Source organism: Paenibacillus amylolyticus, from assembly GCF_047302515.1.
In the GTDB taxonomy this organism is placed as follows: domain Bacteria; phylum Bacillota; class Bacilli; order Paenibacillales; family Paenibacillaceae; genus Paenibacillus; species Paenibacillus amylolyticus_G.
In genome coordinates, this window is sequence record NZ_CP168019.1 from 4,148,912 (window position 1) to 4,264,254 (window position 115,343).

Below are 115,343 nucleotides of genomic sequence, written 5' to 3' on the forward strand. Positions count from 1 at the left end.
TATTACCATCTATATGATCGTTGAAGCCGTTGGTGGGTTCATCACCAACAGTCTCGCGCTTATCTCGGATGCAGGCCATATGTTGTCCGACTCCATTGCACTCGGGATCGCTTTACTGGCGTTCACCTTTGGTGAGAAAGCGGTGAATACTGGCAAAACGTACGGATACAGACGCTTTGAGATTTTGGCTGCTACGTTAAACGGAATTACGTTAATCGCCATTGCACTCTACATTTTCTACGAAGCGATTGGTCGTTTTATCAACCCGCCAGAAGTCGCAACCGTAGGTATGTTAATCATCAGCGTCATTGGATTGCTCATCAATATTCTGGTGGCCTGGATCATGATGCGTGGTAGCGATACAGAAAATAATCTGAATATGCGCGGGGCTTATCTCCATGTCATCAGTGACATGTTGGGATCGGTTGGGGCCATTGCGGCAGCACTGCTCATGATGTTCTTTGGCTGGGGTTGGGCCGATCCACTGGCGAGTGTAATTGTCGCGGCGTTGGTATTACGAAGTGGGTTCTATGTCACCAAATCATCCTTGCATATCTTGATGGAAGGCACTCCAGCCAATGTCGATGTGAATGAACTGGTGCAGACCATCAAACAAGTCGATGGCGTCAAAGGCGTTCATGATGTGCATGTCTGGTCCATTACCAGTAACTTGAACGCGCTGACCGCACATATCGTGGTGGATGGAACGATGGATGTCTATGCATCCGAGATCCTGGTTCAGAAGATAGAACATATGCTGGAACATAAAGAAATCAAACATGTAACGCTCCAAGTGGAGTCCGAGAAACATCTGCATGACACCTCGGTATTATGTACGGTCAAAGGCGACGCACCAGATGCTCACGCACATCATCACCATTGAGATGAGTAACAAATATTAGTTGCTTCTAAATGAAAACAGGGCAGATTCCCCGGTAAAGGGAACGCCCTGTTTTTATTTTCCTAAGTTCAGCTTTTTGGTATGAGTAGAAAATAGAATAGCCTTTACCTAACCGCAGCGGGCTCTGGACTACTTGTATCTGGAGAGTAATTTCTCTTTCTTTTGATCGAATTCATATTCTGAAATAATATTTTTTTCTTTTAAGTCACCTAGCTGAAGCAGTTGTTCATGAACATTCACAGGGGTCTTTTTTCTCTTGCTTGATATGATCAAGGCTAGAATTGAGAAAAGCAGACCATACAGGACACCCAAAATCCCCAAACCTGCCGCTACCTCCGCACTTTCTTGCGAACCATCTATAAAAACTACGATTAATAAAAAATTGAGTACGAACCCAATAAGGCTAACGATTGATAATACTTTCAATGAATATTCCTCCTAAATGTTATGTATGTTCTATTCAAACTTCAGGAAAGGTCGGTCAGAAGACTAAACATCAACCTCGTCCCAGTTTATAATGACGTATCCAAGCTGAAACAACAGGATGACAATATAACTGATATTGATTCTTAAACTGGTCTTAACTTTCTTGATCTGATCCAAGAAATCTTCTTTGTTCATTTTTCCGCGTTCCAGCTTGGACTTCATCCTTTGTTTTTCTTTCCATAACAGCACCATCTCGATTACACCAAATACACCCCATGCCAACGGATATACCAGTAACACTGCATTAGCAACTGACAACAGCATAAGGGCACCTTCATCCAAACCTTTCTCAATTCCTAGCTTAAAGCTTACATTCACACTCAAAGTCAAAACGACTAAACCAAAACCTATAAAACTTAAATACGGTGTGAATCTGAAGCTTCGCAATACTACCTCTCCTTTCGGATAATAGAACCCTAGCACATATGCCAGGGCTCTTCGATTCAAGCTCACATTCTCTTTAAGGATAACTTTGACCTTATAAACCGCATAACCAATCTAAAAGTCACAGTATTTAGTTACTTTCGAACTGTCCATCTATTTCTTCTGTGCCTGTAACAGTTGATCATTAACAAATGCCTTCAAGAAGAAGAGTTCATTCCCATTAGGCTCCCGCAGCTGTTCTTTTTCAAAAGATGTTATCGCCTGCTCCAAGAATGTAGATGTCACCGCTCTGTTACTGGTAGTAAGCTCTCTCCAGAACACATCCATCTCTTCCCGATCACAGATGGATTCATGACCTAACAAGAAATGCTCCGCATCATACATTTGGATATCTTGTATCATGGGGTTTAGCAAGGATTGCTTAAAATGAAACAGTTTATTCTTTGTTGTTCCATAAGGACTATCTCCGAGAAAAATAGTCTTCTCATCAGGAATATAAACAATCGTTGAATCATCGGTGTGCGTACTTTGAATCCTCTCCAGCATACAGTGCTTGTTCCCCAGATCAATCTGGAGGGAATCTTTAAAGACGATACCGGGCTTATCTAGTAGAAATGATTCTCTCCTCGGGATTTCCGCCTGTATAATTTCCATACAATGTGCGCTGATTATATCGGCATCTACATACTCACGAAGTGACTGATCATCAAATGAATAATCTCTCCACTCGTTCAACCGCTGTTCTGTCAATCGATTAACGATGATCGTCGCACCGAATTCATTCATTCCCAAAAAATGATCCCAATGCGCATGAGTAATAACCACATACTGAACGGGCGGCACATCTAAGCACCGAATCTCCTCGATAAAGTCTCTGGCATGTTGAACTGAATTTCCACCATCGATTACCAGACTATGTTTTTCCCCACACACCAAGCCTAGTACCGGTCTTTCTCTATCATTATCGTTGGACATATAATAAATGGAATCGCTTAATTGATTTAACATGTCAATTCTTCTCCTCTATATGATTATTTTTCATATCATAGGCAGAGAAAAACCGCATGATTATTCAAGCAAATACATGGATTTTTCTCCGTTTATGGATTCACCAATGGAATCACCTCTTTCAATCTGTAATAGATATTTAAATGTTATTTTATGTAATGGCAATGATTATACTCGTTATCAGCATCAACAACGTTACGGGCGCCCAAATTCTTCGTTCCCATACACTTCTCGTGATCAGATTTAATATGGTCCCAAGTACTAGATACGCGACGATAAACCAGATCGCTGTCTCTGCAAAAAAAGACCACTGAGGCCAAAGCAATCCTGCTTTACTCAGAACAACAATCCCCATGAATGCCAAAATTGCGATCTGAACTATGCAGGCAAAACGCATGGATACGGGGTATTTCCCGGGAAACTTCCCACCCATGGCATACTCTCCCCAGGGCACACCTACACCCAACGCAACCTGAAACATAATAACGATCAGAATCAAGACGGTGAATACGATTGCCGATGTCAATACAATCATGACCACACTCCAGTATTCAAAGTGGTAGTAGAATCACTCCCACAATAGGGATACCTCATTTTCCAATCGTAGATCCTTCATTCTCTACAGAAATGCAAAACTGATTGTTCTCTGAATTATACAGGATATTCCACTAAATCATACTTTCTTTTTTGCCTTTTCAACTCCCCTACCTGTCCGCTATCAACATTCCGCAAGGTCCTACACTCTTTAACCACAGTAACATTCAATAAGTTTGTAACATAAGAATCTCACCCTCGCAAACATCGTACAATCTTCATAAGATCTATGTAATCCACCCAGTCTTTCAACATTTGTGTCTCTCGATTGGAAATGAATACAAATAGAGACTTTCACTAAAGGAGAGTCTCTATCTGTATTCTATACTTGTATTTTACTGAGCAACTACTTCACTACTAATAATAAGTTATAAGGACATTTTTACCCATTAAGCTGAGTCATCATTTCTTTCATATAACGTGTTCCATGGACCTCATGTTGAGGGCTTACCTTTTCAATGCGAGCTAAGTCATCAGGTGTCAGTTCAATCGTTGCAGCGTTCGCGTTTTCCTCCAAATATTTGATTCGTTTCGTTCCCGGAATCGGTAATGCGTTATTAGCCATTGTCCAAGCCAGAACCAATTGTGCAGGCGTACAACTCTTCTCCATGGCGATCTCTTTGATTTTATCCACAACTTCTATGTTTTTGGCAAAATTGTCTCCTTGAAACCTCGGCATATATCTGCGCAGATCATTAACATCCAAATCTTCGAATTTCCGTATCTCACCTGTGATAAACCCTCTGCTTAATGGACTGTATGCAATATGAGTAATATTCAATTCTCTCGCAGTCGGTAGAATCTCGTCCTCAATATCCCGGCTCCACAGGGAATATTCGCTCTGCAATGCAGAGATTGGATGAACGGCGTGTGCACGGCGTAAAGTGGAAGCCGATGCTTCCGACAAGCCAAGGCAGCGGACTTTCCCCTCTTTAACCAAGTCAGCCATCGCGCCAACGGTTTCCTCAATCGGAACCTGAGGATCTACCCTGTGTTGGTAGTACAGATCAATATAGTCGGTGTCCAGCCTGCGAAGACTTGCTTCTACAGCCTTTTTCACGTAATCCGGATGACCATTCAACGTTTCATAGTTTGGGGTATACGCAAATTTGGTAGCAATAATGGCCCGCTCCCGACGTCCTTTCAGCGCTTTCCCCAGTAGTTCTTCATTATGACCATTACCATACACATCAGCTGTATCTAGCAGTGTAACGCCAATCTCCAGCGCGTGATGGATGGTCTTGATTGACTCCTCATCATTGGTTTCCCCGTACATCCCGGGAGACATGCCCATAACTCCCAGTCCAATCGAAGATACGACGATATCGCTATTTCCCAGCTCTCTTTGCTTCATCTCTTCATCTCTCCATCCGTTAATATTAGTCTTTACCGATGCTTTCCATTTGGTCTAGCAACTTACTCTCTGAAGGAAGCTTTCCTGTCTCTATGTCTTCATAGATCGTCAATTTGTTATTCACCGCTGCAAGTGCTTCGGCAATTTCAAGTTGTCGGCGATGTAATTCCTCTTTGTATTCGTGAAGGATCGCTTTCCGTTGTGGAATCGTTGAATCCCCGTCCAGTGCCAGACTAACCATATGTTTCAGTGTAGATACTTTCATACCCGTTGCCCGGAAACAGGACATCAGTCTCATCCAATCCAGATGTTCTTCCTCGAACATCCGATTTCCATGTTGATCCCGTTGAATGTAAGGGAGCAGTCCCTCCTTCTCGTAGTAACGAATTTTATGTGCAGGACAACCCAGCCGCTCCGAAGCTTCTTTTATCGAGAAAGCCATAATGCTGACTCCTCCTTTATGTTCATTTTTGGATGCATTTAGCTGGTTCTTTTACATCCTAAGGCTTAATGTTCACATTAAGGCAAGCACAATTTCAAAAAAATTAAATGAATTGACGTTCACTATTTTTAACAAATGGAGGACATAACACACGCTTCAGTACTGGGAAGTAACGATTAGAGGAGATATGCCGAAAAGGGTGAAAGCTGGAATTCAGAGGAGAAGAGTTTGGAGATGCCGGCTACTGTTTCGCTTACATCAATCGTTGAGTGCCATAAAGTACTCGGGCTTAATCACAGTTCAATGGTTCGGTAAAAGGTACTTCCAGGAAGTAGTCCAGCTGCCATTGCTGCGTTTTTAAAGCCTGCTTACTTGCTGGCTTGTCCCAAGGCGGATATACACGTATGGCCCGCTTGCCACCTTTTCCTTGATCCGATATGATATCTCGCTGTAACAATACATTCTTCGGAAATACAAATTGACCAAAGTGGCTGCCTGCGCGCGTACTAATGACATACACATCTGCTGGATCTGATCCATCATATGGCTGTGTCGTTCCATCCTCACTCCGCTGCCATAGGGTAACAAATTGTCCGATCTTGGTTGGCATGGTTTTGGCGACGCGAAATCGAATGGAGAGAGAATTTATGGTGAACACATATGCACCATATTCAGCATTTTGCGCTTCTTCATATGGTTGTGAGCATACAAAGCCACACTTGTCATAGATAAGTTCTTTACTGGCAAGTAAGTCGCCATGAAGTACATCGGAGGTCGTCCAAGCATTCAGACGATTCAAACTACTTTTGTTATCCAACTTGTGATATCTCTCCTGTGTTGTATAGTCTGAACTAAGGCATTTGCGATAGCTGTAAAAAGTTTGTTAGTTCAAAATTCCTGACATAATTGCTTCCATTCATGCCAAGCCTTCAAATACTCAGGCAGATCATCAGGATGATGCTTGTTGCTCAGCCCAATTCGGCAATATAGATGGACCAGAGCTTCCTCTATCAATCTGGATTTATCCATATCTACTTGCTCTAAAAGTTCGAACGTAGCAAATAATGTTTCGGTGTTGATATCATCTGCCGAGGAGCTAAACGCATACAAGAAATCATAGAGGATAGGTCCAACCATTGGAGATGGGTCAATAACGCCGATGAGTTCATTTCGATCATATACAAAATTATGAACCCCCGTATCGCCATGTAAAAGAAACTTTTCTTCTTCCTCATGAAAAAGACGATCCACTTTGGATTGAACCAGATTATAATCATCTGTCGTTAAAACACTTCCGATATTCATCTTTGCTTCATGAATACTAATCTGATTGAATTCTTTCCATGTCCTCTGTGGGAACTCTATTCTGCCCCATGATTTCGTATCTGTAGAACGCACATATGTATTGAATAACTCTTTCACCAGACGAGTTAACCAGTCTCTTTTCTGACCCCGGTTGAAATGGGTCGTACCTTCCATATACGTATAAATAAAATAAGTGTTATCCGAATCAGTCAACAAAACTTCAGGCAATAACGGAGAATTCTTATACGTGTCCAAAAACTGTTGGGTAATGTGAATCTGCTCGCGTTCATCGGATTTCAGAATATAATGCTTATTCAGACTTGTACTCAACCGATAAACACGTCCAGCTGTGGTACCTGACAAACTTTGAATTTCAGTGATTTCTTCGTTGATATGATGCATCTTGAATAAGTTATTGATCTCATTAATCGTTGGATTAATTAACATATGGTTCTCCTCATATAACTAGGATCTGAATTCATTTGGTAAACATAAGTTAAGGTGAGCATTAAGCTCCAACTCCACGCTGAATTATCTTTCAAAATGCGCCCGTTCCTCTTGGTTGGAACTAAAAATATAATCTGGGTACTGGTTTGCCATGGGTGGAAGCTGATCCTCGGGGAAAAACTGCAAATCCTTCATCTCTTCATTATCGGGCGTGAGTTGCCCGGATTTGATCCTGCATTCAAATACGATAGTCAAATATTCGACCTGATGACCATTACTGTATGTAAGCCGTCTTGCTTCACCCCCGTATACTCCGATAATCTTCTCGGGTTCAACAACTAGACCTGTCTCTTCCAGTGCCTCTCTAATCATCGCTTGAGCCGGTGTCTCACCAAGCTCAATTGCTCCAGCAATCAACCCCCAGGTTGATTCGTTATGTTTACGACCGAACAGAATCTCTCCGTGTTCATTTCGGATAATCCCAGCTACACCCGGCATAAAAATAAGCTCGTTGCCGATCTTGTCCCTCAGGTTTTTGTAATAGTCTGACATGCCCATACGGGTCTACCTCCTGTCTTTTATTTTCTGAATTCTCTTCCATGAATGATCCATTGTACGGCATCCCAAATATCCTCTGAGATATAATCAGGTTCGGTCTCCGTCCATTTGTCTCTGAATTTGGTTAATGAAGATTCCCCCATCCTGTTCTCAGCATGATCTTGGTCGCTCCTACGGCATGGGCAGCAAGCATGTCTGTATCTCCTACATCTCCAATAACGATGCATTTGGATAAATCCAGACCGAGTTCCTCTGAGGCCTGTAATAACATTCCGGGTTTAGGCTTTCTGCAACTGCATTCTTGCTCATGCGGACATATATAGGAGTGATCGAATCCGTACTCGCGAAATTGCTCTTCAAAATCCTCAACACTTGCTTCTCCACGTGAGATTCGATATTGATTCGTAAAAGCCAGTACCATAATTCCTTCTCGCTTTAAATGCATAATTGCTTCTTGAGCATTGGGGTATAATCTGAAATCTCTCGGATGAATAAAATGACCTGTACCACCAAATGTTCCATCTCTGTCTATAAAAACAGCTTGTACGTTCACCTGTGGGTTCATCAAGGTCCGTTCCCTTCTCAGAAAAATTTCAAGGTGTTCATCTATACTTTCTCATCGATAATATGCTTGCTACCATCTTGCTGCTTATGGTGTTGCAATTTTTTAATTTCAGTTTTCAGATAGTGTACTTCTTTGATTAATACATCCAGCTTTTTCGATGTTTTGGATGAATCTATCGCATACCGTACAATTGCAGCAAAGATAAGAACGACAATTAAACATATAATTGAGATCACTAAAGTCCAGATAAATTCAAAAATGGTGTCCAACTCCTTGCTGTCAAAATAATAAGTCATAAAACTCTTTCGAAAACCAAAACCATATGATCCCTAGTATAACCATTATGGTGCCTAGTACTTTTAATATTATTTCGATATGTTTAGGGATATCACTATTAGGTGGGTTATCTTCAAACTCGTAATTCGGTTTAATTTTTCGATATCTCATCAGAACAAATATTTTGTATAGAAAATCAGGAAAGAAGTAACATGCAATGCCCACGACAAATACGGGAATAGATAAATAACCAAAGGTACTGGTGGTCCATTCCATCTCTATTCCCTCCATATTCATCCTCTTGGCCTCTCTCATTCTTCCTCTACGAGAATATCAGCACAGCGAACAATTAATTCAGGCATATTCTCTCCCTCAAATAAAACATGAAGCTCATATCCGTTATCGATCCGATACAGCTCTTGATACAGCCAGTAACTGCCTACAATCCCACCGTCTTGCTTGATGATTTCGGGTGCAACCAGCGTAAGTTTATTTATATTGGTGAAGCCCCCACGGGTGTCAAAACGAATGACCACCTCATCACCCGTCAGCAGTTCTGTCACTGTACAATCATGGTATTGAATCCGCCCATGTATTTCATCGGAAATATCCTGTGCCATCATCACTTCTCTAAATTCTTTCGATATGCGTTCCATTTTTCTTCTATTCTCTGCACTCTGTTTATTCAGCTGGAGCATAACTTCTCTCGTGCAATAACCCAACGTAAAGACACGGATATCCGCAATTTGTTCAACGATTTCCTGTGGCAAATTCTCCGCCTTGTATTGAAAATTCCACTCCATCGATTCTTTGTACTCTTCCTTACATTTCTTCTCATCAAAAGGAGGGCGTACATCATATTCTGCAATGAGTTTCTCGATATGCGCTCTTTGTTCCGGCGGCATGTGAAAAACCATTTGATCCTCTTCTGTCACTTCTTCTCCGCTAAAGGCTTTCTCTACACGAGTCATGACCTGACCATTATGCTCCAGCATGAAACGTGGGTCCAAGTTATATAGCTCTCGCTCCTGCTTCACATGTGCTTTTTCCTTTCTTTTATACAGCCTTAAAAATAGATTCTCATCTGACTCGTAAGCTCCGTTATGTACTCTTAAACCAAAATGAAGATGTGTCTGCTGACAAAGCTCATACCATTCTTTTGTTAGATATTTCATATGCATCTCTCCTGCTGATTTATAGAATCTACTTTGCTATTGAAGCATAGACCTGATCTCGTTAGAAACTGCTCTATTGTTTGCATCGCTACGCCTCCAAAATCCTCAGCCTCAACGATTCCTTATATTCACAAACACTGTTCTACCCCAAGGTTTGAAAAAATTTATGTTTGATCTCTTTGTTGTTTCGCGCCGCCCATTCATGCACAGCTTCTACGCCTGCGGACTCCTGACCTCGTTGAAAGTAAAAACATAGATCCATCGGCACTAACCGTTTACCATAGAGTTTGATGCCAATCCGTCTGTAATTCATATAAATACACTCAATCTGAGATGCATCATATCTCTGATGTTTCATAGAAATCACATGATCGCTTTCCAGCGTAATACTGGGTTTAGTGAATAACAAACGCCAGAGCAGAAAAACGATATAACCGAGAATAAAGGTCAATATAACGATCAGGAAGTACTTCATAATACCATTTTCATCATAAATAATATTTCTGAAAAACATAGCTTCAATAACCAACATACATAATAGGCTCAACCATGCTCTTGGATAAATCGTCTTGTATGTGATGAGTTCCACCTCCTAATTATTCTCTTCATTAATCCGAAGCCACTCGGAAGGGGCTTTTCTGGCAAAATGCTTTTCAACAAAATCCAAAATGTTATCAATCCCAGGCAATGCCGCATTTTCTTTGGCTTCGTCAAACGTCATCCATTGGTACTCGGTATGTTCATGATTTAACCGGACAACCTGGCTTTCATCCACGTATCCTACGAATACGGGAGCGGTATAGATATACTCCCCCATGGGTGAATAATATTGTTCGAATTGATTGCCAGAATACAACCGGACTTCCGTAATACCTGTTTCCTCATGAACTTCTCTGAGTGCAGCTTCCCATGCCTTCTCGCCCTTTTCTATACCGCCGCCAACATAACACCACTCCTTATGCAACATACGACCAGCCCGCTTCAGCATCAGTACAAGGTATTGATCGAGGCTTTTCTTCAACAGAACTACAGCCACGCCTTCACAACGAATGGGAACTACCTGTTTCACGTGCTCTGTACCATCCACCTTCTCGTGCCCCTCTCTTCAACTTTCCTGAGAATCGAAATCCTCCAAAACCTTAAACTTATTCCCGTGGATTTTGTCCAGATGCTCTTCTCCCCAATAACATAGATGGTCCAGGGCGGGCTTGAGTCCCCAGCCGTAGTCCGTTAACTCATATTCCACTTTGGGAGGTACCTCTGAATATACCTTGCGCTGTATGATCTCATCCTTTTCCAGACCTCTGAGCTGTGTTGTCAGCATCTTCTGCGTAATGTCCGGTATTAACCGCCGAAGCTCCGACGTGCGTTTCCGTCCTGTCATCAAATGATAAATAATCAAAGGTTTCCACTTCCCACCCATTACTTCCAAGGCCGCTTCCACGCCAACTTTATATTTTTTTGGAGCACTCGTTTCTCCATGTTCTGTCATTCTGAACCCCTCCATAATCAGGCTATATCAAGGTGAATCATCATCTTTTTGTTGCTCTTCTTTCCATTATTTGAGCCTATTTCGAGGCATCCATTTAGGGTACTTTGATGTTCCTATGGCACTTCATTCTTCCTATAGAACATCAAAGTGCGTACTTCCAGATGTTTTCATACCTGTTTATAATAGCATCAGCCATTGATTTATGGCTACAAGACAGGAATGCAGAAAGGTAGTGAAAGTTAAGATGAACGTACTCGTTGTAGTATCCCACCCGAGAAAGGATTCCCTGACCTTCCAGGTAGCTCAACGTTTTGCACAGGGTCTTACCGATGCCGGTCACGGTTATGAGATATTGGATTTGCATGGAATTGGCTTCGACCCAATTCTCCGAGAGATGGATGAACCGGACTATACCCAAGAAAATCAGGTGTTCTCGCCTGAGGTTGAAACGGAGATGAAGCGGTTGAAGAAGCACGATGCTGTGGCTTTTGTGTTTCCTCTCTGGTGGTGGCATCTGCCAGCCATGTTGAAAGGCTATGTGGACCGTGTCATGAATAAAGGATTTGCCTATGGCACGAACAAACTTCCTCATCAGCAGATATTGTGGATCGCTCTTTCGGGCGTGACGGAAGAACAGATGCATAAGCGCAACTATGGGCAATCGATCACCAATCTGCTCAATGTGGGTATTGCCGATTACTGTGGCGTGTCCCAATCAAGGGTTGAGTTTTTATATGATACGTTGGAATCCAAGCCTGAGCATTATGAGGCACTGCTGAAACATGCACATCACTTGGGACTGAACTATGCCAACGATATTCCGACTCCATGATCGTATGAGAAAAAAGGTATGACCCGAATATGAATTCTGAAGTTTAGTGGTAAGTTCAATGGCGAATCACTATGCTTGAACACGGCAAAAAGGTCGCTCCGAAGAGCGACCCTGCCTGTGTGTCTTGCATTATTTTACTGTCGAGAGAAGAAACTTCTCCAGCATAGTGATATCGGTAATACTATGGTTGCAAGCTGTGTTATCCGTGCATACGTACTGAGCAATGGAAGAAAAGTTGTCTGGCGAATGAGCCTTGGTCTTCACGTTGAAGAATCCAAGCTCCTGATGACGATGACAGAACATGCAGTACCCTTTTTTGTTCGTGGGTGTAATCCGTCCCTCAATACCAAGAAATCTGCCTTCGTGCGGGTACACGATGAACAAACGGCTCGTCGCAATGTCGGTCCATCTCAGATAGGTTGTGTGTGCGTAATCGATGGATTCGAGATCGGGCACTTTGAGCTTTTTGGCCTTTGGAAACAGCTTTTGAATCTGCTTTGCCGATACTTGCGGATATGGAATCAGATATGATTCAAGCTGATTCAGATAGGTCTGCAACTCATGTGTCTTCTCATACGTGGATAACTGCTCCAGCAGTTGCTTTTGTTCCGTCGTCAGATCATTGAAGATGCCAACGGCATTCGTGCTGACGGTATAACGGACCGTATCCAATACCTTGGGGTCCACGACCGAGCGTAGCGTTTTGAGCAGGAAATCAGCTTGTTTTTGAATATAATTAAATTGATGATTCTGAATAAATGGTGTTTGCATGGCGTTCAGCCCCTTATTTTTATTGGAAGAACAAATAAGGTGCAAAGCCTGCGGGATGTAACATTATGTTGATGTTGATTCCAGGGCAAACAATCTCATTTTGTCGCGCCCTACACAAAGTCCGCCCCTATTCAGGCTTTGCATAAGGCTTTCTAGCGAACGAGCAATCCGGCATTATCCATATTGCCACGTCATAACCCCCAATACGATAGATATACAGGAATTATAGCAGGACTGAGTGCATGACTACAATAAGAGTGTTCATCACTCGCTCTTAGATGTCTCGATAATTAAAATTTAGAAACGCGATTATGCTCAGGGTTAATTCCAACAAAAAAGAAGGATTTATACAAAAAGCGACGAAAAATGTAAGAGTAATAGAGGAAAGACAATCAAGTTAATCTAAGGAAAGAAGGAAAACTGTATGCAAGCTGCCCTTTTAGCTTTAAACGTGATCATCTTGTTAGGGATTGTCGCCCTTTACTTGAGAAAACAGAATGGGAATTACCTAAACGAACTTAGGACGGAGTTAGAGAAAACAAAAGAAGACGTACGAAGGTTGCTTGTAGAACAAGCCACTCAGAACCGACAGGAAGCGAATGTAGCAGCTAAACTGAATCGAGAAGAGCTTGCTAAATCAATTGGAAACATGAATCAATCACTAATTAACAACATTGGAGAAGTTGCCTCCCAGCAAAAGAATCTGCTAGATAGTTTTTCGAAAAGATTGTCGGATATGACCGCAATGAATGAAACCAAACTGGAGCGAATTCGTGGAACTGTTGAAGAGAAGTTAGTTCAGTTGCAGCAGGATAACAACCAAAAGCTTGAGCAAATGAGAGCCACAGTCGATGAAAAGCTACATGCAACTCTAGAACAAAGATTAGGGGACTCCTTCAAACTGGTTAGTGAACGATTAGAGCTTGTACATAAAGGTCTTGGAGAGATGCAGACTCTCGCTAATGGAGTTGGAGACTTGAGGAAAGTTTTGACTAATGTCAAGACAAGAGGCACACTAGGCGAGCTACAATTAGAGAATTTATTAGATCAAACACTAACGGTAGAACAATACGATAAAAATGTAATAACCAAAAAAGGCAGCAATGACCGGGTAGAGTTTGCAGTTAAAATTCCTGATAAGAATAATAAAAATCAAATTATACACTTGCCTATTGATTCCAAGTTCCCACTCGAAGATTATCATCGACTTCTGGATGCTTATGAGGAAGGTAACAGCCAAGCTATCAGCGAAAATACTAAACTTCTGGATACTAAAATTAAAAATGAAGCCAAGTCCATTCGAGATAAATACATTGATCCACCGAACACGACTGATTTTGCCATTATGTTTTTGCCTATTGAAGGACTCTTTGCCGAAGTTTTACGTAAACCTGGACTTTGGGAAAGCATTCAAAGAGAATACCGAGTCGTTATTGCAGGTCCTACTACGTTGACTGCTGTTCTGAATAGTCTACAGCTAGGCTTCCAAACTCTTGCTATCCAAACACGTTCTAGTGAAGTCTGGCAGGTACTTAGCGGGGTTAAAACAGAGTTTGGGAAATTTGGCGATATTCTTGATAAAACGCAAAAAAAATTACAAGAGGCTAGTAACCATATTGATCAAGCTTCAGTTCGAACCAGAGCTATTGAACGTAAGTTAAGGAACGTTCAAGAGCTTCCTAGCGCAGAGTCTTCTCAAAATCTTTTGGAAGCTGTCATTGAATAAGGTACTTAAACATTAAAATAGGGCGATGTTTCCGAATATGAGGGGGAGCATCGCCTTTTTACTACTCACTTCCAGTGCTTAGATAGCACAGCCACAATGCCAAGAACGGATACATCAGTAACTGTCACTCAGGATACCAGTACATCGGATGCTCCCCGATCTTTTCAAATCCCAATTTCGTAGCCAGCTCATTCGATGCTAGGTTATCCGAATGACAGCTCCAGTTGGGAATGAGATTTTTGACTAGGCAATCTTTTATGAATAAAATACCTAATTGACTAGCTAATCCTTGACGTTTGAATTCTTCAATAGTGATGATATCGATCTCAGCATATCCCCCGCCAACATAAGGGGATGTACATACACTGACCAGTTGATCGTTTTTCTTGATGAAATGCCCAATCCCATGTTCAACGAACTGTTCGGTGGATGACCACACCAGTTGATAGTAGGGATAAAACTTTTGCCTATACTCCTGAGCTATGACCGCATTTAATGGCAAATATTCAAATGGCTTTTGAACTATTGTATCTTGCCCACTGTACAATTTCAGAAATTTTTTTGGATTGAATGAATAATATGTGCGGGTAATTTTTTTGCCATGCCGTATGTGATATGAATCAATCTTGTTTGCCCAGGCTGTTGTAAAAACACCTAAAGCAAAAAAGCCAGGATGGTTCGACTCTTCATTCATGAACTGGACCACATCTGCGATAAACAACTCGTCCTCTTCATCTCCGGCCAAACCATAAAATCCACCGTTGCTGGTAATCAATACAGAGGTTGGTGACCTCTCTTCATTGACAAACACTCGACCTTGTTGCGTGTGATCGATGACAGACCGTACGTAGACCGCTTTATTCTGGATCGAATCCAATAAAGGTAACACCAAATGATATTGATCCAGTGCAAGTTCTCTCATGCTCAACTTCCTCTACTCTGTGATTTACGCAGCCGACCGATATACTATACGAGCTAACCCAGAACCTCAGTAGACTTCGCATTCAAATATCTATATCCAATTTTATTTTTTATAATGCTCTCTCTTTATGTACTCCCTTACTTTATCTGAGAATGTAGAAATAATGATTGTCGATAAAATAGTCACTTCAATAATTTTGTTAGAGATGACATGAGTGTATTCTACTATACTTAATAAAGAATTTTGCATAATAGCATCTTGATATTTCAGTAACGCTGTACTTAAAGCAATTTGATGATGTAGTGAAAATGAGAATTTAAACATTTCTTTAATTCCAACTTCACTTTGTAACAATGAATAGGAGTACGAATATAAAATTGAAAACATAAAATCTGGTACTATATAAAAGGTTAATAAGATTCCAACATAACTCATTATGATTTCCTGAATTTTCACCTTCTCAGCCTCGATTAGTAAAGCAGTTTTTATTAGGGAAAAACATAACGATATAATTATCCATCCAACAAAAATTGACATTAGAAAAACAAAATAAACGGTAAAGTAATTGTCAATCAGTGTTTTGTAGTTTTCAAGATAACCAAAATAGTAAATATTAATTGTCGGAGCTATAATCTGGATCATAAACACTAAATAAATCATGAAAAAAGCAACTTGTAGATATAAATTAATTAAGCTGGTTGACAATTTGAAACTATCTTCTAAAAGGTAGGAAATTCTCTTCATCAAGTTTTCAAATTTAAACATGATATATACACTAAGAATTAATGCTAATATCGGTATTTTTATTATTGAAGGAAATAATAATATAATAAATAGTGCTACAAAAATTAATTTTCGTTTCTGTACATCTCCCTTAAGTTCCTTTACCATGCAAATTAGATAAACCAGACTGTAAATATAAAGAATCCACTCTTTTTCAGTTAAGTAAAAGATACATAATGTTATAAAAGCTCCAGAAATAATAGGATTAGCAAACCAATCAGTCAGAACTTTCATGATTTTTATTACGACTTGAGACACCTTCTTCATTTCTGTGAATCTCCTCTATCTACAAAATTAAACTCTTGAATTTCAATTTCAACTAATTCATTCATGAACTCAACAATTTCTTCAGACTGTGATTCTAGTATTAGGCAAGATATCTCTTTAATCTTTTTCTGATACAGTTTCAAGTTTAAATGCATTTATGGCTATCGTTAAATCAAATAGACCATACTTTTCAAAATCAACAGCCATACTGAACAGATATCTTGTGGTTGTATGAACTAGTATTGAGGCTTGCTTTGGTAGTTGGATTAATATAAAAATCAGATATCCCAGGATTAGTATGAGAGTATCGATATTATGGACACTTGGCTTTTGGCGAAATTTTATTAATCATTTAGACTATAACCCATGGGACCTGTTACACAAATAAGAAAGCCATCAGGTACTCAATAACTATCAATAAATCTTATTTTGTCCTCTGAGATTCTATAACCACTTGGTAACGTCCTTTTGACTTCTCTTGAATTACTACTTTATTATCTGTAATAACTAATGGAAACATTGGGTTGTTTGATTTTTTAGGGGACTTCTTGTCGTTTCATAAGTTCAATTGGTATATTTTTCTGCTACAAAATAAACTTTAAAGTCTGCACGTTCATCTATTTTTTTGTACGAATATAAAATTATGATACATCTTATCCCCTCCATTTATGCTTTTCTCTATGATGTTTTTAACTCAACAGGTGTATTAATATTATTGAACAGATGCATTGCCAAGTCGCACGAGTTTATCAGTAAAATAAATGGCATAGAGTTCCCAATTAGGAACCTATTGACGTACTTAACATTAGTCCTATAAAGTGCATTCATATTATACTTTAATTGGGGATATATCACATTATGTTCAGACATATTATATACAACTATAATACAAAAAGAAGCCACCTCCCTGGCCTTCCCCAGTTCAGTGACTCCCTTTTCATAATACATTCCTTTAAGTTGAGCAACACATGTTTACATTTACGTTCCCTACTCCTTAACAGCACCAACTACGATCCCCGTTACAAAATAACGTTGCAGGAATGGATACACCAGCAGGATCGGCAGTGCGCTGATAAAGATCTGCGAAGCCCGAATGGTCCGTTGGGACAGGTTCGCAACTGCTTCCGGATCAAGCTTCGACATGTCAGCCTGCACGATGATCGTCTGCATGAATGTCGCGAGTGGCAGTTTTTCCGCATCACGGATGTAGATGATCCCGTCAAAGTATGCGTTCCAATGCCCAACCATCATGAAGAGCGAAACCGTTGCAATAACAGGTACGGAGACCGGCAGATAGATTTTGATAAACGTCTGGAAATGTCCTGCGCCATCGATAAATGCAGCTTCCTCCAGATCCTTTGGAACGGTACGGAAGAAATTCAGCAACAGAATGATGTTGAACACCGCAACCAATCCTGGCAAGATCAAAGCCAGCAATGTGTTCATCAGTCCCAGCTTCAGAATCAGGATATACCCCGGAATGAGGCCACCGCTGAACAACATCGTGATGACAAAATACCACAGATAGATGTTACGTGCACGGAACACCCGCGTCTCCTTGGAGAGCGCATAGGCTGCAATCGTATTAACGATTAACGCAAGTCCTGTACCCAGTACCGTCCGCTCCACGGATACCCATAAGGAGGAGAGGAAGTTGGTATTGGCAAATGTTTTCGCATACGCCTCCAGTGTAAATCCAATCGGCCAGAACGTGACGAGACCAGCATTCGCAGGTGCAGATGCGCTAAGAGATACCATGAGCAAGTGATACAAAGGCAGCAAGCAGAGCAGTGAAAGAATGGTCAGAAATACATTGTTGAATATGCTAAATATGCGGTAAGGCATCGTTTTATGATACATTTGTTCGTCCTCCTCTCTAGAAAATTCGGTATCCGGCGAATCGGTAAGCCAGTCGGTACGAGATCACAATCAGGATCAGGCTGATGACCGATTTGAACAGATTCACAGCGGTAGCGAAACTGAACTGTCCACTAAGCAGACCTTCTCTGTACACAAACGTATCGATAATATCTCCTTGTTGGTAAATCAACGGACTATATAAGTTAAAGATCTGGTCAAAGTTGGCGTTAAGCACATTCCCCAGTGCCAAGGTTGCAATGACGATCCCAATCGGAATAAGAGCCGGGATGGTAATATACATCGTTTGCTTCCAGCGTCCTGCGCCGTCCACCTCAGCCGCTTCATAAAGTGCCGGGTTAATGCCGGACAATGCCGCAAGGAAGATGATCGTGTTGAATCCAAACTCTTTCCAGACATCACTCGCAATAATCGTGAATCGGAACCAGCTGCCATCCCCCAGGAAGAAGATCGGCTTGATACCGAATACCGAGACCAGGAACTGATTGACAATACCCGTCTGGGCCAGAATATCGATCAGGATACCGGATAACGTTACCCATGACAGAAAGTGTGGTAGATACACGAGCGTTTGAATCGTTCTTTTCAGCGCCATCTTCCGTACCTCGTTTAGCAATAAGGCGAAGACAAACGGAATGATCAGATTCATGACGATCTTCGTACAGGCAAAGAACAGCGTGTTCCACGTAATTTGCAGGAAATAATCATTTTCCCACATGTACCTGAAGTGCTTCAGTCCTACCCATTCGGAATTGAAAAATCCCAGTGCAGGTTTATAATCCTGAAATGCCATCAAAATCCCGGACATCGGAATGTATGAAAATATAAAGACCATAATGGCCGCCGGCAACACCATGAAGTGCAGAATCCATGGCTGTTTATAGCGTTTTTTTCTCTTTTTTTCCAGCTTGTTCCCAACGTTTGCCTGCGGGAAACGCTTACCCTCCAATTTAGCCTCCATAGCACTGCTCCTGTTCCCAAAAAAAGTTTTTGTGTGTGATGGGGTTCTCTGATATAAATAGTATCAAGCCATACTGAGGTCTGCTATATAACATTGTTAGGCTTGATAGTGTTTTGTTAGGGCCATCCTAGAAGAAGTTGTTTACACACGAATTAGAAGGAGACTTTTTATGCATATATGGAAGCGCTTCATGTTTTTTCAAGGTAAGACCCGATCCCCATTCAGTCTTTTTGCCAAAATAAACTTGTTAATTGTGGTCTTGTTCATCCCCATTCTAATTATGTACACCTACTCGAATAACGTCACCTATGATGTCGTCAGCAAAGAACTGCAGATCTCCAACACAAAACAGCTCACGTTTCTGTCCAGTCAGATCGACTCCCGTATCAACCAGATGATGGATTTCAGCCTGATTCTCTCCCGAGATCCCAATGTCAGAGCATTCAACGGCCTCAATATGTGGGATGATCGGTATGACCGGATGCAGACCCGTTATGTGATACAAGAGAAGATGATGCTGCAAACCGGCGTTACGGATATATGGCCCACCCGATATGCGGTGCATTCACAGCAGAATAAGGATGTCATCGCTAACTACAATCAAACGACAGGGTATGATGAGGCGTATTTGAAAAAAAATATGAGTGGACGATGGACCTATGGGGATCAGGGTGCCGCATCACAGGACGAACTGAACTCCTTCTATTGGTTCTATACGGATTCATTGGCACAGCCGGGGATGCTCACGGGAAGTAACCTGGTGATTGAAGCCAGCTTCAGCTACGAGAACATTCAAAATATGCTGGATACGTATAAAGCGGGCGGACAAGGCGATCCTTTCTTGTATCACAAAGGAAATTCCCCCATTCTGAATCGCAGCGCGGACAAGCAATTATCCGCAGAACTCATTCAGTATCTGGACACGCATTCTCCGGAAGATACTACACAGGATGTCGTAGAGCTGAACGGTAAGAACTATCTGGTTAGTTCCGTGAAGTCCACTTATCTGGATTGGCATCTGGTTGACGTGATTCCACTGTATCAGATTTTGAAACCCATCTCGCTGAGTCAAAATCTGTTCTACACCTGTATGATTTTGCTGCTGGTGGTGGGCATCTCTGCTTCAATCCTGCTGTACCGAAATGTTCAATATCCGATCAAAAAACTGATCAAAGGCTTACGCCGTGTAGAACAAGGGGACTATTCTGTCCGACTGTATAGCAAAAACCAGAATGAGTTCTCATTCCTGTTCCGCCGATTCAACGATATGTCCCATCAGATTCAAGATCTGATCGAGAATGTGTTCCATGAGAAAATTAGAGCCAGGGAAGCTACGCTGAAGCAATTACAAGCGCAGATTAATCCGCATTTCCTATATAATTGTCTTGGTTATATCATCAACATGGCTCAGATGAAGGACGAGCAAGCTGTCGTCTCCATGGCGCATAACCTAAGTGCGTATTATCGCTACACCACCCGTATGGAACGGGAGACGTCGTCGCTACAAGAAGAGATCAAGCTGCTGATCAACTATCTGGATATCCAGAAGCTGCGCAATGGTCGCATTGAGTATCACATCGATATCCCTGAGGATATGCTTGGCCAGTCGGTGCCGCGATTAATGCTTCAGCCGATGGTTGAGAATTCCGTCATTCACGGCGTGGCGAAGTCCTATTCTTCCGGGGAAATCCGAATTACCGGGGAGCGCTTGAATGGTTTTGGCAGAATATACATCGACGACGATGGTCCAGGCTTAAGCCCGGAACAGTACGAAGCGCTGAACTTGAAGATGCAGGAACCACTACAAGAAGAAATGGGCTGCGGCCTTTGGAATACGCACCAACGAATCACGCACCTGTTCGGCAGTCACTCCTACCTCCTATTCGGCCCATCCCCACTAGGCGGATTCCGAACCGAAATCATCTGGGAGATACCAAAAGAGGACACGGATTCCGATAAAGGAAATACCGATACTAACTGATGCGATACTAACGATAAGTTGATATTTGATTTTGAACGAACCATTTACACGTGAACGCAGAGGACAGAAAAAACCTGAAGAAACGAAGTGTTCGCCTTTCAAGCACCATTTCAACCTTATAATCATCTAAGTCAGAAAATGGGGCTTGAACAGCGATCGGAAGGTTGTTCTGTCATCGGAGTGGCAAGTGTAAATATGCCTTAGTTCAACCAACAAGGAGACAATACACCATGCAAATGATGATCGTAGACGATGAAGCACACTGGGTCGATAACCTGTCCATGACCAAGCCCTGGCACACACTGGGGATCGAACATGTGCATAAAGCATACTCGGCCCACGAAGCACTACAAATGATCGACACTCACCCCATCGATATCGTGATCTCAGACATTCAGATGCCTGAGATGACAGGAATTGAACTAATCGAACGCATCCGCATCCGGGACAAAAAAATAAAATGTATTCTGTTATCCGGGTATTCCGAATTTGATTACGCCAAAAAAGCCATCCAGTTCGAGGCCGTGGACTATCTGCTCAAGCCCCCGACAGACGAGGAATTAATGGGCGCTGTGCAGAAAGCCATCGATCAATTGAACAACGAATGGGAAATGGTCAGTTCACTGACACGAACGCAGTTTACGTTGCGAGAGAATCTCCCCCATTTGCAGGGACGACTGCTCCTAGGGGCTTTACAGGGACAACGAATCGCCGCTGCGGAATGGGATCGGAAGCTAGCCAATTACGCTCTGCCCTTTCATACCGGGGATGCCGCAATAATGCTCGTAAGGCTGGAAGAAGAATTCGGACACTATGACAGCAATGATCAGACCCTGATCGAATATGCCATCATCAATATGGCGGAAGAGATTATGGGTGAGTTTATGGAAGTGTGGGGCGTCAAGGAGGAGCACGGATATCTGGTGTTTTTGCTTCAGTTGAAAGATCGGAAAGGCGATATTGGCAAAGAAACCATTCTGGAGAAGCTATCGATTCAGCTCCAATCCAAAGTAAAACAGTTTCTGAAAGGCTCCCTCTCCATCGTTATCACCGAGTGGTTCACCTTTCCGGATCAGCTCTACGATCGCTTCCGTCAGGCTTCCGCTTACTTCCGGCAGATCGTTGGCGATGAACGCGAATTTGTCATGCGTGTCAGCGATGTCGAGACACCTGCGGCACAAGGTCCCTTGGACGTACTGTACACCCCGCCCACCTTTATTAGTTTGCTAGAGAGCGGACAGTGGGATGCAGCGGAAGAGAAAATACGCGCGGTCTGCGCAGAGCTGGATGAGAAATGGTCGGAATCCTGGGAGCATTGTATGGAGGCTGGTTTTCTTATTACGGCTTCATTCACCAATATTGCCCACCGGAACAAGCTGACTCTGACCACTTTAATGGGGGATGATGTCGAGGGTTTGCAAAGTGGGGAAGTTTTCGCTACCATCAGCAAATTGCGGAAATGGTCGCTCAGTGTGCTGGGCAAACTCAAAGAAGGCACGTCCAACGAGATCAAGGACATCCGTTCCGAGTATGTGAAGAAGATTCAGGATTTTACAGATAAGAACCTGCATCTGGATGTGTCTTTGCGTGTACTAGCCGACCATGTTAATCTGCACCCGACCCATTTGTCCAAGATTTATAAGATCGAAACGGGCGAAGGCATCAGTGATTATATCTCGCGCCTACGCATGGATCGGGCCTGCCACAAGCTGGTCACGACCACCAAAAAAGTGTACGAAATCAGCATGGAGATTGGTTATATGGACCCGGCTTATTTTATCAAAGTGTTCAAACGCCAGTTTGGCGTTACGCCGCAGGAATACCGAGACCAGCATAAATAACATTTTAGAGGTTGTTCAAAAAATCGGCTTTTGATTACGAAGGATGCCTCACGGCATCATCAGCATCGAATATGGAATTCAGCCGAAATAAGCGGGAGGCTTACGAAGTATATTTCCTTTGGAAACATTGTAGTTGCTCACGTAGTTTTCCTACGCTCCGCTACTCCATTTCTAGCTTTATCCCATCTTCTCGGTACTGAAAACCGAATTTTTTGAACTTTATTTGAACGTTCTTTTGGAACATTCACTAATAGAGTCCTATCGAAACTAACAAACTCATATAGATGCACTCCCGCACAAATTGGTACAGTTACACTGTAAAGATCATACACCGTAGGGGGATTGAACAATGATCAAATTCAAAAAAACATGGTGGTCACTGCTCATGGTTATCGCGCTCATCACGATCACTGCGTGCGGCAGTGGCGAGACAAGCAGTGACAATGGTAATAATACGCCGGGAACTGTCGGCTCAGCTGAAGCAGAAGCTGCTTTTGCCAAAGGAAAATATGACCCACCCATCGAGTTCAGTTCGGTATTGATGCCGAAGAAATACGTGCAAGGAGATACCAAAGAAAATAACGTGCACGATCGCTGGATGCTCGAAACGCTGGGTATGAAGCATAAAGATACCTGGTATCCGGCCAATGACGATCAATACAGACAAAAGCTTCAACTGGCTATCGCTTCTGGCGAGACGCTGCCTGATTTCGTAACCGTACCCACCAATGCGGTACTGACCAATCAACTGATCGACTCCGGTCAATTCATCGCTATCGATGAGTTGTTCGACAAGTACGCGAGTCAGACCCTGAAAGATCATGCAACAGCACATCCTGAACTGTGGTATCCGTTCACGAAGGACGGCAAGAAATACAACATGCCGATCATGGAGTACACCGATAACGACGATACACTGCTCTGGCTCCGCGAGGACTGGATGGAGAAGCTGAACCTGGAAGCTCCGAAAACCATCGCAGACCTTGAGAACATCATGGACAAATTCAAAAACGAGAACCCGGACGGTCTGTCTCCAGACAAAGTATTCCCACTGGCGATCTCGCTGAAAAATAACACCAACACCTGGATGGGCCAACTCGACTGGTTGTTCGGTGCATATGGCACAATCGAGGAGCAATGGAACAAAGACGCAAACGGCAATCTGGAGTACGGCTCCGTTAACCCGGGTGCGAAACAAGCCCTTGCCAAGCTGGCTGAATGGATGGAAAAAGGATATATCCATACCGACTCCGCCCTGTGGGATGAAGGTAAATCCGCTGAAAGCTGGACGGCTGGCAAAGCGGGCATTCTGCCTGGCGCAAACTGGGTTCCAGACTGGCCTGCACCTGACCTGCTCAAGAACGTACCTGGCTCAAAATATAAAGCTTATCCTGTTCCGGCTGGCCCAGACGGCAAGATCGGTACAAAGTGGCAGAACTCTGGTGTCAACGCCAGCATCATGATCAACAAAGATGCCAAGCATCCAGAAGCAATCTTCTTGTACTACAACTACTTGCTCGATAACCTGGCTAATCCGGCTGCGGGCAGCGAGTATGAATATGGCTTTGCCAAAGGTTACGACTGGGACATCGTTGACGGCAAACCAACCAGTGACAAAGAGAAGATCAAAGACTTCTCCAACGAGTTCCCGTTCCTGACAGGGCCAGCCCGTATCCCGGATCTGTTCATGAAAACACTCGTGAAGCTGGCTGACGGCGAGAAGCCTGAAACACCTTACGAGAAACAAATGGCCGAATTCCGTAAACCGGAAAACTGGTATGCAGGTAAAGTCGTGATGTCCCAGATCGACATTCGTAAACAAAACTATTTCACTGGCGCTGCAACACCAACCATGGTATCCAAATGGAACCTGCTCCGCCAGTCCGAGATGGAAACCTTCAACAAAATCATCTACGGCAAACTGCCAATTGATGCCTTTGACCAATTCGTCGCCAACTGGAAATCCAATGGCGGAGATCAGATCACGCAAGAAGTGAATGATTGGTTTAAGTCGGTAAGTGCGAAGTAAGAATTGGATTTGGGAAAAGTAGAGATTAAAAAACAGCCGAAGCGATAGTTACACGCTTCGGCTGTTTTTTTAAGTAGAGATTGAGGTCGCTTCCCCTGACTCATGGGTTCGCGTTATTTGATTGAGCCTTCGTATCGTTCTCCTCCGGCATCGACTGACCCAGCAAGGAAACTGTCAGCTGAATCCCATCCCTCAGCCCTTGCATGTACAACCGTTCATTCTCTATTCCTTTGCTAACAATGTAACGATTCTCCCACTCAGCATATCCAGGTGTCTGCTCGACATCCTCACCTTCAAACATAGCTTCGAAAGATTCGTCTGTTTCCCCACGTACACGACTAAGTTCAGAATCATGTTCGATTAGAGCAGATACCTCATCCAGCCTTGCCTGAATCGCTCGTTGCATCCACGGTGGAAAATCCATAGCTTCTCCTCCCCTCCTACGCATTATGTACCTCACTCATCATCATACAACTCGGTTATGTCTAGCCTTCATTTCACTAATTCGTGCCACCAGTTCGTCTACCCTTCTGCTCTGTTCCTGAACCTCAGGATTGTCCCACAACGGAATCGCTTGCTTCAAGGATGCCTCTCCAAGCTGATTAAGCTTGCGCCGTTCTTCTTCCAATAAGTCAAGCAACCGGCTCATACATCCACCTCTCAGATGGGTCTAAACTGCGCCATGTGTTGTTAATGCTAGACATGAGCAGTCATTTTTAATGCGATTATCGGTTTATTTTATTTTAATTCGATATACGCATTAAAACAACCATTATTTCTCATACAATTTGGTTGAAATGAGGGGTGTACATAATGAAGCATAGACAAGAACCACCTGGCGACAAAAATATTATTGGCTCTCGGGTGGTTGCCATACGTAAGAGTAAGGGAATTAAACAAAGAGAATTTCTCGCTAGATTGCAAACATTGGGGCTGGATATCAGTCAGACCAGTCTTTCCCGTTTGGAGGGTCAATATCGTCTCGTTCAAGATTATGAGGTCGTGATGATTGCGAGGGCTTTGGAGGTTTCTGTGGGGTATTTGCTTGGGGAAGTTTAGGATTGTAAAATGTACATTTTACAATTCATATAAAACTGCATCATCAATGCTATTGAGTTAGTCTTGTCTGCTGGTATAATAATATTTTTGTCTTTATCAATACCTGCCGCTAGCTCTTTATTTATATCATTAGTGTAGGTCCCCACGTTCTCCATCGTCTTTGCCTGGTTGTGCATCACAATTTTAAGCCCAGTCTTCGACTGCTCATGCTTGAGTACATTATCTTAGCCCTGCTGTAGAGCTTACGGATCGATACCATGAGAATTTCGGCACATCATATGTCTCAAATGAATCAGTTCGTTCAGATTCGCTGCCTCCAAACTCTCCCTGATCCGTACACCATATCGGCTGTCATCTCGCCCTTGACCACTCGCTTGTCCATAGCCTTCTGGTTGGCTGCTTGAACTTAACATTACTTAAATATGCTGCCCAACTGTTTAAGCAGTTTTGGGCTGTATCCTGCTCTAAACGCTGCCTTCGTGGCATTAAGGTTAATATTCTTTAACAAATTGTTGTTGTTTTACCATAAACGCTATCACACCAGTTCCCTCAGATTTATGTAAAATAAAAAAGCATTCCCCCTAAGGATTCGGGCTGAAAAATCTGAACCTATAGATACTTTTTCTTCGTATAACAAGGTAAAAGATGAAAAGAGGATTTTTCAATGACATCACTGACTTTTTATTCTATACCCATCATCGTTTTTCTATTTTTTATACTTGTGGATATCTCAAATTTCAAATGGGTTCATTTGAAATTGAGAAGACCATCGAGGAGGTTTTTGAAAGGAATTCCATTTACACCTGAATATGAATTATCTGAGGTAAATTCAGATTTTTTCAGATATTATCGCCAATATAATTTAGAATCTTTACAGAATCTCGAAAAGGAAATTACATTAAAAAGTCCGCGATATGTTGAGAATAATCAAATGTCGAACTATATTCTTTCCTTGGTTACTATTTTCGGTTTAACCATTGCATCATATGCAATAATTTCAAATTCTATAAAATTTGATCAGAATGTAGTAGTGGCTGTTACCACTAGCAGTATAGTTGTTGGTGTTGCTGCATATTTTATGGCTGACTTGGCAATTAAAACCCTCAACGTTAATCTAATGGATCGTCACTTAATCGTTATTCGGATAGTTATTCAAGAAAAAGAAAAAGAATTACAACGTGAAGAATCAAGAAAAATAGAAAGGGAACAACTTCGCAAAATCCGGCTTCAGAAAGCAAAAAAAAGCCCCCTCAAGGAGGCTTAGTAACTCAACCCTAATATTTTATTCAGATGGTCAGCATGCTCCGCCTGTTCTTTAGCTTCTTCTTCAGCTTTCTGCTTCTTTGAGACAACTCTGAACGCCTTAACATTTCTCATATTAATGTGTCTTCCATCAATGTTAAACCAGTCGGATTCTGTCAGAAGCTTGGCTAATCTCTGTTCATCTTCCCCAACAAAATCTCTAGTCTCTTGATCACCAGAAATAAACTCAAATTCAACCAGCAATTCCATTTATCCACCTCTTCCTATTCGACGATTCTTATATCATTTCGACGTATAGGAAGGATTCACCTCTAAGAAGGGAACTGGATACCGTGGTTTCAGGCCGCGGAAAGAGTAAAGATGCGTAGCCAAGCTCGTTGAACGGAAGACACGTCTGTACACGGTGATTTTGATGCCTGATCGGACGGTATTATCCATGGAAATTGCACTGGGTGTAGCCATTTCACAATACCCTAAAGGGACGTTCCTCACCGCTACTACTGACCCGTGGCAAAGAGTTTGCTTGCTACGCCAATGTGGAAACAACCCAAGACTTAAACGTTTATTTTGCCTATCCGTGTTCATCTTGGCAACGCGGTTCCAATGAGAATACGAATGCGAGCCGATTGCTTCGAGAGTTTTTCCTGAAAGGTACGGATATTACATTTATAAATTCATATTCAATCTTCTAATAGGATTTTCGCTTTAAATGATTTATTTGACTTCCTCATTCAATTCTTTCTCTACCTTTTTATTTTTTTATTTTTTTATTTTTTCACCTTAATTAAAAAGAGCCGATAGGAATCCGGCAACTTATTATCCACCTTATTACCCTTATTAAGAGTTTAAAATACTATCAAGTGTGAAGTAATTTATATTAGCGTTCTCAGTTTCAATTTGTTTGCCAAAATAATTAGGTCTGGCTGTAACCAAGTAAGTTTTAACTATATATTCACAATCTTGCAGATTCCATGCAGCAATAATATCCTTCATATTTTCCTTCACCCATGTTGCACGTCGTTGGATTTTATCAATATCATCAAAGATTTTCTTATCTTTCTTTAAAATTTCAGTTAATTCACTAGCAGGCTTGTAATATTTAATTTCAAAAATAATAACTTCTTTTTTGAGCTTATTAATAACTATTGCATCTAAATCCCCTAAGTCCTGATTCAATTCATTTACGATTTTTTTTCTAACACCATTTCCTTGAAACATCTTTACATTTACATAAGGAATATCTTTTTCAATATAAGGTACATAATAATCATATTTATCATGAAAATGTAACGCAATTTTGTAAGCAATTAATGTAGAGATTTTTTCTTGCGCTTTTTTAAATGGCATTGTTGCTTTGCTACCAAACATTTCTTGAACGAAATGATCACTCATGGCTAAGTTTTTGAATACTGTTATACTATTAGCTGAGTCAAGTAAACCCATTGCAATAAAGTTTTCGTATTTGAAAATGAATTTGTAATCCATGTGAGGACTAGATAATCTTTGCTTCGAATTTCCTTTTGATTCATATATAAAGTAATTTATTATGTTATGTACTTTTTTTATTGGAAGGCTCATTTCTGTAAATTGATTTTCGAATATAAAGAAACATTTCATAAAATGACCATCTACAGAAGGTGAAATAGCATGTATTTGTTCATGCTTAGTTGAAATTTCAATTATTTCATTTCTAAAAATATCCAAATTTTCAAAATCGAATCCGTAAAGCTTTTCAATTTCTTTGCCTATATCTTCATTTAATTTTTTCATTTCTAGATTTCTTTTTTGAAGATACAGATTTAATTTAGTATTCTCTTCAAATTCAATTTCTTCAGGTTTCACGAGTTCTTTAAACTCGAACATATCATGAAACCATTCTAATCTATCATTCTCAATCTTTGTTTTTAACATTTCTTCCAAAGTAACATTCCAAGAAAAATAGTCATTTAATTTTATGTTATCAGAAATTTTGAATAATTCTTCACAGGTAACTAACACACTAATAAAATCTTCTTCTTTGGTGATCATATAATCACCAAAGTATTTTTCTTCTGTTAATTCTATTAGTGTAACAAATACATGACTCATATTTCTCAAATGCGAAGAATCCCAGACATTGTCACTAAAAACGTTCCAAGTCGAAATTTCTCGCAATGCTAAAGCCATAAAGTATAAATCTTCTTTAGCGTATCCCGAAATTAATGCTTTAAAGTCTTCGATATACCTATTAACAACTATTTCTGCGCCTTTTTTTACTTCGCCTGTATAAGAAGTTATAAAAGGATTATAGATTCTTTGATGCACATTGCTAAAGTATATGTCTTCATTTTGGTTAACTTTTAAATTTGCAATAAACATTATTCTTAATGTATTTCCAATATAATAATAAAATCCACATTGAGGACATGTTTCCTCTGTAATGAAATCCGTATGTAAAGACAGTTTTTTGTTGCATTTGGGACAATTCATTTTCTTCTTCCTTTCTAGTTTCTAGAATTTTTATTCCGTTCCTACATTCAGAATGCTAGTATTGATCTGTTATTTCCTTTCTTGATTTTATAATCTATTATCTTTTAACAGTGCTTTTACTTTTCTTTTGCTTCTCAGTCGTTTAGGTTGCATATAACTTTCCTTTGACCGGACATATGTCTGGTGTCCAACGAATGTTGTGGACCAAGGCCGAATGTCCACAGCGGGAATATTATGTTATTGGAAGTTAATGTCTCCATCGAATCATCTTGTAAGTGGTTTACCTATAATGCGACTTGGAAAATATTTGTCCTCGAATGGTTTACCGAAAATACTAATTGTATCTTCATCAAGTTCTGTAAAAATGGTTTCTATATGATTCAAATAGCTTTCAAAAAAGCCCCATTTCATTATTTCAACTGTAAAATGCTCAGAGAAATTTCGTAATACTTCATGGTGGAGCATACGTCCCATCGTATTTTAGTATTTCTTCAAATCGAGCGTTGGATTCATAATCTGTCTTCCACTGGGTATATTCAATATCTTGAACAATATTATTATCACTTTCTGGATCGTAATAAGACTCAAACATTAAACCATTGAACAAAGTAATAAAAAAATAAATAGTTCCTCTTTCATCGTGTATCAATTGTGCTGGGAAGATTCGATGATGCACACTATTAATCGCTGACAGTAATCCGTCCTTAATAACCAATCGTGCTTCATGCTGTTTCTTCTCCGAAAAAGCTGTGAAATTTGTAACGTGCCTATCGTATTGATACAAAAAAAGATTCTTCAATTTTTTCGGTAAAATATGATAGATGTGGTTATCCATTTGAACTGGAGTAAATTTCAAATCTGAGCCAAACTTTAAATATCTATTTTTTTCAGTGAAAAAGATCCAATGTTTGTCGCTTGACTGTTTACACGATATTCTTAACTCTATTCTTCTACGATTAATAATTTTGTAACACAGTATGTCTAATTCTCGTTGTTGATCAGGAGGAACAATATACTCTACTGAACTAAAAACAACCCAGTTATTTTCTCTTAATAAGTACGCTACTTTTTGTTCAAGAGGGTAACCCGTAGGATTATCTGCCGAATTGCCCCTTCGAATTTTATCCAGCAGACCCTGGCTCAAAAAAGGAGCCGCAGCTTGAATATTATGTTAGGCGTTGCTTCGGTCTTCTAGAGTTACCTTGATAGGTAATTCTAGAAGACCGAAGCATTCAATTATTCTTCTTCCTACGTGAATTTTTCTTTTCAATATTCATCAAATATTTGATGAATACGCTGTAGTTCGTTTCTCTTTGCCTCTACTCTTGCAAGCAAATATTCATTAGTCTCGTCAATCCAGCTTGCATTTAAGTCAAAACTTTTTAATCTCATTATCCATTGTTTACTTTTAACTGGTATTTCAAAGTCAGACCACGGATTTTGATAAAAAACCTGACAGTCATGAAAAATCATTACTATGCCCGTCCATTGTTTGAATTGTCTAAAATATCCTTCGCACTTTTGAGAATTTTTTTCGCTTTTCCTGCCTTTATAATGTCTGAGCCAAACTAGATCATCAAAAATTTAATCTCCTTTTTTCCCATAAAGCATTTGCCAAATTCCAAAGTTTCCTGTTTGATATATGTCTTTAAAGGGCCTCGAATAGCAAGGATAAACATCATTTTTACTAACTGATAAATCACTATCTTCAAAGTTAAGCCACAATATATTAATGGCTCCCTCATTGGCTTGTCCAGCTTTTCCTTTGTTACTCAATATTCTTTTATATAATTCTATTATTCTATCTTTCTTCTTCTCACGTATGTAATTAACTGCCACAGTTCTTACTTGTATCGACAGTTCATTTTTACTTTTCAGTTGTAGTTGAGGAGTGTCTTGTTTATAAAACTGTTCAAGCTTCTCCTGAGCTGCTCTATTCATTCGAGGTGTCATAACCTCCACAAATGACTGTTGACCTGTATAATCTGTAACCTCAAAATCCGGTGTCTTTTTATGATTAGTCTCTATTATCTCGTTAACTTTGAATTGGGATTCTTCAAGTATATAACGACATCTATATTCTCCTAGCGTGCCTATTGCTTGATTATAATTGTCTTTAGTTTGTAGAACTCTTGAATCCCAACTTTTTCTTAAAATATTCGGGACTTCTTTTTTTTATTGTTAAGATGACCTCTAAAAGTTTTTCAGCATACTTTTTTTCGTGCGATGAAGCATGTTCACTTTCTAACACTCTTAACATCCTATCGATTGAATGGCTTCTTGTATCGCCTTTATTTTTACGAATGCTACTCCTAAATTGTTCTGGAATCATATTTTTCAGCTCATTAATTTTCTCCATAATATCTCTCCCATTTATAGAAGTTTCGCCTAACGTTCTTGTATCTATGAACCTGAGAGGCTTAAGGCGCTTCCGTCGAGTCCGACGGACTAAGCCCCGCAGGGTTGTCTGCTGAAATCACTTCCCCGACTCACATCTTGCAGACCAAGGGCTGAACCGCCCGCAGCTTAGATACTATGTTATGTGAAGGATTGTGCCTTCAAAACTATGCTATCTATTTACATATGTCTTAACAAAATCATTGTAATATTTCCATGATTCTTCTTCGTCTGAGAAGACTATATCCAACATAACCTTCAGCATTAAAACTGAGCCTGACTGTACAGAATTCTCATCGACATGTTCCATCTCTATATCTGGATCAATCGCTAATTCAAAATTTAATATCCACCACTTATCAATCTTTTCAAAGAAACTAATCAGATCTGAAAACAATTTATAGTATTCTTCTTCATCTATCCCTTGTGAAATTATATCAGTCATTTCATGAGTTAGCTTGTTTCTATAGTGCTTAAGTTTATTAAATATCTCTATATCCGTCTCGGAGATTGTTTCCATTTCTGCAAACCAGTCTAGCGAAGCATATAGAGGACTCTTATTTCTTGATAGAATTTTGATTTGGTAGTTTTCATTTATTATCCATCCTTCCGAGTCAAAATCATCACAAAATAGTGTTTTGGGATGATTAATTACTCTATCTTTTAATAGCTCAAATGCAGTAATAAACATCGAAGTTTTTATCAGATTCCCTTTGAGGGTTAGGGGATTCAAAAGATTTTCCCAATAATTACTTTTCATTGTTTTCTCCTTCAAAATTGATTTGTACAATCTTTCACATAACGTTCCTGTATTCACGACTCAGCATATGCTGAGTGTCGGCAAATGCCGAACCAAGGGCGTATGCCCGCAGCGTGAATATTATGTTAAGTGAAGTTACTGTTTTCTTGCTAGTTTTACTTTTAAAAATGAGTGAGCCGTTAATTTTGACTCACTCATTTTTTGAATTACGTGTTATCAATATTCATTTTTTGTTCTTCTTCCAGTTCTTTAAGCTTTGTAATGACTGATTCAAAACTATTCTGAATTTTTGAGATATATAAGAAAAAATTCTCTATATCTTCTTGCGCAGCTTCTGCTAACTCTCGTTTTCTCTCAGCAGTCTGATCTGAGGCTTGTTGCGCAGCTTCGTCCATATCCTCATTATGAACATTCCATTCAGCAATCAAATCTGAAGCATAGTTTCTCTCGCTGAAATTTGCTAATTCTGAGATATGGTCATTTTGTGAAAAAAGAATTTTAATTTGTTCGATAGATTCTGAATCTATTAAATCTGCGAATTCATCCGTTTCGTACAATTCATTAACTCTATATATTTCTTCTTCAACTTCTTCTAAAAGCTCTAAGACATTTTCTAACGATTCTTGATGAAGCTGTGGGTCCCAGTAATTATAGTTTTTCACTTCTTCAAATCTTCCAACATACGTATAGGATTCTTCTTCAATTCTTATAGAAGCAGACTCAAGCCGAGAAGCAAGCAATGAAAATACAAGCTTTTTTTCCTCGAAAGAATTCCCGTAATATCTGATACTTTCGTTCAAAATTATTGGAACAAGATTATCTATCACAACTTGAACGAGATTTTTATCTCTTATTATAAATCCAGTTTCTCTATTATTACTGCTTTCTTCAGAGAAGTTAGCAGAGCCGATGTAAGCAATATTGTTTGTAAGGATAACTTTAGAATGATTTTGAAAATTAAAAAAAGCATCTATTGATTCTTCGTCGTTGCTATTAAGTTTCTTCGTATAATTATTTATACTTTCTCTAGCTTTCTTACGTACCTTATCTTCATAATAAGTCTCGAAACGATTTGGTATATTGGTTACAATTCTTACCTCTGCATGTTTCGCTGCTTCTTTCAGCGAATTTAATAACGCTTTTCTATTCTGAGATATATTATAAGTCGTCACAAAAATATAATCCGCTGAATCAAAATCATTCAGTACCTCTTTATAATTAGATTCTCCTTTAGAAGTGACGATTTCTATTTGACCCGGTATTAGAGAAAACTTTTGATAACTCATTAACTTTTCTCCCCTTTACTAGATTTTAAAAGCTATGTTTATATGAGATCCTACTCTTTCACATTTTGAAATGTATTCGATCACATCAAGCATTTGTTGTCTTTGGTAATTTCACTTAACGTTCCTGTATTCATGAACCCCGAAGGGGTTGTCTGCTGAAATCCCTCCTCGAATTCCTTCCCGCAGACCAAGGCTCCAACGGAGCCGCTGCTTGAATATTATGTTAACTGATGTTGCTTGCTCCTTCGAATAAGCTTAAGAACTTTCTTCTTGGTCCTTAATGCTGTTACAGATCTCTATAAAAAAGTGTCCATACTCAGTGATTTGGTAAGAACCTCTTATACACTCTAGTTCGTATTCTCCTAGCTCCAAACTGTTAGATCTAGATTCAGCCACTTCATGTGCTCCCTTACTATAAATATAATCTAACTTGTTGTAAGTTGTGATGTCCTCATCCTCTTCTGGATCAGAATATACTCTGGTTTCCTCTAGAATTCCGAGCTTTATCAAATTAGCAATATAGAAAAAGATTCTCTCAGGGGAAATGAATTCTACTTGGTTATTCAAAAAAGTAACGTTTCGAATCAAGTTAAGCATAGTGTGTTCAGTATAATCAAAGTCAGCATTATAATTCACGAAAGGAATAGATGGAAATTCATTATCATGTAAGTATTTCAATATTCTTGCCTCATCAACACTTATATTATTGAGAGTATTAAAATAACTAGGATGAGACTTTGAAGATCTTTCTACGTGTGATGCATTGACCAACAAGTTGATAAACATCTCTCCTATTTCTTCATTTTCTAAGTAAGTAAGTCGATCCATAATAGGAAGCGCTATGTCAGGAGAAATAGATACTATTTCGCTTTCATTATAACTTTCTAATTTTTCTTGATATTTTTTCATATGGTTGTTAAACAAAGCACTAGCCTTTACATTTGCCAATTTTATCGGTAAGGAGATTGTCTCTAACAAACCAATTACGTTTTCTAATGCCACTCCAACTTTTTTTACTGATGGTTGTAGCAAATCTGGATAGACCATCTTCAATGTTTCCATACCTTGCTCTCTTAGTTTTCCTACTCCAAATAAGTCTTTCATGATTTCATACTCCTTTTTGTAGTGTATTTTGTATATGCAATTTCAGTTAACATCTAATCTATGTACTTCGTAAATACCACACTTCCTGCCTGATATCTGAACTACGTATATGATAACCTATACGGTGATATTTGCGAAGAAAAATTTGGTGAAAAAGGGAGAATTATTGGGATGCTCAATCTCCATATCCATATGATCTAATTGGTTTTGAATACGATGAATATTTTTCATACTAACATGCGTATAGCGCTGAGTTGTTGTATAACCGAGTAGCACCTGGATGTACAGAAGATCTTTCCCGTTTTCCAGCAAATGAGTGGCGAAGGAATGTCTCAGCGCATGAATTCTCACTTTTTTTGCAACTCCTGCACGCTGTCTAGCTTCTTCGAAAACCTGCTGTAACGATTCTTTGATCGATTGGTTTTTTACTTACTAGCATTGAAACAATCTACTTCCATATAACGGAAAATGCTGATAAAATATAACGAATGATGAAGTTGTTTCATGCAACGGTACTGTTAGTAATACAAACATAAGGATGGGGTTCATTTGATTAACAAGAAGCTAATAATTATCGTTGTCACACTTTGTATTCTAATATTATTGGGTTTTCTGAGGTGGGACAATCTTGAATCCAGCGCAGACTTTCATTATAAGTATGATCGATGGGCAGGTCAGAAATGGGTAGAGTTCTATCCGCCGCTAGCTGCTTCATCCAACAGCATGGAGTTTCCACTTATATATAGGGATGAAATAAATCAAAATGATATAGATAAATATTTAGGAAAACAAGCTCTCTCTGGAGAGTTAGTGAACAAGTGGATTGAACGAACAAAGTTAACGGATGGATATATAGGTCTATTATTATTGAATATTCTAGTGGTCATTTACAGTTCTATTAAAATATTTATTTTGAGAGACAAAAAATAGGATGATCTTGATCTCCCTTTAATATACAGAGGCATAAGTCGCCAAAGGGCGTACTCACACAAAGGCAGCAGTCCCCCATAAGGGACTGCTGCCTTTACTCCTTACTTAATATATCAATGATGTATAGGCGTCATCCGCCGAGCCATTGTAATGCTTGGAATAACTATATTCAGCGTTTGACACTCTATACATACAAATTCCATCCCACAATAAAAGCAGCCAAGATAACAGCCGAGATGCCAGACATGATGTACATCGCCTTTTGCTTTTTGCTGTAACTGTTCTTCCGCAGTTTGTACATAAGCAAACCCAGATACGCCACTGCTAGAACTACATAAAGTAGGTTAAACATTAAATTGATCCGTAACGAAGAATAAGCAGGATAATTTGGAAACCTCAACCTCGTTTGCATGATGAAAAGATTAAGAAGGAGTGCCACACCTGCAAAGTTAATTGCAAGATGATATTTATTAAAATTGGTGGTAGGATTTCCTCGTTTATGTAGTTTGTTAATAAGCATCCGGATTAAATAGCCGATCAAAGCAATTAAACTGAAAATGATGGCCAGCGCAACAGGAATAAGAGAGATCTTAAGTAAGTTTACCTTTAAATTTGATACAGGCAAGTAATCAATGTAAGGAGTAAAGGAAATTTTCTCAACAACACCATTATGCTCGACAACGTTATAAGAACTACTTAATTCAGCTTTTGTGAATTTCTTTATATCAAGGGCAGTAAATAAATTAGTAAATTTAGATGCTGCCCGTCGTGCGGATTGAAAATATCCTCCCCCCTCCGAAGTAACTCTATTAGAATTGACGTTAGCACCAAAAATCTCTTTAGTAAGTCCGTAATAATAAATTTCCTCAAAAGATTGATTTGTCATGACCACCATCCCAAATTTAGATTCGGGATCAAAGACAAGTTTACTGGAAAATCCTTTCAAATTCCCCTCGTGCATCAGTGTAGGCACCCAGTATTCCATCTCAACGAACCCATGCGCAAATCGCGGAGTAGAAGTACCTTCATAATATAGACTTGTTGACAACATTTCGTTTAACGTATCCCTGTTCTTAAATAATACATTGCTATCATCCACAGGCATCAACGCTGCAAGGAATTTTCCTAAATCTTCTGCTGGCCCAATCGCTGCCCCAGCAGGATAAAATGTTAAGTATACTCTGTTCTCAGGGATCAGTTTCAAATCTTTTGTATACCCTTCAACCTCATTCCTTCTTTGTACTAGGTCTGGATGATCTTGCCCCGTTGGATGAATTGAAGTGTCATTCATATGAAGCGGTTTAAATATATGTTGATCGACATATTCATAAAAAGGTTGGCCACTCATCTCTTCCACGATGTAACCGGCTAGACCAACGCCATAGTTTGAATAACCCACGATGCTATTCGGTTTATAGATCTGTTTCGGCTCATTTTTACGCAGCGTTTCTCCTAATTCTAACGTTTCATCCTCGGAGTAATAAAAAACCTCGGCCGCTGTTTGATCTTCCCAACCCGCATTGTGATGCATCAGGTTCATTAGGGTAATCGGATCATCGTACCTCAGCTTTTTGAAAAATCCCTCTGGCAGATATTCTCTGATATCCGTCTCCAAATCAAGCTTTCCTTGTTCGACAAGCTGCATCACACTTGTATAGACCAACAGTTTCGAGATTGAAGCCCATTCAAAAACAGTAGAGGTATCCGCCTTTCGCTGATTCTCAATATCTGCGTAACCATATGCCTTATTCACAATGGTTTCACCATCTTTGATAGCCACAACCGAAACGGCAGCGGTATACTTCTCATACGAGGCAACATAAGCATCAATCGTTTCCTCTAACTTGGATAAAGGAATCCTGGATGGTGTAGTCTCCACCTGTTTCTCTTCAGCGTGGGCAGGTACCGCTATTGCCATAATGATAAATATGAATGACAGAACACAAGCGATTACTTTGTTTACCGTGTGATATCCACGATTCATCTGCATTAGCTTCTCTCCTTTTATATTAAATGTTAATTACATCTCTTGTTTTCAAGTATGCGTTTTCAGAACAGTCCACATGAATCCAAGTTATTTTCAAATGCAATTACACTCCATTTAAGAGATAGGTCGGAGAATTTCACCTTTCCAATTAATGATGTTTATTTCTTTGTCTTTCAAGAGGCACCAATCACCTATCCATTTTGGCGTGATGATCTCATCGCTCCATTGCGGTGTTAATACTCTTCTGTATCCTATATATTCTAACGTCCAGCCTTCGAATTCTTCTCCAATGATGCCATAAATGGGGGCTTGTTCTTATTACTGTGTTGTCCCACTTCATAAGTGACGATTAACTTCTTATCTTCAGAAACGATATGTAATTTGATTATTCCTTCATCGTCAATATCCGGTTCAACATACCAATAAAATAATCGATTGGATCGAATGATTTTATGTTTATATTTTTTTCTTACGCCCATAACTCACCTCACATATTTTGATTAACACTGTATGAAGTATTTCAACAGTTTGCCAACCCACGAGATAAACAATTTGTTATCCGATATTGATGGACCTTAAAATCCATTCATTTTATTACTTTGTTAATCTTTCTTTATTGCCTAACACGACTTCATGAATTTCATCATATAATTGTAAATCTATAAATTCGTTATGAATCCATAGTCCTTCCTCAACATCTCCTCCCCCATACCTCCACCAATTCCGTCACCAGGAAAGTGTTTTTCGTAAAATAGTCCTTGCCCTTCTCCCTCATTACAGTCCCATGCAATGGTATCTAAATCTTTTAACAGAGTATGTAATGTCTCCTCACTGCAATTTACTAGTTTCATAGGGCAAGACAAATAGATTTGTCGTCCATGATTACATATGCATCTGGAGTATCCAGAGCTTTCTTAAAACTGTCTATAAATTGACTGTTCGGTAGTCCATTTGCTTCATTAAGCATATGTCGAACAGGGCTATGGTGCTCTGGAATTACACCCATCTGATTGTTCTCATCTTTTTTTCTTTCCATAAAGATACACCTCTTTGTTAGATATATTTTCTTAAAGTTATCTCAAATTAGTTATTTACTTCATTAATTCCTACGACTTGTTCAGTTACTATATTAAATTCTTTAATATTAATGTTTAATTTCATGATTCCTTTTTTATCAAGCCCTTCGGTATCTAATCTAAAAGTACCAGTCAGTGCTTCCGAAGTATTACCATCAATTTTCTCATTTATGTCCAATTTAATGTCTCTATCAATTAATCGCTCCTGAATCTCCTTACTTATAATTGGTTCAACTGTTTTTAGGATTATTGATTTATTGGTCCTATTCCATAGATTGAAATGATATGTTACGACTGTAATACCTTCATCTTCTTCGCTCCCTCCCAGTCCAATTGATATCGAGTTTATGTTCAACCCATCCTCAACAATTTTATCCGTCTTTACACTACTTGAAATACAACCAGTTAGAGCTAGTATCATTAAAAGAAATATTAAAACCATTGAACGCTTTTGATTCTTCAATTCGGAAACTCCTTTAATTTTTTCTCTTCATTTTTAAGATCCATATTGGCAAGTTCAAGTGCAATCGCTAATCTAATCTGTGAATATTTCCTAAGTCCTTTTAAATAGACATTGTCTAGCTGTTTGCTCTCAATTATAGGTTCAATATCGTGGTCGTAACGATCGATTTCTACTTTTGCAATTGTATCGTTATTAATCAGCAACGAAAAAATGTCTTCCCCTTGTTCAGGTGTCCAAAATAAGATATAGGCAGTTTTCATTTGTGGAAAAAACCTCTTAATAACTGAAAACAATCCTGATCTTATTTCATCATTAAATAATGACTCATGCGATCCTACTAATTCTCTTCTTATATCTTCTTCAGTTTTACTGCCCTTTAATTTTATTAATTTCATAATCCCTCGCAAGAATGGCACAGAATCTGTTATCCAATGCTTTGGATTTACTGTTACCATTGTTCTACATTTCAATTTCATATTTTTTCGACATTGTTTATTTTCCTTTTACAAAATCACATAGATTATGTTCGAAGTCATCTGAATTACAATATGGTTGAACAGTTGGGCTATTTCGAATCGTAAAATCAATAGAATACTGATCGTTTGGATACTCTTTAAAGCTCTTATAATATATGAATACTCTTACTTCATACTTAGCTGAAGGTAAGCATTAATTACGTTATTTAAATCCTCTGATGTCATTGTTTCATTTTTCTTTCTTAATTTAATCCAAATATCATGTCCATTATTACTCCAATAACGTAGAGTTTCAGTCTTGCTTTCGTTATAATCAAATTCCAATGGTGCTATTGTTTCAACAAAACCTGTTCTTAACTCATTCATATAACTTTCCACATGAGGCTTCGCACGGTATGTTTGATAAGTACCAATTAGATTACTAGTGACATCAACAACTGGCAAAGTCAGAATAGCGGTAACAACAATGATTAAAATACTTGGGCCAATATAGGAGTTGGAATTGTAAATGAGTCTGCCAAGCAGTAAAAAAACGATTGTTCCTAATATCGACAAAGCAGCAACCCCGAAAGCGGCAGGCTTGTTATCATTACTAATAAAACCACCGCCAATATTAAAAATAAAAAATATGAATGAATACAAACATCCAACGCCGACTCCTACAGCAGATAATAAATAGATTGACTTCAAAAATATTCTCAGATTTCCCGCATCCCTGCTATAAATTAATTATTATTTCATCCTAGTAAAGCAACATAACTTTTATCTTTCTAGTATCTTTTAAAATGCTCTCATCTAAATACAGTTTTTTGCTTAAATTTAATTAAGTCAAAGTATAGCTATTTTCACTGGAAATTATGTATTTTATACATTTATCAATTATCACTTCATCAGGAAGTTTTATATACGTTCCTGCATTCACGCCCAATGTATGCTGAGTGTCTGGCTCATGCGGACACAGGACGAATGTCCGCAGAGTGAATATAATGTTAACTGATGTCCATTTCTTCGAAGCGTGTTTTAAAAACTATTTCTTATTCTTATTCATCATTATATGGATTTGCATATAAATCAACATCAATTTCAGCATGAATCATATTAACAAATTCAATAAAATCAGAATCGAAATAAAGAGCAGGCGTTTTCCCCTCTTCTATTCTTATTACAATGAAAAATTTTATTCTTAATTGATGTTCAATCCGAATCGAATTGATCTCTTTTGCTTTGTTTCTTATCATATCGACTACTTTTATTAATTGGTGATTCACATCTAATGATTCTTCATAATCCGTACCTAATGTCCATGATGTTTCTTTTATTCGATGCTTTTTGTTAATTATGTCGCCTTTGTAAGCAGTATTGGTAGGTTCGATTCTAAGTATTGAAGTTACATGATTCGGATCGAATTCATCTCCAAATAAACAAAAATAGGCCATCACTTTGGTTTTCTCTTTCAGGAGTTTCACCTCTTTAAGAATTGATGTAAGGATCTCGCCTACTCCAACTCTTTTAATACAATTGCACATAATTTTTGGTGTTTACGAGCCCGAGAACCCTAACTGACCTGTAATTATTATTCTTGTTTCCATTGATGTGATTCGTGTAGTTTACCAGTTTCATAAAAATACTTTAGCACTTCAAGCATGGGTATTAATTCTATATAAATGTTATCGCAATAATTTCCTAACTGACCACCAATAACTAGAGTAATTTCACTATTTCCCTGCTTATCGTTCATAAGCGTATATATATGTTCATCCATTGTAATAGACACTACAAAATATTCCGGTCCGCCTCCAACTAATGCTGAACCTGTGTCAGATACCTCAATAAAAACTAATGTAAATTTATCTCCATCGAGCTTTCTCAAAAAACGTAAACTGTCTGCCCATGTAGGGTTCATAACTATCTCTTCATTAAATGTGGTCCCATTCCGTTCATCAATGCTAATAGAGTTTATCATTTTTTTCTTTTTATCCTTTTTAGATCATTTTATTGGTTTAGATCCTCCACCTTAAATGCTTCACTATAGATTTTACGCAGCTCAGTTGAGTTATCTTGCCACTGAATGGGCTTACCATTGATGATCTGCACCAATACATCCAGACACCGATGCCATCCTGCGGCGGTATTCACTGCCCATGAATCATCGTTAAACGTATGGGTAAAGATCAGTCGACAGCCTTTATCTTCTGCCTTCAATGAAATGTTAACCAAATCATCAACTTCACGGAAACCATATACATATGCCTTCTCTAGCTCAGTAATGGTCCCCTCATATGTCGTTCCTTCACCATCATCGAAGGCAATCTTGCCACCAAGTCTGAGATCCATCTCTCCTGTTGCGAAAGGATACCATTGGGCGAAGGAACTAGGCTTCGTGATCACAAGGAAAACATCTTCTGCATTTTGATGAAAAGATCGTTCAAACCTCAAAACATACCGACCGTTTGACTCATGTAATGTACCAGATTCACTCATCATTAGATCCTCCTTCTTTCATCACACATATCCATCTTCAGGTTCACCAACATCAAAACCCAACACTTTTGACGCTTCCAACTTAAACGTTTCTATCCAAGACATCCATACATCGCTATTCATCTGTGCATAAAATGATAATCCACTAGGCTCAACGGATGCTTCAATGAAAACATCATCCCCTTCAGTTCCAAACCAATATGGAATTCCACTTTTATAACCAATCCACCCTGGCATCCGCTCATATACTTTAGAAACTTTATCCCACACTTCATCAGGCAGATCATACCTTATATTTAGGTTGCAATTATGAGAGTTTATGTTGTTCATTTATATTCTCTCCTTCTACCTTAGACGTATATCAAAATTCATCCTCTATTTTTATGTAAAGTACTACAACTCTTCCACCACTTGCTCAAAGTTGTATCTCTTGGTCCTTATACACTTGTTTCTTGAGATCAAGGTAAGTTACAAGGCCCAGTATACAAAATATAATAAAGCTAAAAGTTGACAGCGCAGTTGTCCACACAGGGGGATGATTCACTAAGTTGTTGGTAATTAGTTGAATTCCAATGATAAATATAAACAAAACGATGAATAGCAATTGCTTTTTTAATTTCCCTTTAGCTTTTTCGTTCATAGCTTCTCCTTCTAAGTAGATTTCACCATAGCCGTCATTTCAAAATTTACTTACGTAACTCTAGTAACTTCAAGTCAATAATAAACTGTTGTTGTTTTTACCTATTACGTCTCACTCTCATTAATGGATCTTTACGGAGATGAATCACAAAGTCTTGATTCGACGTATGATATACAACGTTACCAGGCTCTACTCGAAAAAACTCTTTATTCGCATCTTGTTCTGATACGGTACGAATTGGTGCAACTTCATCTACGATTTTTTTGTTATCTTCCTCATGATAATGAATGATAGAAACCAGAACAAATTGGTCAGGAAACAGTTCTCTAACCTCTTGCCATTTCATGTGTTATACCTCCTGTTATTCGTATTATTAAAACGTTCTATCATTTTATCATATGCACCTGAATTCAAATATTGTTCCTGTATCATAACATTTCCTTCGAGACAAAGATGGGGATCCATCTTCACCAATTTATACACCAAATTCGCTTGGAAGGAGGTCAGACTTTCTTTAAAAACAACTCATGGTGAAAAGATAATCATTTGCCTTAAATGATATTATATATTATATTAGGAAATGAATGGATAGAAAACGTTTTAAAAGTATATTATTAAAAGGAGTGTTCGTATGAAAAAATTATTTACATCATTGTTGTCTTGTCTTCTAATTGTTGGTATTTTAAGTGTTCAAGTAGCAGGGGCTAGTGGATTTAGTAACACTACTAGTACAACTAATGAATCGGGTACATACGTTATCCCTACTGAGGATGGAAGTACATTGGAAGTTTCAATTGAAGAAACAGACAAAGAATATATTGTAACTTCTTATGTAAATGGCGAAAAAGAATCTCAAACAATTAAAAACAAAGAAACAAGAGATATGATGACAATTGATAATGATGGTAAAGTAGAATATTCTAATGAGAGTGACTATATTGAAAAAATTGCTCCAGATCCGATCACTAGCAACAAAGAATCTTTTGCTACTAATGCTGCTAGTAATTGGACTTTTGTAGATTCAGCATACAATTCTAATCCAAATGTGAAGCAATGGGGTTATTTATATAAACAAGAAAAAATCACTTTTGGAGAAACTTATAATCTTAATTATGATTCAGGAACTAAAGTTTCAATCATAGTAGGTGTGATTTTGGGTCTTCTCACAGTTAGCTCAGGTGGTATAATTACAGCTATTCTCGTAGCGCTTGGCTCAACTATTGTTGCTGATAAGATCACCAAAGCTATTACTGGTCAAGTTTATGGAAGATTTGCTGCACAAGACTTGGAAGTAAGATCTAACGGGAAGATTGGCCTGCGCAGTAAGCGAACGATCGTAGATGCTAAAGTGATTAATACAAAGAACGGAAAAGTTGAATGGGTACCAATTAGAGTTGAAGGCGAAGGAAGAAGTAATACTGATCTTTGCATAATCGGAGCCTATAATGCTTGGCTTCTTAACTAAGGCTATGTCGAAACAGTCCACTCAATATATATTTAAGATAAGTTGATGTCATTGATGTTGGCTTCAACTACTTATTCAAAGGAGATATGATGTATAGAAAACTAATAATTATTGCTTCTCTGATAGAAATGTCTTTTTTAATTTTTTTACAATATCGTTACAATAATATTTTAGACCTGTTTCCTTTTATTGGGGCGTTAGTCTTTTTCATAGTGTTGAGTTATTTCTTAAAAGTTCAACTAAGTAAAAAGCGTAGAGAAATAGCATTTTTTTTACAAACACTCTTTTTAATATTTATTCCAATTTATGCAATAACCACACTTCCTCAATACACGTATGAAAGTGCGGTAGATAAGGTCACTCAGAATTTAGAAGAACCTTATGTGGTTAATAAGCAGAAGAATACTTTAATAGAAGATGAATCTAATGAAATTAAAAAAGGTTATATGTTTTCTGTGGAAAAAAATTTAGAAGTAAATTCATACGTTTTTGATCCTTGGACTGGTAATTATCATAAAGTACAAGATTGAGATAAGCTTAGCTACTACTCGGTTAAATTGACGTAGATTTTGCTATCATGTGAAATTTAAGAATCGGTTCGCCGATTCTTTTTTTCTTGCACATTCTTAAGCTTCCTATCATGCATACCTGCGAATACAAGACCCTAAACTAATTACCGCGCAACATGAGTATGATGTTGAGTGATGTTCCTCCGAATAATCAAGAAATTTAATTTCCCAAGTCCATACATCCCTGTGGGTTTTGAATACTCAATATGCATAGTGTTGTACAGAATGCAAGTAAGGAACCATCATTTAAAACAAAAAGGCCCTTCTTCATCCCATGAGGAATCCGACGGCCTTCCGATACCATTGGTACATATCTACTTTTAAAAAAAATAGAACGTATCACCTCTGCTGCAAGCAGGCTAACCCCAACAATGCCTGTTCAATCTGATCCACAATGCCATTGATCCCCATCGGCCCATAACAACCGATCCATGTCGCAGCATCTACGGAATGTATTTGCTGTCGCTCAGCCGTATCCAGCATCCCCCACACACGCTGTTCTGTCGCGGATATCCCATCCTGCATAAGCTCATTACTGAGCAAAAAGTAATGACTGGCTTGTACAGCCGGTAGTCTATCAACCGAGATATGATAGGCTGTATCAGCGGTATCGGATACAAATAACGGAACAGGCAGACCCAGATCACGGTACAACACAGCACCTGTACGATGAGCGGCAGAGTGAACCCGAACGAGAGAGTCCAGCGGACGAATCAATGCCACACTTTTACCTGCCAGTACTGGAGCCAGTTCTTCGGACAGCAAAGCAGTACGTCGATGATAATCGGCAAGTATTCGTTTGGCCTCTGCTCGCTTGCCTGTCAATTCACCGAACAGACTCAGGATGGTCTGCCAGCTCTCATTACGCTTGAACATAATCACTGGAGCGATCCTGCTTAACCGTTCATGATGTTGATCATGTACCTCGGTACAGATAATCAGATCCGGCGACAATCGTTCTACAGCAAGCAGATCAGGGTACTCATACGTCCCAAGTATTTCGGTACCTTGAAGTCCTGCCCTGATGTATTGAGGGAAATTGACCACCGCACTTCCCGATCCTACACTTCCTACTGGAGACAACCCAAGCGCGAGCAAATGATCGGCATATTGAACATCCAATACGGCGATACGTTGTGGTGATTCAAAAACTTGATATTCACCTCGCATATGGCAGATCACCGGACCTTGGGCCGACTCGTACGAAGAAGCTGTGCGATTCCGCAGTAAGGCTTGAGCATAGTTTTCATCTAATTCTGAAGCGGCAGCAAGTCGATAACGCAGCGGAGGAACGCCATAATATTTCTTAAACGCCCTGCTGAAATAATACATGTCTCGGTAACCCATTTTGTCAGCAATTTCCCCAATGGAAGCATCCGTATGGAGCAACATTCGCGATGCATTCTCCATCCGCAACTGGATGACGTACTCCATCGGCCCGAGCTGCTTCTCTTGTTTGAATCGTCGCTGCAACTGCCTTACGCTGCATCCAGCGAGGGCTGCCAGCTCTTTCAGTTCCAGATTGTGGCGATAATGCGATGATATATAGGACACGACAACATCCACCATGTCGGACTCCGCTCCGCCTTGACCACGTTCATACTCCATGATCAGTTCGCAGATCACCCCCTGGAGCAATGCATTGGCATGAAAACGCTCCAGCCCTTCGCCGCGACGCCATTTGGCAACGATTTTTTCCGCATTCTGAATCCATTCCGCTTGCGTCACAGGGTTCTGAATAAACGAGGTTTGCAGCGGGTGTTTGCGATACGAGGGTAACGCATGGGAGGCTCCTTCCATGGAAGAAGCCTTATACATAATCACGATATAATAAAGTTCGTCTGATCTGGCCGTCAGTGTAAAGGATGTTCCCTTCGCCACATGACAAGCAAAAGAAGCTCCAATGTGGCAAACTTCACCATTCATTGCAAGCTCCCCTTCCCCGCCTACTGCCAGCAGCAACACATTCGAGGTTAATTCGGTTTCGCTAAGAACACTGCTTGTCTGCAAAGTACCGCTATACCCGTCAAGCATCTTAATCGTCGTATCACTCCATAGACTTGTCTGTTCTTGCAGCGGCATTTCTCTCATCTCCTGACAATAGCAATGGTAAAATTGTTGCTGTTGTCATTTTAATTGAGATTCTTTCTCATTGTCAATTTTCGGACATTTGAGACAATATTCCCCTGACATCTGGTAATAGAAACAGCAGGTGATCCGCTCACTTTTGGCAACATGCACATTGTCCTTACAATCGGTGAAGCGGGTTAACGGATTCTTCCTCTCACCAAACACCTCCCCGGATGCCACCTGCGTCAGATAAGAAAAGTCCTCTCGGATGATCTTACTTTCCTGCTCTGTCTCGGCTTCATCAGGAGCGAATAGTCGGCCAATTCGTACCATAATATTCTCCCAGAGAATGCTCATCGAAAGAGGCGCAATCGCAGCAAGTGTCTTTAACAGAGGTGTCAGCTGTACCGCAAACATCTCCTGGACCGCTTTTTCCCGCCATACGTTCCTGTCTCCAGTCAGTTCTTCAGCCTGAAGCCCGTTCACCGCTAGAAAAGGAAAACGTGTACCGCCCTCATGATCTGAGAGCTCCGGATGATAGAGAAAGCTGTTCTCCAGCTGAAAGGTTAAATGCTGATGATGAAACGTCATTGCAGTCACGAGCGGAGTCGTCCATAGATAGCCAAGTCTCTTGGCTAACATGGAGGCTGCGACTTTCATGTCAGGCGCATCGATATAGTTCTGAAACCAGCGGATGTACTCTCGACACGCCTCTTCGTCATGCAACTCACTCAAAGCAATGGTACGGACACTATGTTCAGGCGGCTCACCAAGCAAAATCGAATGATCCTCTACCGTCTCTTTCCATAAGTCTGTCGAGAGATATAAGTTCATATTAGTTCGATCCGAGCAGGGCTTCCGCTGCCTGATCTACAATCAGATTAATCGCAAGCGGTCCATAATAAGCGATCCACAGTGTTGAGTTTACATCATACGTGCGGTTATTTTTCACAGCATCCAGGGACTTCCACACGGGATTACTCACCATAGCTTCTGCCTCTGCCGCAAACAGTTCATCCGACAGCACAAAATAACGATCTGCCCCGATCTCAGGCACTTTTTCCATCGAGATTTCTACGGAACCATCTTCATTAATCTCCTGTACCACAGCAGGCATCTTCAGCCCCAAGTCATTGTACATAATACCGCCAATGCGGTGCTCAATACCGTGAACACGAATTCCTTCTTTTCGTGGACGAATGATCGCCACCGTTTCATCACCCAGCTTCTCTGACAATTTTGTCTTCAGCCCGGCAATTTTGTCTTCATACGCTGTGCGCACTTTCTCTGCCTCGTCCTGCTTGTCTGTAATCTTAGCCACTGTAGCTAACGTATCACGCCAGTCTTCGTAGAAGTCCAGTACCAGGGTAGGCGCAATTTTGCTTACACTTTCATACTGTTTCTCCTGGAAGTCCGTCATGATGATCAGATCCGGGTCGAGTGCAACAATGGCTTCCAGGTTAGGCTCGTCCCGTGTACCCAGAACTTCTACGCCATTCGGTTGGTCTCCTAAATATTCTGGAAAATCGGTATTCCCTCCTGCAATAACACTTCCTGCTGGCTTCTCGCCAATCGCTAACATCTGATCCAAAAACTTAACATCGAGAATTGCAATTCTCTTCGGTTTTTCGTTTAGAGTGATGTCACCCTTCATGCCCTTGATCGTTACGGGAAAAGCTCCGTCCGTCTGCGTTTCCGCATTCGCAGGTGTCTCCGCTGGTGTTGCTGCAGATTTCTTACCGCTATCTGTACCTGTTGCAGCACCGCAAGCCGTCAATACAAGAATAAGGGCCAGCATCAAGCCCATAAGTAATCGTGATTTGTGAGCAGCATAGCCCTTACTTCCAGCCACTTGCCCCTTTTTTCCATGATTCATGATGAATCCCCCTTATGTGTAATACTGATAATGATTTTCATTATCGAAACATAAAGAGAGTATATACGATCTCCGCATCGGATTACCATGTACTTTTGCGACATTTGAACCGGACTAAAGCGACATCATGAGCGCTTATCCACCCTTTAATGTTTCGGTGATGTATGCTTGCAGTCGGTAAATGTCTGAAAGAAGATCTTCTTCTTCCGGCGTATTTCCATACTCCCCTAACCAACGCGGTGTACGGATATGCCACTCATCTGTCAGGTATTGCTTTACATCGCGATACTCTACAATATGTCCCAGGAAATATTCCAGTGAGCCGAAGGATTGTTTATTGCTATCCTTAATGATGGATTGTGTTTTTTCGATGATCACCTGCAACATATGTTGGATATGGTCTTCTGGATTCATAGCTTTAGTTTCCATCCGTAACCTCCCCCTATCTCTATACAAAAAAATGAATTAGTATATTATTCAAATGAGCCTCCTATTGCTAAACGTAGAATTCTGTTCTTATCGAACACAAGGAATCGATGCCCATTGAGTATTGAGACATCGATTCCTATCCTCTAATTATGGAGGTGAATAACGAGTATGCGACCAAGCATGAAGTATGGCATTATTGTTAGCGCAGTTATTATTGTCTTTGTTCCTATTATCATTGGATTTTATATGTTGAACAAGGTTATCGATCCTGACGAGACAATGGTTACGAGAACTGAAGTTTCTCCTGAGCTTATTACTATACAAGGTGGATTTGCAGACAGTATTAGCAGATATCATGGCTACTACCTTTCACATCATAACAATTCACTTTACATTCAGATTAAAGGCAGTAAACTTCCTATCGGTGGTAGTAAAGACTTCACAATTTCATTTTCTAATACTTATGGGAATGTTGATGAAATCTACTTATTAGGTCCTGGCAACTCTAAGAAAAAGATTTGGCCGGACCCCTAACTTTCATTAGAATGGATATCATATGATCTGACACAATCAGCTTCAGTCTCTTCTGCTTAATTTCTTAAATGCGGAGTATTCCTGATCGGATTTCATATAGCTTAATATCTTTTCCGCACATGCAGCTGAGCTAAGCTCTTCCGTATTCACTTCCAGATCATATTCATCATAAGAGTAGATGTAGTCGAACTGGGAATGGGCAAGTCCAATCTCGCGATCTCCCCTGCTCTGCTCTCTTCTGGTGAGTTCTTCTTTCGAGCACTGCACGCCTACAAACAGTATCGGATAATCCGATAGTAACTCATAAAAATCGTTAAACCACTTGTCATTGCTGATGACCGTATCCACGATGACATTCAGACCCATCTCCGAAAACAGTTTAATGGTTGCACAGTACAACGAATTGATGGGGTCGAACAGGATATCGGTCATCACATGGTGTTCCACTTCTCTTGTTGGTTTCATATCTGGATATGTATTGTCGATAAACTGATCATAATTATGCAAAAATTGATCTACCGATAGATGATGAAATGGAATATCTCCCTGATTTTTCATTTCCATCGCAATGCTCGTCTTCCCCGAACTTGATGTTCCGTTTAAAAATATAATGAGTCCTCGTTCCATATCGATCACCCTTATCATTAGATTTATTTTATCTTATTTTCTTTTCGTTGTTCTCTCATTTTGGCTAATGCTCGTTTGGCCGCTAGTTTCCCATTATGCATTCCTTTTTTGGAGACTTCTACTAATTTTTCTCTAGCCGGCGTGTAACGATGGAACCCCATAATCTGGCATGCTCTCTCTTGAACATACATATCTTCATCATCTATATATTTCATCAGAGAATCCAGATGGCTTTGCGGGGTTAATGCCATAATGCAATAAATGTACTGACAACGAACATCCTCATTTAATCGTGGATCAGACTCAATTACATCGTTCAATTCATGAATACAACTTAAGTCTTCATTCATTTGATCTCTACTAAGTTCAATATCGCTGGGATAGTCTTTCTTCAATTCATCCCAATCCTGATGAGGATTTCGTTCCAGTTCACGTATGAATGAGCCTGCACTTCTATAAGCTGGAGCTATATCCGTCTCCTCATGGCTGATATAACTTATCCTGTACTGGCATGCACCTTCCACATGTAAGCCTATGTAGTTCGAATGATCATCTGTCCATAAAGGAATCATATTGTGGTACACCTCTATTCCAGCCATATCATCCAATGATTCAACGATCTCGTCGCGCTGCATTAATCGGAGAAAAAACTTGTAATCCTTCTGTTTCTGAAGATGAACTTCTAACTCCTCAACGATTGTAGCAGGTAAAGTAATACCGCGTCTGTTAAATAGATCAGCAAACATATTTTGTCCCCTCCACAATTCATACCATATCAATCATACAAACAATCGTAACGTTTTAACGTTTACCAATGTATAGCTTCGTTTGTGTCCAATGAAGATTATAGCCATAGCAGTATAGCTCAAAGTATGGATATAAGCAGTTTTCCGCCTCTTGCAAACCTTGATAACGGGGCCATTGCAAGTAATAGGCTACCCAATAATCGCAAGCGATGGAATAGTAGGCTTCGCTCAATATTTCGATAGCTTCATTGTAATCTTTGCGTGAGCGAAGTAGGTCACCAAGTGCTTCGTAAACGACCTCGCTATCCTCTTCATCCGTGCCTTGAATCAGTCCTTGTTCTAACTTGCTAATTTCCCCTGGTGGTAGTGCAACCACTTCCTTTACACACGCCAAAGCCCCGTATGCTTTCTTAGCTACGTCTGCTAGTTCATCATCCTCCGGCACCATGGAGAACAGACTCTTCAATCTTTGAATTAGTTCTTCCCCTAGACCACGGAGCGTTTCCTCGGAAGCATCCTCATTTCCACTATTGAAATAATCCGGCACATATTCGCCAGCGAATTCCTCTGGATTCAACATCTCATAGATCAGACGTATTCTGTCCAGAAAACACTGGCCCTCTGGAATCGGCTCAAACACACGTTCAATCCCTGCTCCCGATGGCATAAACCATTGAAAAAATCCGTAGTGATGGTCTGCCTCAACCTGTTCATCATCTTCTCGCTCAATATCTTCTCCGCCCATCGATAATAAATAGCGGCCATATTCTTGTTGATCCATTCGTACCATCTCCTCGTTTGTTCCACCGCTTTACCACTTTTAGTTTGGTACAACCAATTTACAATAATTTTCAAATATGTGTATAGTAGAAATGAAGCAAAATACTTTCAATATACTAAATCTAACAGAGAGGATGAGGTCATGTCTTTTTTCAAAAAGAAGTATGTACTAGTCTCTATATTATTCATATTGGCTATCTCTGCTAGTGCAATCGCTTACGTAAATGGTCAATCGAAATCGGACGTGCCCATTCATAAAGTCGCCAACCTTTCAGCTAACTCTTTAACATTTCGTGAAATAGATGAGCTGGATGCGTTCGCTGAACTGATCGTCATTGGTTATGCAACAGGAGATTTCAGAGATCGAGAGCATATTATTACTGCATTTGATGATGGAACCATGCAATCCTTTCACACCAATACGACCATCAAGATTAAAGAGATATTGAAGAAACCCGACGATTTCCATTCAGATCAGAACGAATTGACAATCATCGAACCCGTTAGCCTGGAAGGAGACGTCAAATATACAGCTAATGACTATGTAGAACTGCAGAAGGGCGATAAAAGTGTGCTTTTTTTGCTGAGAAACTCCTATGGCGACTATGGATTAATCAACGATAATTTGGGAAAATTCAGCTTGGAAGGAATAACTCAATATAGTGTACCTCAGTCCTCCACTGCACAAGCATTATCAGAATACGAAACTTTCTGGGACTCTGTGATGAAGAAGTACACTTTGAATTGAGGTTTCATCATGCAACAATCATCCCTTTGCGGACATAGCTGCCCCCTTCAATCTATTGCACTTCTTTATCAAGACTTACGGCAAATGATGAAGTTATCGATTTTTGTCTAAAATCATTGGGTATCACTTTAATCTTCACGTTTAGATGTATAGATTCAGGCAGATTCATTTGAGTTATATTCTCATAACCGATGAAGTAATAATGCTTTTCGTCCAGTACTATCAAACCTCCACCTGTTGAGCCAGAAGTTGAAATCAAATGTCCGTCACGATAAAGCTCACAAGCAATATTATATTCCTCCAAACTAAACCCTTTCACTTCATATCCAATCTTGATTTGATTTTCCGTATAATCAGCATTTCGTAAACTGATCGCACCACCATCCACCATTTGGGTCTGAATTGCAATATTTGCTTCGGGCATCTCCGGTTTCTTTAATAGATAGCCTACTTTTAGGTACCATATAACTCCTAATACAACTACAGCAAGTACAATTATAGCAATAATAATCTTCTTCTCTTTTTTATCCATAATCCATACTCCTTACATCGGAACACTCTTATAGTTTTTTCCAAACCTGTATTTCAAATAATACATTACCCCTGTGCGATCACATCTGAAAACTTCTGCTTTAGATATGTCCAGTACTGTAGTTGCAAGTAATGGAATTAATAACTACAATGGGGTTTTAAATTTATTTAAATCCTGGATACACGGAGTAGGACAGTTAGGTTATTAACTAAAGATGGTAGGGATGTTATGTGAAAAGAAAACTAATTATTTCACTTTTTTCAGTCATTATAATTCTAGTTGGGATTTACTGGTATGCTGACAGGGAACTAATTGCTCTCAAAACTGGTTCGACATTGCCATTACAATGGGATACTCCATATAATAACGATGAACAACCCAATCAGCTTACAGAACAGAATCAAGATTTAAAGAATCCAAATATACATCTTACAGAGCTCTACTACCTACCAATTTCAAAAAAACTACAATTTGGGTTATGGTACAGTAAAAGAGACTATCAACCGGATCAATCAAAAAAAATTCCAGATCGAATTTTCCAAGTTACGATCCGAGATGAAAATGGTAATTTGTTTGAAGAAGATACCGTTGTTAAAACAGAAGGCCTGTTTGATGAGTTTCAGCGTAGATCAATTTCTATAGAATTGGATAATCAAGACTCTATAGAAATAACGATTTCCTTAATTGAACAAGACGGAACCACTATAACCCCAATCGAATCAACAAGCATTAACGTACCGTTAGATAAAATAAAACAGCGATAAGCTTAACAACCTACAACACCCTTTAGTGTGGAGAGAGAATCTTCTTATTGCAACTTTTTGAAAAAATTATCTACAACAAGCCGGGTGGTTTAATTCTCGGCTTCTTTGATTTCTCAAGCTAAACTAAGTACGAATCGCCTAACGCATGAATATTACATTGTAACTTGTATCTAACTTCTCTGAGCTACCTAAATATTTTAATGATAATTCCACAATTAATAGGGATTTTCATTAATTAAATTTTAGGTTTTCCTGTATTATCCTAGAAATATATTGTTAATTCTGTCTCGATCATGATCTAGAATCCAATCGTTATATTCTGTATAGATATCCATTAGCTCTTCCCTTGCTGCTGCTATAACATCGCAACCTCTATCATCATAGATATGAAATATCGTTTTCTTACTTATATTAATGAAATACACCCTATGATAAATTTTTGGTTTAATTCCAACATCATGACTACATAGAGCTTTGATTAACTGATTATATCTCAAGTCCTCAACCCTACATTTAGTCCAATACCTATACATGTTGTTCTTTGGGTCTAGGATGTCATCCGGTTCACAATCCAAACTTGGAAATATCTCAAGGCTCAAGGCTCTAATCGGCCCTTTCTTCTTGATATACTTTCTGTACAGGTTCAATTTTTTCACTTTGTGTTTAGGCTTATCTGCAAAATAAGCTTGAGTTATTAATAGGATTTCATCTTCTTGATCATGAAGAGCCTTAAATAATTCAATTGATCGATGATACACTTGTTCCATGTAATGCTCCGTATTCATTCCAAACATCAGAGGATTGCCAAGTTCGAATCGTATTGCAACATCCCAATTATAAAAAAGAGGCGGTTCTAAGGTCAGGTTTGGAAAATGCTCTGCCAGGTACGTCTTCAGATCCATTCTGTAGCCTCCAAGTTCACTTTAAAGATGAATGCCAGATTAAAGAAGGTATCCGTCTCTTCAAAGGTTTGCGGTTTGATATTCAGATCTTTTAATGTTAATTGGGTTACTCAACCCTCCAACGCTTTTTCAGAAAAATTTAACCCCAGAACATTCCATTATGACCTTCGTCCACGATCTTGAGCTGTGTTTCAAAATCTTCGTTCGGATCGATATCATCGATGTAATGCCACTTGCCTTTACTGTCCTGCCAATACACTTTCCATACCTTCTCACCCAATCTAAATTGTGCTACCGGCATCTGTACCCATTGATCGCTTTGAAAGGCTTGTCTTTCTTCAATCAATGTCACATGGTTACCTCTGATTTTATAACTGATCTTTATCTGACTTTTCACATGCTCAGGTACTGCATTTTCGGTGTAATGGTCCATAATCTTTTGAATGCGTTTCTTCGTAAAATCATCCATGCTCTCGAACTCCCCTGCCTTGATCTGTTTTGCTTTGATTATATCATGTTGATTTCTCCGATTTAAATGATGCTTTACTTGTAAAAGGTAAATCGGAGCGCGGCTTGTGCAATAGCAAGCCACGTGAGGGTGAGGTGCTGCGCCCAGTGGGGTTGCACCGCGTCAATGATCGCGGTGCCCACCTTGGTAGCATCACGAGCACAAAGCCGCGATGCACGAAAAAAAGCATCACGACCGTATAGTCGTGATGCTTCATCCTGCTACATGGCACCAATTAGCCATGTAGCTTATCTCAGGCCGCTGCACCTACATAGCAGCAGCTTCTTCTCCCAGCGGCAGCGTGTAATACTGCGCCTGCTGCCCTTCATGCTGCTGGTACACAACGACCAGCAGCGTCCGGCCTTTCGCGGCAAGCGGGCTGGCGCCAGCTAGCACACGCTCAAGCCGGAACGGAAGCACATCCAATACGGTGTGCTTCTGCAGTTCCTTTTCGCCGAGACCAAGGTCGGCGAAAGCACGGGCACCCATGACCGTCTGTGCGGTCATGGCCGAGGTCATCGGCAACGCACGCGAAGCGTTGCCATTCACCATGTCCGCCGCTCCATCCGCGGCGGACCCTGTTGCGTCGCCCGAAGTGAGCGACGCTACACCCCCAGCTTCGCTGCCGATCACACCCGCCGCATCTGCGGCAGAGTCTTCCTCGGCAGCAGCCGAACTTGCCCCAGCGACACTCGCACCCGTGCCGCTGCTTTCCAACCATGCCGTGCCTGCGGCGCCGGCAACACGTGGCAGTCGAACGTCTTCTGGACGTTCAGCCAACGTTTTCATATAACCCGCCCACTGGTCTTTCTGAAGCGGATCTTCCCACCAGATTTTGCGTGGTTTGTATTTGTGGCCGAGGAAATAATCCAGCTTCATCAGGCCGAGCACAATATCCATATGCGGCGTATTCCGAGACTCCAGGAAGCTGTGTAGACGTGTGAACAAATCCTCCAGTTGGTGACCAATCTTCTGCCACCCCTGACCTTCCCAGTAATCCCCAAATGCCTGGAAGAAATCAAATGGTGAATTGAACTCCTGCTCCATCAGATATTTCAGCGTATGGTCCATCCGGTGTGCGTTCCAGTATTTCTCCAGCACATCCTCCAGACGCTTCAGGCGCACGATGTCACTGAACGGCAGCACGTCACTCCCGAGAATCTCATACGGCGCATGATCCATATAAGTGTAGTTATACTTCTCCGCATCCAGACGCAGACCCGTACCACGCAGCATTTTGAGGAATCCCAGCTGAAGCTCTTCCGGCCCCAGTGCAAACACATCGTTAAACGTTTTGCGGAACGTATTGTAATCTTCCTCCGGCAATCCGGCGATGAGATCCAAATGCTGGTCGATTTTGCCACTGGCTTTCACCTTGTTCACGGTCCGGCTAAGCTTGGTAAAGTTCTGGCGACGTTTCACCAGTTCATTTGTCGGATCATTCGTGGACTGAACCCCGATCTCGAACCGGAATGTGCCCGGCGGCGCATTCTCTGCCAGATAATCGAGCACCTCGGGACGCATAATATCCGCCGTAATTTCAAACTGAAACACCGTCCCCTGATGATTCTCGATCAGGAATTTGAACATTTCAAGTGCATAATCCCGCTTGATGTTAAACGTCCGGTCCACAAACTTGATCAGCTTTGCACCCTTCTCGATCAGGTACAGAATGTCCGATTTCGTTCGCTCAATATCGTAATACCGCACACCCACTTCAATACTGGAAAGACAGAACTGACAACTGAACGGACAGCCCCGGCTGGTCTCAAAATAAACAACCCGTTTCCCAAGCTCCGGAATATCCTCTTCAAATCGGTGCGGTGAAGGTAGATCGTTCAGATCCGCTTTTGGCCGTCCTGGCATGAGAATGACCTCTTCCCCTTTGCGATACGCCAGTCCATAGACAAAGTGGAACTTCTTGCTTCCTTCAAGCTCCATCAAAAGCTGATGCAGTGTCTCTTCCCCTTCACCCATCACGATAAAATCGACATTGGGAATCCGGTTCATCCAATATTCCGTATCGTAGGATACTTCCGGCCCGCCCAGCAGAATTTTCACATTCGGCATAACCTTTTTCAGATTATCAATGACCTTGATTGTCTCTTCAATGTTCCAGATGTAACACGAGAACCCAATCACGTCCGCGCCGCGCTGGTACAGATCAGACACAATATTCATCACTGGGTCCTTGATCGTATACTCCGCCAGGTCAATATCAAAATCCTTCTCACTGTATGCCTTCAGACACCGCAAGGCCAAGGAGGTATGGATGTACTTTGCATTTAATGTAGAAAGAATAACCTTCATGGTTCACAACCTTTGCCTGGACACCCAGACCATATTTTTTTGGTAAAAGGAAAGCTGCACAGCCATCCTGCCCCGGATGCTGTTCATCTAAACCTCTTTTGAACTAGCCATTCCATGTCTCATGGACATATCCAACTTTTGTCTTTCAAAGAGTGGACACTCTTTTCAAAAAGACATATACACCACGCCAAACCCAAACCACAACATACAGTATAAAATTCGCACCTTCAACCTACATGTTGTATACGATACGGTCAGCCATTTCTAACGCCAATGTCCACCCTTTGAAAGACAATTCGCCACCATTTGTCCACTCTACAGAGACGCGACAACCAACTTCAAAGATTGGAAAGTGAAAATTAACAATTCATACTCAATTCACTCTTACTCTTACTCATTTCATACTCACTCATACTCGTAAAACGCATCATCATCCGTATCCACTTCTTCGCCCGATTGCTTCTGGAAAAACTCCAGGAACGGCAGTCCGTACTTGCGGTACTTGACCTCACCGACCCCTTTGATATCCAGCATGTCACGTTCTGTCTGTGGACATACCACACTCATCTCACGAAGGGTCGCGTCATTGAAGATAATGTACGATGGTACATGCTCTTTCGCCGCCAGATCACGACGGATCAGACGAAGTTGTTCAAATACCGTCTCATTAACCGCAGATGGCATTGCATCGCGTCCACGACGTCCGCCGTAATTCGTACCCGAAGCCGTTGCCGCTGTCTTGCGGACGACACGTTGCATCACTTCACGCTGGCCTTTGAGCACTTCCACCGCTAGTGGTTGCAAACGTACAACCGGATACTGTCCCTCGGACAACATCAGATATCCTTCGGATACCATCACGTTGATGATCTCCGATATCTCGCGCTCTGTCCGATTACCCATCACGCCGTAGGTTGGCAGTGAGTTGAAGCCATAATCGAGCACTTTTTTGGCACGGGAACCTTTGAGCACCGAAGCAACCAGCGATACACCATACCGTTCACGCATGCGGTGAATGCAGCTAAAGATTTTCTGTGCATCAATCGTCATATCTACCAACTCGCGGTCGTCCGTACAGGAACTGCAAGTACCGCAAGGTGTATCGTCATGCACCTCACCGAAATAATCCAACTGCGCACTGCGCAGACAACGCGTCGTGTAACAGTAATCCACCATCTGTTGCAGCTTCCGGTAATCGTTCTGTTTGCGGTCGCCGTCCATCGGATTCTGCTCAATCAGAAACTTCTGGGTGATAATGTCCTGTGCCCCGAATAACAGAATACACTGGCTTGGCTCTCCATCCCGGCCCGCACGTCCGGCTTCCTGCACGTATGCCTCCATATTTTTCGGCATGCTGTTATGAATAACGTAACGCACGTTCGACTTATCAATCCCCATCCCGAACGCATTGGTCGCCACCATCACACGGATATCATCGTACAAAAAGGCTTCCTGGCTCTGGGACCGTTCATCGTCCGTCATCCCGGCATGGTAGCGTCCTGCGGGCAATCCCGCCTGCAACAAACGCTGATGCAGATCGTCCACGTCCTTACGAGTCGCGGCGTACACAATGCCCGGCTCGCTGGCATGCTCGCGCGCATAATTCAGGACAAAATCCTTCTTGCTCTCGCCACGCAGCACGCTAAACGCCAGATTATCCCGCCCAAGTCCGGTCACATATGTCTGCGGGTCCTGCAAACGCAGCAACCGCAGAATATCGCCCATGACCTCGGGCGTCGCTGTAGCCGTGAAGGCCGCAACCACCGGCCGCTCCGGCAAACTATCCACAAACGGCGCTACCGCCAGGTAGCTTGTCCGAAAATCATGCCCCCACTGTGATACACAGTGGGCCTCATCCACGGCAACGCAAGAGATCGGCAAATAGCCCATCTCCTCGCGGAACCAATCCAGCTCCAGTCGCTCAGGCGCGACATAGAGCAGCTTCAGCTCACCGCGCTGCGCCGCGCGGATGCGATCATTCACTTCTTTGCCGCTAAGTGTACTATTAATATACGCGGCAGCAATTCCGGCGGTCGTCAACGCATCGACCTGGTCCTTCATCAATGAGATCAACGGGGAGACAACAAGCGTCAGACCCGAATATAACAGAGCGGGGATCTGATAACAGATCGACTTACCGCCCCCAGTTGGCATAATACCCAACGTATCTTCACGTTCCAGCAGACTGGCTACAATCTTTTTCTGTCCCTCACGGAAGTCGGGGTAGCCATAATATTTTTGCAGGAGACCCTGCGCTTCTTCTAATGTAGGTGTTTGCACACTCATGTAAAGACTCCTTACTTATCACCGGTGTTTTTCCACCAGCTTGGTCCGATCCGATTCTGACATCCGAAAGCGGCTCATATGCCGCATCCTTGACAACAAAATGGCGTTCTCATGACTTGTCCGTCAAGCAAACGCCGCTCCCTTTAGTTTAACGGCCCAGCCCCGAATGAGCAACCGCGTTTTACTGTAAAACGTTTGAAGCTTCTTCATTAAAATAAAAACAACCGTCCTGCCCTAGTTGGACAAAACGATTGTTGTAAACTTTTATTCACAACCGGCACACTCATATCACGCTAGTGTACCCGTACCCATTCATCTGGTGAAGCTACTATACCTTACAACTTTACAACTTCACTTTAATCTTTCAACGCCTCAACTTCAGACACAGTTAGACCACTTGTTTTGGCAATAACTGAAACTTCAATCCCAAATGAGAGCATATTTTTTGCAATCTCAATTGCCTTTCTTTTTTCCCCTTCTACTAATCCCTTTTCTATCCCCTTAGCTATGCCTTTTTCCGTTGCCCACTCAATCATAGAAGCTTCGTCATGTAAATATTTCTGGCGCTCTTCATACAAACGACGCGCTTCCCGATCCTGACTCAAGAACTCCAGCGTATCCATTACTTTCTTAACCCCAGATTCATTCATGTTGTATCACCGCCTTTTGCATTCATACGATAATACAATCCTTTCCTCTGCATCAGCTGTTCATGCGTCCCATCCTCGGCAATTCGGCCATATTCCATCACAAGGATGCGAGAGCACTGACGAGCTACCTCCATTCGATGTGTGACAAGCAACCCTATGCTGCCTTTCATAAAATTCAGCAAGTGATTCATTACGTTCTGTTCTGTCTGAATGTCCAGGGATGACGTTGGTTCATCCAGAATATACAGATCGGATGACCTCAAGAAGAGTCTGGCAAGCGACAGTCGCTGTTGTTGGCCTCCAGATAGATTAGCCCCTTTCTCATGCAACATTGCTGCGTATTGTCCTTCCTGTGCCTCAATATATTCATGCAAACCTGCCTGCTTTGCCGCAAGCTTTACCTTTTCCAACGTAGCGTCTATACTCAGACGGATATTGTCCTCAATCGTTCCTGTGAAAAAAGTTGGTGTCTGCGGCATATACGTGAGTCTGGACTGGTCATCCATCTCTATATAATCTGCAACATGTTTATCACCCAGCAATACGCTTCCGTTTGTTGGCTCGATCAGCCCTGCACACACTTGGCACAGTGTAGATTTGCCAGCACCGCTGGCGCCAACTACCGCAACCAGTTCACCAGGAACCAGATTAAGCGTAAGCTGATCCAGAATCTTTCGACCACTTTCTTCATCGGTTACCGTAACCTGTTGAAGACGTAGCATAGCAATTTCGTTCTCTTCATGTGCCCCTTTTTGTGTATTCCCTTGATCTTGGTTACAAATTCCCTGTGCAAGCTCCTCGTGCTTAGTATTGGATGTGTCAGTCTTCTTGTTCTCCGCCAACTTCAACCATGCAGAGATACGTCCAAATGCACCCACGCTGGCTTGCATCTGACTCCACTGGCTGGACAAGCCGAGTACTGGCCACACCACCAGTTCAAACAGCAGACTACTTGCAACAACCATGCCTGGAGATAAAGTTCCCCTAGCCGCTGACAAAGCAATAAGGAACAGCGCTGCCAATTGAGCGAGACCAAACACCGCCATCGCCATGTTATCCGACATGCTCAGGGTCATCTGTAACTTAGCCTGAACACGATTCAATGATTGCTGTTGTGTCCGAAAACGAGCGAGAAACCACGGTGAAGCATCATACATCTGAATCACCGGTATCCCTTCAACATACTGTTGGATCTGTTCTTGGGACTCGCCTTCCCTGGATTCGACCTCATCGGACAGATGTACAATTCGCTGATCATACAACCTCGCCGTGAACCAGATGGCCCCTGCACTTACCAAGGCGATAACCGCAACCCATGCATCTGCTCTGTACAAATATCCCAGCGATAGAGCAATGATGAATACAACCGTAACACCCTCTGCAATAGCCTCCACAACTTCTGCACCATGCTTGGTGTCTTCCTTGATGCGAAGCATCACATCCCCGGACTTCTGTCTGCGCACCCAGGAATAGGGCATCCGGTTTAACAGTTTCAACAGATCCATGGACATATCCCGTTGCATCGATTCCTTGAGCCATACCAGCACATAACGATGCATCGCGAGTAATACAATAAACCCTGCCAGAATGGCGATAAAGATCAACGCTGTAGCGTTTAACTGCTCCTGTCCCCCATCATGAATAGCATCCACGAAGAATCCCTGTACAAAGGCAAGTCCCCAATCAAAGACCGCATCTGCGGCGATAAAAATGAGCAATATCGCTACAGCTAATCCATAAGGCTTCATCCAGCGAAAAATAACGGGCCATACCGTTACCAATGATAAAGCTTGCTTTGGGTCATCTGGAACATCACATTCGTTCATCTGATGATGAGCTTCTATTTCAGACTTTTCATTTTCATTATTTTCATTTATCTCATATGCTCCACTTTTCTCATGACTACTTTTCATTTCAACGTCATCGGCATATGCTGCATCTTCGATCTTGTTACTCATGCTGTTCCTCCACTTCCGTATCCTGCTCCGCAATATAACTTCGATATCCGTTTGGCCGATCCAGCAATTCACGATGAGTCCCCGTATCTTCGACGCGTCCCTTCTGAATATAGATGACCTGATCTGCCCGTTCGATCAGCGATAATCGATGAGTAACTGCAATAACCGTTGTGCCTTTGTCAGCAGTGATTCGGGCAAAAAGATCATTCAATCGTTGCTCATGCCACGGGTCTTGAGATGACGTCGGTTCATTCAACAATAGAATATCCGGGTTCCTCAGCAGCGCTCTGGCTAGACTAATACGCTGAAGCTCACCACCCGACATCGTCCCGCCTTGTGGCTGAAGCTCTGTCCCATAGCGGAGCGATTGACGCATAATCGCGTCATGTGCATGTGTCATGTGGGCCGCGACCTCTACTTGATCGGCAGATACCCCCTCTTGTCCAAAAATAATATTCTCTTCCACTGTACCTGTGAAAATAAAGGCTTGTTGCGGAACATACACCTGATTGACATTCCCTGTCTGAACTTCGTGCATATCCTTCAGTGAATTCTTCTGATTCATGACCTGGATCGAACCAGTAACAGGTCTATCTAATCCAGCTATTAATTTCAATAACGTGGTTTTCCCGCATCCACTTGGCCCTGTGATTACAGTAAGCTTTCCTTTCATGGCTTCAAAAGTAATATCTGTTAACACTTCTTCTTGCTCCGCATACCTATAAGACACATGCTGCACGTTGATGCCAGCCGGTTTAGATTGTTTTTCAAGCTGGCCTAAATGCGTATCGGACTGTACATATGTATTTGTACCGGTATTAGCAACCCTGTTCTTTCTCTCCAAATCCAGCACTTCAAAGATTCTGGACGCATGAGAAGCCGAACCAATAAAATCATTCCACAACCCAGATAACGATTCAATCGGACGTGTTAACTGACTGCTTGCTACCAGAAAAGCTGCCAGTCCGCCTACATCCATATGTCCATTCAGGACCTGCATGCCGCCTAGATAGAGAATCAGAATCATGCCACCATACGTGGAGACCCGTCCGGCTGCTTCCGAAAGTCGTTGTAACACAGATACAGACATCGTATGTCTGAACACTTGATCCATTCGATCTTTGAAATGATGGTGTACATAACCCGCGAGTCCGTAACTTCGGATCTCAACTGGGGCTTGTATGATTTCAGTCAGAATTTCATCTCTTGACGCTGCGCTGGCATTCAACTGATCATGCCGTCTTTGTAGACGTTGACCAAGTCCTACCGTTACAAGAGGATAGATCAATGTGAATGCAATGATAGCCAACGACAGCGGCAAGTTCACCCAGCTGAAGTAAGCAAAGGCAAGAATCAGCTGAATGATATTTTTCGCGAGTTCAATGCCATGTTGGTTGATCCCCTTCTGTGCTTCCTTGGCTGAAGTCCAGACCCTAGAGGTTAGGTCACCCGTATGATAATGTGCCAGATCACGTGTCTCTGTGTTGCTAAAGGATGAGAGCAGTAGAGACTGCACAGACAATAATGTCTTTTGCTGGAATAACGTCTCGACCCTCGTCATGAATGCGGTTACAATCAATCGTAATACTACAATGCTAACGCCTATGATCAACCCTGAGTAGAGTAACGAAAACTGTGCTTCAGTCGCGCCTTTGACCAGTCTTCGGATCGATTCCAAATAACCGACCTCAATCAGGGAGACCACACATGCGGCGAAAAGTAACAGAATGATGAACATACGGTACTTGCCCGTTAGTGTCCATAATCGAGTTAACATGCCTAACGTTGTATAAGTTCTTTTGTCAGCAAACATGGATGGTTTCTCCAATCTTGTCATTAAATTATGTACTTGGTTATGATATCATCGGTGATAAGGAAAAAATGAACATTTATTGCTGTAAGTACTATTAGAAGTAGGGAGATTGATATGCAACACGATCTGCTAGACACACTGGATAAGCTATTCGACTACATAGAAGACCATATTCAAGACAAATTAACGCTGGATCATCTGGCATCTGTGACTCATATATCCAAATTCCACCTGCATCGCATGTTCAAACATGTCAGCGGACAATTGCCTGGAGAATACATTCGTTCACGCAAATTGGCACGCAGCCTGGAGCAATTGGTGAATCTGAACTGGAAGATTATCGATATCAGCGGACATTACGCTTTTGAACATGAACAATCCTACATACGTGCTTTCAAACAAGCCTTCGGCATTACACCCCTGCAGTATCGCAAACAGGGAGCTGGAAACCTTGAATTCACAGCCCGCATGACTTCGTCCATGATCACAACGCTTCCATATGGATATATTTTCAAACCAATGTATGTACGAAAACCGGCTATGAAACTCATTGGGCAACGGTCCCACATTCGGTATGCAGATAACGAAGAGCACTATGAAGCCAATTCAGCAGGCAACGACTTTTTTGAAAAACACTTTCATTCGATTCCTAACGTGCTGCAACCCAACGTATATATTGGATTTACCAATGAAATTAACCAGGATTACAGTACATATCAGCCGTCTGTAGAGGTCACCAGTCTGGATCATATCCCTGAAGAACTGGACGGAATTGAGGTCCCGGCCAACCAGTATGCCGTATTCAAATTTGTGTGTGATTTCCATCCAAGTCTGATCAATATTGATCATTTGGACAGTGTCTGGACATTTATCGATGAATATTGGCAGAGCCATTCGGGGTACGAGAAGAGTGATCCATACTATTTTGAAAGAATTGACGGCAGTCTGGCTCAGGACCACTACGGAGAGTTGGACATTTATATTCCTGCAAAGCAAATTTCACTGTAAGGTGCAAATGGAGGTCCCATGTTTATGGATCAAAATACTCAAGCTAATTCAAGTTCATCCCATACAGATTCTCGCAAACCTTGGATACGTAGACAACCTATTCTTACTACATTTACATTGTTGATTCTTGTACTGTTTGCCGCTGTATTCCTGTATTTCTGGCTCCGTCCTTACTTCTCCACGTTTGACCGTTCTGAGAAAGGAGAATTAAGCTATTCCATGCCTTCACGTAATGGTGACTATACTGCCGAAATTTACGGTGTACCTTACGGTGGTGCGGCAGGCGGCGTTACAATCTGGGTCGATGTTAAGAAGACAAATTCCCCTGAGGACACCACGGTAAAAACGATCTATCGTGCCGAGCACCACGGAAATAACCATCTCGAATGGGAAAGTGAAAACACACTCCGGATTGAAAACTGGAATGAATATACGAATGAGACCATGACCCTCAATATCGATGACGAAATATATGATGGATGGGGCTGGGCATGCAAAAGCTTACGAATGAAGGACCAGTCTGTGCGATGCCTGGCACCCGAAAAGTAAAACAACTTAACAGCTAATATGACGGCCCTGAACACTCGACGGCTCATCTTGATGAGTAATCCTCACTGCACCGCATGTCAAAAGTCCCAACGCTCTGTATGCCTTGTGAAAATTTCACCAAATGCTACTTTCATTACACCATGCCAGGAGATACACGCGGCGCGAGAAGCATTAAAAACCCCTCTCACCGACTCTTTCGGTTGAGCGGGGCTGCTCTTGTTCTGCATTTTATAGTTTATTTACTTATACTTTATTGTGGTCTAATATGCTTGTTTACTACCAACTTTGTAGCTATCGGACTTTAAACATATGGCAGCATCATAATTTATCTATTATATCTATTCTACCTCTTAATCCTCTTCTGCTTCTGCTTCTGCTTCTGCTTCTGCTTCTGCTTCTGCTTCTGCTTCTGCTTCTGCTTCTGCTTCTGCTTCTGCTTCTGCTTCTGCTTCTGCTTCTGCTTCTGCTTCTGCTTCTGCTTCTGCTTCTGCTTCTGCTTCTGCTTCTGCTTCTGCTTCTGCTTCTGCTTCTGCTTCTGCTTCTGCTTCTGCTTCTGCTTCTGCTTCTGCTTCTGCTTCTGCTTCTGCTTCTGCTTCTGCTTCTGCTTCTGCTTCTGCTTCTGCTTCTGCTTCTGCTTCTGCTTCTGCTTCTGCTTCTGCTTCTGCTTCTGCTTCTGCTTCTGCTTCTGCTTCTGCTTCTGCTTCTGCTTCTGCTTCTGCTTCTGCTTCTGCTTCTGCTTCTGCTTCTGCTTCTGCTTCTGCTTCTGCTTCTGCTTCTGCTTCTGCTTCTGCTTCTGCTTCTGCTTCTGCTTCTGCTTCTGCTTCTGCTTCTGCTTCTGCTTCTGCTTCTGCTTCTGCTTCTGCTTCTGCTTCTGCTTCTGCTTCTGCTTCTGCTTCTGCTTCTGCTCGCAATTGTGCCTTACACTCTATTTCCCATCAACCCTTATTTTCACCGATCCGCCCTATTGCATCCTACCAGCAGCGAATTAGTTTTTGTTGTTATTTTATTTCACTTCTAATTCAATCTATTTCCCCTATTTCCTAATCCCGCTTCAAACCCTTCTGTCCTCATCTGTCCCAGTTCGTCTCTCTACTTACGCGGTGACACTTCACCACGTTCTTCCCGCTCTTTCATCTCCTTGCGTACCACCACTTCGAGCTTCTGGCGATTGGCAAGTAATCCGGGATCGTTGGGCAAGTACTCACGGGCTTTGGTGTTATGCATGAGTGCCTGCTCCCAGTTGCCTAGATGAGCATAACAAAGGGATAAACGAGCATGTGGCAGCCATGTACGGCAAGCCATAGGCACCGGGCGCAGACCCGGATCGCGGCTGCTCACGTCCACCGCCTGCATATACCAGTAGATCGCCGAGACGGGTTCTTGCCGTTCATGAAAACAGGCCGCAATCGCACAGCAGAAGTCGGTATGTGGCAGATCATACTGGAACGACTGCAGCAATGCGCCGAGCTTACGGCCCGGCTCACCCAGTCGTTCATAACATTCCGCCAGCCGCGCGCAGGCAATCAGGCGATCCTCGCGGTAACCGCTTGGCTGCTCCAGCAGCTTCGCGTACCCGCGTGCCGCCGCCGCATAACGCTGGCGGTCATAACATTCGCCTGCATAATAAAACAGCAGGCGACCTTGGGCTACGCCCTCTTCGGCGATCCATTTGCGCAGAATGCGCACGTTTCGCGCCGAATGATGTCCCGCTTCGCGGCGATGCGTGACGGCAATATCTGCCGTAATGACCTCGCCCTGCGGGAAGCTGAGCTGCTCGTGCAGCCGGCCATGCCAGCGGCACCCGGCATCCCGCTTGACCAGGCGAAGGCGTCGGTCCGTCACAAGTGGACTCCCCTCCGCTCCCTCGGCCAGCGTGTAGTTCAAGATCACAGCTTCCGTCTTCCCCCCGGACGGAAGCTGCTGCTTCAACACCTCAATCTTCGCCCGTTCCGCGGGCAGCAGCACATCATCCGCATCCAGCCACAGGATATACTCCTGCGTGGCCTTGGCGAATGACTCATTCCGCGCTGCGGCAAAGTCTTCCTTCCATTCATACGTGTAGACATGGTCGGTATACTGCGCAGCGATGTCCATCGTGCGATCCGTTGAACCGGTATCCAAAATGATGATCTCGTCCGCGATGCCGGCAACCGAGTCCAGACAGCGCGCCAGCGTGCGTTCCTCGTTCTTCACAATCATGCACAGACTGATGGTGATCACGTTTTGAGCCCCTTCCTGTCGTACGCGTATTGCAAATGTCGATCATGCAAGTTCCCCTATTTTCTTACTAACTCAATTCCATAGTTCCGGTGTATCTGCAATAATTTTAATCTCTCAGGCACATGCCCTCTTATATCCTATCCTGCTACACTCGTCCCCCATGTTACACCTCTCCACTCTCCTGACGGCGAAGTCGTTTCACCTGCTCCACCGCACTGTCCAGGGCCTTCTTGCGCTGTTTCATTACGCGAAGATGATTTTGTTCCACCTCAGCAAAATGGACATGATCCAGCTCCATCCATTCCATCAATTGATCCAAAGTCGGGGACATATGCAGTTGTGTACTCCGCCGTTTGCGGGCCACGCAACATAGATATTTATGATGAACTTCAAGTTTCAAGACTTCAAAATACGGCATCAGGGTCATCGCCAGGTTTCCTGCATAGAAGGTCTGCTTGTGGTCATAAAACGGGTGATACCCATACGGCACAGTCACAACAAGCGTCCCATCTTCTTGCAACAGCCGATGAATCTGGATCAACAACGTTTCCGGATGAGCAAAATGTTCCAGCACTTCTCCAAGCAGCACAGTATCAAAGGTAGTCCTTACTTTCCATTGCGTAATATCCAGCATTCTAAAATCTACATTGTTCCTAACTGGCCTAGACTCTTTGGCAAGCTCAGCCTGCGCATATCGAACACTTTCTTCTTCCAGATCGATCCCTGTTACACGAAATCCTTCACGTGCCAGCAAAATAGAGGTAATGCCCTGACTGCACCCAACATCCAGGATTCGTTTGCCTGTCGCCTCACGGCACATCCAGTGGATACGCGTTCTCGTCGCTTCATGAGAATCCTCCGAATTAATCTCACCGTAATAGCGTTCACTCACTCGATCATGATTCGCCATAGGTTTCTCCCGTTTTCACTCGGTGAACTGGCTGACCCAGCACCACAATATTTACCCCGTGGCATCCGGCCGTTGCATTGCGTGTATCAAAGATCAGCTTTGCATGATCTGCCATCTCCTGATAATTGAATCCCGAATGATCCGTGGTGATGATCACCAGATCAGCTCCTGTCCACAATTCCGGCACCGCTGGACAAGAGTGCAGCACTGTACCATCATCCTTACGGAAAACAGGCACCATTGGATCGGTGAAAACCACATCTGCGCCCGCTGCGCTCAGCAGCCGATAAACGTCCAATGCTGGCGATTCGCGCAAGTCGTCAATATCTTTTTTATAAGCCATACCCGCCAGTACAACACGTGCTCCCTGCACAGATACACCATTCTGCTCCAGCAGCTCCGCGGCACGTTTCACCACTCTCTCTGGCATTTGCCGATTGGTTGAATCCGCCAACTGGATGAACTGCAGTTCCGATCCCTGACGGTTTGCAGCCCAGGACAGATAGATCGGATCGATTGGGATACAGTGCCCGCCGATGCCAGGACCGGGATAGAATGGCATATAACCAAATGGCTTGGTTGCCGCCGCATTCAGTACTTCCCAGATGTTTACACCCATCTGTTCACAGGCCGGGGTCAGCTCATTCACGAGTGCAATATTGACACTGCGAAATGTATTTTCGAACAGCTTTGCCGTCTCCGCCACCGTTGTTGAACTGACCGGAACAACTTCGTTGAGGAACGAGCCGTAGAACTGTTTACCATAATTCAGACAAGCGGGTGTGGAACCCCCAATGATCTTCGGGGTATTTTTCACACCATAATGCACACTGCCCGGATCTACCCGCTCTGGAGAATAACAGACGTAGAACTGTTCTCCAACTCGCCAGCCGTTTGCCGCTTCAATCGGTTGTTTTACACGTTCTTCTGTTGTGCCCGGATAGGTCGTGCTTTCCAATATAACTAGGCTGCCTTCCTGCAAATACGGAGTCATGCCATCCACCGCCGCCGAGATATATGAGATATCTGGTTGATGCTCGGCAGTCAGCGGAGTGGGCACACAGATTACAATGACATTTGCCTGTGCCACCGCTGCATAATCGGTGCTTGTCGTGAATAACCCAGCCTGCATAAGCGACTGCACAACATCATCTTCTATACCTATGACATACGAATTCCCGGCGTTCAGCTTGGCTACCTTGGAAGTATCGATGTCAATCCCGTGGACTTGATAACCTGCCTGTGCCATCTCTACGGCCATTGGTAAACCCACATAACCGAGACCAATGACAACAGCTTTTAGGGAGCGGTCATTAATATGTTGTATTAGGGTACGTTGCTGTAACTCTTCATTTCCTTCGTGCTGGTTGTGCTGATGACTTTCTTCCATTCCTTCCACCTCCAAACGCTCCGCCTCCCCTCGGTGGGCGTATCTGAAAACTCCGAACGAGTTATGAGACACACCCTAATCGATATAGCCACCTGCACGCAAAAACCGGGTAATCGCTGGTTTGTTCATCATGGCGCTGTCCGAGCGATACTCGGAGAAGTTCACACGAGGCAGATTGCTGTACTGATCGGTCAATCCCTTGTCCTTGTGCTCCGGCAGGATGACATAATACTGCGCATCGTATTGGTACGTACGCGGTGCTTCAAAGGGCGAGATTAACACTTCATGTAATTTCTCGCCTGGACGTATTCCCGTCACCTTATAATCGAAGGATGGACGACCTGCCTGTTCCAACATGACGGATGCAAGTTCCGTCATCTTGCAAGCTTTCATTTTCATCACAAAAGTCTCTCCGCCCACGGCCGCCTCAGCCGCCTTAAGCAGTAAATGTATAGCTTCGGTACGCGTCAGAAAAAAACGGGTCATGCCTTTGTCCGTAATGGTCGGGCTTTTGCCTTCATCGATCTGACGACGGAACAAGGGCACGACACTGCCGCTGGTTCCAAGCACATTGCCCCCGCGGATGCAGACAAACCGGGTACCTTCACTTAGCCAGTTGGCACGGATCATCATTTTTTCACCCAAAGCCTTTGTCATGCCATATACGTTAATCGGATCTACCGCCTTATCGGTGGACACATCGATGACTTTGGCAACCTGCATGCGTATCGCAGCCCGAATAATATTCTGGGTACCGATTACATTGGTCTTGAACGCTTCATCTGGCTGGTCCTCGCAGACCGGAACATGCTTCAGCGCAGCAAGATGGAAGAGCACATCCACACCTCTGCATGCATCTTCCACTGCCCGATAATCGCGGATATCCCCAATGATAAATCGCAGACGCGGATCATGGTTGAACTCTCGCTGCATCGCAATCTGGGCGTATTCATTACGTGACAGAAGGCGAATCTCAGCCGGGTCCTGCTCCAGCAGTACCTCAGTCAGCTTTTGGCCCCAGGAGCCCGTTCCTCCAGTGATCAGAATCGTTTGTCCTTGAATCATGGATGAATCCCTCCCTGATCAGATCATGAATTCGCGTAGTACCTGTGCCATCTCATCCCGGCTTAACCGGTCTTTGAGCGGTACCTTTTTGGTTGAAGTATTGCTGGAATGCACGATGTTGACATAATTGCGCGGAGCAAGCAGCTCGTGCGGCAGTTCAATGACATTGCCATGTGTACCTCTGCCCGGAAGCTTGACCCGGTATCCTGCTGCGTATTCGGCTGTCTTATATAAGTAGACATAGAATTGCGGAGAACGGTGAAACGCTGGGGCCATCTCGTTATTCACACTGTCCCACAGATATCCGTTCTGGTTAATCAATGCCATCGTCTGCTGCTGTGGTTGAATATCGTAGAGCTGTTGAACAAAGGTTTTATGGTATAAATCATCCGAATCTAGACGGGCAATATAGAGTTGCTCCGTACCATTGGCAAACGCCAAAATGGCACGCACACTCTCCATATTGGTTCCAAAACGAATATTGGAAGGAAGCGGCTCCTGCCCCGCCAAAATCTCCTGCATTAATTCCCCGGATTCCTTGGACAACTTCACCACTGTGAGGAAATCCTGATTCGTCTGCGCCTTCAGGCAATGCAATGTGAACGTGCGGAAGATGCTCATCCGACGCTCCAGCCATTCCCGCGTTAATCGCTGCGGGTCCATCCCATAATTGTTGAAGTTAATCTCAATCACAACTTTCCTGGACATAACATTCCTCCTCATGAACGCTGCAAGTTCCGTTTGTCGGATACAGACTGTTTTCATAGTTTTGATGCCGTCTTCCTACGAAAACCATCTTCTATCTATCTGATCGCTTACAAGCCACATCTCGCTTGTGAATCCAGCACTCTATATCGTATGAAACGTTGATAGAAGCGGTACCGACAGATGTACTAACTTTCATATAAATAGATTGATATACAACCAAAGATGGCGCCCTTTGGGTCGAACGTACATATCGTTACGGTAGTCGCAACATAGAATAGAACAGTTCAATTTTCAAAGGAGGCAACCCATCAAATGAATTCGATTTATCTTGAAATGGAAGGTGTGCTTGATCAGCTCGAAGCGGCACTTCTGGAACACCGACCGCTGTCTCTTGTAAGAGTCGGTGATGGCGAGAATATTGTCATGTCTCAAGAAACCGTATGGCCCACGGAACGGGTCCTTCAGGAGCGTTGGGCCATTAAAGCCAATTTAGGGCAAAAAGGACTGACCCTTCCCAACCTGCAGCTACGGGATGAAGTTGCCGCTTCCTTGCAGCGGGCGGATATCGTCGGCGTTCTTCCCCGCGGTGACAGCACCATTAATGCTCCCGATTATCTCAAAAGACCCCTGACAGATATGGTATTTGCACACTTTGGCATCTCTCCTCCGATGACTTGTCACGCCTGTGTCAATCGGGAGCTGGCGCAGAACCCGCGTTTCTGGCAGATGCTTGCAGGCAAGCGTGTGTTACTTGTTACTCGTGAGATTGAGGCTCTGCGTGTCATGCTCGAACGTGAGCCGTATAATCTAAACATTGTGACTGCCCTGCCCTTCGACAGCTATGATCACATGCAGGAAACACTCGAGTGGATTCAGACGAATCAAGATACCTTTGATGTCGCTCTCTTCTCCTGTGGCGTCAACGCGGTTATCCTTGCGGAGCGAACAGCTGCACTCGCAGGCAAAGTTGCCATCGACTTTGGCAAAGCCAACAACATCATTCTGAAAGGCCGTGCCAACTGATCATGGACAGTTTCAAACTTTAGATTCGTGAGTTGTATTGAAACGTGCAGAAGCCTGTACGGCAAAAACCCCCGACTTCTTAAGCCGGGGGTTTCTTGCTGAGCGCTAGTCGAAATCTATCGCTGCATTGTCTTGCATTTCTGGGGTATGAAGCGAACTCTGCCGTCAACAGAAGCGATGATGAAGCACTCTGCTTATTCACATCTACGTTCTTCATAACTAGCTGGTAGCTGCAATACCGTATAACATCTCCGGCCCGGTTCTTACTGCTGTAGACACCCCCGAGATGAACGAAGTATACACACTTTCCAGTGCTGGTGGTGCAGACAGATCCTGAGCTGTGAACGAATGAAATTCGGCACCGCCGTTCTGTCCAACCGTCCCTTCAGCACGGTAGATGATATAGAAGGGATCATATAGGAATCCCCGTACCAGCTCCACAACAAAGGTATCTCCCAGTTCTCCCGTAACGCCTACTGTCCCGTTCAACGTAATAATGGGATTCGCCACGCCCTGGGTCTGAAGACCAATCGTGCCGAATGCTTCCGGAGATGGACCTAGAGATATTCCGGGCTGTCCTACGGTTCCCGAATTCATCGAAGTTCTCATATCGAGAAACACGCCCATGAGTAACACCTCCAATGCTATGGGATAACATATCCTATGAATCTCACAACTCTTCGGATTGGATGTATAGCAGATTCCATGAACCTATTTTTATTTGTCGACTGTTAGTGGTATATTGAACTGCATAACGAAATGAACGGATCGTATGCACACAAGCGGTACAGGCTGTTCAGAAGGAGATTACTATTCATGAATAAACGCAAACGTCCAACAGGCAAAACAGCGGCCTCGGCCAAGGGAAAATCATATGCTGGTTCATCCACAGCACGTTCCGGCAAGCCTAACTTCTCATCTGCAAAATCATCAGGTGCTTCCGCATCACGCAATACGGAGGAGAATAAAAAACCACTAGCTGCCAAATCATCGGCCGCACCGACGAAAGCTGGAGGTAACAAATCCAAAAATGCCAGTGCATCCAAACGCCCGGGCAATTCCTACTATCGCAAACAGGAACCACCACGCCAGTACAAAGTGACCGAACCCGACGAACTGTTGAACTTCCTGTTGCAGCATTTGAAATCAGGACGGAACGCAGTGAAGTCCATTCTGGGTCGTGGACAGGTATCCGTGGATCAGAAGGTCGTTACCAAGTTTAATGAAGCGCTGACGCCAGGTCAGATTGTCTACATTCGAAAAGAAGGTGCAGTCGCTGCTCCATCCTTAACAGGCATTAACATTTTGCATGAAGACGATGACATCATTGTGATCCGCAAGGAAGCCGGACTATTGTCCATTGCCGCTGACAAGACAGATGACCTGACGGCTTATCGCCAACTCACAGAGCATGTGCGCCGCACCAATCCGCTCAATCGGATTTTTGTTGTCCATCGTCTGGATCGGGATACATCGGGTGTGATGATGTTTGCCAAAAGTGAAGAGGTACAACAGAAGCTGCAAAACAACTGGAAAGAAAATGTGCAGGACCGCGTCTACGTTGCCCTTGTTGAAGGTTCAGTAGCCAAAGAAGAAGGCACAATCTCTTCGTGGTTGAAGGAAACCAAAACGCTGAAAATGTACTCCAGCTCTCGTCCGAATGATGGACAACACGCCATTACACATTACAAACGTCTGAAGTCGAACCGTGAGTTCTCTCTGCTGGAAGTGCGTCTGGAGACAGGTCGCAAAAATCAAATTCGTGTGCATATGGAAGATCTCGGACATCCGATTGCCGGTGACAGAAAATACGGCGCACGCACAAGAGACCTTGGCCGTCTCGGACTTCATGCACGTATACTCTCGTTTATCCATCCCACCACGGATGAGTTAATGTCATTCGAAACGGATATTCCGAAGCCATTCCTGTATCCGTTCCGTGCAGAAACTCCACCTGCGAAATAACTGAATCGTTATATAGAATCGACTGATCGATTGATCATGCCTGAAAGGAGGAATGGACACTGAAAAACCTGTTGATCACCGGTTACCGCGCACATGAATTGCAGATTTTTGGACAGAAACATGAAGGTATTCCTTTTATCAAAAAAGCCATCTCTTCCCGACTCACTCCCCTTGTCGAGGATGGTCTGGAATGGGTGCTGACGCCGGGACAGTACGGTGTGGACCTGTGGGCCTGCGAAGTGGTCATTGATCTGAAGAAGACGTATCCACATCTGAAACTGTCGATCATCACTGCCTTTCAGAACCCGGAGGAGCAATGGAAAGAAGACAAACAGGAGTATTACCGTTCCATCCTCTCGGGTGTGGACTATTACGGTGCGATTAGCAATCAACCTTATATCGGGCCGTGGCAGTTCACTGCACGGGATGACCTGTTGCTGCGTAAAAGCGACGGTCTTCTGCTCGTCTATGACGAAGATGCCGGTGAAGGCAGTCCCCGTTTTGTGAAGGAAAAAGCCGTGAAGAAACAGCAGAACGAGGACTATACAATCATCAGTGTCACTTCAGAGGATATTCAATCTGTAGCTGAGGATGAGCGCATGAACGATGTTATAGACTTTGACGATTCTTCATTCTGAAAAAATGTAGATCATCTGAAGTCCATTCATGCATAGCTTTCATCAGAGGGGAATCGTATTTTGAATGCCGTACATATGTTTTTTTTCGAGGCAGGTTGGGTATAAGTAGTATTATAACTGCGATGATATGTCGTATGGGATAAGGGGAACTGCAACCATGACAATTACGCCAGAGCAGCGCATTCAACTGCATGGATTTAACAACCTGACCAAGTCACTCAGCTTTAATATGTACGATATCTGTTATACCAAAACCAAAGACGAACGTGAAGCTTACATTGAATATATTGATGAACAGTATAACGCCGCCCGGTTGAGTAAAATTCTGAACAACGTCTCCGATATCATCGGAGCCCACGTGCTGAATGTCGCTCAGCAGGATTACGTGCCTCAAGGTGCGAGTGTTACGATGCTTGTCTCGGAAGGTCCAATCGTGGAGATCCCCGAAGAATCACTCGATGAATCTCCCGGCCCTCTGCCCGATAACGTTGTCATGCAGCTGGATAAAAGCCATATCACTGTGCACACCTACCCTGAATTTCATCCTAGTGAAGGTATCAGTACCTTCCGTGCGGATATTGATGTCTCCACCTGTGGTGAGATCTCACCGCTTAAGGCACTGAATTATCTGATCCACTCATTTGATACGGACATTATGACGATGGATTACAGGGTGCGTGGTTTTACGCGGGATACGAGCGGACGCAAGCTGTTCATTGACCATGAGATCGGCTCGATTCAGAATTATATTCCGGATGAGATCAAGAGCAGCTTTGACATGATTGACGTGAACGTCTATCAGGAGAATATTTTTCACACCAAGTGTAAACTGAGGGAATTTGATCTCGACAATTATCTGTTTGGGTACACCAAGGATAAGCTGAGCAATAAGGAACAACAGGAGATTACAGAATGGCTGAAGCTGGAGATGGACGAGATCTATTACGGCAAAAACATCAATCGTCCCTCTTAAGAGGCTGTTCAACGCTGATCCATAAAGGCAAGGTCTAAGACAAGATTTCATGCAGGCAGGGTTCTTCTATTCAGAAGACCTCCGGCATGTGCTTGTCTTTTTCTTTGTTATGTTGACAGTGTGCAACTTTATTTCTTATTATAGAAGTAACTGTACAATCTACAGTGAAGGAGACTGAGCCCGTGATCGAAACGAATACGACAAGACGTAACGAATCACTGTTACAAGCGCTTACTGCACAGCACAATGCCATTACCAACAACATAGCCAATGCAGACACGCCCAACTACAAAAAGAAAACGGTAGAGTTTCAGGAAGAGCTGAGACGTATCGTTGAAAATGGCAAAACAGATCAGCTCGCCATGAAGCGGACTCATGACAAACACTTTCCTATCAGTGATCCTAATTCTTCCATCGTACAGTACCGAATTGTCGAGAACAACGAAACAGCCATGAACAATAACAACAATAACGTTGACATTGACAAGGAAATGGCGAATCTTTCGGAGAATCAGCTCATGTATAACTACATGGTTGATCGGGTCAGTGGACATTACAAAAAAATGAAGAATCTATTGAATGATCTGAAATAATGAATGTACAAGCAGCCCCAAATGGCTGCTTTTTTTTATGTTCTTTTTCCCTGAGTGTAGCTCGTTTGGTGCCATTTTTCGGTATCCTCTCCTGTTCGTAGTATAATGGGAAGAAACGAATGATTTCATATCGTATAAAAGAGGTGCAACATGGCTCCACGTCATTTAAATGGTTTTCTAGGTTCCAAAGTCAGATTAGCGGCCCCATGCCCGGAAGATTGCATGCGTCTCTCCCGCTTCACAGACGATTATGAATATTTACGCAACATGGATACCGATATCGCGATCCCGTTAACGCCGGATGAGACAGGGTCCTCCTCTGTCCGCCGAGACAACGGATTTGAATTTGCATTACGTACATTGGAGGGAAACCGATTCATTGGATTCACAGCCCTCTACCGGATTGAATGGAACAATCGCTCCGCTCGTCTTGCCATTGGTATCGGCGAAGAAAATGATCGGGGTAAAGGATACGGCAGTGATGCCCTTGCTCTAATTCTTCGATATGGATTCCACGAATTGAACCTGAACCGGATTGCGCTGGAAGTCATTGAATACAATGAAGCCGCAAGACGTGCTTACCTGAAAGCCGGATTCCGGGAAGAGGGTCGCCAGCGTTCTGCAGTTTTGCGGGATGGCATGCATTATGACCTGATCTCGATGAGTATTCTTGCGGAAGAATGGTCGGCACAGTCTGGGCTTCCCTTATCATTCCGGTCTACTCACACTCCTCAATCTGGGGAAATGGATGCGGGTGGTTTTTCACAACGTAATGGGAACGAACAAGCTGCGCTGTCCCTGTCGGAATTAAGTTCTGTTCCAAAAGGTGAATCTGAAATTTCACCTCGCATCGGCGTAGGTGCAGTCATCCTGAATGAACGGGGCGAAGTGCTTCTAGCTTGGCGGAATCGTCAGCCCGAGCAGCACACTTGGAGTATTCCTGGCGGGAAAGTAGATCCCTATGAATCACTGGAAAGTGCCGTCATCCGTGAAATCAAGGAGGAAGTGAATCTGGATATCGCCATCGACAGTCTGCTCTGCACGGCGGAGACGATTCAGCCACAACAGAAGGAACATTGGATATCCGTGCTCTATTTCACCAAGGTGATTGGCGGCCATGCTCGTAATCTGGAAGAAGGCGGAGCAATCGGTGAGATCGGCTGGTTCCCATTGAATGATCTGCCCTCTCCACTCGCCTGCTTTGCCGTGCCTGGGCTGGAAGCTGTGAAGAAGTTATATAACCAGAATTAAGCTTGGAGGTGCTTGCAAGTGTTGGAGATTCCTCTTCCTCGACCTGTACCCTTCATTCTGCATGAATCGAGTTCCCAATTCGATTGGAAAGGCAGCGGCTCGCTATCACTGAAAACATTCCGTAACGGAAAAACGCTCTATGAAGCGGGACGCGGTCACTTCGCAGTCAATAATGAGAACTATCTGCTTCTGAATGAGGGCCAGGAATATAGTCTTCACATTGATTCATCTACTTCAGTTGAATCCTTCTGTATCTTCTTCCCTCCCGGTTATGTGGAAGAGATCGGCCGGAATCTAATTACCAGTGATCTTCAGCTACTTGATGAGCCGTATAGTTATTCATCCTCAAGCAAGATGGAGTGGGTAGAACGTACATACGCGATGGATAATCGGCTTGGTGCAGCCCTTAATCATTTGCGGAATTTGTACAGTCAAGAGACGCTAGATTTCTGGGCAATAGCGCAGCAGCTTCATCAGCTTGCTGTTCACATGCTGGATCTACACCGTAACGTTCAGCAAGAGATCCACGAACTGGATATGATCAGACGTTCAACCAGAGAAGAGTTGTACCGAAGAGTGTATATCGGGCATGAGTATATCTCCGCCTACTATGATCAGCCGTTAACGCTAGAACAGACAGCATCGGCTGCACAACTATCCGTGAATCATTTTCTACGCAGTTATAAAAAGTTGTTTGGTACTTCACCCCATCGTTATCTGACTGAATGCAGACTATTGGCTGCGAAGCGGCTTTTGCTAGATTCGGACAGGTCTGTCACCACTATCTGTTATGATGTGGGCTTCGAAAGCCTCGGTTCGTTCAGTTCATTATTCACTAGACGCTTCCATAGCTCTCCTTCCCAGCTGCGGGCAAAAAGGTGATTATGAAGAAGAACCTCTGAAGAGGAACATCTATAATTACATTATCTCATCAGATGGAGGTATTCCTTTATGAATCATGCAGAACAGATTATTCAACTATTTCAGGCTGCACAGTCTGGAGATGTGCCCAACCTGCAATTATTGCTCGCTTCTCACCCGGAACTCACCAATACTGAAAATCAGGATGGGTTAACTCCGCTGGGATATGCCTCTCATTATGGACAAGCAGAAGTAGTTCGTCTTCTTCTGGAGCATGGAGCGGATGTTAACGCCCTTTCTCATTCCAAGATCTCCTTTATTCCATCCAATACTGCACTGCATGCCGCGCTTGCGGGAGAACGTTCACCAGAAGTTATCGGCCTTTTGCTCGAGCATGGAGCATCCACGAGTATTCTGGATAGTGATGGACAATATGTTTTGCACTCTGCAGCATTTCATACGGATCAGATCGAACTTATTGAGATGTTACTTCAGCATGGAGCTGATCCAAACGTGCTAAACTCAGCGGGCCAGACCGCACTGGAGATTTCACTAGAACGTGGTAACACGTCTACAGCTTCATGTCTGCGAGCAGCTATTACAGCGCATCAGCAATAATGATTAGATAACGTGAGTAATACGTGAATAACCGTCAAGACTCTTTTTGGAGTACAAAGAGAAGGTCTGACGGTTATTTGTTGTCCGATTACATACCTCTATCGGTGAGAGGCTATATAAGTTGAGCTAAGAATATTTACACTTGCCACTCCGATGACAGAACAACCTTCCGATCGCTGTTATCCCCAGATTTTTTAATTCACTTTTACAAAGGTGAAAATCTGGCGATAAAGGCGAACGCTCCGCTTCTTCAGGTTATTTCTGTCCTCTACGTTCTCATGTAAATACTTCGTTCAACCTCTATAGAAATCGCAATACATCATATTTTTTCCAGGGAGTAAGAACCGTTTGACGCCTTACACGGTCTAATACTCAATATATCCATGAAAGGAGGAGCCATGTGACCCCTATTCAGCTCACCATCGCCGCACAAAAAGGGGATGCCGAGGCTTTTGCAGCCTTAATGGAATTACATCAGAGCCAACTGTACCGTATCGCCTATGCCTACCTGCATAACGAAGGTGATGCGCTCGAAGCAATTCAGGAATCAACGTTCAGGGCCTTCCATAAACTCAAAAAATTAAAAGAGCCCTCCTACTTTGGCACTTGGCTCATCCGCATTCTGCTCAACTACTGTGCGGACGAACGCAAACGCAAAAGTCGGTTCAGTCCCGTCACCGAGATTCATGAATCCAGCAGCTGGGATCGTCCTGCGGACCCCGATCTTGCTGCTGCCGTATCCACTCTTGACCGGGATTGCAAACAGATTATTATTCTGAGTTATTTCGAAGGTTTCTCCTTAACTGAAGTTGCCGATATTCTCGAAATCCCGACCGGAACCGTAAAATCTCGATTACATCGGGCGCTCGGACAGCTCCGTGATCAACTTGAAACGAAAGGAGATGTACCCTCATGACGGATGAACAAAAATCATTTGACACATTGGAAGAACGGCTGAATGCGCGCAAGACGGAATATGAAACCATGCCTGTACCGGATGCCGCCTATCAGGCTGTGCAGTCCGGAATCCGCCAGGCTGCCCGAAAGCGAAAGTCCAGGCTACGCTGGTATATGAGTTCCATCTCGGCAGCGGCCCTCATCCTGCTGTTTACCGGATGTATCCGTGTCTCTCCCGCTTTTGCATCCTTCGTGGAGCAATTGCCCGGAATGGAAGGCATTGTGAGTATGATTCGCCAGGACAAAGGATTAATGATGGCGATTGATCAGTCCCTCTTACAGAAGGTCGGTGTCACCGACGAGCATGATGGTACTTCCTTGACCGTTGAAGGCATTATCACAGACGAGTCACGTATGGTCATTTTTTACACGATGAAAGGCATGAAAGATCCCGAAAAATTCAACTATGACATTGATTTGCTGGATGAGAACGGTAAAAAGTTACCTGTTGCGTTTAGCTATTCCTCTCTAAATCCAGCTTCAGAAAGTGGAATTTATGAGGATAAAATCGATATCTCATTCATAGAATCTTTACCGCCACATGAGCTGACCGTTATATTTAAGGAACGAGGTAAGGAACCGAATAATAAGTGGAAAGTCACCTTCCCCGTGGATCACAGTTTAACAAAAGGCATGAAAAGAATCATTCCGGTAAACCAAACTATGAACGTGGACGGACAGCTTATCCATGTGAAACAGGCCGTTCTGTATCCCACTCGTCTTGTACTTGATATCGAATATGATCGGAACAACACCAAAAAAATCTTTGGCATTCGTGATCTACACTTGGTAGATGAGCAAGGCCGAGCATGGAGAACCGATTCATCTTCCATCGGAGGCTCTGGAAGTTCTGTCTTTTTCGAAAGCATGTACTTCTCCACTCCAAAAAAACTGACTTTGCAAGGGTCTGGCCTTTCAGCGGTGGATAAGGGTGAACTGGTTATCAGCATCGATCCCTCTTCAGGTGAAATACAAGGTGGTCCATCGAGTTTGAAATTGCTGCAAAGCACGGTCCAGGGCAAAAATCTGATCCTCGAGTTTTCAATTGCAGATTCTCAAAATGCTACTTCAGGGCTATCATTTACCAATATTGAGGACAGTAAAGGAAACCCTTTCGACATTAATGAAGTAAGTTGGAGCCCTTCCGTCTTTGAAGCAAGAGTTGTCATTAAAAATGGAGCCGCAGCCAAAGGAAATCTGACAATGGAAATATTCTCTTACCCTGATCAAATTCGTGCACCGTTCTCTATTGAAATTCCTGTGACTCCCTAAAAAAATGTAACATCCATAATTGCAAACCACACGACGTATTCATGTACTATAATGAAAATATTAAACAGCTACATTAAATCGATATGTTCACAGGAAAGGGTGTTTCCACAATGAATAATCGTTCTATCCGTTATCCGCAACCACTCGCGCAAGGGGACATGTTCGGTGTGGCAGCACCCTCCAGCGGTGTTGGCGAATCCCTGCACCATTATCTTGAGGAGAGCAAACGCAATATGGAGCGCCTTGGTTTTGACGTGCTGGAAAGCCCATCGCTCCGCCACAACATCAAATGTGTGAGTGCCTCCAAAGAGGAACGCGCTGCAGAGATGAATGAATTTTTCCGCAATCCAAATATTCAAGCCATTATCCCTCCATGGGGCGGGGAATTTCTGATGGATATCCTCCCCCTGCTGGATTGGGAAGCTTTGAAAACATTACCGCCCAAATGGGTCATGGGATATTCGGATATCAGTACGTTCCTCTTAGCCTATACCCTGATCACCGGAACAGCATCAGCACATGGCACCAACTATGTTGATCTAAGATCAAACGCCCTCGATCCCGTGACTGCGCGCTGGATTGATGTGTTACAGACCAAATACGGCGGACAGATCACACAATCGTCTTCCACACATTATCAATCAGCATGGAAACCGGAATCTCCTGGATTTAACCTGGATACACCTTCGCAATGGAAACAGCTCGGCCACTCGGAAGATGCAGATACCGCTGTGTCGTTCTCCGGTCGGCTGATCGGTGGCTGTATGGATACGATCTCCAGTCTGATTGGTACGCCGTATGCACCCGTCCAATCGTATTTGGATCAGTACTGTGCAGACGAAGGAACGATCTGGTATCTGGAAAGCTGTGAGATGAATGCGGGGGATATCTACCGTCATCTGTGGCAGATGAAACAGGCTGGCTGGTTTGCAGGTGTAAAAGGTTTCATGTTCGGCCGACCTGCGGGTTATTCCGATACAGCGGATTTTAATTTTACCGATGCTCTATCCTCTGCACTTGGGGATCTGGATGTCCCTGTACTGTACGATGTGGATCTCGGCCATGTTCCACCGCAGCTCACCTTTGTGAATGGAGCATTGGGCAAAGTAGCCTATGAAAATGGACGCGGGAGCCTTGAGATGGCGTTTGTGTAATCACCTTTTATAGGCAGATGCATACCTTGAAGTAAGAACTTATTTTGAGGAAGGGTTGTGCATCATGTCTGAATCCACATCCACGCCATCCACACGTGTCGTGTATCAAGCCAATCAACCGATGCTTCAATCCGTGCAAAGTGTGCGGAATATGCTTCATCATACAGCCCGGCAGCATGTAGGCAAGAAGGTACAAGTCCAGAATATCGATGGGCAAGTGTGGGAAGGTGTCATCATCAGTGCAGACCGGGGAATTTTGTATCTCCAGGTTACCCCGATGCATGGATATCCTGAACCGCGCGCCTTGTTTGGACCAACGATTTTGCCGCTTGTGCTGTATGAATTGTTGGTTATCACACTGTTGATGTAGTGGTATTGTACTTCTATATCCGAACCTGTACCAAGAAGCTTCGCTCCTGAGATCTTCAAGTCTTGGGAACGAGGCTTTTTTATCGTCTTGGCGATGGTGCCGTATGATTCCTTGCGAGCGTGTGAAATATGATACAATGGTGTCGCACCACCCCATATCTCATATGAAACGGAGCTTGATCCGGTTGGAATACATACGTCATGATTCATCACCCGTATCACAAGCCGAGACGGGTATGATTGGCAGCAATCCTACTGAACAATCACGCGTGATTGCAATCTGTCTGCTCGCAGGCAAAATCATGCTTCAAAGCGGTGGTGAAACCTACCGTGTGGAAGATACGATGAAACGTATGGCAGCTGCGCTGGGCTTACCCCATTCGCACAGTTACGTTGTTCCGACAGGCATCTTCTTCTCTGTTGATGCAACCGAACCTGCCAAGCTCATTCGTATCTCCGAGCGTACGACGGATCTGGACAAGGTGTCAGAGGTGAATGCAGTCTCCCGTCGCATCGGACAAGGTGAGCTATCCGCTCAGGAAGCCCATGATCTGTTGATACAGATCGAAGGAAAGCCCTCCTCCTATTCAACGGCTGTGCAGCTTACGGCCGCAGCGTTATCCAGTGGTTGTTTTACCATTATGTTTGGCGGGGGCTGGAGCGACTTTCTTCCGGCGTTAATCTGCGGGGGCATAGGTTATGCAGCCGTTATTGCCTTTCACAGGTTGGTGCGGGTCAAATTCTTTGCCGAGCTTACGGCATCCTTTGTCATTGGCCTACTCGCTTTTTTCCTCATCTACATGGGAGTAGGTCATGAACGGGACAAAATCATTATTGGTTCGGTTATGCCGCTGGTTCCGGGGCTGCTGATTACCAATGCTGTACGCGATCTGATGGCCGGGCATCTCGTATCCGGATTATCCAAGGGAGCCGAGGCATTTCTGACTGCTTTTGCCATAGGTACCGGCATTGCAGTTGTATTTTCACTTTTTATGTAAGACGGAGGTATGCAGGATATGCTCCATTTTATTGAACAAGCCTTGACCAGTTTTGTCGCTTCAGCCGCGTTTGGGATCATCTTCAACGCACCACGGCGCATGCTGCTCCACGGTGGATTTGTCGGCATGATCGGCTGGATTATCTATATCGTGCTTGAATATGCAGCGGATGCGGTTCCTGCTACACTTGCAGCGACCATAGCCGTAGGTGTCATCAGCCAGGTATTCTCTCGCATGTTTCGCGCACCCGTCATCATCTTCAGCGTCGCAGGCATCATTCCTCTCGTTCCTGGTGGACTGGCGTATAATGCGATGCGAAGTTTTGTGCAAAATGACTACAGTGCCGCTATGGAGATGGCCGCCAAGGCACTCATGTTATCCGGCGCTATTGCCGTAGGCCTTGTGTTATCCGAGGTATTAAACCAGATGATACGCCGAATTCCCGCCTCACTTCGGGCAAAATCATCATCGAAATAATCGTTCTTTTCACATATTCAGCACACGTAAGGCCCGTTAGCATACAGGATAAAATCTTGTATACCTACGGGCCTTACGTATCGCTTTTTATAGAGCAGCAGATCAATCAATATTCTATTTACTTCACGAACGTATTCTTCACACGGACCGACTTTAGGAAATACGGGATAAAGATACAACATGTCAGAAGCGATCGGATTGTTAAATTAAATGCTGATGTTGGATCGAGCACATGTTGCTCTCTCGGAATCTCAATTCGTGCGATCATGATCCATGTCATGACTCCAATGAATACATTCGCAATGTACAGAATGATCATCATGCGTGGAAATTTCCTTTTTTTCTTATACAGTAGTACGAGATTCACGATAACGAGCATTAGTAACATGACGCTGCTTATGACCCCGAACCAAAGGAGCGGCCGTATCCCTTCAGTATAAAGTTCCGGATCAACACCACGAACACCCTCCCACCTTACAGGATCCATAATGACATTTACCTGCGACATATCCGCGATCAGAAGCACCAGTGAGACCCACAGGCCAATCTGAATTAAAATAAGCCATCCGCCTAATCCGGAGATGCCAGGCCGTTCCGGTCTGATACCATTTTTAGGCTGCAGCGAGCTTGTATCCAGTTCCGAGTTCCTATATTTATAGTTCATTTCAGCCTCCGTTTACGATAGATAAGACACTTATTATACATTAGAAGCTATTTTCTGTGTTATCCAAGAAAAGGAAAGAACCATCTGGACTAAGGTCTCTCTCTCTCTTGCATTCTATTGGGTAGCACGTCTCATCACTGTTGCGAACAACTCCGCTGCAACACCACTTCCTGACCACATATAATGTTCTTCATCCGTATGATCAAATCCCATCCAGACCGCTGCAGTCCAGTTGCTCGTATAGCCCACAAACCACAGATCCCGATTGGCCTCTCTCCCCACACTAGGTAGTGCAGCCTGTGTTGTCCCTGTTTTCCCTGCTACCTTGTGTTGACCCAGTTGTGCTCGGCTTCCGGTCCCCTGACTGACTACATTTTGCAGCATTCTGGTCATGGCATTCGCCGTACTGGAGGAGATTACCTGCTTATTTTCCGACTTATGAGCAAATATTGTCCGTCCTTGTGAATCTGTAATCTCGCGTATCAGATGGGCTGTATTCAATTTGCCATGATTCGCAAACACCGTATAGGCCTGCGCCATCTTCATTGGCGACACTCCCTGATGCACACCTCCCAAGGCAATTGAGAGGTTTAGATCTTCTTTCCCCAGTTCAATACCGAGCCGTGCTGCAAATTGATGTGCATCGTTCAGTCCGGTCTCATGAAGCAGCCATACGGCTGGGGCATTGATAGACCTTTGCAAGGCTTGGGACATGGCTATTGAACCACTGTAACGCCCACCGAGATTGGAAGGTTGATAGCTGCCATATTGCATGCGTTTATCCGGTAGTATGCTCTCTGGCTTGAACTTCCCCGACTCCAACGCAGGGCCATATGCAATAATCGGTTTAAAAGAAGAGCCTGGCTGCCTTGCATCCATAATCGCCCGGTTGATGCCCCCTTTTAAAGGATTACGTCCACCCATCATTGCTTTCACTTCACCGTTGTGCTGGTCGATAATAACCATACTTGCCTGGACCTGCTCGTCTTGGCGATCATCGGGGAATCGGGCAGCGTCTGCAAATGTTTCTTCCATCGCCAGTTGTGCCTGTTCGTCTAGCCCAGTTTGAATGACCCAACCTGCCGATTGAATCTCTGCTTCACTTTTACCTGTGAGCCGAGAAGCCTCCTGAATCACAGCATCCACGGCAGACACATATGCGGGCTCGCTCAAGCCCGGTGAAGTTGTTGCATTCAATACGGTTTCAGGCGGCGTGAACTCGACGTCACGGGCTTGGAGCATCTGCTTTCGTGTAATTAGTCCCTGTTCATGCATTAGTCCAAGGATAACGGCACGTCTTTGTTTGGAAAGTTCAGGATGATCTACTGGATTGTATATGGATGGACCTTTGGGCATTCCAGCTAATGTAGCAATCTGCCATAGTTTCAATTGGTGCATATCCTTAATTCCGAAATACCGCCAGGCTGCCGCTTTTACACCATACTGCTGGCGTCCCATGTAGATCTGATTCAGATACATTTCCAGAATTTCATCCTTGCTATACTTCTTCTCCAGGGCCATCGCAATCGATATCTCATTCACCTTTCGACTCAACGTTTTATCCCCATTCAAATACAGATTTCTTGCCAGTTGCTGCGTAATGGAGCTTCCTCCCTGACTCAGATTCATATGTAAGATGTCTTGCATAATGGCTCTGCTAAGTCCGATGAAATCCAGTCCATCATGGTTGTAGAAACGTCGATCTTCTGTAGCCAAAAAAGCCATCTTTAATAAATCTGGCATAGCGTTCAGGTCAGCATATTCGGAATACCCTTTGGTCTGCGTATGCAACCTCGAAATTTCGGTCCCCTCTGCATTCGTAATAATGGTTGAAGAGGCCACCTGCATGGCCTCTGGACGATTGCGAAGTATTCCTTCGCCATAAGTAATTAGATAGAGATAGAAAAGGGTCAACATCAAAACTACAACCACTGCGGCATCAAAAACATAATACATCCATCGTTTGCCCATGTGCTTCAACATTTAGGCTCCTTGTGTACCCGTTCAATTGAAACTTCGTGTTCCTGTCTATCTCGTTGTGTAATCTCCAGAGCATGTTGAAGCAGCAATGTCTGTTCATACGCCAACTAGACCCAATGCTGAACTTCCACCTCGTCCTGACAGCGCCCTTGGATGATCTCATTCAGAGAAGATTGAATACCGTAGAGAGTAAGTTTTATCGGTAAGTCAACCTGTATAGAAATAGACTGAGTGTTCTCCTTGTCTTCCTCCAGATGTTGCTGAAGGCCGGGCTGCTCATGCTGAATAGACGCTCCCTGTATCTCTCTTCTCTCCTGTTTCCGTTCTGATCTGCTCAGCCCTTCCTCATGCAGGAGAATCGTAATTACATTCAGATTGGCAGCAATTTGTCGTAGTTCACCACCACTTAGAACATCAATTCTTCCAGGATTGTGGCCCAATGCAAGTTCGGCTGTTCCGCGTGCAAGTTGACTGAGATCTTCCGCAATCTTCTGGGATCGAATCCAGAAAAAGATCGCAAACACGCCCCCTCCAATGAAGATAAAGAGCGGCTTTGTTCCGATATGGTTGATTCCCCAGTTCATCATACGCGTTATCCATGCTGCATCTGGAAGGACGTGATTGCGGGCAAATCGTAGCACGTGATAAACGACAAAAAGGAGCGCTGCGCTCAGTAACGCGCTTGCTCCTCCAATGTATATGTATCTTAGTCTTACAGTACTGAATTGAGACTTCATATTCGGTATCCTCCTCATATAATAATATGGTAATAGAGGTAGAATACCGAATATTTCTTAATGAGGAAGTAGTTAACTTCTTACCAAATTCTTAATTATTATTCCTCTGAGCAATTACTTGGTGGAGCAGCGGTTACAGGGAAACGGGTAACAAAATCCGTTCTGCCATTTTCACTATAGGCAACAATACTTCCTCGATGTAATTCAATCATCGATTTGGCAATTGCCAGGCCGAGACCCGTACCTCCCGTTTCACGGGAACGGGATTTATCCACACGATAGAATCGATCAAATAGATGTGGCAGGTCTTGTGCCGGAATCGGTTCACCATAATTACTGATGCGGACTACAGCCTCTTCACCTTCAAGGGCCAGCCCAATCTCCATTCGTTTACCTTGCGAACCATACCGAATGGCATTGCTGAACAGATTCTCATATGCTCGTACAAGCTCCCCCGGAGCAGCCTGTATCCATAGTGGATCTTGCCCGCCGATGATCTTGTAGGTCATGCCAGCATCCTCCAGCATGGGAGCAAACTCTTCAGCCAGCTGCATCAGAAACGAATTCAGGTTCAAAGCTTGCAGAGATAACGGAAGACTCCCGCCACTCACACGTGTATATTCGAACAAGTCATCGATTAACTTGCGAAGGGTCAAGGATTTCTCATAGGCAATGCTAACGTAATAGCGCATCTCAATCTCATCCTGATAGCGATCCTTCTCGATGTACTCCAGAAATCCCAGAATAGAAGTGAGTGGTGTTCTCAGATCATGTGATATACCCGTAATCAGATCGTTTTTGGCAGCAACTGCATTACGCTCTTCCTGAAGCGATAATTGCAATTGTTCAGCCATCTGATTAATGCTTGCAGCAACCACTCCGAATTCATCCGAGGTCTTCACTTCAATGCGATGGGATAACTCTCCTTTGGCAACTTCCTGAATTCCTGCCGTTATTTCATCCAGAACCCGCATCACCTTACGAGAAATCAGGAAAAAAAACAGCACAAAACCGAGCACGCCTACCACAATCATCAAAGGCACCGAACCGATATTATTCACCAACCACCTGATCCCTTGGGCTGGAATGGAATAATCCGGATACGTCTGAGCTTCCAGGATGGTCTGCCCCACCTGACTGCTCCCGTACAAAATAACTGCAGTTAATATGCCGCTCAGCAAAAATGCATAGATAAATTTCCATCGGACTGTATTAATCAGCTTTGAATTCATAGTAGGAACTCCCTGCCTGTGTTCATGTCACATGACATCCTGTGGATGTACGTGTTTATTGCGGTTTGATCATCTTATAACCAACACCCCATACGGTCTGAATGAACTTAGGATGTTTGCTATCGAGTTCAATCTTCTCACGAATCTTGCGAATATGCACCATGACGGTATTGTTCGACTCCATGAACTCTTCTTTCCAGACCTGACGATAGATCTGTTCCATACTGAGTACTGAACCTTGGTGGCGAGCCAGTAATTCAAGAACAGCAAATTCACGCGGAGTCAGACGAACCGGCTGCTCATCCACCCAAACTTCATGTGTATCGGTATTAATGACCAGATCATCAATAACCCACTCGTGCTCTTTGTTCTCCCGACCTTCATTGAAGGTATGATACCTGCGTAGCTGGGATTTCGCCCGTGCGACAAGTTCAAGCGGGTTAAACGGCTTGGTCACATAATCATCAGCACCGATGCTTAGCCCTGTGATTTTATCCATATCCATACTTTTGGCGGACAGCATAATAATCGGCATTTTCTGCTCTTCCCGAATTTTCATACAAGCTTCGATTCCGTCCATATTTGGCATCATGACATCCAGAATAATGAGATCGATCGACTCTTTTTTCAATTGTTCCAACGCTTCAAGTCCATCATTCGCGGTGAGAATCCGATAACCCTCGTTGCCAAAATAAATTTCCATCAGTTTAATAATCTCCTGCTCATCATCCACAAGCAGAATAGTTGCTGGCTGTGCCACGGCATTATTCCTTTCCCTTCCATAATTCATGATCTGTTCAAAGTATACCACCGAGGGATGAAACTGCGAAAATCATCATGATCTTCACGGACACGCTCGATCTTGGCCATGATCTCAAGCGTATCTTCAGGCTTCACCTGCTGAATCCACACCACAGAAGACACCAGCGCCATAGCCGTATACAGTGAATACAATCTCCAGAATAACTCATCCGGTTCATTGCCATCGAAATAACCCTGAATTTGACCTATGGAATATGGAATACTGATCTCCGAAGCAAACAATCCCAGCTTCAAAAATTCATGAATGGGATCACCTTGATCATAACGATTAAAATCAATCACTCCTGCGAGCTTATCCTGCTTAACGACAAGATTGCTCGGGTGAAAGTCATCATGCTGAAATCCATCTGGACGATTTTTCATCCAACCGAGATGGTCTGCAATAAACGTTAGAATAGCATGATCCTCTTTCATCACGATAGGGCACTGTTTATAGCGCTCCACGTAACGTTGATGCTTGGTGCTCTTGCGTATGTACCATGATTCGATCTGTTCCTCCATCGGCAACTGGTGAATCAGCTGTAGCTGCGCTCCTGCTTCGAAGCCAACCGCCCACTGCTGCTGTTCATTCAGCTGAGGCAATCTCTCAGAAGCATCTTCGCCTTCAATGTAGCTAAGAATCATATATCCGTTCTTCTCATTCAATCTACCTGTGCCCAACGTTGCTGGACACTGTACACCTAATTGTTGCATGCTCTGCAAATATTGATATTCCCTTTGCTTCATCCAATCCTCAGCAATATCATACACCCTCACCAGCACATGGCCTTGACCAGGGACAAACATTTTGAATTTAGCATCTGTTGAATAACCCTTCATAATAGGTTCAATCCGCGTGGCCTGATCAAGTTCAGGAATCTGTTTTAACCTGTCAATCAACGTATTGTCCATCGATGCATTCCATGTATTATGTCGTTGCATACCAGAATTCCTCCGTTATTTCACGTATAACGTGTAGTATCGTCGGTCTATTCCCACTTTAACCCATGATGTTTCCTATAACATGCTTATATGTATTCTATCCGTTTCTATTTAAAAAGTACTGACTCGGGTTCTTTGCCCGTCAGGGTCAGCATCGTATACAATTGTCCTCTGTGATGATATACATGCCCCATAATCTCAAGTAACCACTCCAGCCGACTATAAGATGCTCCCCAGTATGAATCCGTCACATGTAATAACTCTTCCGTGTTAAACTGCCTGTACCGTTGGTATAGATACATCTGGTTATCAATCAAAGCCTGCTTGATCTCACCGAGCGAATGCACCTGATTCTCTGCATAGAATTGAGCCATCTCTTCCTCCGATGCACCTTCGGAAATATAAACATCCGCTCGGCAGATCACAGACAGATGAGCTAGTAATTCTCCAACAGGCCGTTTACCTTCAATTGGAGTCAAAGCCAAATCTTCTTCCGACAACTGATCACATATATCAATCAACGATGTTACGGCCACGTCAATATGTTTGAACGCAGATTGAATCAACAGATACACTTCCTTTTTATCCCATTATACAGAACATATGATCGGTTATCAACCAAGATATCCCTCCTTAATATATAAACAAGTTATATACCAAATCTAACAATTTACGAACAAAAAAGTCCTTCCTCCTTCTTATAGACGGGATTCAGGACATTTTGTTGCCTATTTGTTTTCAAATCTTTGCTCAACTTGAGTATAACGAACAATACGTTTGCTCGAATCGTCCAGCCTCCAAGTCAGACTTGCGAATGAAAAATTGCAGTTCCCCGCAATCCCTCCATTGGAAACCTATAGCATCATGCGTATCTATCTTCAACAGCAGCAGTGTATGGGATAGTTCCTGCCATGTCCGATCCTCATCTCCGCCGTAATACTTGGTCAGCTTCTTCTCACATTCCTTCTCATTATAATCGTACTCTTCTCCCAGCGCGATCTGTAACAAGGCCCGATGCTCGGCATCCGGATGCTGTCCGTCAGGATATCCAAACATACCGCCCCAATTCAACGTACTTGGATGATTCCAGCTCGACTCGAATTCAAGGTATCGGTCATACAAACTCACTTCCGCTTCGGCCTCATCGGTCTCAAGCAGAGCTGGCGAGAGCTCGTTCAGCGCGGCGGCATCAATATAAGCGTATGTAGGAAACTCAAGATTAGGCAGCACAGTCACCGAATGTGCAACAAACGGTGCTCCATCCAGCGCGGTATCACCCTCAGGCTCTCGCCTTATCAGGTTATGAGAACTTGGCTCAAAGATCACACGATGTTCAATAGGACAAGCAGATTCATCCGTGCCAATGAAAAAGTATAACATTCCACGTTCAGGCAAAGTCCCGCGCCCATCATTCGGCGTGTACGGCGACAAATCCACCAGGTTCAACTGGGCCAGGAAAGTCATCGGGACTCCTTCTTTTGTTACGGGCCACTCCATGCGACTCGGCAAATCCGGATGTCCACCTACACGTGAGTTTCCTGTTCTGCGATATTCGTCCATTGTGGATACATCGAGGCGAATTCCCCAGCGACTTGAAGATAACAACAGATCGGCAGCAACTCCCAAACCATATTCCTCAAGTGTTTTACGGGCTTTTCTGGTCAGACGTTCACATTGTTCTGGCTTAATCATATAGATCCTCCCCTTTTGACAATACACCTATGCTGAGACATATTCAGGTTCACACCTGTATATTCTTCCGCCCGGACGTCTTTCCCTGCTTCTAGCAAAAAAAGAGACTGACATTCCTTGTCAGTCTACTTCTTTATCCTATATTCCATTTAACGATTTGGATCAGAAGACTTTTCCTGGTAAGCGCGCATATGCTCCTCACCATCCAGGAATTCATGGGCCTGATGAGCTGCCATCACACCATGATAGCTGATATCCAGACCCAGATCTTCCTCTTCTTCTGTCGAACGTACAGGCACGATTTTGCCAATCAACTTTAACCCGATCCAGGTCATAGCGAATCCCCAGATGACCAAGGCTGTAAGGCCAAGTGCCTGAACACCCAGCAACCTCCAGCCGCCGCCCATGAATAGTCCACCATCCGTGGCAAACAGACCTACAGCAATCGTGCCCCACATTCCTGATGCGGCATGCACCGGGAAAGCACCAACTGGATCATCGATCTGCCGACGGTCCAGCCAGTTGGTGGCAGCCATCATCAACAAGCCGGATATTGCCCCAATGAATATCGCTGCTACATCGCCAACAAAAGCACAGCCTGCCGTAATACCGACCAGTCCCGCAAGCGAACCGTTAATGACCGAGGGTGCATCTGAACGATTGAAGCGGAATAACGTATACAGTAACGTAACCGCACCACCCGAAGCCGCAGATAACATCGTGACAATCGCAATGTGACCAATTCTTACATCCGTCGCGCTGAGTGTACTACCCGCATTGAAGCCAAACCAGCCGAACCATAACAGAAATGCACCTACAGATGCCAGTGGCAGATTGCTCGGGAGTGCAATGGCACTTACGCCAAGTGGCGTGTACTTCCCTTTACGCGGGCCAATGATAATCGCAGCCGCCAATGCCGAGAATCCGCCGAGTGCATGGATGACAGCAGAACCGGCAAAGTCCTGCATCCCCAGCTGACTAAGCCAGCCGCCGCCCCATGCCCAGTGTCCACCAATTGGATAGATGATCGCCGTCATCAATATGATATACAACAGGTAGGCACGGAAGTTGATCCGCTCGGCTACCGCTCCTGAAACGATGGAAATAACAGCAATGGTAAAGGCAGCCTGGAACAACCAAAATGTCTCCAGAGATACCGGTACATCCAGGTGAGACAAATCCCCATTCAGGAAAAATCCCGTTACTCCCGCAAAACCGCCTACGTCCGAACCATACATCAGTCCAAAACCGATGGCATAGAACAGCAACGTTCCAATCGTAATGTCAGCAAAAACCTTCATAATAATGTTCACACTATTTTTATAACGTACAAAGCCAGCCTCGAGCAGGGCGAATCCACCCTCCATCAATAAAATCATCGCTGCACTCAGTACGACCCAGACCGTATCGATCCCGGTGCTTAACGTCTCCAAAGTCATGCTTGTACATCCTCCGTTTCACTAAGCTGTCTGAGCTCACGGATTGTATCGGGCGCAAGCTCAATCTCGTCCCGCTCAATGCTGTCCGAATGCTTAATTCGTTCTGCGATCTGGTCCAATTCACGTATGCGTCTGCGAATCTGTTCCATCTTGCGAAAACGTTCCTTCACCTGCACCATATACTCCACCGCCTGATGATGGGATGCGGGGCGGCCCGCGAACCATTTGCGTACGGGCGACAATGATTGATAAGCGATCTCTTCCGCGCGACGCTTTTGTTCGAACTGTTCAATCTTCTTCTTGAGCGTTTCGATCTCATTTTCTTTTTTGACCTTCAGCCGTTCGATAAGGTACAATAAATCGGACGATGATATTTGCAATGCTGTATGGTGATACACCTCGTCGATTACTAACATATCATGTCAGGACTCCTTACATATCAAGTTACTTGTACCGATTATAGTTTGCCGGGGTCTGCCCGTCAATCTTTTTTTGGACTTGGGATGGATTTAAATGAACCGTTCATGGAGAACGGCTTTTTTTATTTGGCACAGATTACATCTAACAAAGGCTAATCTTGCCTAGGTTCGCATTCACTCTTTCCATTCTCAATGCTTATAGAATAAGCATCCACATTTGGGGTAATGAACATACACAGACTACCCGCATCATAGAACCTATATATAAGGAGAGGATTGTACGATGTTTACTCGTAATGACGATATACGCAACCAAATCTGGGAAGCAGTCTCTGGACTCGAAGAAGAACAATTGAACCGAAAACCTTCACCCCAACAATGGAGTATTATGCAAGTACTACGACATCTGAATCTGATGGAAAATGTAATTGGAAAACAAGCCCGCATGGCCCTCGAGAAGGAACAGACGGTGTCTGTGGACAAAAAACCATATGAACTATCGTTGGACCGCAGCCGCTCCGTCGAGGCACCACCCCATCTTCAGCCTCCAGCAGCACCTGAAGCACTTGCAGACGTACGCAGTGATCTGGACGAATCTCACCAAACTTTAAACAACTTTGCATTGGATCATGATCCTGACCTGCTGCGTAGCAAGTCCTTTCCTCATCCCGTATTTGGTGAGATGGATCTAACCCAATGGATTGACTTTACAAGTTATCATGAGGAACGTCATCTGGGACAGATCCAAGAGATTAAACAGCAGCTTGGCGTATAAACACAACCTCCTTTTTCACATAGCGAAAAATATAGTCGAACGACAAAAAAACCTCCAATCCTATTAATTTAGGTTGGAGGTTTTTTGTGTTCTTTCAGTGTTCTTATGTTACGAATAAGAACGACACTTATATTTTTTTGCCCAAAATCGCCAGATCTCTATTCACACCATCCAAAACGGCCACTTCGGGATAATAACCCCATTGTTCAAAACCACGCTTGCGTAATAACCCCAGACTCGGTTCGTTATGCCCAAAGACAAATCCAAGAATGGTCGTAATTCCAAGTGCAGGACACGCCGCAAATACCGTTTCGAGCAAACGTCCACCAGCCCCAATTCCGCGACATTGCTGATCCACGTATACACTGACTTCCACCGTTCCGTTATATGCAGGGCGCCCATAGAACGAGCTGATACTTGCCCAAGCTACCACCTGCCCTGCCTGCTTCATCACCCAAAGAGGACGATGATCGGGTGAATGTTCCTCGAACCAAGGCACACGTTGCTCCACTGTCACCGGTTCCAAATCCGCTGTTGCCATACGGCCCTCAATGGTAGAATTATAAATTTCCACAATCCTCGGCAAGTCCTCCAGGCGCGCATATTCAATCTGCACATCTTCCAGTTTCATCGCTATTCCTCCATCATCTCAGATCGATCTATTCTCATAGAGGATATTATAATGGAAAATAGAAGCCTTCGTCATCCCTAACATTCTGACAGAGAATTACTCAATCATTACTCCGCCAGTCCCTGTATTGTGTTCCCACGAGTTAACTGCTGACTCTGGTCTGCCCAACGAATGTTAATTGAGCGAGATGTGAACAGATCCGGGCCATCCGATACCTGGAAATGCAGATGAGCTTCACTGGAATTACCCGAATTACCAAGCTCACCGATAGGGTCTCCCTGCTTGAGCTTATCTCCTTTTTTGACCGAAACACTGCCTTCCTTGATGTGTCCTGTGATGCTGTATTCACTGTTGCCATGGTCGATTACCACATAGTTACCAGCCGGTTCTTTCGGATTCATGACACCCGGTACATTGTCCGGTATATCATTTTTGATATCGACGACAGTACCATCGGCAGCTGCATAGAGCGGTTCACCAAAAGCATAGTAGTTTTGATTTTCCTTTGCATCACCTTGATAACTGGATTGCTCTTTGGTCCGTACGATATCCAGCGCATACCGCTGGGTTTCATGCTCATAATGATAGTTCGACAACACATCATTACCTCCCCAGAATACGTACCATTCCCCCTTCATCGGCAATTGAAATTCCGTTTTGGTGAATTTGGCATCCGTGTCCTCATGAGCTTGCAGCGGTTGGATCGAGAGACCTTCAATTTGATTTTCTTCGGAAAAATAGGCTCGAATCCCTTTGGTCCCAGTCTGATCCTTCCAGGCCACCTCAGATATTTGATTCATTTTGGCGTCTACCACTTGCTCCCATGATTCAACACCCTCCAGAAAAGGATCAGCGGTCGTTTTGAACTGCTCAAGCGTTAACGTCCCCTTCAATTCCGGAGAGAACTGATTATAGATTGCATCCTTTGAACCGTTCATCAGCGTATCTATGAAATTGTCAGGTGTAACCACCGCGCTCACCTCTGAACTTGAGTTCTGTTCCTGATTAGAGTTCTCGCTCGCTTCATTATTGGATGCCTGTTCGGCTGACTGCTGCTCTGCCTGGTCGGAAGTAATGGAATTGCTGTTGCCACAAGCAGACAATATCACGCAAGCTCCAAGGGTAATCGCAAGCACCTTCCAGCCCTTTTTATTCTGTAATTTTGAATGTGTATTTTGTTCTGATTTCAGATGACCTTCTCTATTCATTCTCAACATCCCTTCAGTTAATCGTTATACTTTCCAGTTAAGTGTACAGAATGAGTCTTATCCTTCGTCTAACCCCATCTTACATGTAGTTAAACTTGCAACGCCTTTTGAGGCTGCATAATTAAGATTCCGTTAAGATAGCTCGTACGCTATACAGCCCTCTTGGATGGTATGATTAGCAATACACACAACGGAAGGATCAGGAGGTCATTTTTAAACTATGGATAACGTCTCATTACTGCTCGTGGATGATGAACAGGCTATTCTGCATATGCTCAAAACCGTTCTGCTCAAAGAGCAGTTTCTCGATATTGATACCGTTACAACAGGCGAAGCTGCCATTGAGGCATGCAACAACAAGACATATCATTGCATCGTGCTCGACATCATGCTTCCTGGCAAAAGTGGACTGGAAATCTGTCCTTTTCTACGGCAGGTCACCGATGCACCCATCCTGTTTCTGACGGCCAAAACAACCGATTATGACAAATTAACCGGATTCGCCGTTGGTGGCGACGATTATGTCGCCAAACCCTTTAATCCTCTGGAAGTCGTTGCTCGAATTAAATCATTGCTTAAGCGTTATTTATCTTCTAAAACCGCAGCGACCTCGGATCACGTCCCATCTAACGTAAATACGTCATCTCCCAGCACATCGGAAGGCGTGTACGACTTTGGACGATTCCAGGTACTGGAGTGGGCTGGTGAACTTCGTGTTGAAGGTGAGTCCGTATCCTGTCCGGCACTTGTGTTCCAACTGTTACTCTTTTTCTGCAAACATCCCAATCGAATCTTCACCAAATCAGATCTATATGAGCGAGTCTGGGGCTCTGAAGCCATTAGTGATGACAATACCGTGATGGTTCATATTCACCGCATTCGGGAGCGCATTGAAGCCGATCCTTCCAATCCGGTGTTTCTCGTGAACGTCCGGGGTCTGGGTTACAAACTTATCCAGCCGGAATATGTGTCACGCCCATGAGTATTCGTCGCAGGTTAATGACCCGGTTTATCGGGATGCTTGCCGGTGCAGTCGTTCTTATCATCCTGCTTGGGTCTGTAGCGACTTACTGGGTCGTGCAAAAGGTGAATGAAGTGAATCTGGTAGATGATTTTGCTGCCAACGGTCTGGACCAATTAATTAATACAGCAGAGATCATGCCGGATGATACCATCCGATATGACCCCGAATTGCTGAAGCAAGTGGATAAAAACAAAGGCTGGCTCCAAGTTCTGGATGAACAAGGTTACGCCATTGATGCATACCACACCCCGGCCGATGTTCCTACTCACTATAAGCCAGGAGAATTGATTGCATACTGGGAAAGCCAAAAGCCGTTCCCTTATCAGATCGTCATGCTGATCCGGGAGAAGAACGGAAAGGATTTTACCTTGTTATATGGTGAGCGCAACCCGGCCAAGTCCTTAATGAATAACATTCGTTCAGATCTTGCTTTTACCAACGGAAAGCTTAATCTTCAGCCCAACCAACAGGAGGCCCTTCGTACTGCCAATGCTTATCTTCAAATATTGGACCCGTCAGGACGTGAAATTTCTTCCTTCAACAAACCATCCATGGGAGTACCGACCGAATACACCATTCAGGAACTCGTTCTGCAAGTTCGCTATCCGAGTCGATCCGGCCTGTCTGTTGCAACGTGGTACGACGAACAGAGTGAAACCACTTGGCTGATTAGCATCCCTGTTGATCCAGCGGTGAACAGTGGTCAGAACCCCTACAATTTTATTCTGGAACCGGCATTGGTCGTATTGATTGTATCCATCATCATTCTGCTCATTTTGCTTGCCTTCTGGTATGCCAACCGCTTCGGCTCACCTATGCTGCATATGCTCCAATGGTTACAGCGTCTGGAACGAGGACATTACGAGGAACCTACCGGAGCCTTTGGAGTGCCTCGCAGTCAGCGTCGTAACGGAAAGTGGAAGCGAAAATACAACGTGTATGCTGAAGTGCTTCGCTCCATGCAGGCCCTGTCTCACACTTTGAAGCAAGATGAAGAACTTCGGAAACAGACCGATTCTCTGCGGGAGGAGTGGATTGCTGGCATAACACATGACCTGAAGACACCCCTCTCCTCCATTCAGGGATATGCTCATATGCTTGAGGCGGATAAGTATAGCTGGACCGCGGAGGAAGTCAGGGAATTCGCAGGCATAATGCTCGATAAGTCCATGTATATGGACAGGCTTGTTAACGACCTTGCCATGACCTATCGATTACGCAGTGGAGGATATCAACCTCTGGTGGAAGAGACTGACGTAAATACGTTGCTCCGTGATCTGATCCAGCGCGCTGAACGGAATCCGGCATATGGAGAAGGTCGCATCCTATTCCAACCTTCCGAAGTGCCTGTGTATGGACTTGTCCATATTCCGTCGTTTGAACGAATTGTGGATAATCTGACCGCCAATGCCCTTCTTCATAATCCGCCCGAGTCCATCCTGGTTGTCAGTGTGCATTCTGGTAAGCAGGCAGATGAATTCAGTATTCAGTTTGCCGATAATGGAAGAGGCATGGACTCCGAGATGGTATGGAAGTTATTTGAACGATACTATCGCGGTACAGATACAGGTACATCGGACGTTGGATCAGGGCTGGGCATGGCGGTAACCAAAGGTTTGATCGAAGCCATGAATGGTCGTATTGAGGTACAGTCCACCCCTGGTGAAGGAACGATCATTCGCTTAATATGGGATGGGCCGTCCGAAACCAATTAAAATGTTCTGCTTGACCTTTCCATTTTCAGTCTATATAATCGACACTCAATAACACCTGTTCCAATATATTAATAATGAATGCAACACATTTCAGAATAATTCTAATGAGTTGATCTAACATATTTGGCGATGACCAGAGACAAGATTTCGTTTGCGTGCTGCCCAGAGAGAGAGGGGATTGGTGAAACCTTCTTCAGCGAACGGACCGGAATTACCCCTCTGCAGCCGTGACCTCGAACCTCAGCATTTCGAACTTCCCTCCGATGTTTGGCATGCTGCCAGTAGAGTTCACCGCCTGATCCCCGATAACGGATTCCAATGAGGGTTATGATGTTTTCTGTTCCGGCGGCTGGCCGAGAGCAGGGTGCACCATAACCAAAATTAGGGTGGAACCACGAGCCAAGCGCACTCGTCCCTTTTCCGGGACGGGTGTTTTTTGCGCTTTCATTTTAAGAAATGGAGAGTGGTTCACATGAGCAAACAAGAAAACAGTAACTCAGCAAGCAACAAATCAGGTAACGAAATAAACAACCAAGCAAATGATCTTCAGCCATCCAGTCATTCCATTGAGGTCCGTCTGCAAGGTGGCGCGGTACGTTCTTACGAAGCCGGCATCACTGTAGGTGCGGTTGCCTCATCTATCAGCAAAAGTCTTGGGAAACAGGCTATCGGCGGTATTGTAGATGGTCAAAATGTTGATCTCGATTGGGTGCTCAAGCAAGATTGCGAACTTGTTATCGTTACTTTAGAAAGTGCGGAAGGTCTGTATCGTTATCGTCACAGCTCAGCACATGTGCTCGCACAGGCACTCAAACGCATCTACGGTGCAGAACAAGTGAAACTGGGTATCGGCCCCGTCATTGAAGATGGATTCTATTACGATGTTGATCTGGAACATGCCCTGTCCATCAGTGATTTGGCTGCCATCGAGCAGGAAATGAACAAAATCATTCAGGAGAATCATAAGATCAATCGCCGGGTCGTTAGCCGGGAGGAAGCCCTCCGGATCTTCGGAGAGATCCAGGACCCCTACAAGCTTGAACTTATTCAGGATTTGCCAGAAGACGCTGAGCTTTCAATTTATGAACAAGGAGAGTTCTTCGATCTATGCCGCGGTCCCCATCTTCCATCCACTGGTCGGATCAAAGCGTTCAAGCTGTTGAATGTGGCTGGTGCGTACTGGCGGGGGAACTCGGATAATAAGATGCTGCAACGCATCTACGGCACTGCTTTCCCGAACAAAGCCCAACTGGATGAACATCTGCACATGCTCGAAGAAGCGAAGAAGCGGGATCACCGTAAACTTGGCAAAGAGCTTGAACTGTTCATGTTCTCCGAAGAAGCGCCCGGCATGCCCTTTTATCTACCCAAAGGCATGACTGTTCGCACTGAACTGGAGCAGTTCTCTCGTGAGCTGCAATTACAGGAAGGTTATCAGGAAGTTCGGACTCCTCTCATGATGAACAACCGGCTGTGGGAGCAATCCGGCCATTGGGAGCATTACAAGGACAACATGTATTTCTCGGAAGTGGACGATGCTACTTTTGCACTGAAACCGATGAACTGTCCTGGGCACATGCTGATCTTCAAAAACACTCTTCATTCCTATCGCGAATTACCGATTCGCATGATGGAATTCGGTCAGGTTCACCGTCATGAATTCTCAGGTGCCCTGAACGGCATGATGCGTGTGCGGACATTCTGCCAGGATGATGCCCATCTCTACGTCATGCCAGAGCAGATCGAGGACGAGATCAATCAGGCGATCTCACTGATCGGACGTATGTACGATATCTTTGGGTTCGAATATAAGATTGAATTGTCCACTCGCCCGGAAGATTCCATGGGATCGGAAGAACTGTGGGATCAAGCTGAAAGAGCTTTGCAAAATGTACTAGATCGTCGAGGCGTGGAGTATCGCATTAACGAAGGAGACGGTGCCTTTTATGGACCGAAAATTGACTTTCATATCCTCGATGCGCTGAAACGCAGCTGGCAGTGCGGAACAATCCAGCTTGATTTTCAAATGCCGGAGAAGTTCGACCTCACTTACATTGGCGAAGATAGTCTGAAACACCGTCCTGTCGTGATCCATCGTGCCATCTACGGTTCCATCGATCGTTTCATCGGCATCCTGACTGAACACTATGCAGGAGCGTTCCCACTCTGGCTCGCCCCCGTGCAAGTGAAGCTGCTACCTGTGTCAGATCATTACGCAGACTATGCGCTCCAAGTACAGAGCCAACTCCGGGCTGTGGGCATTCGGGTAGAAACAGATCTGCATAGCGAGAAGCTCGGGTACAAAATCCGTGAAGCCCAGATGGAAAAAGTGCCTTATTCGCTCGTGCTTGGTGAGAATGAGAAAAATGCCTCATCCGCCTCTGTCCGTGCATACGGTCAGGGAGATCAAGGCATCCAACGCATTGAAGCTGTTATTGAAATGATCCAACAAGCTGTGAAGGCAAAAGTATAAAAGATGTAACGACTCTATTCATGGGTCACTCATCAGCTTGTGCTGAATTACAACTTCTCGTCATCTCTTAGCCCCACCTGTTCTTCGCTCCATGTCCAGAAACGCTCAGCTGAAGCATCATCAACGGCATGTTTCTTCAGCTGCTGCTCTTTCTGTTGATAGAAGTAACGCCCGGTGATCCCGACGACTTCAGGACTTGTGGCCAGATAAACAGCCGTTCGCGCACCTTCTTCAGGGGACAGAAAGAATGGAAGCTTGCCTGCAAAAGCCATAATGCGTGTGCCAAATCCGGTATTACGATCTACGCCAATACTCGTTCCCACCGCACCAGGGTGTAGACAGTTCACTGTGACAGACGTACCCGACAGTTTGCGAGCCAGCGCACGAGTGAACAGCACGTTAGCCAGTTTGGATTGAGCATAACTTTTGATCGGATTATAACCTTTGTGCAGATGTGGATCTTCGAAGTGGATTTTGCCGGCCTTGTACGCACCTGACGAAACGTTCACCACCCGTCCCTGCTTCGCGGCTTTCAGTGGCTCTATCAAAAGTAAGGTCAGCAGGAAATGCCCCAGATGGTTAATACCGATACTCTGTTCGAACCCGTCTGAGGTTTCCTTCCGCTTGACCATCACCACCCCCGCATTATTAACCAGAACGTCAAGGCGATCATGACGCTCGCGGAATGTGCGGGCAAACTGGCGTATACTTTCGAGTGAACCGAGGTCACACAACATCAATTCAATCGCAGAAGAGCCGGACTGACGCACAGCTTCCTGAAGAGCCTCCTGTCCGCGCTTCTCACTGCGGCATGCCATGATTACGTGATATCCTTGTCTTGCAAGTTCAATGGTGGTTGCCAACCCCATACCTGAGTTAGCTCCTGTTACAATTGCTGTCTGATTGGACATGAGGTACTTCCCTTCTGAACCTGAGGCTCCGAAATTAGAGGCGCAACGACGGACAATATGAGATAATGATAGGATCACATCTCGGTTTCCATGGGAGGACAAGTATGCTGACCAAAGAAGATTTTAAAAAATTAAAAAAACAAGCCAAACTTGAAATCGCACTACTCGAACAGGAATATCAGGAAATCTTGCAGAACGTTGATTCTACGCTGTATGAAAAATACGGTATTTTGGACAAAGAAGAAACACGTGAGCTCACCCGAAAACGCAAAAACCGAAGATATGCTTCACTGGTTATCGAACTATGCGCCATTACTGAACAAATGTTACATCAACTGTACAGAGACGTATATCAGAAAAAGTTTAATTCGACCCAGCTGATGAAAACTCCTGCCTACCGTGCACGCTCCAATATGGAGATTATTCAGGCCGAACTCAGTAAAGAGTTCATTGCCCTGGAATCCGAAAAAGAACACTTCGCTGAAGCCCTTAGCCTGGTGTTTCAGACGAGGAACAAACTTGTTCATGATAACTTCTCGTTTGTCTCCATCGTTAAGGATGGCAGTAATGAAGAAGAAACGTTCGAAGCGCTGCTCCATACGGTAAAAAAATATAGAAAACACTTAAAATATAATCGCCCTGAATAACAACAATCATCGCTAAAAAAGAAAAGGAGGTGTACCGGACTACGGTCCGGATCATCATGAGCTATCCATTAACTTCGATTACTGTGCTAAATCTCCAGATTCCCACACCTTCCGGGAACAGTCCCATATTCCCCGTCATGCTTCGTGACGAAGATGGCGTTACCTTGGTGGATACAGGCATGATTGGGCAATTTGCAGAACTTCAATCCGCATTAGAACAAGAGGGCGTACAGCTCTCGGACGTCAAACGTGTGATTATTACTCATCAGGACATCGATCATATCGGTAACTTGGGTGCTCTTCTGGATGCCATCCCTGATCTGGAAATCTGGGCACATGCCGATGAGATTCCATATCTAACCGGTGAGAAGCCTTCGATCAAATTCACGCCTGAACGTCGTGCTCTGCTGCCCGCGCCCGTTTTGGCACTGGCAGACCAACTGCTCTTGCAGCTGCCTGAAGTGAACATCAGCAGAACACTGGCGGATGGAGACCTGTTACCCCTTCAAGGCGGTACACAGGTCATTCATACACCGGGACATACGCCAGGTCATATCTGCCTGTATTTCGGGGAGCAACAGTTCCTGCTCGCTGCCGATGAACTTCGTGTGGTCGATGATGAACTGGTTGGCCCTGCACCACAAGCGACACCGGACATGCCTGAAGCGCTGCGAAGCCTGAAGAAACTGACCGACCTTAAGCTCAATAAGGTTCTCTGTTATCACGGTGGAGAGTACATGAATGATCCTGCTCAGCGTATTGCCACACTTGCGGAGAGCGCAGAGTAAGTAAAGAACGCGGACTTGTGAGTGCTTTTGAAATGACACAAGCATCCTGTTAACGTTGTTTCTCTTCGTGCGGCATTGTGCGTTGTAGCTCATTCAAGATTAGGATGACACATACATTACAATCAAGGAGCTGTCCCAATGTCATGAACTTGACAGGGACAGCTCCTTGAATTAATTAACCACGTACTTCTACTACTCTACTGCACTGGTGTTGACCGTATGGTAGCACCTATTGCGCACGCTATGCATACAGTATGCACGCAGTATCTTATATTGAACTACGACATGTGCTCAGTATCTTTCCCCTGCCCGTTTGGCAAAACAATTCACCGGAAAACCGTAACGTAAGTGTCTACTTATTGACTGAGGTCCGTCTCTAACGAATTGGGCACAGTCTAAACGTTATACTTGTTTTGTAACGAATCTCAGACACCCTATACGCAGTATTTTGAGTATCAAGATTTTCTAACGAACTCCAGACACCTTAGTTACTCATTTCGTTGGTTTTTCTGCAGGTTTCGAGTGAATTTTGGCGATATAACGTGGCTGAGGTTCGTTAAATTCTACGAACGCCACCAAACCTCTATTTAAGGTGCGTCAGGTTCTTTAGAAAAATTTTATTTAGAGCGATTCAGATTCAGGGCACTTCAGGGCTTTGGCTTACGTTAAGCGGCAACCGTTCATTTTAAACTCACTCCATCCTCAACCTTACGGGGATACCAATCCGGTTCGACTCTGTCCTGCAACACTGATTTCATCTCCCTTGACCCCGACTCAGCTCTCCGGAGTTAGTACAATCAGCTTGTCATCTCCATCTCGTGGCGATCCTCGTCCATCCCGATTGTTCGTAAGCACGTACAACTTGCCGTCCTCGCCAGCACTCACATTGCGAATCCGACCCCATTCATCTTCGAAGATGGGTTCCACCTTCTCCCCCTGTGTACCATCTTCCGAAAGAGTAACCTTCAGCAGCTGCTCTCCACGCAGATTCGCAGCAATCAGTGATCCAGCCCAAGGTCCTTCTTCTACAAAAGCTACACCAGACGGCGCCCATGTATCCTTTCCACTATGTGCAAGCGGAGCCTGATATGCGCCATTGTCATCGTTGTCTCCTTCTACCTCGGGCCAGCCATAATTCTCCCCAGCCACAATCCGGTTGATCTCATCATGATTCCGCTGACCATGTTCGGTAGAATAGAGGTAACCGTTGTCCGGATTCCATGCCAGTCCCTGTGCGTTGCGGTGTCCCATACTGTATACAGGTGAATTCGGCCATGGGTTGTCTGCCGGGATCGATCCGTCGAGACCTATCCGCAATATTTTACCTCCAAGGCTATCTTCGTTCTGTGACAGTTCCGGTTCATAACGCTCACCTGTCGTGATATAGAGGAACTCGTCCGGGCCAATTTTGATCCGCCCACCATTATGATTTGTTCCGCCTGGAATGTTACCAAGCAACTCTTGATCTATGACCGCTTTGCCATCATTCACCTTGAGGCGTAACACCCGATTCGCAATATCGTCGCCTTCCAGATAGGAGTGGTATGCATACAGATAACCGTTCTCCTCAAAGTCCGGATCAGCTGCCAGACCCAACAGACCTCCTTCACCTTCTTCATTAAATGGGGCTGAGAATTCAATCAGTGGTTCAGGGGCTAGTTTTCCATCCTCAATGACCCGAATCGCGCCAGGGCGTTCCGTTACAAACATCCGACCATCAGGCACACTCACAATCTCCCATGGTGCATTCAATCCTTCAACCAGAACAGAAGCCTGATACGGAATAACCGCCTCTCCCTGCGCTCCACTCTCATTTCCACTTGCACCGGTATTGCCTCCGTTGGCCGTCTGTCCCTGACCTGTTCCCTGTCCCTGAGACGTCTGCTCTGTTCCTCCCGTAGAAGGTTCGCCTGAAGAACATGACGCGGTTAACAGTGCCACACTTAATAATGAAGCATATAGTGGAACGGTTACTCGATTATTCATGATTACATCTCCCTTCGTATTTCGTTCTTTTGTATAAAATAAATAAGTCAAGCTTCAACGTATTGTTAATGGATTGCTCTCTATTGTTGTGGTGTTATTATTCATCTGTTAAGCGGTTTCGCCCTGTATTACCCTTCATACCAGCCGCTTAAACCGAGAATTCAAGGTATTCCGAGGATATGAAATCACCACAGTTTGGAATTCCATCATAATCTTTTATAATAGAAGGATAGTATGAATGGAAAGGTGGACAACTACACTTATGAATCAAAACCCTTTATCTCGTCTTGAAGCCGATCTGTCCGGGCAAGGATTGGACGCCATGCTGATCACAGATCCAAAACATATCTACTATTTAACTGGATTTGCGAGCAATCCGCATGAACGCTTCCTCGGTCTGGTGCTCGCACGCGGCGAAGAACCATTATTGATTGTACCCGCCCTGGACGCTGAAGCTGCCGTAGCCGCTTCCTCGGTATCCAATATTGCCACTCACACGGATACGGATAATCCATACGCTTTGTTTGATCGTTATCAGGGGCGCTTGGGCCGGGTTGGTCTCGAAAAAGAATACGTAACGGTCGCACGTTATGAACAACTGACGGCCGCTCTTGGTGCTGCCAGCTTTGAAGATGTTGGCCCCCTGCTTCGCACATTACGTGTGAAAAAAACACCTGATGAGGTAGCCCGCATTCGCCACGCCATTTATCTGATTGAAGAAACATTGCGTCAAGGCCTCTCTCATGTTCGCACAGGTGTAACCGAGATCGAGCTTGTCGCCGAGATGGAGTATCAGATGAAAAAGCTGGGTGCCGATGGTCCTTCCTTTGACACCATGGTGCTCACGGGACCCAAAACAGGTCTGCCACACGGTACACCGGGTGAACGGAAACTGCAACATGGTGACCTGTTGATGTTTGACATGGGTGTGTATGCTGGAGGATATGCCTCGGATATCACACGGACATTCGCATTTGGTGACATCTCCCCTGAACTCAAAACCATCTATAACACTGTGCTCGCAGCGAACGAAGCTGCCATTCAAGTCGTGAAACCAGGCATCACCTGCGCCGAAGTGGATCGTGCAGCACGCCAGGTCACGGAAGAAGCGGGTTACGGCGACCGTTTTATGCATAGAGTAGGCCATGGATTGGGTATCGACGTACATGAGTATCCTTCTCTCCATGGAGAGAATATGGACATCCTGAATGAAGGTACCGTATTCACGATTGAACCGGGCATCTATACCGCAGCAGGCGGCGTCCGTATCGAAGATGATGTAATTGTGACCGAGACTGGTGTGGAAGTTCTGACGACATATCCAAAAGAACTGCAAATCCTTAGCGACTAATTCAATTGGATCTATGTCAAAAATAGCCCAGATACATCAATGCTTAGCCGATATTATGCATCATGAACTAAACTGCACGAAACTGCGCTGAACTGTTCTTCAAAATAATATACTCTTTTCGCGTACGCCTCAGGCCTGTATACAGAAAAAGTAACAAGTACACACGCGAACGCAAAAATCCCGCAAATCCATGAATATCATGGGTTGCGGGATTTTAATTAATACAAAGCATATCCTAAATTACTCCGTCTGCATTCAACGTAATTTTATTCCTGCTCACTCATTTACCATTAGTCAAACTCATGCGTGATATCCTGCCAAGACTCTAGCTGTGGCAGCTGTTGCTTCCCCCAGTAATCCAGAAACCATTGAATAATCCCAGTCGTATCTGTTGTTCTGCAGCTGTAATGCCGGAAACCGCCCTCGCCTTCTCGCAAACGAATCTCCGCCACCATTTGCCCTGGTTCCTCAAGCGCAGCAGCCTGCATATACATACTTCCCTCCACCAGCTCCGAAGGTTTAAGTACTACGTATTCCTGCAATTCCAGATTGGTGATCAACTCCACCAATAACGAGGCATTAATGCTATCATTCTCGTAAGTTGTGCCATTGCTTTCCAGTGTATAACGCAGTGTAGAGTACATGTGCGATTCCCCTTTGTATGAAATCATCGTTGCTAAATGATACACGCTCATAAACGACAGGTCATTATACTCTTTGAGTATTGTCTAAGCTTCATCCTTAAACTTAAAGCTGCGTGCGGCATACAGAAACGGTGTTCCAACCGCAGTTAATACAAATTTGATAATATACGTCGTCAGGAAGATTTCCAGCCAAACATCCCAAGGGTAGATAAACGCAAACGCGATTGTGCAGAACACCAGTGTATCCACAAATGAACTGATGATCGAACTACCGTTGGTGCGAATCCATAACTGATTGCGCCCTGGGGCCACCTTGCGTAACCATGAGTACAATCGAACATCCAGGAACTGACTGATGAAGTACGCTGTCAGACTTCCGAGTGCCAAACGTGGCAGCAGACCAAACAATGTTTTCATCGAATCCTGTGCAAAGTCCGTCGGTGCCGGGTCAAAGTACAATACCATCTGCATCAGAACCGTTGTCATGATGAGCGTGAAAAACCCGAACCATACGGCTTTGCGTGCCTCACCTGGTCCATATTTCTCATTAAGAAGGTCACTGGTCAGGTACATGCTGACATACATCGTGTTGCCTAACGTCAGTACGATTCCCATAATATCTATCGTTTTGGTCACCTGAATGTTGGCTATAACCGTAGCCACACCAATCCAGGCATAGAGACCTTTTTTACCGAACAAGCGGTAACACAGCAGGAAAAATCCATAAGTAACGAGAACAAAAACTGCTCCCCACCCTAAGTTAAACATAAATACATACACTGCCTTCCTAGTTTTGATTACGCGGGATGGTTACGAACCGCGGTTTGGCTCAGGGCCAAAACATGAATACTCTATCACATTTCTCGTCCCATGAACAGAACTAAATAACTCCAAGCGTGCCTGAGTGACTACGACCCCTTCTATATTCCTCCCGCTTCCCTCCGACCATACTAGTTTTTCCTACCACTATTCCCCTTGCACCGTGTATAGAAAAAGAAGACTGCTTCACCACTTGTGCACAGTATAATTTGATTGCCACACAAAAAACCGCCCTCCGGATTCCTCCGAAGGACGGCTATTCTCACTTGGCTAATAGACGGCTCTAGCTATCTTAATGTGAGCTTCTATCTAATCCATTCTGTATTAAGCCTGAGCCGCAGAATCCAGCTCACGACTCTGATCGTTAAACGTGTCCCGATCGTTTTCCTTCAAAATTCTGCTCGTTACGAGTCCTGATGTCATCGACCCGTTCACGTTAAGCGCTGTACGACCCATGTCGATCAGCGGCTCCACGGAAATGAGTAGTCCAACCAGGGCCACAGGCAGATTCATGGTGGACAATACGATCAGGGAAGCGAAGGTTGCCCCGCCGCCAACGCCAGCCACACCAAACGAACTGATCATGACTACGAGGATCAAAGTCACAATGAAGTCCCAGCTCAGCGGGTCGATGCCGACCGTCGGAGCAATCATCACCGCCAGCATGGCCGGATAGATCCCGGCGCAGCCGTTTTGCCCAATCGTAGCCCCAAAGCTTGCAGACAGGTTCGCAATGCCGTCCGATACGCCGAGTTTCTTCGTCTGTGTCTCCACATTCAGCGGGATCGCCGCCGCACTTGAACGGGATGTAAAGGCAAATACCAGTGTTGGCAGCACCTTCTTCAAATACGTAACCGGGTTGAAGCCGGACAGAGAGATAATGATCAGATGAATAATAAACATGACCGCCAGCGCGATATAAGACGCAATCACGAATTTGATGAGCTTTAATATCTCTTCCGCATTGGTTGTTGCCGTTACCTTTGTAATCAGTGCTAAAATCCCGTAAGGCGTAAGCCTCAGCACCAGTGTAACAATTCGCATAACCACCGCATATACCGCATTAACCATACCGCGGAACGTCTCCGCCTGCTGAGGTTTTTTGCGATCCAGTCCCAGTACGGCTACACCGATAAACGCGGAGAAGATAACCACCGCCAGCGTGGATGTACGACGTTCTCCTGTCATATCTGCAAATGGATTCGAAGGAATGAATTCCAGCACTTGCTGCGGGATGGTCTGATCCTTCACATCAACAAGCCGTTCCTCCACCTTCTGAATCTGCGCATTCTCCCGGTCTCCTCCTTGAATCTCAATGGAAGTCAGGTTGAAGCCCAGACTGGTCACAATGCTGACCCCTGCGGCAATCGCTGTGGTGATCAACAGAATGGCAATAATGGAAACACTCATCTTGCCGAGATTTTGTTTGCCCTTCAGATTCATAATGGCCGAGATGATCGACACCATGATCAATGGGATCACGACCATTTGTAACAAACGAACATATCCTGAACCGACCAGATTGAACCAATCGACTGATTTTGTAACTACATCAGAACCTGATGTGTACACCAATTGAAGAATAACCCCGTACACAACCCCCAGTCCCAGACCCGCAAATACGCGTTTCGTAAAGGAGATATGCTTTTTCTGCATCCAGTAGAGGATGCCAAGTAAGACAAGCATAACCACTACATTCAATATGATTAGAAAAGTATCCATTTCTTTAAATCCTCCTCAGGCATGTGTGTAACCGGAAAATATCCGGTTTTCTCTTCTATCTTTTGTATTTCCGACAAAGACATTTTACAATATACCATATAACAAACTATTCTGGTAGGTATTAATTGATATTATGTAATATGCATGTAACAGATTCATCTATTTCTGAAAAAAATACACCAAATCGTGAAAATTGTGCTATTCAACCTCCGGTTAATTTTGTAATATAGGTATATCCGCTTATTCCCAAGTTTTCTCAACGTTTAATTTAGGTCTTTCTTCATTGGTAGATAGGACTTATGAGTAGGGAAAAGCGACAATGTTAATGAACTTGACGTGAAAGGATGATCATATGTTTCGTAATCGCACCGTCGCCGGTAAAATCAGAGGCACTTTGTTCCTCGTTCTGCTGGTTGCTTCCCTGTTGTTCAGTATTAGTTTCTATGCCGTATCGATGAATATTATTCAAAGCTACGTGCTTCCGCAGTTTGACAAAGTCCTAAACACGTCCATTCAGGATATATACAAGAATACTTCGGCATCCAAAATCCTACAGGTACAGAGTGGCGGAGCCGGTTCTGAAGGTGCTGCCATGACCGTGGAATCGTATCTGGCAGATAAAGCAAAAGAACATAATCTGGATGCTGCTTACGTTGTTGCTATTCAAGATGGCTCAGCCAAAGTGGTTGTTGCCAACTCTTCCTCAGGCATGAAAGCCCAGGATGAGATTAGTGTAGAGCCAGCAATGAATGCAGCTATTGAGAACAAAGAAATGGTAATCAGTGAGGTCTACTCCGATTCCTTTGGTGTACATAAAGCAGCCTTTATCCCCATTGCAGGAAGTAACATGATTATGGCTGTGAGCATGGATGCCCAGTTCATTCAAGACAAGATTACCCAGATTTTCTGGTTGTGTCTTGGGATTACAGCATTAGTGTTTGTGCTCGGCTGGCTTATCTCCACTAGTATGATCAAAAGAGTTACCAAACCAATCATCAAGCTCGTCCAACATAGCAAACAAATATCCCAGGGTGATCTAACCGCTGAACTAGAGATCAAAGGTAAAGATGAAATTGCCCAGCTTGCCGCAAGCTTCCAGACGATGACGCATAACCTGAAAGAAATGATTAGCCGTGCCTTGTCCACGTCCAATGAAGTTGTATCAGGCTCCAATGACCTGCTTCAGCGGGTTGAATCGATGTCCGGTATGGTCCGAAACTCCAGCCGCTCCGCAGAAGATGCAGAAAAAGGCAGCATCAGCATTGCGTCAAGCGCATCCGAGAACGCCAGAGCTATGGAAGAAATTACGCAAGGTATCATGCATATTGCTTCTTCTTCCGCTGAAGTGTCTGACCAGATTGGTGAAGCAGCCAACGAGGCAGTTAACGGTAACCGACTGGCTCAGAATGCCATTGAGCAGATGGAGCGTGTAGGCCAGACAGCAAGCGAATCGTTGCGTTATGTGGAAACTATGAATGAACGTTCGGTAGCCATCGGCACCATTGTCGCTTCCATTTTTGAAATCACCAAACAGATCAACATGCTGTCACTCAACGCCTCCATTGAAGCAGCACGTGCTGGAGAGCATGGCCGCGGATTCGCTGTTGTTGCTGGAGAAGTTCGCAAACTTGCCGAGCAATCCAAGACAGCCACCGAAGAAATTTCGGATTATCTGGGTACCATTCGTGAAGATGCTGAACGCTCCGTTGACGCCATGAACCGTGTAACCCAGGAGATTGGTTCAGGCACAACTGTTGTTCAACAGGCAGGCTCAGCCTTCCAGCAACTGAATGAATTGATTCAGAACGTGAATCTGACCATTCAGACCGTCTCTGCTTCTACACAACAAGTATCTGCTGGTGCTGAAGAAGTGAGTGCATCCGTTGAAGAAACGGCACAGATTACGACCAAATCACGTGAGAGCATGTTACAGATTGCTTCAACAGCAGATCTTCAGCTCAGCGAGATGGATTCACATTCGAATACGGTTCGTCATCTGCATGAACAAGCTGTAGAGCTGCAATCCGCTATGAAAAATTTCAAAATAAACTAACAGGTTAACCATTAACCTATCAACACCTGTTTTAAACCTCATTTAATCATAGGATATACAATACCCCCATGCCGCTAACATTCCGTTTCTAGAGAACGGTTTGTCGGACATGGGGGTATTGTTGTTTCACTCGGGTGCCTGAACACCCATAATCTCGTACACACGCTTCATATCCAATGCCGAACGCAATGATTCCGCTACCCGATCAAACTCCATTTCCTTACGTTCATGTACACTATATGTCTCATGAAGTGGAGCCAGTCCCTTTCCTGCACGCAAACCATTAAGCCACGAACGGCGGAACAGATCACTTTCAAACAAACCATGCAGGTAGGTTCCCCACACGCTGCCATCCTCTGAGCCCCAGCCCTCTTGAAAAGGTTGCCCACCTGGATGTGAGATTTCAAACAACGCGGTTACACGTTCAGGCTCGTGACACTCCGTAACACCCATATGAATCTCATATCCATTAACAGGTAATGAAGCATCTGTTACATCTCGCTCACGATACAGACGAATCGGGTGATCAGGCTGCACCCGTCCGGAAGCTCTGACAGTCTGCTTTTCCTGAAGAAACGTTGTCGATAGCGGGAGCCAGCCAAGTCCTTTTGCTTCCTGGATCTGATTCGCCTCCACAGCAAACGGGTCCTTCAGATGACGTCCCAGCATCTGGTATCCGCCACATATTCCTACAAGCTGAACATGCTCACGCTCGGTCTGACTGGCAATCGCCTGCTCCAGCCCAGACTCACGCA

At 43.7% G+C, this 115,343-nt stretch carries 122 protein-coding genes and 3 pseudogenes (2 of these 125 running past the window's edge); 40 read left to right on the forward strand and 85 right to left on the reverse strand.

Translation table 11 applies throughout. The features are described 5' to 3' along the window. A protein-coding gene (locus ACDJ59_RS17990; RefSeq protein ID WP_413404627.1) for a cation diffusion facilitator family transporter crosses the window boundary here: on the forward strand, positions 1-883 show its 3' portion. 101 nt of this gene lie to the left of the window's left edge; 883 of the gene's 984 nt are visible here — the last part of the coding sequence; the start codon falls outside the window, past its left edge; its stop codon occupies positions 881-883. Positions 884-1,030: 147 nt separating this feature from the next. Here the strand turns inward: ACDJ59_RS17990 and ACDJ59_RS17995 are convergent, their stop codons facing one another. From ACDJ59_RS17995 to ACDJ59_RS18065, 15 genes are all read right to left on the reverse strand, one after another. Further along, entirely contained in the window at positions 1,031-1,327 is a 297-nt protein-coding gene (locus ACDJ59_RS17995) for an SHOCT domain-containing protein (RefSeq protein ID WP_413404629.1), read from the reverse strand. A gap of 63 nt (positions 1,328-1,390) precedes the next feature. Further along, entirely contained in the window at positions 1,391-1,834 is a 444-nt protein-coding gene (locus tag ACDJ59_RS18000) for a hypothetical protein (RefSeq protein ID WP_413404631.1), read from the reverse strand. Between the two features lie 90 nt (positions 1,835-1,924). Further along, complete coding sequence (locus ACDJ59_RS18005; RefSeq protein ID WP_413404633.1) at positions 1,925-2,779, reverse strand: MBL fold metallo-hydrolase; 855 nt, start codon at positions 2,777-2,779, stop codon at positions 1,925-1,927. Positions 2,780-2,930: 151 nt separating this feature from the next. Further along, positions 2,931-3,314: a hypothetical protein gene (locus ACDJ59_RS18010; protein WP_413404635.1), complete on the reverse strand. Its 384-nt coding sequence runs from the start codon at positions 3,312-3,314 to the stop codon at positions 2,931-2,933. A 441-nt stretch (positions 3,315-3,755) separates the two neighbouring features. Further along, a complete protein-coding gene (locus tag ACDJ59_RS18015) occupies positions 3,756-4,727 on the reverse strand; it encodes an aldo/keto reductase (protein WP_413404637.1) in 972 nt (323 codons plus the stop codon). A gap of 25 nt (positions 4,728-4,752) precedes the next feature. Next, the gene (locus ACDJ59_RS18020) at positions 4,753-5,169 is read right to left on the reverse strand and encodes a MerR family transcriptional regulator (RefSeq protein ID WP_091033235.1); all 417 of its coding nucleotides are present in this window, start codon (positions 5,167-5,169) and stop codon (positions 4,753-4,755) included. A gap of 289 nt (positions 5,170-5,458) precedes the next feature. Further along, positions 5,459-5,986: a MepB family protein gene (locus tag ACDJ59_RS18025; protein WP_413404639.1), complete on the reverse strand. Its 528-nt coding sequence runs from the start codon at positions 5,984-5,986 to the stop codon at positions 5,459-5,461. Positions 5,987-6,057: 71 nt separating this feature from the next. Continuing rightward, a complete protein-coding gene (locus ACDJ59_RS18030) occupies positions 6,058-6,921 on the reverse strand; it encodes a phosphotransferase (protein ID WP_413404641.1) in 864 nt (287 codons plus the stop codon). A gap of 84 nt (positions 6,922-7,005) precedes the next feature. Continuing rightward, positions 7,006-7,479: an NUDIX domain-containing protein gene (locus ACDJ59_RS18035; RefSeq protein ID WP_413404643.1), complete on the reverse strand. Its 474-nt coding sequence runs from the start codon at positions 7,477-7,479 to the stop codon at positions 7,006-7,008. 124 nt (positions 7,480-7,603) lie between these two features. Next, the gene (locus ACDJ59_RS18040; protein WP_413409849.1) at positions 7,604-8,044 is read right to left on the reverse strand and encodes an HAD-IIIA family hydrolase; all 441 of its coding nucleotides are present in this window, start codon (positions 8,042-8,044) and stop codon (positions 7,604-7,606) included. Positions 8,045-8,085: 41 nt separating this feature from the next. Next, on the reverse strand, positions 8,086-8,340 hold the full coding sequence (locus ACDJ59_RS18045) for a hypothetical protein (protein WP_413404645.1): 255 nt from the start codon (positions 8,338-8,340) through the stop codon (positions 8,086-8,088). A gap of 291 nt (positions 8,341-8,631) precedes the next feature. Further along, positions 8,632-9,495 carry a DUF4085 family protein gene (locus ACDJ59_RS18050; protein WP_413404647.1) on the reverse strand — a complete coding sequence of 288 codons (864 nt, stop codon included), beginning with the start codon at positions 9,493-9,495 and terminating at the stop codon, positions 8,632-8,634. Between the two features lie 142 nt (positions 9,496-9,637). Beyond that, positions 9,638-10,084, reverse strand: a complete 447-nt coding sequence (locus ACDJ59_RS18055; RefSeq protein ID WP_413404649.1) for a hypothetical protein — start codon at positions 10,082-10,084, stop codon at positions 9,638-9,640. A 3-nt stretch (positions 10,085-10,087) separates the two neighbouring features. Further along, positions 10,088-10,582: an NUDIX hydrolase gene (locus tag ACDJ59_RS18060; RefSeq protein WP_413404651.1), complete on the reverse strand. Its 495-nt coding sequence runs from the start codon at positions 10,580-10,582 to the stop codon at positions 10,088-10,090. Positions 10,583-10,600: 18 nt separating this feature from the next. After that, on the reverse strand, positions 10,601-10,987 hold the full coding sequence (locus tag ACDJ59_RS18065; protein ID WP_413404653.1) for a winged helix-turn-helix transcriptional regulator: 387 nt from the start codon (positions 10,985-10,987) through the stop codon (positions 10,601-10,603). 244 nt (positions 10,988-11,231) lie between these two features. On the opposite strand from ACDJ59_RS18065, the gene ACDJ59_RS18070 reads away from it, so the two are divergent. Further along, on the forward strand, positions 11,232-11,819 hold the full coding sequence (locus tag ACDJ59_RS18070; protein ID WP_413409850.1) for an NAD(P)H oxidoreductase: 588 nt from the start codon (positions 11,232-11,234) through the stop codon (positions 11,817-11,819). A gap of 129 nt (positions 11,820-11,948) precedes the next feature. On the opposite strand, the gene ACDJ59_RS18075 is transcribed toward ACDJ59_RS18070, so the two are convergent. Further along, a complete protein-coding gene (locus ACDJ59_RS18075; RefSeq protein ID WP_413404655.1) occupies positions 11,949-12,590 on the reverse strand; it encodes a FusB/FusC family EF-G-binding protein in 642 nt (213 codons plus the stop codon). A 424-nt stretch (positions 12,591-13,014) separates the two neighbouring features. Between ACDJ59_RS18075 and rmuC the strand changes: the two genes are divergently transcribed. After that, complete coding sequence (gene rmuC / locus ACDJ59_RS18080) at positions 13,015-14,316, forward strand: DNA recombination protein RmuC (RefSeq protein ID WP_413404657.1); 1,302 nt, start codon at positions 13,015-13,017, stop codon at positions 14,314-14,316. Between the two features lie 124 nt (positions 14,317-14,440). Here rmuC and ACDJ59_RS18085 read toward each other — a convergent pair whose 3' ends face one another. The 4 genes from ACDJ59_RS18085 to ACDJ59_RS18100 form a co-directional block, all read right to left on the reverse strand. Further along, a complete protein-coding gene (locus tag ACDJ59_RS18085; protein ID WP_413404659.1) occupies positions 14,441-15,238 on the reverse strand; it encodes a GNAT family N-acetyltransferase in 798 nt (265 codons plus the stop codon). A 102-nt stretch (positions 15,239-15,340) separates the two neighbouring features. Then, on the reverse strand, positions 15,341-16,288 hold the full coding sequence (locus ACDJ59_RS18090) for a hypothetical protein (RefSeq protein WP_413404661.1): 948 nt from the start codon (positions 16,286-16,288) through the stop codon (positions 15,341-15,343). Between the two features lie 987 nt (positions 16,289-17,275). Continuing rightward, entirely contained in the window at positions 17,276-18,148 is an 873-nt protein-coding gene (locus ACDJ59_RS18095) for a carbohydrate ABC transporter permease (protein ID WP_340016235.1), read from the reverse strand. Positions 18,149-18,164: 16 nt separating this feature from the next. Then, positions 18,165-19,022: an ABC transporter permease gene (locus ACDJ59_RS18100; RefSeq protein ID WP_179086446.1), complete on the reverse strand. Its 858-nt coding sequence runs from the start codon at positions 19,020-19,022 to the stop codon at positions 18,165-18,167. A gap of 274 nt (positions 19,023-19,296) precedes the next feature. Between ACDJ59_RS18100 and ACDJ59_RS18105 the strand changes: the two genes are divergently transcribed. From ACDJ59_RS18105 to ACDJ59_RS18115, 3 genes are all read left to right on the forward strand, one after another. Beyond that, positions 19,297-21,108, forward strand: a complete 1,812-nt coding sequence (locus ACDJ59_RS18105; protein WP_413404663.1) for a sensor histidine kinase — start codon at positions 19,297-19,299, stop codon at positions 21,106-21,108. Between the two features lie 230 nt (positions 21,109-21,338). Beyond that, on the forward strand, positions 21,339-22,949 hold the full coding sequence (locus ACDJ59_RS18110) for a response regulator transcription factor (protein WP_413404665.1): 1,611 nt from the start codon (positions 21,339-21,341) through the stop codon (positions 22,947-22,949). A 349-nt stretch (positions 22,950-23,298) separates the two neighbouring features. Then, positions 23,299-24,978: an ABC transporter substrate-binding protein gene (locus ACDJ59_RS18115; protein WP_413404667.1), complete on the forward strand. Its 1,680-nt coding sequence runs from the start codon at positions 23,299-23,301 to the stop codon at positions 24,976-24,978. Between the two features lie 100 nt (positions 24,979-25,078). Here ACDJ59_RS18115 and ACDJ59_RS18120 read toward each other — a convergent pair whose 3' ends face one another. Together ACDJ59_RS18120 and ACDJ59_RS18125 are read right to left on the reverse strand one after the other, a co-directional pair. Beyond that, positions 25,079-25,402, reverse strand: a complete 324-nt coding sequence (locus ACDJ59_RS18120) for a hypothetical protein (RefSeq protein ID WP_413404669.1) — start codon at positions 25,400-25,402, stop codon at positions 25,079-25,081. 42 nt (positions 25,403-25,444) lie between these two features. Further along, positions 25,445-25,627: an aspartyl-phosphate phosphatase Spo0E family protein gene (locus ACDJ59_RS18125; protein ID WP_413404671.1), complete on the reverse strand. Its 183-nt coding sequence runs from the start codon at positions 25,625-25,627 to the stop codon at positions 25,445-25,447. Between the two features lie 164 nt (positions 25,628-25,791). On the opposite strand from ACDJ59_RS18125, the gene ACDJ59_RS18130 reads away from it, so the two are divergent. After that, positions 25,792-26,037, forward strand: coding sequence for a helix-turn-helix domain-containing protein (locus ACDJ59_RS18130; protein WP_282318908.1), 246 nt, complete (start codon positions 25,792-25,794; stop codon positions 26,035-26,037). Between the two features lie 242 nt (positions 26,038-26,279). On the opposite strand, the gene ACDJ59_RS18135 is transcribed toward ACDJ59_RS18130, so the two are convergent. After that, on the reverse strand, positions 26,280-26,450 hold the full coding sequence (locus ACDJ59_RS18135) for a hypothetical protein (RefSeq protein WP_282318909.1): 171 nt from the start codon (positions 26,448-26,450) through the stop codon (positions 26,280-26,282). Between the two features lie 368 nt (positions 26,451-26,818). Here ACDJ59_RS18135 and ACDJ59_RS18140 point away from each other — a divergent pair, with 368 nt between their 5' ends. Next, the gene (locus ACDJ59_RS18140) at positions 26,819-27,301 is read left to right on the forward strand and encodes a hypothetical protein (RefSeq protein ID WP_413404674.1); all 483 of its coding nucleotides are present in this window, start codon (positions 26,819-26,821) and stop codon (positions 27,299-27,301) included. Here ACDJ59_RS18140 and ACDJ59_RS18145 read toward each other — a convergent pair. Continuing rightward, positions 27,298-27,549 carry a hypothetical protein gene (locus ACDJ59_RS18145; RefSeq protein WP_282318911.1) on the reverse strand — a complete coding sequence of 84 codons (252 nt, stop codon included), beginning with the start codon at positions 27,547-27,549 and terminating at the stop codon, positions 27,298-27,300. The genes ACDJ59_RS18140 and ACDJ59_RS18145 overlap by 4 nt on opposite strands. A gap of 71 nt (positions 27,550-27,620) precedes the next feature. Between ACDJ59_RS18145 and ACDJ59_RS18150 the strand changes: the two are divergent. After that, positions 27,621-27,962 (forward strand): annotated as a pseudogene (locus tag ACDJ59_RS18150) (IS30 family transposase); the annotation flags it as partial. 175 nt (positions 27,963-28,137) lie between these two features. Here ACDJ59_RS18150 and ACDJ59_RS18155 read toward each other — a convergent pair. From ACDJ59_RS18155 to ACDJ59_RS18200, 10 genes are all read right to left on the reverse strand, one after another. Further along, positions 28,138-29,658 carry a hypothetical protein gene (locus ACDJ59_RS18155; RefSeq protein WP_413404676.1) on the reverse strand — a complete coding sequence of 507 codons (1,521 nt, stop codon included), beginning with the start codon at positions 29,656-29,658 and terminating at the stop codon, positions 28,138-28,140. Between the two features lie 375 nt (positions 29,659-30,033). Further along, positions 30,034-30,243, reverse strand: coding sequence for a hypothetical protein (locus tag ACDJ59_RS18160; protein WP_413404677.1), 210 nt, complete (start codon positions 30,241-30,243; stop codon positions 30,034-30,036). Beyond that, positions 30,221-30,913 (reverse strand): nuclease-related domain-containing protein, encoded by a 693-nt coding sequence (locus ACDJ59_RS18165; protein ID WP_413404679.1) that lies wholly within the window; start codon positions 30,911-30,913, stop codon positions 30,221-30,223. Before ACDJ59_RS18165 ends, ACDJ59_RS18160 begins: the two co-directional genes overlap by 23 nt. A 122-nt stretch (positions 30,914-31,035) precedes the next feature. After that, positions 31,036-31,242 (reverse strand): hypothetical protein, encoded by a 207-nt coding sequence (locus ACDJ59_RS18170; protein WP_413404680.1) that lies wholly within the window; start codon positions 31,240-31,242, stop codon positions 31,036-31,038. Between the two features lie 111 nt (positions 31,243-31,353). Then, positions 31,354-31,710 carry a hypothetical protein gene (locus ACDJ59_RS18175; RefSeq protein ID WP_413404682.1) on the reverse strand — a complete coding sequence of 119 codons (357 nt, stop codon included), beginning with the start codon at positions 31,708-31,710 and terminating at the stop codon, positions 31,354-31,356. Positions 31,711-31,885: 175 nt separating this feature from the next. Continuing rightward, positions 31,886-32,128, reverse strand: coding sequence for a hypothetical protein (locus ACDJ59_RS18180; RefSeq protein WP_413404684.1), 243 nt, complete (start codon positions 32,126-32,128; stop codon positions 31,886-31,888). Positions 32,129-32,338: 210 nt separating this feature from the next. Next, entirely contained in the window at positions 32,339-32,926 is a 588-nt protein-coding gene (locus tag ACDJ59_RS18185; RefSeq protein ID WP_282318915.1) for a hypothetical protein, read from the reverse strand. Between the two features lie 206 nt (positions 32,927-33,132). After that, complete coding sequence (locus ACDJ59_RS18190; protein ID WP_413404686.1) at positions 33,133-34,212, reverse strand: phospholipase D-like domain-containing protein; 1,080 nt, start codon at positions 34,210-34,212, stop codon at positions 33,133-33,135. A gap of 255 nt (positions 34,213-34,467) precedes the next feature. After that, positions 34,468-35,316: a DUF4393 domain-containing protein gene (locus ACDJ59_RS18195; protein WP_413404688.1), complete on the reverse strand. Its 849-nt coding sequence runs from the start codon at positions 35,314-35,316 to the stop codon at positions 34,468-34,470. 117 nt (positions 35,317-35,433) lie between these two features. Next, entirely contained in the window at positions 35,434-35,730 is a 297-nt protein-coding gene (locus ACDJ59_RS18200) for a tyrosine-type recombinase/integrase (RefSeq protein WP_413409851.1), read from the reverse strand. Positions 35,731-35,865: 135 nt separating this feature from the next. Here ACDJ59_RS18200 and ACDJ59_RS18205 point away from each other — a divergent pair, with 135 nt between their 5' ends. Continuing rightward, a complete protein-coding gene (locus ACDJ59_RS18205; RefSeq protein WP_413404690.1) occupies positions 35,866-36,246 on the forward strand; it encodes a hypothetical protein in 381 nt (126 codons plus the stop codon). Positions 36,247-36,430: 184 nt separating this feature from the next. Here the strand turns inward: ACDJ59_RS18205 and ACDJ59_RS18210 are convergent, their stop codons facing one another. The 11 genes from ACDJ59_RS18210 to ACDJ59_RS18260 form a co-directional block, all read right to left on the reverse strand. Next, entirely contained in the window at positions 36,431-38,236 is a 1,806-nt protein-coding gene (locus ACDJ59_RS18210; protein ID WP_413404692.1) for a serine hydrolase domain-containing protein, read from the reverse strand. Positions 38,237-38,493: 257 nt separating this feature from the next. After that, on the reverse strand, positions 38,494-38,712 hold the full coding sequence (locus ACDJ59_RS18215; protein ID WP_413404694.1) for a hypothetical protein: 219 nt from the start codon (positions 38,710-38,712) through the stop codon (positions 38,494-38,496). A gap of 368 nt (positions 38,713-39,080) precedes the next feature. After that, positions 39,081-39,269, reverse strand: coding sequence for a hypothetical protein (locus tag ACDJ59_RS18220; RefSeq protein WP_413404696.1), 189 nt, complete (start codon positions 39,267-39,269; stop codon positions 39,081-39,083). Positions 39,270-39,316: 47 nt separating this feature from the next. Continuing rightward, a complete protein-coding gene (locus ACDJ59_RS18225; RefSeq protein WP_413404698.1) occupies positions 39,317-39,772 on the reverse strand; it encodes a hypothetical protein in 456 nt (151 codons plus the stop codon). Continuing rightward, positions 39,769-40,248 (reverse strand): hypothetical protein, encoded by a 480-nt coding sequence (locus tag ACDJ59_RS18230; protein ID WP_413404700.1) that lies wholly within the window; start codon positions 40,246-40,248, stop codon positions 39,769-39,771. The genes ACDJ59_RS18225 and ACDJ59_RS18230 overlap by 4 nt, the downstream gene beginning before the upstream one ends. 165 nt (positions 40,249-40,413) lie before the next feature. Beyond that, positions 40,414-40,938 (reverse strand): hypothetical protein, encoded by a 525-nt coding sequence (locus tag ACDJ59_RS18235; protein ID WP_413404702.1) that lies wholly within the window; start codon positions 40,936-40,938, stop codon positions 40,414-40,416. A 350-nt stretch (positions 40,939-41,288) separates the two neighbouring features. Beyond that, entirely contained in the window at positions 41,289-41,714 is a 426-nt protein-coding gene (locus ACDJ59_RS18240) for a DUF4279 domain-containing protein (RefSeq protein WP_413404704.1), read from the reverse strand. 107 nt (positions 41,715-41,821) lie between these two features. Then, entirely contained in the window at positions 41,822-42,151 is a 330-nt protein-coding gene (locus ACDJ59_RS18245) for a hypothetical protein (RefSeq protein WP_413404706.1), read from the reverse strand. Positions 42,152-42,240: 89 nt separating this feature from the next. Further along, a complete protein-coding gene (locus ACDJ59_RS18250) occupies positions 42,241-42,732 on the reverse strand; it encodes an SRPBCC family protein (protein WP_413404708.1) in 492 nt (163 codons plus the stop codon). Positions 42,733-42,750: 18 nt separating this feature from the next. Then, a complete protein-coding gene (locus ACDJ59_RS18255; RefSeq protein WP_413404710.1) occupies positions 42,751-43,059 on the reverse strand; it encodes a hypothetical protein in 309 nt (102 codons plus the stop codon). A gap of 407 nt (positions 43,060-43,466) precedes the next feature. After that, the gene (locus tag ACDJ59_RS18260; RefSeq protein ID WP_413404712.1) at positions 43,467-43,715 is read right to left on the reverse strand and encodes a hypothetical protein; all 249 of its coding nucleotides are present in this window, start codon (positions 43,713-43,715) and stop codon (positions 43,467-43,469) included. A gap of 285 nt (positions 43,716-44,000) precedes the next feature. On the opposite strand from ACDJ59_RS18260, the gene ACDJ59_RS18265 reads away from it, so the two are divergent. Further along, complete coding sequence (locus tag ACDJ59_RS18265) at positions 44,001-44,834, forward strand: hypothetical protein (RefSeq protein WP_413404714.1); 834 nt, start codon at positions 44,001-44,003, stop codon at positions 44,832-44,834. A gap of 86 nt (positions 44,835-44,920) precedes the next feature. Further along, entirely contained in the window at positions 44,921-45,364 is a 444-nt protein-coding gene (locus tag ACDJ59_RS18270; protein ID WP_413404716.1) for a hypothetical protein, read from the forward strand. 378 nt (positions 45,365-45,742) lie between these two features. On the opposite strand, the gene ACDJ59_RS18275 is transcribed toward ACDJ59_RS18270, so the two are convergent. The 4 genes from ACDJ59_RS18275 to ACDJ59_RS18290 form a co-directional block, all read right to left on the reverse strand. Further along, positions 45,743-47,485, reverse strand: a complete 1,743-nt coding sequence (locus ACDJ59_RS18275) for a helix-turn-helix domain-containing protein (RefSeq protein WP_413404718.1) — start codon at positions 47,483-47,485, stop codon at positions 45,743-45,745. Positions 47,486-47,530: 45 nt separating this feature from the next. Next, positions 47,531-48,307, reverse strand: coding sequence for an IucA/IucC family C-terminal-domain containing protein (locus ACDJ59_RS18280; protein WP_413404720.1), 777 nt, complete (start codon positions 48,305-48,307; stop codon positions 47,531-47,533). A 1-nt stretch (position 48,308) separates the two neighbouring features. Then, entirely contained in the window at positions 48,309-49,349 is a 1,041-nt protein-coding gene (locus tag ACDJ59_RS18285) for an ABC transporter substrate-binding protein (RefSeq protein WP_413404722.1), read from the reverse strand. Positions 49,350-49,484: 135 nt separating this feature from the next. Next, a complete protein-coding gene (locus tag ACDJ59_RS18290) occupies positions 49,485-49,778 on the reverse strand; it encodes a hypothetical protein (RefSeq protein ID WP_366346015.1) in 294 nt (97 codons plus the stop codon). 180 nt (positions 49,779-49,958) lie between these two features. On the opposite strand from ACDJ59_RS18290, the gene ACDJ59_RS18295 reads away from it, so the two are divergent. Further along, entirely contained in the window at positions 49,959-50,312 is a 354-nt protein-coding gene (locus ACDJ59_RS18295) for a hypothetical protein (RefSeq protein WP_413404724.1), read from the forward strand. 42 nt (positions 50,313-50,354) lie between these two features. On the opposite strand, the gene ACDJ59_RS18300 is transcribed toward ACDJ59_RS18295, so the two are convergent. The 3 genes from ACDJ59_RS18300 to ACDJ59_RS18310 are packed head-to-tail and all read right to left on the reverse strand — an operon-like array spanning position 50,355 to position 52,466. Next, positions 50,355-50,939 carry a chloramphenicol phosphotransferase CPT family protein gene (locus ACDJ59_RS18300; protein WP_307538703.1) on the reverse strand — a complete coding sequence of 195 codons (585 nt, stop codon included), beginning with the start codon at positions 50,937-50,939 and terminating at the stop codon, positions 50,355-50,357. Between the two features lie 23 nt (positions 50,940-50,962). Continuing rightward, positions 50,963-51,685, reverse strand: a complete 723-nt coding sequence (locus ACDJ59_RS18305) for a HEAT repeat domain-containing protein (RefSeq protein WP_150366424.1) — start codon at positions 51,683-51,685, stop codon at positions 50,963-50,965. A 55-nt stretch (positions 51,686-51,740) separates the two neighbouring features. Further along, entirely contained in the window at positions 51,741-52,466 is a 726-nt protein-coding gene (locus ACDJ59_RS18310) for a hypothetical protein (RefSeq protein WP_413404726.1), read from the reverse strand. A 141-nt stretch (positions 52,467-52,607) separates the two neighbouring features. Here ACDJ59_RS18310 and ACDJ59_RS18315 point away from each other — a divergent pair, with 141 nt between their 5' ends. Continuing rightward, positions 52,608-53,213: a hypothetical protein gene (locus tag ACDJ59_RS18315; RefSeq protein WP_413404728.1), complete on the forward strand. Its 606-nt coding sequence runs from the start codon at positions 52,608-52,610 to the stop codon at positions 53,211-53,213. Between the two features lie 52 nt (positions 53,214-53,265). On the opposite strand, the gene ACDJ59_RS18320 is transcribed toward ACDJ59_RS18315, so the two are convergent. Then, on the reverse strand, positions 53,266-53,745 hold the full coding sequence (locus ACDJ59_RS18320; protein ID WP_413404730.1) for a hypothetical protein: 480 nt from the start codon (positions 53,743-53,745) through the stop codon (positions 53,266-53,268). Between the two features lie 230 nt (positions 53,746-53,975). On the opposite strand from ACDJ59_RS18320, the gene ACDJ59_RS18325 reads away from it, so the two are divergent. Then, positions 53,976-54,509 (forward strand): hypothetical protein, encoded by a 534-nt coding sequence (locus tag ACDJ59_RS18325; RefSeq protein WP_413404732.1) that lies wholly within the window; start codon positions 53,976-53,978, stop codon positions 54,507-54,509. Positions 54,510-54,766: 257 nt separating this feature from the next. Here ACDJ59_RS18325 and ACDJ59_RS18330 read toward each other — a convergent pair whose 3' ends face one another. From ACDJ59_RS18330 to ACDJ59_RS18360, 7 genes and pseudogenes are all read right to left on the reverse strand, one after another. Further along, positions 54,767-55,411, reverse strand: a complete 645-nt coding sequence (locus ACDJ59_RS18330; RefSeq protein WP_413404734.1) for a DUF3885 domain-containing protein — start codon at positions 55,409-55,411, stop codon at positions 54,767-54,769. 139 nt (positions 55,412-55,550) lie between these two features. After that, positions 55,551-55,880, reverse strand: coding sequence for a DUF3024 domain-containing protein (locus ACDJ59_RS18335; RefSeq protein ID WP_076319149.1), 330 nt, complete (start codon positions 55,878-55,880; stop codon positions 55,551-55,553). 306 nt (positions 55,881-56,186) lie between these two features. After that, positions 56,187-58,229 carry a B12-binding domain-containing radical SAM protein gene (locus ACDJ59_RS18340; RefSeq protein ID WP_413404736.1) on the reverse strand — a complete coding sequence of 681 codons (2,043 nt, stop codon included), beginning with the start codon at positions 58,227-58,229 and terminating at the stop codon, positions 56,187-56,189. A 405-nt stretch (positions 58,230-58,634) separates the two neighbouring features. Next, positions 58,635-60,515 (reverse strand): DNA helicase RecQ, encoded by a 1,881-nt coding sequence (gene recQ, locus ACDJ59_RS18345; protein WP_036610632.1) that lies wholly within the window; start codon positions 60,513-60,515, stop codon positions 58,635-58,637. A gap of 356 nt (positions 60,516-60,871) precedes the next feature. Next, a pseudogene (locus ACDJ59_RS18350) lies at positions 60,872-61,165 on the reverse strand (Rpn family recombination-promoting nuclease/putative transposase); the annotation flags it as partial. After that, positions 61,162-63,123, reverse strand: a complete 1,962-nt coding sequence (locus ACDJ59_RS18355) for an ABC transporter ATP-binding protein (protein ID WP_413404738.1) — start codon at positions 63,121-63,123, stop codon at positions 61,162-61,164. The pseudogene ACDJ59_RS18350 and the gene ACDJ59_RS18355, both read right to left, overlap by 4 nt. Next, complete coding sequence (locus ACDJ59_RS18360) at positions 63,116-64,960, reverse strand: ABC transporter ATP-binding protein (protein ID WP_413404740.1); 1,845 nt, start codon at positions 64,958-64,960, stop codon at positions 63,116-63,118. Before ACDJ59_RS18360 ends, ACDJ59_RS18355 begins: the two co-directional genes overlap by 8 nt. Before the next feature lie 90 nt (positions 64,961-65,050). Between ACDJ59_RS18360 and ACDJ59_RS18365 the strand changes: the two genes are divergently transcribed. Together ACDJ59_RS18365 and ACDJ59_RS18370 are read left to right on the forward strand one after the other, a co-directional pair. Beyond that, a complete protein-coding gene (locus ACDJ59_RS18365) occupies positions 65,051-65,944 on the forward strand; it encodes an AraC family transcriptional regulator (RefSeq protein WP_413404742.1) in 894 nt (297 codons plus the stop codon). 24 nt (positions 65,945-65,968) lie between these two features. After that, positions 65,969-66,493, forward strand: coding sequence for a DUF5412 family protein (locus tag ACDJ59_RS18370; RefSeq protein WP_413404744.1), 525 nt, complete (start codon positions 65,969-65,971; stop codon positions 66,491-66,493). A 350-nt stretch (positions 66,494-66,843) separates the two neighbouring features. On the opposite strand, the gene ACDJ59_RS18375 is transcribed toward ACDJ59_RS18370, so the two are convergent. From ACDJ59_RS18375 to ACDJ59_RS18400, 6 genes are all read right to left on the reverse strand, one after another. After that, positions 66,844-67,404 carry a hypothetical protein gene (locus tag ACDJ59_RS18375; protein WP_413404746.1) on the reverse strand — a complete coding sequence of 187 codons (561 nt, stop codon included), beginning with the start codon at positions 67,402-67,404 and terminating at the stop codon, positions 66,844-66,846. A gap of 178 nt (positions 67,405-67,582) precedes the next feature. Beyond that, complete coding sequence (locus tag ACDJ59_RS18380; protein WP_413404748.1) at positions 67,583-68,713, reverse strand: glycosyltransferase; 1,131 nt, start codon at positions 68,711-68,713, stop codon at positions 67,583-67,585. Positions 68,714-68,876: 163 nt separating this feature from the next. After that, positions 68,877-69,623 (reverse strand): class I SAM-dependent methyltransferase, encoded by a 747-nt coding sequence (locus tag ACDJ59_RS18385; RefSeq protein ID WP_413404750.1) that lies wholly within the window; start codon positions 69,621-69,623, stop codon positions 68,877-68,879. Further along, positions 69,610-71,013: a nucleotide sugar dehydrogenase gene (locus ACDJ59_RS18390; protein ID WP_413404752.1), complete on the reverse strand. Its 1,404-nt coding sequence runs from the start codon at positions 71,011-71,013 to the stop codon at positions 69,610-69,612. The genes ACDJ59_RS18385 and ACDJ59_RS18390 overlap by 14 nt, the downstream gene beginning before the upstream one ends. A 75-nt stretch (positions 71,014-71,088) precedes the next feature. Next, complete coding sequence (locus ACDJ59_RS18395; RefSeq protein WP_413404754.1) at positions 71,089-72,078, reverse strand: SDR family NAD(P)-dependent oxidoreductase; 990 nt, start codon at positions 72,076-72,078, stop codon at positions 71,089-71,091. Between the two features lie 18 nt (positions 72,079-72,096). Continuing rightward, positions 72,097-72,786 (reverse strand): glycosyltransferase, encoded by a 690-nt coding sequence (locus tag ACDJ59_RS18400; RefSeq protein ID WP_413404756.1) that lies wholly within the window; start codon positions 72,784-72,786, stop codon positions 72,097-72,099. Positions 72,787-73,098: 312 nt separating this feature from the next. Here ACDJ59_RS18400 and ACDJ59_RS18405 point away from each other — a divergent pair, with 312 nt between their 5' ends. Then, positions 73,099-73,809: a GT-D fold domain-containing glycosyltransferase gene (locus tag ACDJ59_RS18405; RefSeq protein ID WP_413404758.1), complete on the forward strand. Its 711-nt coding sequence runs from the start codon at positions 73,099-73,101 to the stop codon at positions 73,807-73,809. 219 nt (positions 73,810-74,028) lie between these two features. Here the strand turns inward: ACDJ59_RS18405 and ACDJ59_RS18410 are convergent, their stop codons facing one another. Continuing rightward, positions 74,029-74,436: a hypothetical protein gene (locus ACDJ59_RS18410; protein ID WP_413404760.1), complete on the reverse strand. Its 408-nt coding sequence runs from the start codon at positions 74,434-74,436 to the stop codon at positions 74,029-74,031. A 189-nt stretch (positions 74,437-74,625) separates the two neighbouring features. Here ACDJ59_RS18410 and ACDJ59_RS18415 point away from each other — a divergent pair, with 189 nt between their 5' ends. The 14 genes and pseudogenes from ACDJ59_RS18415 (at position 74,626) to ACDJ59_RS18480 (ending at position 85,935) form a co-directional block, all read left to right on the forward strand. After that, positions 74,626-75,774, forward strand: coding sequence for an RluA family pseudouridine synthase (locus ACDJ59_RS18415; protein ID WP_413404762.1), 1,149 nt, complete (start codon positions 74,626-74,628; stop codon positions 75,772-75,774). Between the two features lie 59 nt (positions 75,775-75,833). Then, positions 75,834-76,412 (forward strand): DUF1273 domain-containing protein, encoded by a 579-nt coding sequence (locus tag ACDJ59_RS18420; protein ID WP_036669296.1) that lies wholly within the window; start codon positions 75,834-75,836, stop codon positions 76,410-76,412. A 157-nt stretch (positions 76,413-76,569) separates the two neighbouring features. Next, a complete protein-coding gene (gene speD / locus ACDJ59_RS18425) occupies positions 76,570-77,385 on the forward strand; it encodes an adenosylmethionine decarboxylase (protein WP_413404764.1) in 816 nt (271 codons plus the stop codon). Positions 77,386-77,567: 182 nt separating this feature from the next. Further along, positions 77,568-77,978 (forward strand): flagellar basal body rod protein FlgB, encoded by a 411-nt coding sequence (gene flgB, locus ACDJ59_RS18430; protein WP_036610664.1) that lies wholly within the window; start codon positions 77,568-77,570, stop codon positions 77,976-77,978. A gap of 150 nt (positions 77,979-78,128) precedes the next feature. Then, positions 78,129-78,617, forward strand: a pseudogene (locus ACDJ59_RS18435) (GNAT family N-acetyltransferase); the annotation flags it as partial. A 210-nt stretch (positions 78,618-78,827) separates the two neighbouring features. Next, positions 78,828-79,229, forward strand: coding sequence for an NUDIX domain-containing protein (locus tag ACDJ59_RS18440; RefSeq protein ID WP_413409852.1), 402 nt, complete (start codon positions 78,828-78,830; stop codon positions 79,227-79,229). Positions 79,230-79,247: 18 nt separating this feature from the next. After that, positions 79,248-80,111, forward strand: coding sequence for a helix-turn-helix transcriptional regulator (locus ACDJ59_RS18445; protein ID WP_413404766.1), 864 nt, complete (start codon positions 79,248-79,250; stop codon positions 80,109-80,111). A gap of 69 nt (positions 80,112-80,180) precedes the next feature. Further along, entirely contained in the window at positions 80,181-80,708 is a 528-nt protein-coding gene (locus ACDJ59_RS18450) for an ankyrin repeat domain-containing protein (protein WP_413404768.1), read from the forward strand. Positions 80,709-81,108: 400 nt separating this feature from the next. Continuing rightward, entirely contained in the window at positions 81,109-81,624 is a 516-nt protein-coding gene (locus tag ACDJ59_RS18455; protein ID WP_413404770.1) for a sigma-70 family RNA polymerase sigma factor, read from the forward strand. Continuing rightward, the gene (locus tag ACDJ59_RS18460; protein WP_413404772.1) at positions 81,621-82,937 is read left to right on the forward strand and encodes a DUF4179 domain-containing protein; all 1,317 of its coding nucleotides are present in this window, start codon (positions 81,621-81,623) and stop codon (positions 82,935-82,937) included. The genes ACDJ59_RS18455 and ACDJ59_RS18460 overlap by 4 nt, the downstream gene beginning before the upstream one ends. A gap of 110 nt (positions 82,938-83,047) precedes the next feature. Next, positions 83,048-84,091 carry a S66 peptidase family protein gene (locus ACDJ59_RS18465; protein ID WP_413404774.1) on the forward strand — a complete coding sequence of 348 codons (1,044 nt, stop codon included), beginning with the start codon at positions 83,048-83,050 and terminating at the stop codon, positions 84,089-84,091. Between the two features lie 64 nt (positions 84,092-84,155). Further along, on the forward strand, positions 84,156-84,461 hold the full coding sequence (locus tag ACDJ59_RS18470) for a hypothetical protein (RefSeq protein WP_047842070.1): 306 nt from the start codon (positions 84,156-84,158) through the stop codon (positions 84,459-84,461). A gap of 235 nt (positions 84,462-84,696) precedes the next feature. Then, on the forward strand, positions 84,697-85,458 hold the full coding sequence (locus tag ACDJ59_RS18475) for a threonine/serine exporter family protein (RefSeq protein WP_100527973.1): 762 nt from the start codon (positions 84,697-84,699) through the stop codon (positions 85,456-85,458). An 18-nt stretch (positions 85,459-85,476) separates the two neighbouring features. Next, positions 85,477-85,935 carry a threonine/serine exporter family protein gene (locus ACDJ59_RS18480; RefSeq protein ID WP_036610676.1) on the forward strand — a complete coding sequence of 153 codons (459 nt, stop codon included), beginning with the start codon at positions 85,477-85,479 and terminating at the stop codon, positions 85,933-85,935. A 118-nt stretch (positions 85,936-86,053) separates the two neighbouring features. Here the strand turns inward: ACDJ59_RS18480 and ACDJ59_RS18485 are convergent, their stop codons facing one another. The 10 genes from ACDJ59_RS18485 to ACDJ59_RS18530 form a co-directional block, all read right to left on the reverse strand. Then, positions 86,054-86,599: a DUF2569 domain-containing protein gene (locus ACDJ59_RS18485; RefSeq protein ID WP_413404777.1), complete on the reverse strand. Its 546-nt coding sequence runs from the start codon at positions 86,597-86,599 to the stop codon at positions 86,054-86,056. Between the two features lie 114 nt (positions 86,600-86,713). After that, a complete protein-coding gene (locus tag ACDJ59_RS18490; RefSeq protein ID WP_413404779.1) occupies positions 86,714-88,570 on the reverse strand; it encodes a transglycosylase domain-containing protein in 1,857 nt (618 codons plus the stop codon). Between the two features lie 116 nt (positions 88,571-88,686). Next, complete coding sequence (locus ACDJ59_RS18495; protein ID WP_413404781.1) at positions 88,687-89,316, reverse strand: hypothetical protein; 630 nt, start codon at positions 89,314-89,316, stop codon at positions 88,687-88,689. A 98-nt stretch (positions 89,317-89,414) separates the two neighbouring features. After that, positions 89,415-90,548: a sensor histidine kinase gene (locus ACDJ59_RS18500; protein ID WP_413404783.1), complete on the reverse strand. Its 1,134-nt coding sequence runs from the start codon at positions 90,546-90,548 to the stop codon at positions 89,415-89,417. A 55-nt stretch (positions 90,549-90,603) separates the two neighbouring features. Further along, positions 90,604-91,338, reverse strand: coding sequence for a response regulator transcription factor (locus ACDJ59_RS18505; protein ID WP_017689932.1), 735 nt, complete (start codon positions 91,336-91,338; stop codon positions 90,604-90,606). Next, positions 91,335-92,291, reverse strand: a complete 957-nt coding sequence (locus tag ACDJ59_RS18510; protein WP_413404785.1) for an aminoglycoside phosphotransferase family protein — start codon at positions 92,289-92,291, stop codon at positions 91,335-91,337. Before ACDJ59_RS18510 ends, ACDJ59_RS18505 begins: the two co-directional genes overlap by 4 nt. A 107-nt stretch (positions 92,292-92,398) precedes the next feature. Further along, positions 92,399-92,857, reverse strand: coding sequence for a DinB family protein (locus ACDJ59_RS18515; protein ID WP_051449640.1), 459 nt, complete (start codon positions 92,855-92,857; stop codon positions 92,399-92,401). Positions 92,858-93,041: 184 nt separating this feature from the next. Next, positions 93,042-93,983 (reverse strand): DUF1963 domain-containing protein, encoded by a 942-nt coding sequence (locus ACDJ59_RS18520; RefSeq protein ID WP_413404787.1) that lies wholly within the window; start codon positions 93,981-93,983, stop codon positions 93,042-93,044. A gap of 149 nt (positions 93,984-94,132) precedes the next feature. Continuing rightward, positions 94,133-95,422: an ammonium transporter gene (locus tag ACDJ59_RS18525; RefSeq protein WP_413404790.1), complete on the reverse strand. Its 1,290-nt coding sequence runs from the start codon at positions 95,420-95,422 to the stop codon at positions 94,133-94,135. Then, positions 95,419-95,838: a hypothetical protein gene (locus ACDJ59_RS18530; protein ID WP_413404792.1), complete on the reverse strand. Its 420-nt coding sequence runs from the start codon at positions 95,836-95,838 to the stop codon at positions 95,419-95,421. Before ACDJ59_RS18530 ends, ACDJ59_RS18525 begins: the two co-directional genes overlap by 4 nt. Positions 95,839-96,124: 286 nt before the next feature. Here ACDJ59_RS18530 and ACDJ59_RS18535 point away from each other — a divergent pair, with 286 nt between their 5' ends. After that, positions 96,125-96,616: a DinB family protein gene (locus tag ACDJ59_RS18535; RefSeq protein WP_413404794.1), complete on the forward strand. Its 492-nt coding sequence runs from the start codon at positions 96,125-96,127 to the stop codon at positions 96,614-96,616. Positions 96,617-96,743: 127 nt separating this feature from the next. Here the strand turns inward: ACDJ59_RS18535 and ACDJ59_RS18540 are convergent, their stop codons facing one another. Beyond that, entirely contained in the window at positions 96,744-97,247 is a 504-nt protein-coding gene (locus ACDJ59_RS18540; protein ID WP_413404796.1) for an N-acetyltransferase family protein, read from the reverse strand. A 107-nt stretch (positions 97,248-97,354) separates the two neighbouring features. Further along, positions 97,355-98,455 carry a M23 family metallopeptidase gene (locus ACDJ59_RS18545; protein ID WP_413404798.1) on the reverse strand — a complete coding sequence of 367 codons (1,101 nt, stop codon included), beginning with the start codon at positions 98,453-98,455 and terminating at the stop codon, positions 97,355-97,357. Positions 98,456-98,675: 220 nt separating this feature from the next. Between ACDJ59_RS18545 and ACDJ59_RS18550 the strand changes: the two genes are divergently transcribed. The 3 genes from ACDJ59_RS18550 (at position 98,676) to thrS (ending at position 103,667) form a co-directional block, all read left to right on the forward strand. Beyond that, on the forward strand, positions 98,676-99,437 hold the full coding sequence (locus ACDJ59_RS18550) for a response regulator transcription factor (RefSeq protein WP_413404800.1): 762 nt from the start codon (positions 98,676-98,678) through the stop codon (positions 99,435-99,437). Further along, complete coding sequence (locus ACDJ59_RS18555; protein ID WP_413404802.1) at positions 99,434-101,194, forward strand: sensor histidine kinase; 1,761 nt, start codon at positions 99,434-99,436, stop codon at positions 101,192-101,194. Before ACDJ59_RS18550 ends, ACDJ59_RS18555 begins: the two co-directional genes overlap by 4 nt. A gap of 472 nt (positions 101,195-101,666) precedes the next feature. After that, positions 101,667-103,667 (forward strand): threonine--tRNA ligase, encoded by a 2,001-nt coding sequence (thrS, locus tag ACDJ59_RS18560; protein ID WP_413404804.1) that lies wholly within the window; start codon positions 101,667-101,669, stop codon positions 103,665-103,667. A gap of 47 nt (positions 103,668-103,714) precedes the next feature. Here thrS and ACDJ59_RS18565 read toward each other — a convergent pair whose 3' ends face one another. Continuing rightward, on the reverse strand, positions 103,715-104,578 hold the full coding sequence (locus ACDJ59_RS18565) for an SDR family oxidoreductase (RefSeq protein ID WP_413404806.1): 864 nt from the start codon (positions 104,576-104,578) through the stop codon (positions 103,715-103,717). 104 nt (positions 104,579-104,682) lie between these two features. On the opposite strand from ACDJ59_RS18565, the gene ACDJ59_RS18570 reads away from it, so the two are divergent. Then, positions 104,683-105,225, forward strand: a complete 543-nt coding sequence (locus ACDJ59_RS18570; protein ID WP_413404808.1) for a hypothetical protein — start codon at positions 104,683-104,685, stop codon at positions 105,223-105,225. 56 nt (positions 105,226-105,281) lie between these two features. Beyond that, a complete protein-coding gene (locus ACDJ59_RS18575) occupies positions 105,282-106,013 on the forward strand; it encodes an MBL fold metallo-hydrolase (protein ID WP_413404810.1) in 732 nt (243 codons plus the stop codon). 774 nt (positions 106,014-106,787) lie between these two features. Here the strand turns inward: ACDJ59_RS18575 and ACDJ59_RS18580 are convergent. Beyond that, a complete protein-coding gene (locus ACDJ59_RS18580; RefSeq protein ID WP_413404812.1) occupies positions 106,788-107,999 on the reverse strand; it encodes a PQQ-dependent sugar dehydrogenase in 1,212 nt (403 codons plus the stop codon). A 262-nt stretch (positions 108,000-108,261) separates the two neighbouring features. On the opposite strand from ACDJ59_RS18580, the gene ACDJ59_RS18585 reads away from it, so the two are divergent. Next, complete coding sequence (locus ACDJ59_RS18585) at positions 108,262-109,350, forward strand: M24 family metallopeptidase (RefSeq protein WP_413404814.1); 1,089 nt, start codon at positions 108,262-108,264, stop codon at positions 109,348-109,350. Positions 109,351-109,640: 290 nt separating this feature from the next. On the opposite strand, the gene ACDJ59_RS18590 is transcribed toward ACDJ59_RS18585, so the two are convergent. From ACDJ59_RS18590 to ACDJ59_RS18600, 3 genes are all read right to left on the reverse strand, one after another. Then, a complete protein-coding gene (locus ACDJ59_RS18590) occupies positions 109,641-109,994 on the reverse strand; it encodes a hypothetical protein (RefSeq protein ID WP_413404816.1) in 354 nt (117 codons plus the stop codon). A gap of 84 nt (positions 109,995-110,078) precedes the next feature. Next, positions 110,079-110,762: a queuosine precursor transporter gene (locus ACDJ59_RS18595; RefSeq protein WP_100527911.1), complete on the reverse strand. Its 684-nt coding sequence runs from the start codon at positions 110,760-110,762 to the stop codon at positions 110,079-110,081. A gap of 375 nt (positions 110,763-111,137) precedes the next feature. After that, complete coding sequence (locus ACDJ59_RS18600; RefSeq protein WP_413404818.1) at positions 111,138-112,535, reverse strand: L-cystine transporter; 1,398 nt, start codon at positions 112,533-112,535, stop codon at positions 111,138-111,140. Between the two features lie 352 nt (positions 112,536-112,887). Between ACDJ59_RS18600 and ACDJ59_RS18605 the strand changes: the two genes are divergently transcribed. After that, complete coding sequence (locus ACDJ59_RS18605; RefSeq protein ID WP_289391560.1) at positions 112,888-114,588, forward strand: methyl-accepting chemotaxis protein; 1,701 nt, start codon at positions 112,888-112,890, stop codon at positions 114,586-114,588. A gap of 126 nt (positions 114,589-114,714) precedes the next feature. On the opposite strand, the gene ACDJ59_RS18610 is transcribed toward ACDJ59_RS18605, so the two are convergent. Next, positions 114,715-115,343 carry the final stretch of a cobyric acid synthase gene (locus ACDJ59_RS18610; RefSeq protein ID WP_413409853.1) on the reverse strand. 916 nt of this gene lie beyond the right edge of the window, so only the last 629 of its 1,545 coding nucleotides appear in the window; its start codon lies off the right edge, out of view; it ends in the stop codon at positions 114,715-114,717.

Coding starts and splice junctions, on each gene's coding strand:
- ACDJ59_RS18005 (WP_413404633.1), bottom strand. CDS start 2,779: ATGTTAAATCAATTAAGCGATTCCATTTATTATATGTCCAACGATAAT.
- ACDJ59_RS18010 (WP_413404635.1), bottom strand. CDS start 3,314: ATGATTGTATTGACATCGGCAATCGTATTCACCGTCTTGATTCTGATC.
- ACDJ59_RS18015 (WP_413404637.1), bottom strand. CDS start 4,727: ATGAAGCAAAGAGAGCTGGGAAATAGCGATATCGTCGTATCTTCGATT.
- ACDJ59_RS18020 (WP_091033235.1), bottom strand. CDS start 5,169: ATGGCTTTCTCGATAAAAGAAGCTTCGGAGCGGCTGGGTTGTCCTGCA.
- ACDJ59_RS18030 (WP_413404641.1), bottom strand. CDS start 6,921: ATGTTAATTAATCCAACGATTAATGAGATCAATAACTTATTCAAGATG.
- ACDJ59_RS18035 (WP_413404643.1), bottom strand. CDS start 7,479: ATGGGCATGTCAGACTATTACAAAAACCTGAGGGACAAGATCGGCAAC.
- ACDJ59_RS18040 (WP_413409849.1), bottom strand. CDS start 8,044: ATGAACCCACAGGTGAACGTACAAGCTGTTTTTATAGACAGAGATGGA.
- ACDJ59_RS18045 (WP_413404645.1), bottom strand. CDS start 8,340: ATGACTTATTATTTTGACAGCAAGGAGTTGGACACCATTTTTGAATTT.
- ACDJ59_RS18050 (WP_413404647.1), bottom strand. CDS start 9,495: ATGAAATATCTAACAAAAGAATGGTATGAGCTTTGTCAGCAGACACAT.
- ACDJ59_RS18065 (WP_413404653.1), bottom strand. CDS start 10,987: ATGACAGAACATGGAGAAACGAGTGCTCCAAAAAAATATAAAGTTGGC.
- ACDJ59_RS18070 (WP_413409850.1), top strand. CDS start 11,232: ATGAACGTACTCGTTGTAGTATCCCACCCGAGAAAGGATTCCCTGACC.
- ACDJ59_RS18075 (WP_413404655.1), bottom strand. CDS start 12,590: ATGCAAACACCATTTATTCAGAATCATCAATTTAATTATATTCAAAAA.
- rmuC (WP_413404657.1), top strand. CDS start 13,015: ATGCAAGCTGCCCTTTTAGCTTTAAACGTGATCATCTTGTTAGGGATT.
- ACDJ59_RS18085 (WP_413404659.1), bottom strand. CDS start 15,238: ATGAGAGAACTTGCACTGGATCAATATCATTTGGTGTTACCTTTATTG.
- ACDJ59_RS18090 (WP_413404661.1), bottom strand. CDS start 16,288: ATGAAGAAGGTGTCTCAAGTCGTAATAAAAATCATGAAAGTTCTGACT.
- ACDJ59_RS18095 (WP_340016235.1), bottom strand. CDS start 18,148: ATGTATCATAAAACGATGCCTTACCGCATATTTAGCATATTCAACAAT.
- ACDJ59_RS18100 (WP_179086446.1), bottom strand. CDS start 19,022: ATGGTGTTGCCGGCGGCCATTATGGTCTTTATATTTTCATACATTCCG.
- ACDJ59_RS18105 (WP_413404663.1), top strand. CDS start 19,297: ATGCATATATGGAAGCGCTTCATGTTTTTTCAAGGTAAGACCCGATCC.
- ACDJ59_RS18110 (WP_413404665.1), top strand. CDS start 21,339: ATGCAAATGATGATCGTAGACGATGAAGCACACTGGGTCGATAACCTG.
- ACDJ59_RS18115 (WP_413404667.1), top strand. CDS start 23,299: ATGATCAAATTCAAAAAAACATGGTGGTCACTGCTCATGGTTATCGCG.
- ACDJ59_RS18120 (WP_413404669.1), bottom strand. CDS start 25,402: ATGGATTTTCCACCGTGGATGCAACGAGCGATTCAGGCAAGGCTGGAT.
- ACDJ59_RS18125 (WP_413404671.1), bottom strand. CDS start 25,627: ATGAGCCGGTTGCTTGACTTATTGGAAGAAGAACGGCGCAAGCTTAAT.
- ACDJ59_RS18130 (WP_282318908.1), top strand. CDS start 25,792: ATGAAGCATAGACAAGAACCACCTGGCGACAAAAATATTATTGGCTCT.
- ACDJ59_RS18135 (WP_282318909.1), bottom strand. CDS start 26,450: ATGTTAAGTTCAAGCAGCCAACCAGAAGGCTATGGACAAGCGAGTGGT.
- ACDJ59_RS18145 (WP_282318911.1), bottom strand. CDS start 27,549: ATGGAATTGCTGGTTGAATTTGAGTTTATTTCTGGTGATCAAGAGACT.
- ACDJ59_RS18155 (WP_413404676.1), bottom strand. CDS start 29,658: ATGTTTATTGCAAATTTAAAAGTTAACCAAAATGAAGACATATACTTT.
- ACDJ59_RS18160 (WP_413404677.1), bottom strand. CDS start 30,243: ATGGGACGTATGCTCCACCATGAAGTATTACGAAATTTCTCTGAGCAT.
- ACDJ59_RS18170 (WP_413404680.1), bottom strand. CDS start 31,242: ATGATTTTTCATGACTGTCAGGTTTTTTATCAAAATCCGTGGTCTGAC.
- ACDJ59_RS18175 (WP_413404682.1), bottom strand. CDS start 31,710: ATGAATAGAGCAGCTCAGGAGAAGCTTGAACAGTTTTATAAACAAGAC.
- ACDJ59_RS18180 (WP_413404684.1), bottom strand. CDS start 32,128: ATGGAGAAAATTAATGAGCTGAAAAATATGATTCCAGAACAATTTAGG.
- ACDJ59_RS18185 (WP_282318915.1), bottom strand. CDS start 32,926: ATGAAAAGTAATTATTGGGAAAATCTTTTGAATCCCCTAACCCTCAAA.
- ACDJ59_RS18190 (WP_413404686.1), bottom strand. CDS start 34,212: ATGAGTTATCAAAAGTTTTCTCTAATACCGGGTCAAATAGAAATCGTC.
- ACDJ59_RS18195 (WP_413404688.1), bottom strand. CDS start 35,316: ATGAAAGACTTATTTGGAGTAGGAAAACTAAGAGAGCAAGGTATGGAA.
- ACDJ59_RS18210 (WP_413404692.1), bottom strand. CDS start 38,236: ATGCAGATGAATCGTGGATATCACACGGTAAACAAAGTAATCGCTTGT.
- ACDJ59_RS18215 (WP_413404694.1), bottom strand. CDS start 38,712: ATGGGCGTAAGAAAAAAATATAAACATAAAATCATTCGATCCAATCGA.
- ACDJ59_RS18220 (WP_413404696.1), bottom strand. CDS start 39,269: ATGGAAAGAAAAAAAGATGAGAACAATCAGATGGGTGTAATTCCAGAG.
- ACDJ59_RS18230 (WP_413404700.1), bottom strand. CDS start 40,248: ATGAAATTGAAATGTAGAACAATGGTAACAGTAAATCCAAAGCATTGG.
- ACDJ59_RS18245 (WP_413404706.1), bottom strand. CDS start 42,151: ATGAACCCTACATGGGCAGACAGTTTACGTTTTTTGAGAAAGCTCGAT.
- ACDJ59_RS18250 (WP_413404708.1), bottom strand. CDS start 42,732: ATGATGAGTGAATCTGGTACATTACATGAGTCAAACGGTCGGTATGTT.
- ACDJ59_RS18255 (WP_413404710.1), bottom strand. CDS start 43,059: ATGAACAACATAAACTCTCATAATTGCAACCTAAATATAAGGTATGAT.
- ACDJ59_RS18260 (WP_413404712.1), bottom strand. CDS start 43,715: ATGAAATGGCAAGAGGTTAGAGAACTGTTTCCTGACCAATTTGTTCTG.
- ACDJ59_RS18265 (WP_413404714.1), top strand. CDS start 44,001: ATGAAAAAATTATTTACATCATTGTTGTCTTGTCTTCTAATTGTTGGT.
- ACDJ59_RS18270 (WP_413404716.1), top strand. CDS start 44,921: ATGATGTATAGAAAACTAATAATTATTGCTTCTCTGATAGAAATGTCT.
- ACDJ59_RS18275 (WP_413404718.1), bottom strand. CDS start 47,485: ATGCCGCTGCAAGAACAGACAAGTCTATGGAGTGATACGACGATTAAG.
- ACDJ59_RS18280 (WP_413404720.1), bottom strand. CDS start 48,307: ATGAACTTATATCTCTCGACAGACTTATGGAAAGAGACGGTAGAGGAT.
- ACDJ59_RS18285 (WP_413404722.1), bottom strand. CDS start 49,349: ATGAATCATGGAAAAAAGGGGCAAGTGGCTGGAAGTAAGGGCTATGCT.
- ACDJ59_RS18290 (WP_366346015.1), bottom strand. CDS start 49,778: ATGGAAACTAAAGCTATGAATCCAGAAGACCATATCCAACATATGTTG.
- ACDJ59_RS18295 (WP_413404724.1), top strand. CDS start 49,959: ATGAAGTATGGCATTATTGTTAGCGCAGTTATTATTGTCTTTGTTCCT.
- ACDJ59_RS18300 (WP_307538703.1), bottom strand. CDS start 50,939: ATGGAACGAGGACTCATTATATTTTTAAACGGAACATCAAGTTCGGGG.
- ACDJ59_RS18305 (WP_150366424.1), bottom strand. CDS start 51,685: ATGTTTGCTGATCTATTTAACAGACGCGGTATTACTTTACCTGCTACA.
- ACDJ59_RS18310 (WP_413404726.1), bottom strand. CDS start 52,466: ATGGATCAACAAGAATATGGCCGCTATTTATTATCGATGGGCGGAGAA.
- ACDJ59_RS18315 (WP_413404728.1), top strand. CDS start 52,608: ATGTCTTTTTTCAAAAAGAAGTATGTACTAGTCTCTATATTATTCATA.
- ACDJ59_RS18320 (WP_413404730.1), bottom strand. CDS start 53,745: ATGGATAAAAAAGAGAAGAAGATTATTATTGCTATAATTGTACTTGCT.
- ACDJ59_RS18330 (WP_413404734.1), bottom strand. CDS start 55,411: ATGGATCTGAAGACGTACCTGGCAGAGCATTTTCCAAACCTGACCTTA.
- ACDJ59_RS18335 (WP_076319149.1), bottom strand. CDS start 55,880: ATGGATGATTTTACGAAGAAACGCATTCAAAAGATTATGGACCATTAC.
- ACDJ59_RS18340 (WP_413404736.1), bottom strand. CDS start 58,229: ATGAAGGTTATTCTTTCTACATTAAATGCAAAGTACATCCATACCTCC.
- recQ (WP_036610632.1), bottom strand. CDS start 60,515: ATGAGTGTGCAAACACCTACATTAGAAGAAGCGCAGGGTCTCCTGCAA.
- ACDJ59_RS18355 (WP_413404738.1), bottom strand. CDS start 63,123: ATGAGTAACAAGATCGAAGATGCAGCATATGCCGATGACGTTGAAATG.
- ACDJ59_RS18360 (WP_413404740.1), bottom strand. CDS start 64,960: ATGACAAGATTGGAGAAACCATCCATGTTTGCTGACAAAAGAACTTAT.
- ACDJ59_RS18365 (WP_413404742.1), top strand. CDS start 65,051: ATGCAACACGATCTGCTAGACACACTGGATAAGCTATTCGACTACATA.
- ACDJ59_RS18370 (WP_413404744.1), top strand. CDS start 65,969: ATGGATCAAAATACTCAAGCTAATTCAAGTTCATCCCATACAGATTCT.
- ACDJ59_RS18385 (WP_413404750.1), bottom strand. CDS start 69,623: ATGGCGAATCATGATCGAGTGAGTGAACGCTATTACGGTGAGATTAAT.
- ACDJ59_RS18390 (WP_413404752.1), bottom strand. CDS start 71,013: ATGGAAGAAAGTCATCAGCACAACCAGCACGAAGGAAATGAAGAGTTA.
- ACDJ59_RS18395 (WP_413404754.1), bottom strand. CDS start 72,078: ATGATTCAAGGACAAACGATTCTGATCACTGGAGGAACGGGCTCCTGG.
- ACDJ59_RS18400 (WP_413404756.1), bottom strand. CDS start 72,786: ATGTCCAGGAAAGTTGTGATTGAGATTAACTTCAACAATTATGGGATG.
- ACDJ59_RS18405 (WP_413404758.1), top strand. CDS start 73,099: ATGAATTCGATTTATCTTGAAATGGAAGGTGTGCTTGATCAGCTCGAA.
- ACDJ59_RS18410 (WP_413404760.1), bottom strand. CDS start 74,436: ATGGGCGTGTTTCTCGATATGAGAACTTCGATGAATTCGGGAACCGTA.
- ACDJ59_RS18415 (WP_413404762.1), top strand. CDS start 74,626: ATGAATAAACGCAAACGTCCAACAGGCAAAACAGCGGCCTCGGCCAAG.
- speD (WP_413404764.1), top strand. CDS start 76,570: ATGACAATTACGCCAGAGCAGCGCATTCAACTGCATGGATTTAACAAC.
- ACDJ59_RS18450 (WP_413404768.1), top strand. CDS start 80,181: ATGAATCATGCAGAACAGATTATTCAACTATTTCAGGCTGCACAGTCT.
- ACDJ59_RS18460 (WP_413404772.1), top strand. CDS start 81,621: ATGACGGATGAACAAAAATCATTTGACACATTGGAAGAACGGCTGAAT.
- ACDJ59_RS18465 (WP_413404774.1), top strand. CDS start 83,048: ATGAATAATCGTTCTATCCGTTATCCGCAACCACTCGCGCAAGGGGAC.
- ACDJ59_RS18470 (WP_047842070.1), top strand. CDS start 84,156: ATGTCTGAATCCACATCCACGCCATCCACACGTGTCGTGTATCAAGCC.
- ACDJ59_RS18475 (WP_100527973.1), top strand. CDS start 84,697: ATGATTGGCAGCAATCCTACTGAACAATCACGCGTGATTGCAATCTGT.
- ACDJ59_RS18480 (WP_036610676.1), top strand. CDS start 85,477: ATGCTCCATTTTATTGAACAAGCCTTGACCAGTTTTGTCGCTTCAGCC.
- ACDJ59_RS18485 (WP_413404777.1), bottom strand. CDS start 86,599: ATGAACTATAAATATAGGAACTCGGAACTGGATACAAGCTCGCTGCAG.
- ACDJ59_RS18490 (WP_413404779.1), bottom strand. CDS start 88,570: ATGGGCAAACGATGGATGTATTATGTTTTTGATGCCGCAGTGGTTGTA.
- ACDJ59_RS18495 (WP_413404781.1), bottom strand. CDS start 89,316: ATGAAGTCTCAATTCAGTACTGTAAGACTAAGATACATATACATTGGA.
- ACDJ59_RS18500 (WP_413404783.1), bottom strand. CDS start 90,548: ATGAATTCAAAGCTGATTAATACAGTCCGATGGAAATTTATCTATGCA.
- ACDJ59_RS18505 (WP_017689932.1), bottom strand. CDS start 91,338: ATGAATTATGGAAGGGAAAGGAATAATGCCGTGGCACAGCCAGCAACT.
- ACDJ59_RS18510 (WP_413404785.1), bottom strand. CDS start 92,291: ATGCAACGACATAATACATGGAATGCATCGATGGACAATACGTTGATT.
- ACDJ59_RS18520 (WP_413404787.1), bottom strand. CDS start 93,983: ATGATTAAGCCAGAACAATGTGAACGTCTGACCAGAAAAGCCCGTAAA.
- ACDJ59_RS18525 (WP_413404790.1), bottom strand. CDS start 95,422: ATGACTTTGGAGACGTTAAGCACCGGGATCGATACGGTCTGGGTCGTA.
- ACDJ59_RS18530 (WP_413404792.1), bottom strand. CDS start 95,838: ATGTTAGTAATCGACGAGGTGTATCACCATACAGCATTGCAAATATCA.
- ACDJ59_RS18535 (WP_413404794.1), top strand. CDS start 96,125: ATGTTTACTCGTAATGACGATATACGCAACCAAATCTGGGAAGCAGTC.
- ACDJ59_RS18540 (WP_413404796.1), bottom strand. CDS start 97,247: ATGAAACTGGAAGATGTGCAGATTGAATATGCGCGCCTGGAGGACTTG.
- ACDJ59_RS18545 (WP_413404798.1), bottom strand. CDS start 98,455: ATGAATAGAGAAGGTCATCTGAAATCAGAACAAAATACACATTCAAAA.
- ACDJ59_RS18550 (WP_413404800.1), top strand. CDS start 98,676: ATGGATAACGTCTCATTACTGCTCGTGGATGATGAACAGGCTATTCTG.
- ACDJ59_RS18555 (WP_413404802.1), top strand. CDS start 99,434: ATGAGTATTCGTCGCAGGTTAATGACCCGGTTTATCGGGATGCTTGCC.
- thrS (WP_413404804.1), top strand. CDS start 101,667: ATGAGCAAACAAGAAAACAGTAACTCAGCAAGCAACAAATCAGGTAAC.
- ACDJ59_RS18565 (WP_413404806.1), bottom strand. CDS start 104,578: ATGTCCAATCAGACAGCAATTGTAACAGGAGCTAACTCAGGTATGGGG.
- ACDJ59_RS18570 (WP_413404808.1), top strand. CDS start 104,683: ATGCTGACCAAAGAAGATTTTAAAAAATTAAAAAAACAAGCCAAACTT.
- ACDJ59_RS18575 (WP_413404810.1), top strand. CDS start 105,282: ATGAGCTATCCATTAACTTCGATTACTGTGCTAAATCTCCAGATTCCC.
- ACDJ59_RS18580 (WP_413404812.1), bottom strand. CDS start 107,999: ATGAATAATCGAGTAACCGTTCCACTATATGCTTCATTATTAAGTGTG.
- ACDJ59_RS18585 (WP_413404814.1), top strand. CDS start 108,262: ATGAATCAAAACCCTTTATCTCGTCTTGAAGCCGATCTGTCCGGGCAA.
- ACDJ59_RS18590 (WP_413404816.1), bottom strand. CDS start 109,994: ATGTACTCTACACTGCGTTATACACTGGAAAGCAATGGCACAACTTAC.
- ACDJ59_RS18595 (WP_100527911.1), bottom strand. CDS start 110,762: ATGTTTAACTTAGGGTGGGGAGCAGTTTTTGTTCTCGTTACTTATGGA.
- ACDJ59_RS18600 (WP_413404818.1), bottom strand. CDS start 112,535: ATGGATACTTTTCTAATCATATTGAATGTAGTGGTTATGCTTGTCTTA.
- ACDJ59_RS18605 (WP_289391560.1), top strand. CDS start 112,888: ATGTTTCGTAATCGCACCGTCGCCGGTAAAATCAGAGGCACTTTGTTC.